This is a genomic window from Taibaiella chishuiensis (assembly GCF_003014535.1).
In the GTDB taxonomy this organism is placed as follows: domain Bacteria; phylum Bacteroidota; class Bacteroidia; order Chitinophagales; family Chitinophagaceae; genus Taibaiella; species Taibaiella chishuiensis.
In genome coordinates this window covers 57,672-173,014 of the sequence record NZ_PYGD01000002.1, presented here as the reverse complement: position 1 = coordinate 173,014, position 115,343 = coordinate 57,672, and the positions used below count along the sequence as shown (strand labels likewise).

90 protein-coding genes and 1 tRNA gene (1 of these 91 only partly in view) are annotated in these 115,343 nt (G+C 47.9%); 58 read left to right on the top strand and 33 right to left on the bottom strand.

Features of this window, described 5'->3' with window-relative positions; translation table 11 throughout:
- Nucleotides 1-943 carry the 5' portion of an amidohydrolase gene (locus tag B0I18_RS08170; protein WP_181358382.1) on the bottom strand. Its footprint begins 884 nt before the window's first position, so 943 of the gene's 1,827 nt are visible here — the first part of the coding sequence; the start codon lies at nucleotides 941-943; its stop codon lies off the left edge, out of view.
- A gap of 210 nt (nucleotides 944-1,153) precedes the next feature.
- A complete protein-coding gene (locus B0I18_RS08165; protein ID WP_106522199.1) occupies nucleotides 1,154-1,576 on the bottom strand; it encodes a hypothetical protein in 423 nt (140 codons plus the stop codon).
- Nucleotides 1,577-1,802: 226 nt separating this feature from the next.
- Between B0I18_RS08165 and B0I18_RS08160 the strand changes: the two genes are divergently transcribed.
- Nucleotides 1,803-1,991, top strand: coding sequence for a class I lanthipeptide (locus B0I18_RS08160; RefSeq protein ID WP_146146700.1), 189 nt, complete (start codon nucleotides 1,803-1,805; stop codon nucleotides 1,989-1,991).
- A 99-nt stretch (nucleotides 1,992-2,090) separates the two neighbouring features.
- On the opposite strand, the gene B0I18_RS08155 is transcribed toward B0I18_RS08160, so the two are convergent.
- The 3 genes from B0I18_RS08155 to B0I18_RS08145 form a co-directional block, all read right to left on the bottom strand.
- Nucleotides 2,091-5,909: a DUF7948 domain-containing protein gene (locus B0I18_RS08155; RefSeq protein WP_181358381.1), complete on the bottom strand. Its 3,819-nt coding sequence runs from the start codon at nucleotides 5,907-5,909 to the stop codon at nucleotides 2,091-2,093.
- A gap of 64 nt (nucleotides 5,910-5,973) precedes the next feature.
- Nucleotides 5,974-9,105 (bottom strand): DUF7948 domain-containing protein, encoded by a 3,132-nt coding sequence (locus B0I18_RS08150; RefSeq protein ID WP_106522196.1) that lies wholly within the window; start codon nucleotides 9,103-9,105, stop codon nucleotides 5,974-5,976.
- Between the two features lie 46 nt (nucleotides 9,106-9,151).
- Nucleotides 9,152-11,407: a T9SS type B sorting domain-containing protein gene (locus tag B0I18_RS08145; RefSeq protein ID WP_106522195.1), complete on the bottom strand. Its 2,256-nt coding sequence runs from the start codon at nucleotides 11,405-11,407 to the stop codon at nucleotides 9,152-9,154.
- A 268-nt stretch (nucleotides 11,408-11,675) separates the two neighbouring features.
- Between B0I18_RS08145 and B0I18_RS08140 the strand changes: the two genes are divergently transcribed.
- The gene (locus B0I18_RS08140) at nucleotides 11,676-13,565 is read left to right on the top strand and encodes a tetratricopeptide repeat-containing sensor histidine kinase (RefSeq protein WP_181358380.1); all 1,890 of its coding nucleotides are present in this window, start codon (nucleotides 11,676-11,678) and stop codon (nucleotides 13,563-13,565) included.
- Nucleotides 13,566-13,582: 17 nt separating this feature from the next.
- On the top strand, nucleotides 13,583-14,236 hold the full coding sequence (locus B0I18_RS08135) for a response regulator (protein WP_106522193.1): 654 nt from the start codon (nucleotides 13,583-13,585) through the stop codon (nucleotides 14,234-14,236).
- Between the two features lie 27 nt (nucleotides 14,237-14,263).
- On the opposite strand, the gene B0I18_RS08130 is transcribed toward B0I18_RS08135, so the two are convergent.
- Nucleotides 14,264-16,000: a hypothetical protein gene (locus B0I18_RS08130; RefSeq protein WP_106522192.1), complete on the bottom strand. Its 1,737-nt coding sequence runs from the start codon at nucleotides 15,998-16,000 to the stop codon at nucleotides 14,264-14,266.
- 300 nt (nucleotides 16,001-16,300) lie between these two features.
- Between B0I18_RS08130 and B0I18_RS08120 the strand changes: the two genes are divergently transcribed.
- From B0I18_RS08120 to B0I18_RS08110, 3 genes are read left to right on the top strand one after another with little or no spacing between them, the layout of a single operon-like run.
- On the top strand, nucleotides 16,301-17,032 hold the full coding sequence (locus B0I18_RS08120; protein ID WP_106522190.1) for a methyltransferase: 732 nt from the start codon (nucleotides 16,301-16,303) through the stop codon (nucleotides 17,030-17,032).
- Between the two features lie 27 nt (nucleotides 17,033-17,059).
- Nucleotides 17,060-18,136 (top strand): sensor histidine kinase, encoded by a 1,077-nt coding sequence (locus tag B0I18_RS08115; RefSeq protein WP_106522189.1) that lies wholly within the window; start codon nucleotides 17,060-17,062, stop codon nucleotides 18,134-18,136.
- On the top strand, nucleotides 18,133-18,852 hold the full coding sequence (locus tag B0I18_RS08110; RefSeq protein WP_106522188.1) for a LytR/AlgR family response regulator transcription factor: 720 nt from the start codon (nucleotides 18,133-18,135) through the stop codon (nucleotides 18,850-18,852). Before B0I18_RS08115 ends, B0I18_RS08110 begins: the two co-directional genes overlap by 4 nt.
- A gap of 258 nt (nucleotides 18,853-19,110) precedes the next feature.
- Here the strand turns inward: B0I18_RS08110 and B0I18_RS08105 are convergent, their stop codons facing one another.
- From B0I18_RS08105 to B0I18_RS08085, 5 genes are all read right to left on the bottom strand, one after another.
- Nucleotides 19,111-19,605 (bottom strand): DUF6691 family protein, encoded by a 495-nt coding sequence (locus tag B0I18_RS08105; RefSeq protein ID WP_106522187.1) that lies wholly within the window; start codon nucleotides 19,603-19,605, stop codon nucleotides 19,111-19,113.
- 10 nt (nucleotides 19,606-19,615) lie between these two features.
- The gene (locus B0I18_RS08100; protein ID WP_281257988.1) at nucleotides 19,616-20,245 is read right to left on the bottom strand and encodes a YeeE/YedE family protein; all 630 of its coding nucleotides are present in this window, start codon (nucleotides 20,243-20,245) and stop codon (nucleotides 19,616-19,618) included.
- Nucleotides 20,212-21,603, bottom strand: a complete 1,392-nt coding sequence (locus B0I18_RS08095; protein ID WP_106522185.1) for an MBL fold metallo-hydrolase — start codon at nucleotides 21,601-21,603, stop codon at nucleotides 20,212-20,214. The genes B0I18_RS08100 and B0I18_RS08095 overlap by 34 nt, the downstream gene beginning before the upstream one ends.
- 92 nt (nucleotides 21,604-21,695) lie before the next feature.
- Nucleotides 21,696-22,487, bottom strand: coding sequence for a sulfite exporter TauE/SafE family protein (locus B0I18_RS08090; protein WP_106522184.1), 792 nt, complete (start codon nucleotides 22,485-22,487; stop codon nucleotides 21,696-21,698).
- 60 nt (nucleotides 22,488-22,547) lie between these two features.
- Nucleotides 22,548-23,165 (bottom strand): Crp/Fnr family transcriptional regulator, encoded by a 618-nt coding sequence (locus tag B0I18_RS08085; protein ID WP_106522183.1) that lies wholly within the window; start codon nucleotides 23,163-23,165, stop codon nucleotides 22,548-22,550.
- A gap of 413 nt (nucleotides 23,166-23,578) precedes the next feature.
- On the opposite strand from B0I18_RS08085, the gene B0I18_RS08080 reads away from it, so the two are divergent.
- The 4 genes from B0I18_RS08080 to B0I18_RS08065 all read left to right on the top strand — a co-directional run bounded on the left by B0I18_RS08080 (nucleotide 23,579) and on the right by B0I18_RS08065 (nucleotide 27,025).
- Nucleotides 23,579-24,022, top strand: coding sequence for a GNAT family N-acetyltransferase (locus tag B0I18_RS08080; protein ID WP_106522182.1), 444 nt, complete (start codon nucleotides 23,579-23,581; stop codon nucleotides 24,020-24,022).
- A 7-nt stretch (nucleotides 24,023-24,029) separates the two neighbouring features.
- Entirely contained in the window at nucleotides 24,030-25,160 is a 1,131-nt protein-coding gene (locus tag B0I18_RS08075; RefSeq protein ID WP_106522181.1) for an alanine racemase, read from the top strand.
- 23 nt (nucleotides 25,161-25,183) lie between these two features.
- Complete coding sequence (locus B0I18_RS08070; RefSeq protein ID WP_106522180.1) at nucleotides 25,184-25,630, top strand: hypothetical protein; 447 nt, start codon at nucleotides 25,184-25,186, stop codon at nucleotides 25,628-25,630.
- A 117-nt stretch (nucleotides 25,631-25,747) separates the two neighbouring features.
- Nucleotides 25,748-27,025, top strand: a complete 1,278-nt coding sequence (locus B0I18_RS08065) for a mechanosensitive ion channel family protein (protein ID WP_106522179.1) — start codon at nucleotides 25,748-25,750, stop codon at nucleotides 27,023-27,025.
- Between the two features lie 140 nt (nucleotides 27,026-27,165).
- Here B0I18_RS08065 and B0I18_RS08060 read toward each other — a convergent pair whose 3' ends face one another.
- From B0I18_RS08060 to B0I18_RS08010, 11 genes are all read right to left on the bottom strand, one after another.
- On the bottom strand, nucleotides 27,166-29,361 hold the full coding sequence (locus B0I18_RS08060; RefSeq protein ID WP_106522178.1) for a T9SS type B sorting domain-containing protein: 2,196 nt from the start codon (nucleotides 29,359-29,361) through the stop codon (nucleotides 27,166-27,168).
- 348 nt (nucleotides 29,362-29,709) lie between these two features.
- Nucleotides 29,710-31,254, bottom strand: a complete 1,545-nt coding sequence (locus tag B0I18_RS08055; RefSeq protein WP_106522177.1) for a choice-of-anchor E domain-containing protein — start codon at nucleotides 31,252-31,254, stop codon at nucleotides 29,710-29,712.
- A gap of 439 nt (nucleotides 31,255-31,693) precedes the next feature.
- A complete protein-coding gene (locus tag B0I18_RS08050; RefSeq protein ID WP_106522176.1) occupies nucleotides 31,694-32,254 on the bottom strand; it encodes a hypothetical protein in 561 nt (186 codons plus the stop codon).
- Between the two features lie 42 nt (nucleotides 32,255-32,296).
- The gene (locus tag B0I18_RS08045; RefSeq protein ID WP_106522175.1) at nucleotides 32,297-32,842 is read right to left on the bottom strand and encodes a hypothetical protein; all 546 of its coding nucleotides are present in this window, start codon (nucleotides 32,840-32,842) and stop codon (nucleotides 32,297-32,299) included.
- Between the two features lie 247 nt (nucleotides 32,843-33,089).
- Nucleotides 33,090-33,920 carry a hypothetical protein gene (locus tag B0I18_RS08040; protein ID WP_106522174.1) on the bottom strand — a complete coding sequence of 277 codons (831 nt, stop codon included), beginning with the start codon at nucleotides 33,918-33,920 and terminating at the stop codon, nucleotides 33,090-33,092.
- Between the two features lie 314 nt (nucleotides 33,921-34,234).
- Nucleotides 34,235-34,801 (bottom strand): hypothetical protein, encoded by a 567-nt coding sequence (locus tag B0I18_RS08035; protein WP_146146699.1) that lies wholly within the window; start codon nucleotides 34,799-34,801, stop codon nucleotides 34,235-34,237.
- A 694-nt stretch (nucleotides 34,802-35,495) separates the two neighbouring features.
- A complete protein-coding gene (locus tag B0I18_RS08030; protein WP_106522172.1) occupies nucleotides 35,496-35,678 on the bottom strand; it encodes a hypothetical protein in 183 nt (60 codons plus the stop codon).
- Between the two features lie 77 nt (nucleotides 35,679-35,755).
- Nucleotides 35,756-36,472, bottom strand: a complete 717-nt coding sequence (locus tag B0I18_RS08025) for a hypothetical protein (protein ID WP_146146698.1) — start codon at nucleotides 36,470-36,472, stop codon at nucleotides 35,756-35,758.
- Between the two features lie 11 nt (nucleotides 36,473-36,483).
- Nucleotides 36,484-40,800 (bottom strand): DUF6443 domain-containing protein, encoded by a 4,317-nt coding sequence (locus B0I18_RS08020; RefSeq protein ID WP_106522170.1) that lies wholly within the window; start codon nucleotides 40,798-40,800, stop codon nucleotides 36,484-36,486.
- A 10-nt stretch (nucleotides 40,801-40,810) separates the two neighbouring features.
- Complete coding sequence (locus B0I18_RS08015; RefSeq protein ID WP_146146697.1) at nucleotides 40,811-44,332, bottom strand: RHS repeat domain-containing protein; 3,522 nt, start codon at nucleotides 44,330-44,332, stop codon at nucleotides 40,811-40,813.
- A gap of 119 nt (nucleotides 44,333-44,451) precedes the next feature.
- Nucleotides 44,452-45,984, bottom strand: coding sequence for a hypothetical protein (locus B0I18_RS08010; protein WP_146146696.1), 1,533 nt, complete (start codon nucleotides 45,982-45,984; stop codon nucleotides 44,452-44,454).
- A 622-nt stretch (nucleotides 45,985-46,606) separates the two neighbouring features.
- On the opposite strand from B0I18_RS08010, the gene B0I18_RS08005 reads away from it, so the two are divergent.
- The 4 genes from B0I18_RS08005 (at nucleotide 46,607) to B0I18_RS07990 (ending at nucleotide 50,023) form a co-directional block, all read left to right on the top strand.
- Nucleotides 46,607-46,798 carry a hypothetical protein gene (locus tag B0I18_RS08005; RefSeq protein ID WP_106522167.1) on the top strand — a complete coding sequence of 64 codons (192 nt, stop codon included), beginning with the start codon at nucleotides 46,607-46,609 and terminating at the stop codon, nucleotides 46,796-46,798.
- Between the two features lie 87 nt (nucleotides 46,799-46,885).
- On the top strand, nucleotides 46,886-47,887 hold the full coding sequence (locus B0I18_RS08000) for a sensor histidine kinase (protein WP_106522166.1): 1,002 nt from the start codon (nucleotides 46,886-46,888) through the stop codon (nucleotides 47,885-47,887).
- A gap of 1 nt (nucleotide 47,888) precedes the next feature.
- Entirely contained in the window at nucleotides 47,889-48,596 is a 708-nt protein-coding gene (locus B0I18_RS07995) for a LytR/AlgR family response regulator transcription factor (RefSeq protein WP_106522165.1), read from the top strand.
- Nucleotides 48,597-48,802: 206 nt separating this feature from the next.
- The gene (locus B0I18_RS07990) at nucleotides 48,803-50,023 is read left to right on the top strand and encodes an alpha/beta hydrolase-fold protein (protein ID WP_181358379.1); all 1,221 of its coding nucleotides are present in this window, start codon (nucleotides 48,803-48,805) and stop codon (nucleotides 50,021-50,023) included.
- A 799-nt stretch (nucleotides 50,024-50,822) separates the two neighbouring features.
- Here the strand turns inward: B0I18_RS07990 and B0I18_RS07985 are convergent.
- Nucleotides 50,823-50,895: transfer RNA gene (locus B0I18_RS07985), tRNA-Lys, on the bottom strand.
- 766 nt (nucleotides 50,896-51,661) lie between these two features.
- Here B0I18_RS07985 and B0I18_RS07975 point away from each other — a divergent pair.
- Entirely contained in the window at nucleotides 51,662-52,624 is a 963-nt protein-coding gene (locus B0I18_RS07975; RefSeq protein WP_106522163.1) for a GlxA family transcriptional regulator, read from the top strand.
- Nucleotides 52,625-52,640: 16 nt separating this feature from the next.
- On the opposite strand, the gene B0I18_RS07970 is transcribed toward B0I18_RS07975, so the two are convergent.
- Nucleotides 52,641-53,150: a hypothetical protein gene (locus B0I18_RS07970; RefSeq protein WP_106522162.1), complete on the bottom strand. Its 510-nt coding sequence runs from the start codon at nucleotides 53,148-53,150 to the stop codon at nucleotides 52,641-52,643.
- A 342-nt stretch (nucleotides 53,151-53,492) separates the two neighbouring features.
- Between B0I18_RS07970 and B0I18_RS07960 the strand changes: the two genes are divergently transcribed.
- The 4 genes from B0I18_RS07960 (at nucleotide 53,493) to B0I18_RS07945 (ending at nucleotide 77,864) form a co-directional block, all read left to right on the top strand.
- Nucleotides 53,493-55,811, top strand: a complete 2,319-nt coding sequence (locus tag B0I18_RS07960) for a hypothetical protein (RefSeq protein ID WP_106522160.1) — start codon at nucleotides 53,493-53,495, stop codon at nucleotides 55,809-55,811.
- 758 nt (nucleotides 55,812-56,569) lie between these two features.
- Nucleotides 56,570-61,069, top strand: coding sequence for a pyocin knob domain-containing protein (locus B0I18_RS07955; protein ID WP_106522159.1), 4,500 nt, complete (start codon nucleotides 56,570-56,572; stop codon nucleotides 61,067-61,069).
- Nucleotides 61,070-61,113: 44 nt separating this feature from the next.
- Nucleotides 61,114-70,500, top strand: coding sequence for a Tc toxin subunit A-related protein (locus B0I18_RS07950; RefSeq protein ID WP_106522158.1), 9,387 nt, complete (start codon nucleotides 61,114-61,116; stop codon nucleotides 70,498-70,500).
- A gap of 86 nt (nucleotides 70,501-70,586) precedes the next feature.
- Nucleotides 70,587-77,864, top strand: a complete 7,278-nt coding sequence (locus B0I18_RS07945; protein ID WP_106522157.1) for a SpvB/TcaC N-terminal domain-containing protein — start codon at nucleotides 70,587-70,589, stop codon at nucleotides 77,862-77,864.
- 64 nt (nucleotides 77,865-77,928) lie between these two features.
- Here the strand turns inward: B0I18_RS07945 and B0I18_RS07940 are convergent, their stop codons facing one another.
- Nucleotides 77,929-78,489: a DUF922 domain-containing protein gene (locus B0I18_RS07940; RefSeq protein WP_106522156.1), complete on the bottom strand. Its 561-nt coding sequence runs from the start codon at nucleotides 78,487-78,489 to the stop codon at nucleotides 77,929-77,931.
- Between the two features lie 434 nt (nucleotides 78,490-78,923).
- Between B0I18_RS07940 and B0I18_RS07935 the strand changes: the two genes are divergently transcribed.
- The 33 genes from B0I18_RS07935 to B0I18_RS07765 all read left to right on the top strand — a co-directional run bounded on the left by B0I18_RS07935 (nucleotide 78,924) and on the right by B0I18_RS07765 (nucleotide 99,317).
- Nucleotides 78,924-79,610 (top strand): hypothetical protein, encoded by a 687-nt coding sequence (locus B0I18_RS07935; RefSeq protein WP_146146695.1) that lies wholly within the window; start codon nucleotides 78,924-78,926, stop codon nucleotides 79,608-79,610.
- A gap of 262 nt (nucleotides 79,611-79,872) precedes the next feature.
- Complete coding sequence (locus B0I18_RS07930; RefSeq protein ID WP_106522154.1) at nucleotides 79,873-80,322, top strand: SUKH-3 domain-containing protein; 450 nt, start codon at nucleotides 79,873-79,875, stop codon at nucleotides 80,320-80,322.
- A 417-nt stretch (nucleotides 80,323-80,739) separates the two neighbouring features.
- Nucleotides 80,740-81,138 (top strand): hypothetical protein, encoded by a 399-nt coding sequence (locus B0I18_RS07925; RefSeq protein ID WP_106522153.1) that lies wholly within the window; start codon nucleotides 80,740-80,742, stop codon nucleotides 81,136-81,138.
- 104 nt (nucleotides 81,139-81,242) lie between these two features.
- Nucleotides 81,243-81,500 (top strand): hypothetical protein, encoded by a 258-nt coding sequence (locus B0I18_RS07920; protein ID WP_146146694.1) that lies wholly within the window; start codon nucleotides 81,243-81,245, stop codon nucleotides 81,498-81,500.
- Nucleotides 81,501-81,597: 97 nt separating this feature from the next.
- Nucleotides 81,598-81,960 (top strand): hypothetical protein, encoded by a 363-nt coding sequence (locus B0I18_RS07915; protein WP_106522151.1) that lies wholly within the window; start codon nucleotides 81,598-81,600, stop codon nucleotides 81,958-81,960.
- 118 nt (nucleotides 81,961-82,078) lie between these two features.
- Nucleotides 82,079-82,537: a DUF7919 family protein gene (locus B0I18_RS07910; protein ID WP_106522150.1), complete on the top strand. Its 459-nt coding sequence runs from the start codon at nucleotides 82,079-82,081 to the stop codon at nucleotides 82,535-82,537.
- 574 nt (nucleotides 82,538-83,111) lie between these two features.
- Nucleotides 83,112-83,648, top strand: a complete 537-nt coding sequence (locus tag B0I18_RS07905) for a hypothetical protein (protein WP_106522149.1) — start codon at nucleotides 83,112-83,114, stop codon at nucleotides 83,646-83,648.
- Between the two features lie 132 nt (nucleotides 83,649-83,780).
- On the top strand, nucleotides 83,781-84,236 hold the full coding sequence (locus B0I18_RS07900; RefSeq protein ID WP_106522148.1) for a hypothetical protein: 456 nt from the start codon (nucleotides 83,781-83,783) through the stop codon (nucleotides 84,234-84,236).
- A 389-nt stretch (nucleotides 84,237-84,625) separates the two neighbouring features.
- The gene (locus B0I18_RS07895; RefSeq protein WP_106522147.1) at nucleotides 84,626-84,868 is read left to right on the top strand and encodes a hypothetical protein; all 243 of its coding nucleotides are present in this window, start codon (nucleotides 84,626-84,628) and stop codon (nucleotides 84,866-84,868) included.
- A gap of 113 nt (nucleotides 84,869-84,981) precedes the next feature.
- On the top strand, nucleotides 84,982-85,473 hold the full coding sequence (locus B0I18_RS07890; RefSeq protein ID WP_106522146.1) for a hypothetical protein: 492 nt from the start codon (nucleotides 84,982-84,984) through the stop codon (nucleotides 85,471-85,473).
- Nucleotides 85,474-85,926: 453 nt separating this feature from the next.
- On the top strand, nucleotides 85,927-86,391 hold the full coding sequence (locus B0I18_RS07880) for a hypothetical protein (protein WP_106522144.1): 465 nt from the start codon (nucleotides 85,927-85,929) through the stop codon (nucleotides 86,389-86,391).
- A gap of 67 nt (nucleotides 86,392-86,458) precedes the next feature.
- Nucleotides 86,459-86,836 (top strand): hypothetical protein, encoded by a 378-nt coding sequence (locus B0I18_RS07875; protein ID WP_106522143.1) that lies wholly within the window; start codon nucleotides 86,459-86,461, stop codon nucleotides 86,834-86,836.
- 90 nt (nucleotides 86,837-86,926) lie between these two features.
- Nucleotides 86,927-87,445, top strand: coding sequence for a hypothetical protein (locus B0I18_RS07870; protein ID WP_106522142.1), 519 nt, complete (start codon nucleotides 86,927-86,929; stop codon nucleotides 87,443-87,445).
- 125 nt (nucleotides 87,446-87,570) lie between these two features.
- A complete protein-coding gene (locus B0I18_RS07865; RefSeq protein ID WP_106522141.1) occupies nucleotides 87,571-88,005 on the top strand; it encodes a DUF7919 family protein in 435 nt (144 codons plus the stop codon).
- Between the two features lie 394 nt (nucleotides 88,006-88,399).
- Entirely contained in the window at nucleotides 88,400-88,831 is a 432-nt protein-coding gene (locus B0I18_RS07860; protein WP_146146693.1) for a hypothetical protein, read from the top strand.
- A 253-nt stretch (nucleotides 88,832-89,084) separates the two neighbouring features.
- Complete coding sequence (locus B0I18_RS07855) at nucleotides 89,085-89,456, top strand: hypothetical protein (protein ID WP_146146692.1); 372 nt, start codon at nucleotides 89,085-89,087, stop codon at nucleotides 89,454-89,456.
- A 39-nt stretch (nucleotides 89,457-89,495) separates the two neighbouring features.
- Nucleotides 89,496-89,882, top strand: coding sequence for a hypothetical protein (locus B0I18_RS07850; protein ID WP_181358378.1), 387 nt, complete (start codon nucleotides 89,496-89,498; stop codon nucleotides 89,880-89,882).
- Nucleotides 89,883-90,422: 540 nt separating this feature from the next.
- Nucleotides 90,423-90,890 (top strand): hypothetical protein, encoded by a 468-nt coding sequence (locus B0I18_RS07840; RefSeq protein ID WP_106522136.1) that lies wholly within the window; start codon nucleotides 90,423-90,425, stop codon nucleotides 90,888-90,890.
- A 121-nt stretch (nucleotides 90,891-91,011) separates the two neighbouring features.
- The gene (locus B0I18_RS07835) at nucleotides 91,012-91,770 is read left to right on the top strand and encodes a hypothetical protein (RefSeq protein WP_106522135.1); all 759 of its coding nucleotides are present in this window, start codon (nucleotides 91,012-91,014) and stop codon (nucleotides 91,768-91,770) included.
- A 60-nt stretch (nucleotides 91,771-91,830) separates the two neighbouring features.
- Nucleotides 91,831-92,271, top strand: a complete 441-nt coding sequence (locus B0I18_RS07830; RefSeq protein WP_181358377.1) for a DUF433 domain-containing protein — start codon at nucleotides 91,831-91,833, stop codon at nucleotides 92,269-92,271.
- Nucleotides 92,272-92,479: 208 nt separating this feature from the next.
- Complete coding sequence (locus B0I18_RS07825; RefSeq protein ID WP_146146690.1) at nucleotides 92,480-93,226, top strand: barstar family protein; 747 nt, start codon at nucleotides 92,480-92,482, stop codon at nucleotides 93,224-93,226.
- A gap of 213 nt (nucleotides 93,227-93,439) precedes the next feature.
- Nucleotides 93,440-93,670 carry a hypothetical protein gene (locus tag B0I18_RS24930; RefSeq protein ID WP_146146689.1) on the top strand — a complete coding sequence of 77 codons (231 nt, stop codon included), beginning with the start codon at nucleotides 93,440-93,442 and terminating at the stop codon, nucleotides 93,668-93,670.
- A 524-nt stretch (nucleotides 93,671-94,194) separates the two neighbouring features.
- A complete protein-coding gene (locus B0I18_RS07815) occupies nucleotides 94,195-94,476 on the top strand; it encodes a hypothetical protein (protein ID WP_106522131.1) in 282 nt (93 codons plus the stop codon).
- Nucleotides 94,477-94,528: 52 nt separating this feature from the next.
- Nucleotides 94,529-94,933, top strand: coding sequence for a hypothetical protein (locus tag B0I18_RS07810; RefSeq protein WP_106522130.1), 405 nt, complete (start codon nucleotides 94,529-94,531; stop codon nucleotides 94,931-94,933).
- Between the two features lie 39 nt (nucleotides 94,934-94,972).
- A complete protein-coding gene (locus B0I18_RS07805; RefSeq protein ID WP_106522129.1) occupies nucleotides 94,973-95,446 on the top strand; it encodes a hypothetical protein in 474 nt (157 codons plus the stop codon).
- A 107-nt stretch (nucleotides 95,447-95,553) separates the two neighbouring features.
- Nucleotides 95,554-96,177, top strand: a complete 624-nt coding sequence (locus tag B0I18_RS07800) for a hypothetical protein (protein ID WP_106522128.1) — start codon at nucleotides 95,554-95,556, stop codon at nucleotides 96,175-96,177.
- 135 nt (nucleotides 96,178-96,312) lie between these two features.
- Nucleotides 96,313-96,807, top strand: coding sequence for a hypothetical protein (locus tag B0I18_RS07795; protein ID WP_106522127.1), 495 nt, complete (start codon nucleotides 96,313-96,315; stop codon nucleotides 96,805-96,807).
- Nucleotides 96,808-96,839: 32 nt separating this feature from the next.
- On the top strand, nucleotides 96,840-97,130 hold the full coding sequence (locus B0I18_RS07790; protein WP_106522126.1) for a barstar family protein: 291 nt from the start codon (nucleotides 96,840-96,842) through the stop codon (nucleotides 97,128-97,130).
- A 214-nt stretch (nucleotides 97,131-97,344) separates the two neighbouring features.
- Complete coding sequence (locus B0I18_RS07785; protein ID WP_146146688.1) at nucleotides 97,345-97,671, top strand: hypothetical protein; 327 nt, start codon at nucleotides 97,345-97,347, stop codon at nucleotides 97,669-97,671.
- 58 nt (nucleotides 97,672-97,729) lie between these two features.
- Nucleotides 97,730-97,996 (top strand): hypothetical protein, encoded by a 267-nt coding sequence (locus tag B0I18_RS07780; RefSeq protein ID WP_106522124.1) that lies wholly within the window; start codon nucleotides 97,730-97,732, stop codon nucleotides 97,994-97,996.
- Between the two features lie 3 nt (nucleotides 97,997-97,999).
- A complete protein-coding gene (locus tag B0I18_RS07775; RefSeq protein ID WP_106522123.1) occupies nucleotides 98,000-98,455 on the top strand; it encodes a hypothetical protein in 456 nt (151 codons plus the stop codon).
- Nucleotides 98,456-98,548: 93 nt separating this feature from the next.
- Nucleotides 98,549-99,013, top strand: coding sequence for a hypothetical protein (locus B0I18_RS07770; protein ID WP_106522122.1), 465 nt, complete (start codon nucleotides 98,549-98,551; stop codon nucleotides 99,011-99,013).
- A gap of 7 nt (nucleotides 99,014-99,020) precedes the next feature.
- Complete coding sequence (locus B0I18_RS07765; protein WP_181358376.1) at nucleotides 99,021-99,317, top strand: hypothetical protein; 297 nt, start codon at nucleotides 99,021-99,023, stop codon at nucleotides 99,315-99,317.
- Nucleotides 99,318-99,447: 130 nt separating this feature from the next.
- Here B0I18_RS07765 and B0I18_RS07760 read toward each other — a convergent pair whose 3' ends face one another.
- The gene (locus B0I18_RS07760; RefSeq protein WP_106522120.1) at nucleotides 99,448-99,999 is read right to left on the bottom strand and encodes a hypothetical protein; all 552 of its coding nucleotides are present in this window, start codon (nucleotides 99,997-99,999) and stop codon (nucleotides 99,448-99,450) included.
- 468 nt (nucleotides 100,000-100,467) lie between these two features.
- Here B0I18_RS07760 and B0I18_RS25325 point away from each other — a divergent pair, with 468 nt between their 5' ends.
- Nucleotides 100,468-100,773, top strand: a complete 306-nt coding sequence (locus tag B0I18_RS25325) for a hypothetical protein (RefSeq protein WP_245882074.1) — start codon at nucleotides 100,468-100,470, stop codon at nucleotides 100,771-100,773.
- Nucleotides 100,774-100,863: 90 nt separating this feature from the next.
- Nucleotides 100,864-101,322: a hypothetical protein gene (locus B0I18_RS07750; RefSeq protein ID WP_106522118.1), complete on the top strand. Its 459-nt coding sequence runs from the start codon at nucleotides 100,864-100,866 to the stop codon at nucleotides 101,320-101,322.
- A gap of 149 nt (nucleotides 101,323-101,471) precedes the next feature.
- Here B0I18_RS07750 and B0I18_RS24925 read toward each other — a convergent pair whose 3' ends face one another.
- Entirely contained in the window at nucleotides 101,472-101,858 is a 387-nt protein-coding gene (locus B0I18_RS24925; protein ID WP_146146687.1) for a hypothetical protein, read from the bottom strand.
- Between the two features lie 218 nt (nucleotides 101,859-102,076).
- Nucleotides 102,077-102,298 carry a hypothetical protein gene (locus B0I18_RS07745; protein ID WP_106522117.1) on the bottom strand — a complete coding sequence of 74 codons (222 nt, stop codon included), beginning with the start codon at nucleotides 102,296-102,298 and terminating at the stop codon, nucleotides 102,077-102,079.
- A 228-nt stretch (nucleotides 102,299-102,526) separates the two neighbouring features.
- Between B0I18_RS07745 and B0I18_RS07740 the strand changes: the two genes are divergently transcribed.
- On the top strand, nucleotides 102,527-104,839 hold the full coding sequence (locus tag B0I18_RS07740; RefSeq protein WP_146146686.1) for a hypothetical protein: 2,313 nt from the start codon (nucleotides 102,527-102,529) through the stop codon (nucleotides 104,837-104,839).
- Nucleotides 104,840-104,946: 107 nt separating this feature from the next.
- On the opposite strand, the gene B0I18_RS07735 is transcribed toward B0I18_RS07740, so the two are convergent.
- Nucleotides 104,947-105,240, bottom strand: coding sequence for an HU family DNA-binding protein (locus B0I18_RS07735; RefSeq protein ID WP_106522115.1), 294 nt, complete (start codon nucleotides 105,238-105,240; stop codon nucleotides 104,947-104,949).
- 244 nt (nucleotides 105,241-105,484) lie between these two features.
- On the opposite strand from B0I18_RS07735, the gene B0I18_RS07730 reads away from it, so the two are divergent.
- Nucleotides 105,485-108,856: a DEAD/DEAH box helicase gene (locus tag B0I18_RS07730; RefSeq protein ID WP_106522114.1), complete on the top strand. Its 3,372-nt coding sequence runs from the start codon at nucleotides 105,485-105,487 to the stop codon at nucleotides 108,854-108,856.
- 179 nt (nucleotides 108,857-109,035) lie between these two features.
- On the opposite strand, the gene B0I18_RS07725 is transcribed toward B0I18_RS07730, so the two are convergent.
- Both B0I18_RS07725 and B0I18_RS07720 read right to left on the bottom strand, forming a co-directional pair.
- Nucleotides 109,036-109,566 (bottom strand): hypothetical protein, encoded by a 531-nt coding sequence (locus B0I18_RS07725; protein WP_106522113.1) that lies wholly within the window; start codon nucleotides 109,564-109,566, stop codon nucleotides 109,036-109,038.
- A 607-nt stretch (nucleotides 109,567-110,173) separates the two neighbouring features.
- Nucleotides 110,174-110,395, bottom strand: coding sequence for a hypothetical protein (locus B0I18_RS07720; protein ID WP_219905942.1), 222 nt, complete (start codon nucleotides 110,393-110,395; stop codon nucleotides 110,174-110,176).
- 244 nt (nucleotides 110,396-110,639) lie between these two features.
- Between B0I18_RS07720 and B0I18_RS07715 the strand changes: the two genes are divergently transcribed.
- Nucleotides 110,640-112,664, top strand: coding sequence for a tetratricopeptide repeat-containing sensor histidine kinase (locus B0I18_RS07715; protein WP_181358375.1), 2,025 nt, complete (start codon nucleotides 110,640-110,642; stop codon nucleotides 112,662-112,664).
- A 6-nt stretch (nucleotides 112,665-112,670) separates the two neighbouring features.
- Nucleotides 112,671-113,294 (top strand): response regulator, encoded by a 624-nt coding sequence (locus B0I18_RS07710; RefSeq protein WP_106522111.1) that lies wholly within the window; start codon nucleotides 112,671-112,673, stop codon nucleotides 113,292-113,294.
- Between the two features lie 32 nt (nucleotides 113,295-113,326).
- On the opposite strand, the gene B0I18_RS07705 is transcribed toward B0I18_RS07710, so the two are convergent.
- Entirely contained in the window at nucleotides 113,327-114,805 is a 1,479-nt protein-coding gene (locus B0I18_RS07705; protein WP_106522110.1) for a calcineurin-like phosphoesterase C-terminal domain-containing protein, read from the bottom strand.
- Nucleotides 114,806-114,858: 53 nt separating this feature from the next.
- The gene (locus B0I18_RS07700) at nucleotides 114,859-115,158 is read right to left on the bottom strand and encodes a hypothetical protein (protein ID WP_106522109.1); all 300 of its coding nucleotides are present in this window, start codon (nucleotides 115,156-115,158) and stop codon (nucleotides 114,859-114,861) included.
- Nucleotides 115,159-115,343: the final 185 nt, after the last annotated feature.

The following is a 115,343-nucleotide window of genomic DNA, read 5'->3' as shown; positions in this document are numbered from 1 at the left end:
TAACCTGGTAATAAGCGTCGAAATCAGGCAGCAGGATATAGTCGGCCTTAAGTTTTTTTAAGCTGTCGGCCGTCCTGATCAGGTCGTACAGCGGCGGGAAGGTACGGCCTTCGCAAATGGTCGTGATCCCATTTTTAAACCAGAGCTTTTCGCCTTCCAACAGGTATTGCATCATTTTCTTATTCAAAGCATCCTTGCCCATACTTTGCTCCAGCAGGCCTATCGCCTTATCAGAGGCAAGCAGGTGTGCATTTTCGAGCAATAAGCCGTTGATCGTGCCATCCGCATTTTTCACCACCGTGCCGCCCTCGATCACATCGGCAGGAGTGCTGTTGTTGAAGCCCAGCAGCCGCAGCATTGCTGTATTGGCTACCCCCATATGCCCGCTGACATGGATCACATAAACGGGAAAATCTTTTGATATCCCGTCCAGGTCCTCTTTAGTCGGTTGTTTATTGTTGGCCAGGTAGGCGTCATCGTAATTATTGCCGATCAATACTGCCGGGGGCGTATTCCCGTAATTGTCTTTTCTAAACCGGTTCATGATATTGCTTAAGACGGCGATACTCGTATCTACACCGTAAGGAGGTCCGCTCAGGTCGGCCATAAGCCTGGTGGCCGCATATAACCCGATATGAGCATGGGCGTCGATAAAACCCGGCATAAGCGTCTTGTCTTTACAATTGATAGTCCGGGTCTGGGGGCCTTTAAGCAAGTCGAGCCTTTTGCGGTCGGTGCCGATATAAACGATCCTGTCGCCCCGGACGGCGAGATCGGCCAACATGATCCGGGCGCCGTCGGTATTGCTCATCGGAATTACAGAGCCCCCCTGGAATATAACATCAGCATAGTTGCCCTGTGCATACAGGGCCCCGCAAGCCCCGGATAATGCCAGGGCCACGACAGCCACCATTTTTTTAAGCGACATTTTTTTCATGTTCATACGTTTGGTTTTGGTTGGTTTTGTTTGGTTGGATTGGGTACCCGGGGTAAAAATAAAGGAATGCATTTATTTAATATTAAATACAACATATATTAACCCCTGGTATGCACAAACCGGTTATCCTATGAGCACCAACACTTAAAAACCTTACATCCCGGCACGCTGTATATCAACTACGGAGTAGCAGTACCTCCTGTATGCAGACAAGGACTACAACAACCCTTTGCTCTTCATGAGCGCCTCCTGGCTTTGATCGCTTATATACATAATTATCTTAGGCTTATCATCCAGCAGGCTCAGAAAATAGGTTATTTTAAACCGGATCTGCTCCGCTCCCGTCTTTTCGAACTGCGCGCCCCAGGTAACGATAGCGCCGGTATACAGGTCATTCAACGGCAGTTCGTTTATGCCGACGACCTCCATAACACGGAGCCCGTATTCCCGGTTCTTTACCGCAACTTGTTCCAGCCAACGGGCAAAAGCATCATCGTTCCGGAAAGCGGCATTGCCTTCCGGGCCTGCTACGATAAAACTTTCGGCATAACAGTCCGCCAACTCCGGCAACGGTCCGCCGGAACTCAAAACGGCGTACCGTTCAAAAAAACTTTTTAACTGCATGGGATCTTTAGACATACGCGTTCTTTTTTTACACAGTTCGAAGATAAAGCAGCAGGGTGGATAAAACCGGCGCCCCCGCACAAAGTACTGAGGCATACCGGTGTAAAAATAAAGGGCTGTCCGAAAGCGATACTCTATTCCGCAAACAGGAGTCAAATCCTTGTCCGATAGGCCCTGGGGGGCATTTTATTCACCCGGCGGCAAGGACCTTTATACTTTCTTAATCTTTAAATCTTTTTTTATGAAGAAAGTAAAAGTAGCATTAAAAAGATTGAACCTGGACAAAGAAATCATCTCCAATCTTTCAGAAAGAGATTCGATCAAAGGCGGCGCTACCCTGCCCGTAACATCTCCTGTAGGTCCTAACGATCCGCCGAACTGTATGTCGTGCCCGAACACCATCTTCTTCTCCTGTCCCAACAACTGCTAATGCACTCAATCGCCTGACGCGAAAGATGCCCCATAAGCCTGGCGCTTCGGGGCATCTTTTTTATATTGAATAACCTGTTTACCGGATCGCTCCGGCCACCTACCGCATCAGGGTTACATTGCCATCGTAATGTTCCTGGTGCTGTCCATCTATTTCTACATCGACACGGTAAATATAAACACCACCCGGCTGCTCGCGGTCATTGAACTTACCGTCCCAGCCCCGGCCATCTGTTTTATCCGTTTCGAAAACGATTTGCCCCCAACGGTTAAAAACCTGCATCCGGAAACGGGTTACTTTACGGGACAGCAATTGCCTGGGAAAAAAGTAATCGTTCACCCCGTCATTGTTCGGGGTAAAAGCGTTCGGTATATCTATATAACAATCCTTATGCACCACTATCACATCGGTGGTACTGCAGCCGAGCGGCGCTGCAGCCACGGTCAGGGCATAACTGCCGGGATGCACGATCTTCAACGTGGGACCGGTATCCCCTGTACTCCAGCTGCTGGATAAGACCGTCAGGGTATCTACGGCCAGGTTACGCAGGAAGATGGGGTTTCCGCCCAGGCACAGGCCGGTATCGGGTCCGAGGTTTACCTGCGGCAAAGCGAATACATAAACGGTATCCCGGAAGCTGGTATCCGGGCAGGCCCGGAACTGCGTCTGCAGGGTAACCGGCCATGTGCCCGCCCGGTCGTAGGCGCGTTGCAGCGTATCTTGCAGGTTGCCGGTCTGCCAGTAACCACCATCGCCGAAGTCCCAAACATAACCGGTAAATGTACTGTCGGCGCCTGATAATGCAAAGCTGATATGCTGCCCCATGCAGATCCGGTCTTCCGGAAGTGTAAACGATGAATTGCTCCTGGTATCTACCCTTATCGTCATCGTTTGCGCCGTATCTGCACAGCCCGGGTAACGGGCCGTAAGGGTATAAGCAGCGGTGTGTGCCGGCGTAATCAAAGGGTTTGGGCTCTGCACATCAGACACACCTTGCGCCGGTGACCAGGCAAAGGTATAACCCGCGGTAGCCATAGCCTGTACCGGCACGGCACTCCCTTCGCAAACCAGGGTATCTCCGGGGTGTATCTTTAACTTACGCGGTTTGTAGTCTACCCGGACGGTATCTGTGACCGAATGCCCGCAGAAACCCGGGATCGTATCCCAGACCGTAATACGGAACAGGGTATCGACATTGGGATTGACGATGACCACAGGGCCGCTGGCACTGATGATACCACCGGCATGCGCCGATTGCCAGGCAAACTGGTTAAAAGGGCTGGGGTTGGCTACCGTAACCTGTAAGGCCACCTGGCTCAGGGAATCGCACAACAAGGTATCCGAAAAGCTGAGCAGCGGTACCTGCGGGTTATAGATCGTAACCGTTGCATAAGCAGTATCGTCGTTATGGCAGATCACGGTATCATTATGCACGGCAAGATAAACAGTATAGGTACCGGCCTGGGTATAGGTGTGTACCGGCGATGGATCGTGCGATACCGGGCTGCCATCGCCGAAGTTCCAGGTAAGGGTCTGGGCCGCATAGGTATAACTATTGAACTGCAGGGTATAAGGTGCACAGCCGGTATCGTTCTGATCCATGGTGATATTGCCGGCATCTGTACCCGAAAGATCAAAACGGAATTTAAAGCTGACGATATCCTGCCCGATCACGGCAGTATCGCTGGCGCCCGCAAAGCTGTTCTTGTTGTAGTTGGACCAGGCAGAAGCCTGTGTACCCGGGTAATGCAGGCTGTTGGCGCATATGGATTGATAAAGGATGCCATGCGGATCGAGCCGGCAGGTACCCACATGCGTATGATCGCCATTGACCACCGTGGTATCGCCCGCCACAACTACGGTATCCTGCGCACGGCCCATATAGGTCGCGTACAGCAAACCGGAGAAACCCGGTTCCAGCGCACAGAACCAGAAGTTAGCCGGCGTGGCCTGGAACGCATCGGTGGTTAGCGGCATATTGGTCAGCTTTAACCGGTAGTCCTGGCTCAGTCCGCCCAGGTAAATATGATCGCAGTTATCGAGCAGGAAAGCAGTCGGGAAAAAGGAAGAGCCTGCGCCCTGCGGGTTGCCCAGGCGTGTAGATAATAAAGCGCTGCTGAGGTTGGCCGACATTTTACTGATAAAGATATCGCGGCCAGGCAATGCATACACACCCGGGGTAATAGCGTAATTACCGAAGGTGCGTCCCATTACATAGATGTTATCCTGGTTATCGATCTGCAGATGTGTACATTGATCGTCCTGCCCGGTACCCAGGTAGGTGGCCTGTTGCAGGTTGCCCGATACGGGATCGATGATGGCTACATAACCGTCCCAGTCGCCGCTGCCGGGCGCTGTGGGCTGATAAGCACCATTGGTCACCGGGAAATTATTACTGCGCGTACCACCGCATACCACCACTTTGCCCTGGTTGTTTAACCGGATACAATAGGCTACATCGGTATTACTGCCGCCCAGGTAGCTGCCATACAACAATTGCGAGCAGGAAGGGTTCAGACCGACAACAATGCCATCGCAATTGCCGCCGCCAAACGCGGGCTGGCAGGCATTAGCCGTTACCGGGAAGTCGATGGTAGAAGTATTGGTTACGCCCCAGATATTGCCCTGGCTATCGAGCGTGATCTCGACGGGACTGACTTTATTCTGCGTGGTAAAACCGGCGGTACTGTAAATATCGATCGCGTTGATGCTATTGCCCAACTGGCCGCCGATATAGGTTGCGCCCAGCAGGCTTGCGCCATCTGCTGCAAAATGCGCCACGAACATATCGGTACCGCCGCTTTTCGTACTATCGAAGCAGCCCGGCGTAACCGGCAAATTAAAGGAGCCGGTGCTGCCTGCCACAATAAGCTCGCCCTGCGCATTGGTGATCATGGCATGCGGGATATCGTTAGGCCCGGAGCCGCCGTAATAGGTTGAGAAGACCAGGTCGCTGCCACTGGCATTGTACTTATTGATACAAACCATAGGCTCGTAGATACTGGTATAAGTCTGCTGGAAAGCCCCGGGCGTAGTAGGCCACAGGGGTGGATCAAACCAAAAGGCACGCAGCGGCACGCCGCCGGCATAAAAATTACCGGCCTGGTCATAGGTGCTGCAAAAGCTAAAATACCCGGCAGAAAAGGGCCCTGCACCACTATAGGTTACAAATACCAGTTGCGGATCGATAACCAGGTCCTTATGCGGATCATAACCATCCGGAAATTCGAAGCTGACCACGTTGTTGACGATCTTATAATTACAGGCAACGGCCTGTTGTGCGCCATTTACAAGCTGGTAGGCATAAGGCTTTTCTTCAATAACCTCGTTAACCGAAGTGGTAATACGTATGCTGCCACCAGCCGTAAGCACCGGGTTTACACCTTCGTATTGTAACGCGATCTGCGCCGGCTGGCTTCCGGCATGTACGATAAAATCATATTTCATGGAGTTGCCCACGCTATACAAAACCAGGTCTATGCCGTCATAGACCCCTGCTGTTTTTACTTTTCCGTATACGCCCAGTTTCCCTTTCCACTTCGAAGTATCCCTGCCGTAGAAATGATTGATGTACCAGCTTCTCTGTTCCGCGCCGCTGCTCAGGGCATTGGCCTGCCTACCCAGGAAGTTGACTTTATACCAATGCCCGTTCACCAGTTCCGTATCTATTGCAGCACCGAGTTCTTTTTGCACGGAGAGCCGGTCCATATCCTTACTGCTGGTATAGAAATAAGTGAGCCCCTGCCGCGTCAGCAACATATTGCCTTCGGCTATACCGGCTGCAAAAAGCACATGTTCCGGCCACTGGCCCTTATTCTCGATAAAATCCAGGCCACCGCTGGTTTGCGCCCGGCCATAGGTGGCAGGTAGCAGCAGGATACTCAACAGGAGCAATACAAGTCGGAGCTTAATGGTCATGTAAGCTGGGTTATTAAAGGATGATAAAACAGGCGGCACGATGCGCATGCCGGCGTACGGACATTTATTTGATGAGCACCAGTTTCTTATGGATAATACCTTTAGCGGTCGTAATGCGCAACAGGTATAAGCCGGGTGGCAGGGCTTCCAGGTTGATACGGTTCCGCTCCGGGTTATGGACTTCGAAACGCTTTACGATACCCTGCGCCTGTACCAGTTCGATAGCAAGCAGGGAAAGACCGGGCGCAGCAGTTACCTTGGCAAAAGATTGCGCAGGATTGGGATAAACGTCTACAAAGCGCTCCAGGTCTATATTACCGATGCCGGTACCATTACCGCTGCCATCGGTTTGTATGCGTACGGAATCGGTACTGGAGCCACAGGCATTGCTCACCGTCAATACAACGAGGTAGCTGGAATCCTTGTCCGGGTAAGTATGTACGACTGTAGCCTGATCGCTGCCGGTGCCATCACCGAGGTCCCAGAGATAAGTATTGCCGGGCTGGTTATCATAATTGCTGAAGTAATAGGTATTACCGGTAAAGTACGAGCTGATTGCGGCAGAGGGCGGGGTTACCACGAACTTACGGATATGCAAGGTATCGTTGTCGAAATCATTATCATCGCTGGTATAATGCAGGTATACGGCAAGATCGTATACGCCGGGTAAAGTCATATCGAGTGTACCTAGGTTATACACCTGTGTGGCGCCGGGTGCTAAAGAGGCGCTGAAAGACTGTGTAGCACTGCCATTGACTGGGCCTGCGCAGGTATAAGTGATGATCAGCGGATCGGTCTTCGCCAATTTGCCCCTGTTGCTTACCCGTACCGATAAGGGCAGGTTACCCGCACATAAAGTATCGTACAAAGGCCTGGTGATACTATCTATGGCGATATCCAGGGGCAGGAACCTTACCAGGAAACCCTGTGCACTACCCGGCCCCATAGATACATCCAATGCAGGCTGGAACACACCGGGCGTGGCGATAGCGCTGGCGCTCCCGGTAGAGCCGCAGAGGTAAATAGCACCGCTGGAGTAATCCACCACGGTCTTTCCTACGTACTCGGCTTCGCTACCGCCATAGTAGGTCCCCCATTTGCGCCGCCCCGTGCTGTCGAACATGGCGATATACACATCGCTCTGCGGGTACCATAAACCGGGAGGTGCATTAAGCGTATCCTGGTGACTGCCCGGGGTAGCCATTACATAAGCCGATCCCGGTGCGCCGCGGCTATTGGTCGGACCGGACAAAAACACATTACCGTTGTTATCGCAGGAAACATTACCCTCGTTGCTGCCGGCCTGGAACTCACCGCCGTAATAAGTACCCCATACCCGCTGACCGTTGGCCTGGTCGAACCGCATCAGGAAATCGTTCCGTTCCGAAAGACCCAGGCCCAGGTAAGCGCCGCTACCGGCAATCATAGTATCGGAAGTACTGTTTACCCGGCCCGATACATACAGCTGCCCGTAACGGTTAATACAGATACCACGCCCCAGGGCATTGATATAGGTACCCCATACCCGCTGGCCGGAAGCACTGAACTTGGCGACAAACCCGCCCCGCTCCTGGTTTACAGAGGGATAAACGGTACCCGGGTCGGGCACCGGCTGGAAGGTGCCGGGTGTAGCGATATTATCGGGGCTGCTGGTAGCGCCGGTCAGGAATACATTCCCTGCACTGTCGCAGGTAATATCGTGAATACTTTCGTCGTAAGCGCCACCGTAATAGGTCGCCCATAAGCGGTTGCCGCTGCTGTCGAACTTTACCAACAGGGCGTCGTTGTTATAACCAGCAGTGGGTATGCCGCCTGCAAAGGCAGACTGCCAGGCGCCAGGGCTGATCAGCTGATAAGTAGTGGATGTTGAAGAATCGGCATAACCCGCCGCGTATACATTGCCCTGCCGGTCGCAGGCAATGGCATGAAACCCAACGCTGGCGCAGGAGGCGCCATAATAAGTACTCCATTTCAATTGACCATCGTCCGTAAACTGCATGAGTATGGGCGCAAAGAAACCACCGGCATTCAGGGAATAGGTACTTTGAAAACTACCGGCTGTGGCTATGCCCGAGTCGCACCAGGTCATACCGCTAAGGTATACATGACCATAGCCATCGCAGGCCACATCGCCGGCCAGGGTATAAGGTCCCATACCGAAAGGGCCATCCCCTACACCGCTTATGTAAGTACCCCATACCAGGTTGCCCGCGCTATCTACCTTAGCCAGGAAGCCATTGGCAAAAGCACTGCTGCTTACGGTAGACTGGTAAGCCCCGGAAGTAATGATATTGGCATCGGTAACGGCGCCGCCGGCCAGGTACACATAACCCTGGTGATCGGTAGCGATCGCCTCTATGCCGCAACCGCCTGCTCCACCCATATAGGTAGCCCATTCCACACCCGGATCGATAACCAGGGTGCCCTTTACAGGCGCCACATGAAAACCCAGGGTATGTTTATCAAGCTTAAACCTTACCGGAACGGTATCGTGCGATTCCTGCCTATAAGCCAGGGGCGCCTGTTCGCGGATGATGGCAGCAGGCGTATGAACATCCAGGTCGCCGTTGGCACGTAAAGCAAGACTATCGGCTCCTTTGTATTGCAGCCTGATGTCGGATACCTTGCCTCCCGGATGTACCACAAAGTCGTATTTGAAGTCCGTGCCACTGGTATACAATACCCAGTCTATATGCGGGTAAATGTCTTTATAGATGATCTTCCCAAAAGCCTTTACTGTGCGCTGCTGCGGCTCTTTCTTATCTTTTGTGTAATAACGATAGGTTTCTGCCCGCTCCTCCTCCCGGACAACGCGGGCCTGCCGGTTGGCGCCTACCAGCTCCACATCGAGGCGATGAAAAACAACGTTAGGCACACGCTGTATGGGCTTACCATCCGCTGTACGCGGCGCCTGCTCCTGTTTCGCGGTAACCTGCCTGCGCAGCTGTCTCAGGCTATCCAATCCTTTATGACCTTCGAGGCGCGAGAACTGGTAATGCATCTGCCCATCGCCGATCATCAACGACATACCGGGCGCCTGTAGACTAAAGTCGATATCCGTTCTGGGACTACCGTCCGGGGCGGTTATCTGGCCGTTATTTTCCCGGAAGGAATAAGGCATAGGATGATTTTGCGCCCGCGCGCCCGGCAGGTGCATAGCCAGTAAAAAACATACAATCAGGTAAAATGACTTCATCGTAAAATGGTTGTATAATGAGGGATACGGTGATAGGGACTAGGTCTTACCGGACAAGCGTAAAGTCGCCGCTCTTCAGCACTTCGGTTTTTTTAACGCCCAGCAACATACGGATGCGGTACCGGTAGCTGCCCATATCGGCGGTAACCCCGTTATAGCTGCCGTCCCAGCCTTTTTCTCTTTTATAACTGGTAAAAATGCGTTGGCCCCAGCGGTCAAAAATCTCCATCGCAAATTCGGATACCAGGCAATTGCCGGGCAATGCCGGGAGAAAGTAATCGTTGAGCCCGTCGTTATTGGGTGAGAAGGCATTGGGAACCAGGAAGGGACAATCGCAGAACAAGCGGTCCAGGTGCAGGCTGTCGCTACCCGTACAACTGCCCGAACTAACGGTAACCCGGTACCAGCCGCTATCTGATGCTATAATGCTGCGATCCGTACTACCTGTATTCCAGAGTGCGGTAGCGCCGGGAGGCACATGTGCCGTCAGTTTCAGAAAGGTTGCAGGAGCTTCGATACATAAAAAGGTATCATTGCCCAGGCGCTGTGTGACATCGGTAACGAAAACAGCGATGCTATCACTTAGCGTGCAGCCCTGTGAGGATACCGTGACCACATAGGTACCGGAAGTATCGGCAGTACGCGAAGCGCCCGTGTTACCATCCTGCCAGAGGAAGGTGGGCGCTGTAGCATTGGTATAGGGTTTCAGCGCCACCGGCTTGCCATCGCAGGATACCACCTCCGGATCGTTGCGTAACAGGCTTAATGAAAAAAGTACGCGATCGACCTGGAATGTATCCCGGTGCAGCATACAGGGATTCTGGGTAAAATATTGCACCGCATAAGTTCCCGGTTGCGTGGCAAAGAGGGCTGCCGTATCGCTGCCGGTTGCCCGGTAGGTAGCCCCATCCTTTCGCCGCCAGCGGTAATCGGTACCGGTATTCGGCGGCGCCAGCGGCCGGAGCCAGGAGCCGGAGCTGTTAAAGCACAAAGGTACCTGCTGCTTACGGCTCAGCGTATCGTAAGGGATTACGGCTACTTCGTTGGGGAACTGGGGAATAAACCACATCCGTCTTTTCAGCATCAGCGGGGCATCGACAATGCTATCGATATTACAGGCCGCGCCGCTGAGGTTGGGCTGGTTTATGGCCCAGCCTACGTTGTACTGGTTACCCGCATAGTTAAAATAGATCTTATCATCGGGCCCCAAACGAAGCGGGCCGTACATTTCATACACCGTAAGATCGATCGAAAGCGGCGGCGAATTGAAGATGGGTACGGCGCCCGTCAGATCGTATTGCCGGATACCGATCAGGCCGCCGACATATAGTTTCGAATTATCGGGAGAGAAGGCGGTTGAATAAGCCGACTGCGCACCGATAAGAATAGGATTGGGCACATAGTCGGATACGATACCGGTTGCTGGATCGAAGTGACACAGCTCCACTTCCGCATCGAAGGCCTCCGCCAGTTTGCGGCGGTCCGGCGAAATATTCAGTTCATAACAATAGGGCTGTAAAGGCGGCGTCACCACAGAGACAACCGCATTGGTGTCGATGCCGGCAGCAGTGATATTAAAGGACCGGAAGCCCCCCATCATAAAGTTACCGACCAGCCAGTAGTTACAATCTTCGCCGGTAGTAACCTGCAGGTTGCCCGACATAGAATCGGCCAGCACAAGGCCCCTGTGCGCCGTGTCCACGCTGCCTAAGCCACCATTCTTATCCATATCCACCACGGTATAGCGCAGCTTGCCTTCCCATGCGCCCGGCGCGAAGTAGCCGCCGTAAAAATTATCTTCCATCAGCGTATCCATGATACAGAAGATGTAATATTTGGAGGCATGTCCCGGCATAGGCACAATCACTACGCCATCGAAGCTCATGCTGGATTCGGTGGTACCGATGCCCCCCATCTTCAGGTAGTAAGGATAACTGCCGTTATCATTAATGCCCCAGCCATTTTCCATTACGTTATTATCACGGTCCCATACAATGTTGCCATTGGTATAAAACAAGAGGTTCCCGTTTTTATCGGCGACCGATGCTGTACTGATCGCACAGATACCGGTATAGGCCCCGTAGGTGCCCGATGCATCCAACTGGCTTAGCGGGTTGGTATTGAAATTGACACCCGTGCCGGGAAAGACCGCATTCGGCGTTATATATTGGTTGTCGATATCGTCGGTAGGTGTGACCCAGACCTTATTTTCCGGCTTGGCATAATTTTGCCCGTAAGAAAACGTACCGGGGCAGCAGCAGAATACCTGGAAAAGAATGTAAAACAGTAGCAGTGAACGCATAGGGAGTAGCCTTAATTATACGTTAATAATCAAAGAGTTAAATTAACGCCACAGAGCGTCGGCGCATTAACACAAAGATAATCTTGGGCTAATATTCATTTACCTGTTACAGATACCGGTTTTTCAGGGAAACACCCGGAAAAAGCCGGTTTATCCCGTTGCCGTTTGTATTTTTAGGAGGTCCGAATCGTATTTATCTATGTTGTCTTACCCCGGTTACTTTATAAAACAGGTTTTGTTATTAGTCCTTCTTACAATTACTGCCGGTATGCAGCTTGCAGCCCAGGAACAAAAAAGTATCAGCACGGGGCGCGCCCGCTGGTCGGCAGATACGGCAATGATCAGCGCTTACATAAGGCGCGCCGACAGCCTGCAGACCCTGGTGGATACCGATAGTCTTTTTGTGCTGTATCAGGAGGCCTCCAAATTATCGCGGCAGATCGGGTACGACCGGGCAACGGTATATACCTTATGTAAAATGGGCGATATCTATTTCAATCATAAAAAGAAATTCACACAGAGTAAGCTCACCCTGTACCAGGCCCTACCCAGCCTGCCCCGTTTAAGTTTTAAAGACCAGCAACGCTTTGTTCCGATGACATATAACCTGCTGGCCAATGCCCTGTACATGAACGGGCAAAACGACTCTGCCATCCATTATTATTCGCTTGCCTTAAATGCCATGAAGAATATGGCGGTGGACAATCCCAAAATGCTGGTCGAGATCTATGGCAATATGGGCGCGGTGCTTTCGGCTTCCCGTCAATATACCAAAGGCATCGAGTACCTGAAGAAGGCCCTGGTTTCGCCGGGGGTAGACAGCAGCGACCTCGCTAAGAACTATGGCAACCTGGGGGCATTGTACGCCAATTTCCTGAACGACATGGACAGCGCCACTTACTGGTGGCAACATGCAATAACCATCTATAAAGCCCGCTCCGCTAAAAAAGAGCTGCAGAGCATCTACGCCAATATCGGCACGGGCTGGGTATTGCCCGCACACCAGGATATCGATAAGGCGCAGCGTTATTTCGACAGCGCCATAGCTACCGACCCTACGGCCATAAACAGCAATATCACACTGATACAAGGTTTATGCGGCACCAACTATTACCGGGGCAATTATGGCGAAGCCATCCGTTATGCGCTACAGTCGCTCGATATCGCAACCGTCAACGGCGACCGTGAAAAGGAACAGTATGCCTATTGGGCACTCTCCTACAGTTACGCACACCTTGGCGACACCCAGAAAGCGCATCAATACCAACGAAGACTTTCCTTCCTGGAAGATAGCCTGCACGATGAAAAGATCATGAAGTCGATCAGCGAATCGGAATCGAAATACCGTTTGTTTGAAAAGAATAATGAATTGGCCGAGAACAAAGCCAGGTTATACCGCCAGCGGCTCTGGCTTACGGCCAGCCTGGGCGGGGGTATTATCCTGGCCGGGGCCTTGCTCGGCATCATCTTTTACGCCCGGCAACGACAGCGATTACAGGCAGGCAGGCTCCGGAATATGGAACAGCAACAGCAGATAGACCAGCTCCGTGTAAAAATGGAAGCCGAGGAAAATGAACGGGCGCGTATTGCCCGTGAATTACATGATGGCCTGGGCGTACTGTTGTCGGCGGCAAAGATCAATCACCACCTGCTGGGCAAGACAGCGTCCACTGACCTGAGCCACAACACCGCCTACCGGGAAAGCGGCGAGATCATTACGCAGATCTATGGCGAGCTGCGCTCGGTAACGCAAAACCTGATACCCGACTATATTGCGCATAAAAGTCTCGAGGATGCCTTATCGGTACTGATCGCCAAAGTAGATGCCCCCGGCTTCAGGGTCGGGTTGCAGGCCTACGGCGAGCGTCGGGAGATCCACCCCGAAATCAGCTTTGCGATCTACAGGGCTATCGAAGAAATCGTAAACAATGCCATTAAACATTCCGGGGGCACGGAACTGATGATCCAATTACTGTATCACAACGACCAGCTTCACATTACGACAGAAGATGATGGAAAAGGATTTGATGCTCAGAAAAATTACCTGGGTATGGGCCTGAACAACATTACCAGGAGGATCGAAAAAACGGGCGGTTACATCACGCTATCCGCCATGCAGGGAAAAGGCACGATGTATAGTATGGAGATTCCGTATTAAACCGTTATTTTCATGCCATGGATAACATGTCAACGGTCACTATCGCTTTGCTGGACGACCACCCGGTATTGGTCAGGGGATTGAAAAATATGCTGGAAAGCATTGCCTGGCTTAACGTAACCGGCGCGTACAACAGCGTATCGGAGTGCCTCACAGACTTCGCTCAGAAAAACCTGCCGCAAATACTACTGATGGATGTATTTATGCCGGATAAAAACGGGGAGGAGCTGGCGGTTATCATAAAGCGGAATTACCCGGAAGTGGCCCTGATCGCATTCACCAACCTCGAACAGCGTTACTATATCAACTCGCTCCTGGCCAAAGGCGTATCGGGTTATGTTATCAAAAGCAGCTCGGAGGATATCCTGGTCGAAGCCATACGCACGGTTGCCGCAGGCGGTATCTATTTTGACCCGCTGATCGAACCGCAGGCCATGGAAGCCATCAAGATAAAAAAATCGGATGCCGCCGGCAAACTGGTGCTGACACCCCGCGAGAAGGAGATCCTGAAACTGCTGGCAGACAACTGCAGCAGCAGCGAGATCGCCGAAAAATTATATATCTCCAAAAGAACCGTCGACTTCCACCGCGCCAACCTGCTGCTTAAGTTCGATGTGAAGAACAGCATCGCTTTGGTGAAGAAGGCCATCGAATTAAGAGGCAGCCTGTAATCAGCATAAGATGCCACCCTGTTTCGCTTAGAAAAGAATATCCAGGTCTACGGCCGAAAAGTAACGCGGGCTGTAACCCGGGCTGAGTAAGGCTCCCAACCTGAGCTTAAGCGGTAATAAATATTGCAGCGGCAGGCGCAGCCAGATCGGCATATTGTAGTAATTGAGGTTAAAAAGCGAAGCAAACTGTATACCGGCCGAGGGCGTAAAAATAAACCTGGCTTTACGATCCGAGAACTGCAGGCCGGCTTCCGCATAACTATACAGACCAACAAATTTCCGGTCGCTTACCCAGTAGTCGTAGTTACTGCGGATACCGAGCTTTACATATCGCGCATCGGTTTTACCCTGCTGAACCTCTTCAGCATCATATTGCACCCAACTGTAACTTACCGTATAACCATGCCAGTAATCCAGCATTCCTTTTTTACCGCCTTTACTGTTATAGGCAAACCTCCTGCTGAAATTGCCGGCGTTGACCCGAAAGTCCAGTCCCCGGTAATACCGGTCTTCCATGGGCCCGATAGTCGATAACACCAGCGAATTGGCCACCCTGCTGCGTACAAAATTGCGATGCTGCAAAGGCAGGGTCGCTTTCCGGATGCCGGCCGTATCGGCGCCGCCCCCCGGATGTAACGCAGGGTTGGTTGTCCCGGCATGATAAGGAACAGGAACCAGTGCCAGAGCAGGGATGTGATCAAGCAGGAACTGCGGCTGCCGGCGCGGGTCTGCAGGGATGCTGCATACAAAAGGGATATAACCCGGGTTGACATAGGCCATGTCAAAGGCATTACGGATATCGATCAGCGACCGGTATACCGCTTCGATCACCCGTTCGGCCTCCGGCGTATAAGGGTTATAGCGGATTTCATCCAGGCTTTGCTTTTGCTGCCAGGCATGATGCGACACATTGAATTGCCCGTCGCCGTAAGCATGCCATACTTCGCCCTTGCTGTTCGTCACCGTACACCCATGTTCGCAATAGAAGTCGTGCAGGGCTTTGTTATTGGTAAAGGATGCCAGCACACTCCGGTTCACCACCAGGTGTCCTGCGGCAAAGGCGTCTTCCAGGAAATGATCGGCAAAGGCATTAAAAAGCAGGGCATAAAACAGGCGTGTCCGCGCTTCTGCGCTCCTGCCCTGCCTTGCCAGGCTTCCGCCTTGCTCTGCCAGGTCCATGGCCACACCATGCAGGGTTACATACATATTGATAGCATTAGTCCGGTCCAGTTTTTTAAAGATACCCGCAACCAGGCCGGGGCTTTGGCACAGCCGGATCAGGGCCGTATCGAAATGCCGCAGTTGCTGCGCCATGGTTTTATTGTACTCATAAAAATGGGAAAGGTTTGACGCGGCAAACAGGGCATAGCGGATATCCAGTTTAGCCAGTTTACCATCCGGCGCCGCTGTGTATCCCAGTTCCAGGTATTGGTTATGTAAAGCGATAATTTTATGGATCACCGATTTGCTGTTGCGTATCTGTTCTTCCAACAACAAGGGGTTGCTTTCATGATCGCCGCTGAGTGCGTTTAAAACGCCGTAGGTGATGGCTGTATTCCCCGCAGCGAAGCCGGTGAGTACATAATCGTATTCCGCCACTTTTTCAAAATCCATATAAGCCGGCAGTGCCTGGTTACCAGCCTGCAAACCGGCGATAAAACGGGCAAAGGCCCTATCGCCTATCGCTTTATGCTCACCGTAGTTATAAGCCGCAGCTTGCATTGTATACAACAGGAAGAGTAGCGTAAAGAGTTGAAGTTTCATGGCATCCGGGTTAAGCCCCATCGCCGGCAGCACCGGCAGGCATTCCTGCAAAACTATCCGGCACGCTTACACATTGCCCGCATTTTATAGCAATGCCGGTACTTTTTATACCAAAGGCCTGATACCGCCTGCCAAAATGGTTTCCGCCCGTCAATACGCCCACATACCCACTACAGGAGCAAAGTAGGCGACAGCTGTCATTTGGTATAAAGGGGAAACGCTTTAGTATAATACCGGCAGGCCCATATGCAGGCCAGGATTACTTTTGAGCATTATCCATTCCCGTAAAACAGCCAGGTCATGATCAGGAAAATCCTGCACACCCTCTTATCCATATCCGGTTTCGTACCGGAGCATAGTAACCTGCCCCGCACCGTACTGATGCTGGCCTCCTTCTTATTCTCGGTATATATATTACCCCAGTACCGGTCGCTGCCCTATGCCCTGCTTTACTTTACGGGCAGCACTGTTCTGTATATCGGCATTGTGTATACGGTATTATCGCCGAAGGGGTTCCGTTTAAACCTAATCAACAAATTCGGCGAAGAGCAAGCCTACCTGTACTATGAAGGCGTCCTGGGTTTCGCGTTCTTTCACAACGGTATTTCGTTGAGCCATATTTCGCAAAGCACCGCAAACCTGTACTGGTGGGACATTATCCCTCATGCCCTGCTCCTGACTCTTTCGGTGCTCCTGTTTATTGCGGGCTTCGCCACCAAAATATGGGCGGCTTATATAGCCGGCATCCCGGTCTATTATTATAAGGATATGTTTTTGGGACGGAAAATTTCTAATTTCGTGGTCAAGGGGCCCTATCGCTTTTTAAGCAATCCCATGTACGGAGTAGGACAGCTGCAGGTATACGCTATCGCGATCTATTATCATTCCGTTTACGGGCTTTTATTCGGGTTGCTCAACCAGGCGCTGGTATTTTCGTATTATTACCTGCTGGAAAAGCCTTTTATCTGCCGTACTTATCTTCAGCCGGGCCTGCAGGTACAAGGGCGGCTACAGGGAGAACGGCAGCAGTAACCCTTACCCAATTTATACCTTGTCTTTATGGACCAGATCGATAGCGGGATCGCTAAGGATATCCGGGGCAACCGCCTGCTTCACTTTTTCCTGAGCCCTGAGCGCAGGCTGCACAGGCATGTATTGTGCCTGGCCTTAATCGCCTTTATGGTACTCAGAAGCCACAACGAGGAATACACCGCAACCGGCGCAGCCCTTATGAAAACCGTGCTGCTGGCCTGGTTGACGGCCCTGCCTTATATCAATATGTACTGGCTCGTACCCCGTTTTTTATTCAAACGCAGGTACCTGGCTTACCTGGCGCTGGTCTTCAGTATTACACTGTCTTCATTTTTCCTGGTATTTGAAGGCGGGAAGCGGCTGATAGCGCCCTATCATATCGGTCCGGAGCGGACAGAAACACTAACGCTGGAATCTGTTTTCTCCTTCCTTTTTGCATTCAGCGTTCTTATGGCGGCATCGACCAGCATCAAGCTGTTTCAACGCTGGATCCTGGATTCTTACCGGTTCCGGCAACTGGAAAACAGCCGGCTGCATTCGGAGCTGGACCAGCTCAAAAGCCAGATCACACCACATTTCCTGTTCAACATGCTCAACAATACGCATGTATTGATCCAAAAGGATCCTGCACTTGCCTCCGAAGTCATTTTAAAATTATCCGACCTGTTGCGTTACCAGTTATACGACAGCACCCGCGACCGGGTATTGCTCCGCGCCGATATCCGGTTCCTGGACGACTTCCTGAACCTGGAAAAGATCCGCAGGGATTTCTTTCAATTTACCATCGCGGAGATAGGGGTAAAGGAGGATACCGTTGTCCCACCTTTTATATTTATCAGCTTTGTAGAGAACGCAGTAAAACACGGTGCGGGCATAGACGGAGACTTCTATGTGCACCTGAAATTCGAAGCCCGGAACAACCGGCTGTTTTTCTCCTGCGAAAACTCGAAGCCTTCGCCTATGGCCACTTCCGGCCCGCAAAAGGGAGGGCTGGGCCTGATCAATGTAAAACGAAGACTGGACCTTATCTACCCGGGGAACTATAAACTCGACATCCGGGAAAATGAGCAGCGCTACCTGATCACGTTAAGCACACCGTTATGAACTGTATTATTGTTGACGATGAACCATTGGCGCGGGAAGGTATCCGCCTCCTGATGTCGGACATACCGGAACTGGAATTAAAAGGAAGTTTCAACAATGTAACTGCTGCCCTGGCCTTTCTTGCGCTTAACCCGGTCGACCTTGTTTTCCTCGATATCGAAATGCCGGGTCGCAATGGCCTGGAATTCGCTGCTGCCGCATCCCGCAAGACATTGGTCATTTTCATCACCGCTTATGCCGAATTTGCAGTCGACGCCTACGAGGTCGACGCTATCGATTATATCGTCAAACCCGTTCGCCAGCAACGGTTTCAGAAAGCGGTGCAAAAGGCCATCGATTACCATGCTTTACTCCAGGTCGATCCGGGTTGTATTATCGAATCGGTAGCGGCAGATTTTATGTTCATCAAAGCCGACCGTAAATATTACAAAATCTTCTTCCAGGACATCCGGTTTATAGAAGGCCTCAAGGATTATGTGGTACTGTATGTGGAAGATAAAAAAATCATCACGGCGATGAATATTAAAACAATACACGAACAATTGCCCAGGAACATTTTTGCCCGTATCAGTAAATCCTACCTTATCAATATCCGCCACCTCACTGCATTCGATAACAATACCGTGTTTATCGGCCAGCAGGAAATACCCATCGGCAATACCTACCGCACTTTTTTCTTCGAGGAATTTATTAAAAACAAGTTATTAAGCAGGTAGAAGGAACGCGGAGTCTAAACAGGCAACGCCAAAGTATCATCACACTATCAACAGTAAGAGCCAATAGGTCCGGAATATTGCGTAGTCCAACCAGGATGCGAACCAAGGGTCCCCTGATTATGAGTCAGGTACTCTTAAGATCAGCAGCAATGCCCGCACTCCCATCTTTGATGGTAAGGCAAGATACTGCTTTTTACTGATTACTACGTACGGGCCCAGGCGTTCAGGTACAAGCCGCAGCAAGCGCAGCAACTTCGTTTAATGCGGCAGGCGATCACGGAACCTACCATATACCCAGGTGCCGGCAATAGCGCTCAGCAGCGTAACGATAACCACTGTAGCGCCGGTACCGATCTGGGCAAATAAAGGACCCGGGCAAGCCCCGGTCAATGCCCAACCCAGGCCAAAGATGAGGCCGCCGACAACCTGGCCTTTATGAAACGTTTTAACCGGGAAAGTGATCGGCTCGCCATAAATGGTCCTGATCCTGTATTTTTTAATCAGTGCTACCGAGACCATACCCACCGCTACGGCACTGCCGATAACGCCGTACATATGAAAAGACTGGAATCTGAACATCTCCTGGATCCGGAACCAGCTGATCACTTCAGATTTTACGAAGAGGATACCAAACAGGATACCTATAACCAGGTATTTGAGCTGGTGATACCAGCGGTGCTGCAAGCGGCTTTCGTTGACGCATAGCGCATCCAGGGAACGGACTTCAAAATCGGTGTTGACGGGTTGTTGCATAGTTGTGTAATTAAAGGGAAAGCAGGAAAGGGAGTACCAGGTTGGCCATAAGAAAACCACCGGCCATAAAGCAGATCGTGGCAACCAGCGAAGGTAGCTGCAGGGTGGACAAGCCCATAATAGCATGCCCGCTGGTACAGCCCCCTGCATAACGGGCGCCGAAGCCCACCAGGAAACCACCGGCAACCATCACCAGGAAGCCTCTAAGCGTAAGAAGACTATGCCAACTGAAGATATCCTGCGGCACAAGATGGGTATAGTCGTTAATGCCGTATTGGCTCAGTTCGGCAGCCAGTGCGGGATTCAGGGCAACAGGACCGGGATTGGATAAAAAGGCAGCCGCTATAATTCCTCCCAGGAAAATACCGGCTACGAACAGCAGGTTCCAGGCCTCTTTCTTCCAGGCATACTTAAAGAAGGGAATATTAGCCGGGATACAGGCGGCGCATATATGACGCAGGGAAGAGCTGATGCCAAATGATTTATTACCCAGGATCAACAGCGCAGGTACGGTTAAGCCGATCAGGGGGCCTGCCACATACCAGGGCCAGGGTTGTTTCAGAAAGTCGGTCATAAAGGATAAGTTTAAAATATTTATGGAAAAAGCTATGATGCTGTGTGCGCACGGGCGGCAAGCCATTCGTTCATGCCGCCGGAATAATTTTTCACCTGCTCAAAACCATTTCTTTTGAGGATGGAATAAGCAAGCGCCGAGCGGTCGCCGCCCTGGCAGTAGATCACGACAGGTTGATCTTCAGGAATCGTATCCAGGTTATCGGCTAAAGTACCCACAAAGCAGTTTATAGCCCCATCGATATGCCCCGCTTTATACTCGCTTACGCCCCTTACATCGATTAATTGTACACCCGGTTTGCTCATAAGTTGCTGCAACTCCTCCGTTCCGATGAGGTCGGCAACCTGCAGTTCCAGACCGGCTTCACGCGGATCGGTGATGTAACCGTAAGCACGGTCCAGGCCTATGCGCATCAACTTGCGCGACAGGTCTTCCAGTTGGTCTTCAGCCGCGATCAACATAAACGGCTCTTCACCATCCAGCATCCAACCGGCCCAGGTGGCAAAGGCATTATTGCCTTGTATATGCAGACTGCCCGGCAGGAAGCCTTTTGCAACCTCGGTCTTGTTACGGGTATCGATCACCCTGGCGCCCTTTTGATACGAACGAAGCATTTGCTGCTTCGACAATTCCGGGTATACCGGCACTTCAATACATAGAGCCCGTTTTACTTTATTCAGCTGTTTCATCCGGGCAAAATATTTAGGCGGCTCCGGCTGGTCTTCCAGCAGATCGTCGACAAACTGCTGCTCCTTGTCGCCGTAGCCGAATGCCCAGTTCCTGATCTTTTCATAACCCACCGTAGAGCCGGGAACCGCTCCCAGGGCCTTACCGCAAGCCGAGCCCGCGCCGTGTCCCGGCCATACCTGCACATAATCCGGCAGGGCCGCGAACTGCTCCAGGGAACGGAACAGTTGCCGGGCGCCGGCCTCTTTAGTACCGGCAAAGCCGGCAGCCGTCTCCAGCAGGTCGGGACGGCCTACATCGCCCACGAATACGAAGTCACCCGTAAAGATCATGACCGGCGCATCCGTTGCCGGCTTATCGGTAAGCAGCAAACTGATACTCTCCGGTGTATGACCGGGCGTATGCAAAACCTCCAGGGACAGGTTACCGACATTTATAACACTACCCGCTTTCAGGCCGATGTGTGGAAATTCATATTGCCAGGCATCGCCCCCTTCATCCGACAAATACATTGCAGCACCGGTTACAGCTGCGAGCTCCTGCGAGCCGCATAAAAAGTCGGCATGAATATGCGTCTCCGTAACATGCGTAATACGCAGGTTATTTTGCTTTGCGATATCGAGATAGGTATCGACATCGCGTTTGGCATCGATTACGATGGCCTCGCCGGTTGTCTGGCAACCCAGCAGGTAACTACCCTGTGCCAGGCTCTTGTCATAAATGTGTTGAAAAAACATACCATATTTTTTTGAACAGATAAAACGAATCTGGTTCCTGCAAATATCAACCATAACGGGTAAGCGTACCGCTACTTTAGTTACAGAAGGATTTAGTGCAGCAGGATTTCGCGGAGTAGGATATAGGTACCCATTACCAGCACAAACCAGCCAAATGCTGGCTTAAGCCTGTTGCCATCGATCTTTGCAGCAAGGAAGGTGCCCATTAGTATGCCCAGGATAGCAAGTCCCGAAACAGTCGCCAGCAAAGGCCATTGCAGCTGCGCACTGCGCATAGAAAACATAAAACCCGCCAGGGAGTTGATCGTAATGATCAGCAGCGAAGTACCCACTGCACGTTTCATAGGCATCTTCAGCCAGTTAACCAGCGCAGGGATGACCAGGAAACCGCCGCCGGCGCCGATCAGCCCTGTAACAACACCCACCAGCCCGCCTTGCATCAAAACCAGGGCATAGTTAATCTTACCAGGCCCCGGTGCCGCAACAGGCGGCCTTTTCCGGATCATACTATAGGCAGCCCCGATCATCACCAGGGCAAAAAAGAGCATGAGCAGGGTATCTTTATCCAGTACCCAGCCGGATACGCGGCATACCTGTTGCGGAATGGCAGGCAGGATGTAATTACGGGTAACCCATACGGCAGCCAGGGAGGGCATACCGAAGCTGAAAGCCATTTTCAGGTCGACCAGTTTTTTACGGGAATAAGCAAGCGCACCGGTTGCACTGCTAAGACCCACAACAAACAGGGAATAGGTTGTTGCAGCAACGGCATCGATACCCAACAGGTAGACCAATACCGGCAGGGTTAAAATACTGCCCCCGCCACCAATAAGGCCAAGGGATACACCGATCAATACGGCAGCGAGATAACCAGCTATGTTCATGTTGTTTTTGAATGGACAGGCAAAGCTCCGCCAATGTCAAAAACTAAACCGCTACTTTGGTTACAGAAGAACGATCTTATTCCTGCCCAGCTGCAGGACGCCGCTTTCCTCGAGTTGTTTTAACAGCCTGGATACCACGACACGCGCCGTTCCCAGCTCGTTGGCCAGCTGCTCATGCGTAACTGCAACCGTATCCGATTGTACCAATTCCGCTTTTTTTCGCAACAGGGTCAAAAGCCGCTCATCTACTTTTTTAAAAGCAATGGCATTAATGATCTCCAAAAGTTCCTCAAAGCGCTTATGATACAAACGAAAGATATAATCCAGCCATTGCGGATACTCCCTGATCAATAAAGGCACCTTATCGATAGGCAGGAAAAGGATTTCCGCATCTTCTTCTACTTCCGCATTGACCTTACTCTTCCCGTTATGCATACCGCCCAGGAAAGACATGATGCAGCTTTCGCCCGCTTTGATATAATACAAAAGAATTTCCCGGCCATCTTCTTCCGTCCGGATCACTTTCAGTGTGCCGCTGATCACGATTGGTATGGCGCGGATATGTGCCTGTTCGCTCAGGATAACCGTGCCCGCTTTATATTCTTTTACAATGCTGTTATCATACAACGCTTTTACCAGGCTGGCAGGTAAAGACAGGATCTCGTGTTGTTGTTCCATAGAAAGGCAATTAATTGGGGCATCACAATTGCAGACCCAAACATACAGATAAAGATTCGTACCGGCAGTACATTCCTACTATTACCCCCCGGCATAAACGCCGTAAAGCCGCGCCGGGACTGCTGTTTAACAGAAATTACAAAACGATCCCATAAGATATAAAACGGCCGGCACAGGGCTTTGGTTTGGCGTTTTCTTTTGATTTTCTTACCTTTGCACAGAATTACCGGATTATCGCCTGAGGCTTTGAGCTTATGCTCCATCTAAACAGCCGATGATAATTCATTAACCACGGGCCCTGCCCTTTTTGTTCAGCACGATTTCGCTGACGACTTACAACACAGAACGTCAAGGCCTGATTTCTATCGGTAGCCTTATTGTACATCACTCCGACAGGAGCAAAATTGCTATTCATGTTATCCATTAAAGTGCACAGCCCTCAGAACCCGCCCACCAACGCGGAAATCGAGGAAGCGATCTCCTTTCTTTTTACCCAACTCGATGAATTCGGCGACCCGGCTTCAGACATCCGGAAGGCCGTACAATATGCATTGCGCTCGCATTCCAATACGCCCGGCGGGCTTGTTATCCTCTCCCGTAACGATGCCGAATTAACCGGTGTAGTCGTAACCAATAAGACCGGCATGCAGGGTTATATCCCCGACAACATTCTTGTATATATCGCCACCCATAAGGCATACCGGGGACAAGGCATTGGCCGGCAGCTGATGACCGAAGCCATCGGCGCTTCGGAGGGCGACATGGCCTTACATGTCGAATCCAATAACCCGGCACTGAGACTCTACGAAAGCCTCGGCTTTACGAACAAGTACCTTGAAATGCGTTTGAAAAAATAATCTATCCATGGCCTTTATAACTTTAAATAAACATAAACTACGTGAAAACTATATCAGTCTCGACAACCTCTTTACAAGCCGGGATATAGAATGGTCGGTTGTAGCAAAAGTGTTTTGCGGCAACCCGGAGTACCTCGATGTACTGGTGCAATTAGGTATCGGGCAAATTTGCGATAGCCGGATCAGCAACCTGGAAATGATCAAAAAACTAAGCCCGGAGATCGAAACGGTATTTATAAAACCGCCCGCAAAGCGGAATGTAGCCCGCATCGTCGCGTTTGCGGATGTTAGTTTCAATACAGAGCTGGAAACGATCCGCATGCTTTCCGATGAAGCATTGCGACAGGACAAAATTCATAAGATTGTTATTATGCTGGAACTGGGCGAATTACGGGAAGGCGTGCTGCGGGAGCAATTCGTCGATTTTTATGCCAGTGTTTTTAAGCTTCCGAATATACAGGTGGCCGGTATCGGCACCAATTTAACCTGTATGTACGGCGTACTGCCCAACCATGACAAGCTGCTGCAGCTCTGCCTGTACAAGCAACTCATCGAAGCCAAATTCAACAAAGTGATCCCATATATATCCGGTGGCGCTTCGGTAACCATTCCCCTGATCCATAAAGACCTGTTGCCTGCCGGCATCAACCATTTCCGTGTAGGCGAAACCCTCTTCTTAGGTACCGATGTTTACCACAGCAAGCCTTTCCCGCATATGCACAACGATGTATTCAGGCTGTATGCGGAAATTATAGAACTGAATGAAAAGCCGGCCATACCGATGGGCGAGCTGGGGCAGAACCTGACCGGCCATACCGTTTCTTTCGAGGGCGTACCACCCGGAAGCGTATCCTACAGGGCAATTGTCGACATCGGCCTGCTGGATGTAGAGGATGGTCATATCAGGCCTATCGCCGATGATATGCAGATCGTAGGCGCCAGTTCGGACATGATCGTGGTTGATATAGGCGATAATGCCGCAGGACTACGGGTAGGCAGTCTTATAGAATTTGGCATGGACTATATGGGCCTGCTGCGCATTATGAACTCCGACTATGTGGATAAGCGTTTTGAGGAGACCACTCCCCGGCGCCTGGAAGCAGCGCCCAACCACGCCGAATTGTCCTTTGCTCATTGATAATCCTTAAAGGCCCCGCGACTATGAACGACTACCCGGCATTCCTTAATCGCTGCCACCTGGTTGCAGACTTGCTTTGGACTATAGGTGTAGCTGCTGCTGCAACATTGCTTGCTGTATTATGGGTAAGGGTATTGTTAGTGCAGTTATCCGCCCCGATAGACCGTATCCGGGCGTATTGGGAAAAACTGGCAGCAAAGACCACCGGATATTTGCTTATGCCGGTATCCTGCCTGCTGGGTCTTTATATAACCTGGCGTATTTCAGTCCTGCCCCCGGAAGCCGCCCGTATCCTGCAAACGATATGCCTGACCGCATTGGCTTATAGGGTATTGCGGGCCTTCAGCAGCCGCTTCCGGCAATGGGTTCGCTCCCTAATATTATGGTTCAGATCCCACCGGAGCAAGGTGCGTTTTTATGGAGATAAAGCCTATGCGCTCATGACAACAGCAAGACCTGCACTGCTATAGCAGGGTAAGCCGCCGAAGGTGTTCTGGACGCGTGCTGCCGGCAGCTTATTTTAAATTAAAGCCAGGCAGGGTATAAAGTCCTGCCGCAAACAACAAACCCAAGCACTATTCACGACCATGATGGATTGGATCAATTATCTCGAAGACAAGACAGACTTATTTATAAAAAATTCGGGAGTTCCCGAAAACTGGGCAAGTTATTGCCGGTTGCTTTTATTTCTTTTGCTCGTGATCCTGTTAGCTGTCTTTGCTTTTTTTATCACGAAAAGCGTGATCATCCAATATTGCTACAAAGCACTCCGGAAGACCTCTTTGAGCTGGGCCGACTCCTTTACAGCAATCAGGGCTTTGGATAACCTGGCCCATATTGCTTCTGCGGTGATCGTGCGGATTATGGTGCCTACCCTCTTTGCCGACTTCGAAGAGATCCGCCCGTTCATCATCAGGCTGACAGATGCTTACCTCGTCGTAGTCAGCATGACCGTTTTCTTCTCGGTACTGAAGGTTGGAGAATATGGACTGGCAAGGCATCCGGCGTTTAAGGACAAACCGTTGACCAGCTATTTCCAGTTGGTGCGCATACTCCTGTATATCGTCACGCTCATTTTAGTACTGTCCATCGTATTGGGCAAGTCGCCGGTTTATTTCCTTAGTGCATTTGGCGCTATGACTGCTATTTTATTACTCGTCTTCAAGGATACGATCCTGGGTTTGGTAGCCAGTGTGCAGATGTCGACCAACGATATGGTCCGCGTGGGCGATTGGGTAGAGATGCCAAAATTCAATGCAGATGGGGCTGTGCTTGATATCAACCTGAATACCGTTAAGATCCAGAACTGGGACAAAACCATTACCACCATTCCCACTTATTATTTTATTACAGACAGCTTCAAGAACTACCGGGGAATGCAGCAGAGCGGCGGCCGCAGGATTAAGCGGGCCATTTTTGCAGATGTAAATTCGGTAAAATTTGCCGATCCGGTCATGAGAGCAATGTTCAAAAAGTATGAACTGATCCGTGATTATGTAGCGGAACGCGAGCAGGAAATCGGGCATTATAATGAACAAAGACAGATCGACACTTCGGTGTCTATAAACGGCAGGCGGATGACCAACCTGGGCGTATACCGCAAATACATCGAGCATTACCTGAAAAACCACCCGGGCATCAACCAGGACATGACCATTATGGTCCGGCAACTTGCAAGCGAGCACAAAGGCATTCCCGTCGAGATCTATTGTTTTACCAATACCACTGCCTGGCTCGAATACGAAGCTATACAAGCCGATATTTTCGACCACCTGTACGCTACAGCGGCCTTCTTCGATATAGAAATATTCCAGGAGCCCAGCGGCAGAAACTTAGCTGCCGCATTTGCTACCCAGGGGCAGTGATATACATGTCGTACCGGTAACATTACCGGCTGTTCCTGGTCATAGCGTCCCTCCCTGGTCGTAGCATCCCGCTACGACCCACTTCCCTGTTAGGCCAACAATATAAAGCACCCTCGTTTCTTAAAAACGGTGCCTGCTTATTACCGTACCAGGATCAGCTCGCCTTTATGGTAATAGTTATCGGTTCTGTAGGATGTATTGAACCGGAGTTCGTAAAAATAGCTGCCGATATCGGCAGGTGTGCCGTTATCCGTTCTACCGTCCCAGCCCCTGTCGAATTCGTTATTGGATTTATAAACGAGCTGTCCCCAGCGGTTATAGATACGCAGGCTGTACTGTGCCGGCACACAACCCAGGCCCATAACGGGTTTGAAGTAGTCGTTCAGGCCATCATTGTTGGGACTGAATGCATTGGGTACCGAAACATTGCAGGGGCACAGCATGCCGCCTACACGAAGGGTGTCGTACTGTTTGCAGCCCAGGGCTTCGAAGATAACGGAATACGTGCCGGGCTTGAATATCCTGCGGTCCTGTGCTGTAGAGTTATCATCCCAGAGATAAAACTCCGCCCTGCCGATCCGGACATCAAACGGGAACCGTTGATCGCAGATCACCGTGTCAGGTGGCATAATGCGTTTCCTTTCCCGGAACCGCAGCCTGAAGGAATCTACGCGGGTATTACAGGGGCCTGTATAATACACCCAGTAGGTGCCCGATTGGGTTACCGTTTTCGCAGGACCGGCAGTGCCGTCGTTCCACACATAGTTACTGTAGCCAGCTTTGGCCTCCAGGGTAAGCTGCGGAAAGGGAGTAGTTGGATCGAAGCAGAACACGGAATCAAGCGCTAAGTCGGGCAGTGTGTCGGCCGGCGTATAGGGATATACCACGTCGTTGCCCGTATAAAACCGGTTCTGAACCGTAAGCATGATCTCGTCCGGGCTGAACCCATTTACATCCCAGCCCCGGCCGCCCAGGCCGGTAAGACTCCTGATCGCTGTCAGGTCTTTAGAGACGATCTTCATGCCCTCGCCCCCGGGACATCCGGCCTTCAAACCAAAGGGAATATTAAAGTATAAGCTGTTGTTATAAGGTTTAAAGAAAAGCGTAGGCGGTACACCCGGGCAGCCTTGCTCACTTTGACGCAGTATCAGGTAATTCAAGGCAAAAGGTACCTTTTCCGGGTTATAGTTATTGTCGTAGGCACTCAGGTCGTACCGCGTCAGGTACAACATTTTGTCGGGACGGTAATCGCCATTGTTTACCATATAAAAACCGTTGTCCGGTGTAAAACTGCCATGTATATTAAGGCCGAAATCATGTAACGGGATATCGATCGCCGGCAGGTGACTGTCGCCTACCTGGCCCGTCCCGGGACTGAAGCTCAGGAAATTGACACTGGCCGCTTTCCGGGTCAAGGTATCTTCGGGTACGTGTAAACCAATCCTGGCAATCGTCTTGCGATCGGGAGACACCTGGAAGTCCCATAAAATTTCCGGCCGGAAAGCCTTGGTAATCTTCGTGGTTACCGGAGTGGTATTGATTCCATTTGCCGTAATCTCGAAGGCATAGATATTGAAACTGCTTTCCACGATCAGGTTTTCCGCCACCAGTAGCCAAAGGTTACAGTTGTTACCCGGCACAGTACCGATCACTTCGAAGTTAGCATAAGAATACTGCCATTGCTTTAAAGGAATTGCTTTTGCGGATGGATCGATATCGCCCAGGCCATTGTCCAGGCGCATATCCAGTACCGAGTAAACCAAGCCGGTACCTTCGACGCCCAGGTTGAAGATATAGTACCGGTTCGTATCATTGATAAAAGGTACTACAGCGATATGTTTATCGGAAGTTACGGGATCAAACGTTTCCGGATCAAACTCCCCGTTGGGCATCATCCCAAAATTCCTGTTGTAGACCTGGTCAGGAAAGACCGCAAACTGGAATTGCCCGGTTAGCGGGTGAGACACAGGGATCATATTGGTGTTACGTTCGCCCGGGAACGATGTCTGGAAGTCGGGAGTAAGGGGATCGGTTATGCGCAGGCGCTCATACCTTTTTGCTACGGGAAAATACCCGGGCGCTTCTATGCTTACCGGTGGTTCCTGGTTACAGTCCACCCGGTGCGCACCATGAAACCAGTTACTGTTGGCCTTCAGTTCCTGGCGGCGCTGTGCATGAAACTGTGCCCGGGCGTTCCAGCCGGAAAATAGCAGGATCAGGAATAACAGGGTACCCCATCGAGAACCGGGCCGGGAGCTGGTCTGGCAATTTATACTTTTATTTCCTGGAAAGAGCCGGTAGTATAGTTGATTCAATAAGTACAAAATTAAGGACATGCACTGCGGATGTTTAGATCAGAAATACCATCACAAAATGTCAATAGCAACAAAAAGCCGCATCTGATCCGGGCGGCCCAAAAAAAGCGGCTCCATCAAAACGTTCGTGCAACTCTTTAACAGTTATTAACTTTTTAAGCAGGACAATCGACAAGAATTTGCATACTATAATTTTTGTGTTAATTAGTGCAAAATAAGCACCAGGGGTTGGAATTACACAAAGATCCCCGGCCTTTTTTTTAAGACCGGGGATCTTTGGTTAGTTCGGGGCTTTTCAGATAGCCTATTTTCGTTTGTAGTAAGGTCAGCTTATAACAAACAATCCATTTTCAGCGCATGGTATCCGCATCAATTCACAGAGAACCTTAAAGAAGTACTTGTGCCATTCACTGAAGTAACCCTGGCAAAATATATACCCGGATTCAGTGCGCTTACATTGATAACGGCTAAGGCTCCCGAATAGGTTATCGGCGCCTGGATGGTTTGCCCGGCAAGATTGGAGAGTATAATGTCTGTCACGTCGTTACCATAAACCGTTAATGTATTGTGAGCTGGATTAGGATATAAACCGATACTCCCCGGCTTTGCAAAGTTTAAGACCCTGACTACGCTATAGCTGGTTTTGCCATCAAAATCGGTTTGTTTTAACCTGTAAAAATTGCTGCCGTTTATTGGATTGTCATCAGTATAGGTATAGGATATTTTTCTTGAACTGTTCCCATTGTCTGCCTTACTGGATACGTGTCCTATCGATTGGAAGGTTTTACCATCAGGGCTACGCTCGATATCAAACCCGATATTATTTTCTTCTTTAAAGGTTGTCCACCTCAGATCGCCTACAGAGCCGGAGATCTGGGCTTCAAAGGATCCGAGTGTTATGGGCAATACGCCTCCGTCATACTCATATACGACAAAAACGCCCGCCGCAACTTTTGTGGCTATATTGCTCGTAAGGTTACCGCCGCCTGAAATAGTGGTAGTACTCACAGCGTTGACCGGCAGGGAAACAGAATCCGTACCTACAAAATGACCGGAGTTAAGTGCCGGATAGGTATAATCACCGTAAGCGGCACTAAATGCGTTATTCCACGATTTTCCAGAGGTTCCGGCATAATCTGTTGTCCCGTCATACACCGGAAACTCTGCTGACTTTGTAATCTGTGTCGATGCAGACAGGTTAGTGGTATTATTGTTGGGCAGACGTACCGATACTTTTCCGCCTAGTGATATCATACCTGTACTCGGAGAACTAATGCTTGTATTCTCAATGCCGATTGAAGGATGAAAAGCAGCATCTGTAATAAATAGCTTAGCGCGGCTAAGCGCACCTGTAGTAGCGCTCGACTTAGGTAATTTGAGGGTATCGTTCCATGCTGTATTGGTATAGGCTTTGTACATCGAATATACCCGTTTATTGGGCCTTTCCACTAGTCCGAGGTTATAAATGGAGAGATTACTTCCTGCATCGGCGGCATTGATGGCAAAAGCAGATGTAGTCTTCAGATCTCCTTCGCCATAGTCCGTCACGGAATTGTTGATGCTATTATCACTTCCTGTACGCAGATCGGTAACGCTGTACCCGGATTCCGGATAGTTGAAACTGATAACATAGTTACCGGGACCGTTAAAATTGTTCAATACATACTGGCCGTTATTGTCTGAAATTGCTGATGCGATAATGGTATCAGCCGTTTCGTTGAATAGTGTTACCAACACACCGGGGATACGTTTTTCATCGGTATTCATCAGGCCATCAACTAATCCTGCAACCTTTTTCTCTTGCCATACCGTACCTGTAATTGTGGAAAAGGGGGTTTGGGCGTTACCGTTAATGCTGGCTGTAAGGGCAGGAAGCAATAATGTTGAAAGGAGTAATAATCTCTTGCTTTTCATTTTTTTGATTTGTTATTAAATATAGCGTGAGGGTTCACGCAGTGATCCATGACTGAAGTGAAATAAATTTGTTCTAAATGATGATTAGCGGTTTCCGGTATAATGGAGCCTGATCGCTATAGTAGCCGGGTAATCTAAGTTATGAGTGCAAAGGCAGAGGAAGCGAAACAGAGCATTCGATAGCCATTCTTGACGGAGACATGCATATGTTATTGTTACGCTCGCAAAAGTAATGCCGAAACTTATACCTTCTGGTGGCTAAGGTATAAGTTGAGTATTCAAGTTGTATAAGTTGAATATTCCCGGTGAGCAGCGATGCGGGGAGGAAGTCCTGAAACACATAAGATCTATAAACACATAACAGCCGCCTCGTTGAAGCGACTGTTATGTTATACGGCAAGGGCCACATACCCGCGCCAGTATGGGGAAAGGTATCTACTCAATTGTAAGTAATGGATTCGAAAATCTTCATTGCTTCTTTTTGAGCAATAGAATCAAGATTGATTCCATATGCAACAAAGCTATTTCCGTCCTTCAATTTTGCTATATAGATTCCCGTAATTCCTTTCTTTACTTTCTTTGGTTGAACAACTTTAACTTGAATGCCGTTTATGGTATCATACATGTAATAATTATTCAGAAATAGGCCGTATTTCATTTCGTCTTCAGCCATATCCGATATAATTAGATTATCTATTTCAACATCTCTTCCTGCTAGTGAATCGAACTGGCGCTTATCTTGAAGAGACATAATACTAGGTAAATCTTCGTTAAGAGCATTAACGTGTTTTCCATATTCAAGAGTAAGCGTATCCTTGTTATTTAAGACCAATAGTTTCACTTCCGAATCAATTCCATTTTCATTTGCATATCTCCATTCTTTATTCGCAGAAATAGAAAGGGGGCCAACTGTAACGGTATTTAGATCGGGTTTTGCCGACTTACAACTCATGAAAGAGATAAACGCAATAAGTATTGTATTGCTGGTATTTGATTTCATTATACTATGGTTTAATGCTTGATTTGAAATAAATCAAACAAACTATTTTATTTTCACAAAATAGATGTACCCGGATTCATCATCGATTTCAACTTCATAATTATTGTTTAGCAGGTTATAAATTAAACAACGATCCTGATAATTGGGGTTGTGAGGATCGATTTTCGGCAGAAAGTTTCCCTTCGCTGTTTTTGCTAGCAAATCATTCGAATTCTTCGCAAGGTATTTTTCCGCGTCGTTATTGCTAATTAGATAACCTTTGACTTTCTCGTATTGAACATCATCTAACAAGATGTCCTCTCCTTTGATCCAAGTTGCGAAAAGGAAATTGCTAAAACAATTGATTGATAGATCATTTTTGTAAATCAACTCGTAAAGGGTTAACCCTTTTAGCACTATGAAGCCTCCTTCGTTTTTGATTAGCGATCCCGATCCTGTCATTTTCCCAATTTCAACAGAAACAGTGACATAATATGTCTCTAGGAAAACTTCATTTGTTGCTCTAGAAATGGCGGTCACTCTGGGATCTTTTCGAGTAATTCCATTGGCGCCTTTGTGAATAAAAAAACAAAGGAGAAGTAACATCATTTATCTACTCCCTTTTATTCTGATTAATGTCATTTATAATTTGATTTAAGTAGGTTTTTAATTCGCCAGCGGTATATATTTTACCTCCGTGATTCATTTTGGGATCATTGGGTCGTGTAGTGTCCCTAATGCATTCCTGTCCCTCCGAAAATATCTTGCTTTCCGTAACCTTCTGTCGTAAAGATTAGGCTGCCCGCTTCAATGCTGGCTTTCATTAAATACGCGGTACCGCGGTTATTTCAAATAATCATTTAGGGTAAAAATATTTTGACGAAGTATATAATGCCCTTCTGCCTTCCCTGTAAGGCTTAGTTTTAGTGATGATAATTTTGGTATCCCCGTCTGCAGAACGATAAGTTCTCACGAAATCCTGGCATTCATCAGAAATAATTTTCTTTTTATTTTCTTTTATTGCTGATTCGATTATGTCCTTTGCAGTTGCAAAGTTAAGGTCGCCTATATCTTTAGATGTTTCAAAGAAACATGGAGCATTGCCTGGTTGTGATGAAGGTAAATCCTGCTTGTACTGATAACTGATCTTACCCTCTTTATTCCTTTTCATCTTCCTATTAAAATGAAATCTTTTAGGCCCGGCGTGGTCTTTCACATAAACGGTCTGAATATCTATAATTCCATTACCAACAATACTATCTTTGTATTCATAAAACCACTCAAAGCTTCGATCATATGTTTTAGTCGCTTGGTAATCCTTCATACCATAATATTGGGGCCTGTCCAAGTTATCATAAAGGGTTTTATAAATCATACTTAATTTTTTACCATCAAAGTGTTTGGACACACTGTCTTTTCCTTTATTACCGAAATATTGAATTTCGGTAAATTGGGTATTGCTGTGGTTTGACCTGGACACACTTTTTACAATGGTTGCGTTGGGATTCTTAAAAATAACGGTACTATCTTTAAAATACACCGCTAAGCTATCTCCGTATTCGTAGGAAAACGAATACCACTTTGTGATACTTCCAATAGGAACGGCTTTGCCTTCCGCAAAAAAGCTTTTTTGACCAAATACGTCAACACTTAAAAGCAAAAGAAATATCAAAAGATATCGCTTCATTTTTATAATATTTTACTGGATTAAAAATAATCTAGGGTAATCGTATTACAATATGCTTTCTCCATTCCTTATTTACGAACCAGTCTCGATTCTTTTCCCTTAGCTTGGTTTAATTTTCAGTACCTGATTGCCAGATGGAGCCTGGGGACTAAGAGCAGAGAGGCAGTAGAAGGCAAAACAATCGTAACAGGGTATTATTACCTCGGAGGTTATTAGTTCGTTATGGTCTATTGAATATACATCCGTTCAGAACCTTGTGAATAATATTCTTTAACTATAGCCGGTTTAAAAGAAGAAATAGCTTCGCATTATAATTATTCCATCAAAAATTTAGGGTCCAGGCGACTCAATTTAGTAGCGTTAAACGTGTTGCCTATCATTTTAAAGGAATAGTCCAATTTGTGCCGCCAACCTTGATTAAATATGGTCAAATGGAATTCGTCGTCCCGCAGCCAAATATTCTCAAAGTAGATATTGGAGACATTTTTACTTTCTGTTGACATCCTTTCTATTTTGAAAACAATTTGATCCGTTTTAAACATTAGGGAGGAAAATGAAAAATTAGTATCAATTATGTAAACAGTGTCTTTCAATGGAAAAATTGGATATTCCAAAGTGTTCAACATTTCAATCTGCTTTGAAACATCATTCCTCTTAAACTCTTTTAAAGCCTCGGATTCTTTTCCGTAAAAAACAGTTATTTTATTACTTACCGGATCTGCCAGTAACATGGTGCCTTCAAGTGAATTTGCAAGACCAAAGTCACGATTTTGCATTACCATTTTATTACAAAAACTTTGAAATAATTTGGCCTCAATAGTCTGTGAATAGGAATATTGCATCAGTAGGCAAAAAAGTGAAACGGAGAATAGTATTTTCATTGGTTTCATATATTTATAATGTCAGGTTTCCACCTGGGAACAGAAACACAAGGCAGTTTTTATATCTCAACATTTTGACTTGTAGTTATTTACTTGATTTGCCTTCTGAAGTGAGGATCGTCGGTATTGTATGAGCTTAGTTTGCTAATGGAGAACTTTTCATTTTGATAGATAAAACTATAGGTGCTAACGAAAGCACTGTTAGGAAACCAGCATGACAAGATGAACGTATTGTTCCGTATGATTAGCGACTTAATTCCTATTAATGAATATGCCGGCTTATATCCCGATGTACCATTATGAATAAAAACCTTCCCATATAATACGTTGTACGAAAATATATTTAGGCTATCATTCACGTAAACCGTGTCATTAAGAGGTAAATTGGGAAGCGCAATCGCCTCGAGAATTTTAAATTGTTCTACTCTACTTCTCTTTTTAAAATCAACAACATAATCACCATTTGACTTATAGAAGATATCTTGTTCGCCAGTAATCGGATCTTCAACAAGGACGGCATCATCTTTTAGATTATCTATAATCTTTTGATATCGATCTTGCTTTGCAATCTCGTTACATAGGCTGTTAAATCAATTTTCATCCAGTTTCTGCATTGGGTCCGAATTATAAGTCAAATATACAGTGGCCGAAATCGGCTACTGTATATTTTAATAAGAGGATTACTTAATTTAAATCATTCATATTCATGATCCAATGTTTCTATAAATTCATCAAAATTATTGCCATAAAGATCGATGATATCATACCTAAAATCCGACATTAAAACCAAATGCATGGTAAGTTTTCTTTTATTTATTAAAAGCGTATCCAGTGTCAGCTGCATCTTTAGCAAAAAATAATATTCTGGAATTTTCATTCACTTCTTTTAACCGATCAGTAGGAAATATCACCCAAAATCCGTTTTTACCAACTGCTACTTCCCAAGACCTATAATTACCATAGTAAGTATTTATAAGTAATACTGTCAATGTTTACATTATGTGACAAGTCTTTTGTAATTGAGGAACTTAACGTTCCATCCGAATTATATTCGTATTTTTTTGCGTAAACTATTTCCTCATTATTGGGTTCATTGATAAAATTCCCCTTTAATTCGATCAAATTTCCAGAAGACACGATAACACTTAGTTGTTTTATTTTTGTGCCGAAAGGAAAGGGGGAAATTGATGAGCCTTGCAATTGTCCGATTCCAAGATCCAATTCTATTTTTTTACTTTCTAATCTTGTCACGCTAATTTTTGCCGCTTGAAAAATGGCATCAATATAGCACAGGTCTTTGTCTAATAACCCATATTTATTGTTTACCTCGATACTAGAAACGCATTTTTTATATGGATTTTCAAAATCATCTGAAAACTTAACATCAACAACTTGTTGATTATTATCATACGTATAATTTGCTTCCCCGGTTTCTGAAAAATGTCCATCTTTATTTTGAAACTGTCTTATTTTCACTAGCAATTTTTTATTATATATATATGCAATAGAATCAATATCAGAACGACTTCCAACTAAGGTGTCATTTCGATAATAGTAATGCATTTTTGAGTTTGACCGGTTTTCGGTAATATGAATTCTACCTGATTTATTGCCCATTAAACATGAACAAGAAAAACAACAAACAATAATGAGAAGGGTCTTGTGATTCATTTTATATATTTTTATTTTTCTTTTTTAATATTTGTATCCTTCCAGAAGATAGTTCTTCCCCAAACAGCGGTTGATTGATATGTTATTTTACCTTTATTGGGGCCATCCGGGGCAAACTTTGTTTGAGGAGCCTTAAAGGACGACCCAATATTGCTTTTCCATTTTGAGTAATGTTCATCGGTAATTGTCCATCCACGAGTATTCATGTGAATTTGCCAACCTTTCTCTGGAGCACTAAGTCTATTGTCACTGACAGGAAATAAAGCTTGATCTTTACCATCCCAGTATCTGGCTCCGTTACTGTAATCAGGTCCTCCAGAAGAAGCATTAATTTGGGCTTCAACTGCAATTTGCATTTTTGTTCCATTTCTTTTGTCAGGGCTTTTAGAGCGAAAATCTACAGCGCCTGCGTTGCTAGCACCGAATGCTGCCTCATCAGGATAATTAGCATGCACGCTCGCTAGGGAAAACATTTCTCCCTTTAGATCTTCTTTACTAACATTATATGGGAATGAACTTTCTCCATAGACAGTAGAGGCACTGTTAATTAAAGAGGAATTTGAAACAGGAAGCTCAGTAGAATTAGCTCTCAAACCATCGTAATCTGGCTTACTTCCTTCATTAACCATATAGTTATAATTTCCTTCAGTTGTTACATAGGCTTTATTATCATTATTCTTTTCATCCTTGCCTAAATACTTCCCATCCTTGCCATAATAATCTCCCGCTACATCTCCTCTCGGATCAGTATAGAGAACCGGATTATTTTTCATCGCTGTAAAAGGGCTAATATGGTAATCAACTTCAGCTTTTGGGTCTATCTGTGTAAACCTTCCCAACTGGGGGTCAAGTCCTCGATAGAATGTTTCATACATTTCTAATCCATAGTGCCTTTCGAGTTGTATACCCTGATATTTATACGGCTGCCCTGGCAAATTATTCTGCGCAGCCTTATCTATACCAACCGTCAATCCAAATGGATAATAATGATCTTCTTCTAAAACTTTAGAGGTATAGTGTTCCAAATGTACATTATCAAACCATACTTTTTTACCGATACTCTGGTTGTCTATATAGACGATCAGGTAGGCAGGCTGTAAGGTACTGTTACCAAATACACCCGGTCCTATAGTTACCGTTCCGCTATTATGCCATCCGTTGGTATTGGGCTGTACCTGGATTGAACCGCTCAGATCCGAAACCAGTTGCATCTGACCATCAAAGAACAGATAGTTCAGATGCGCTTTTGGCGCTATCGGATTATCATTGCTCTGCAAGCCTCGCATCAGCGCAGGAAGTGTCGGATTGGACAGAATATTGCTGATGGTTTTCATGTTTTCCGGCAGTTCACTTACAGGAACACCGGCGTAAGTCCCGCCACCCATCAGGGCATTCATCAATGAGTTGATAACCGGCGCCGCGCCTGTTTCTTCCGCTCCCTGGTTTTCGCCTTCATAATAGCTATCAGTACTGATCTCAAATTTATCTCCGGGCATCACCTTTAGCATAATTGCAGTTCCCACGCGTTTACTCGCAACAGCACCGTCCAGCTCTGCAGCCATATTATCATTGGGGTTCGTACTTCCGGGTTTTGAAGCACGCACATTGGGTATATTATCAAAGAGCATTTGTTCCCGTCCTGCTGTTGCCAGCTCATGTTCTGCCATATAACCTACCGTTATCGGGTTAGAGGTTACCGTACTGCGGACATTGCCCAGGTGGTCTTTGACAAAATAATCGTAGACGAAGCGGGTTGCATTTCCTAAAGTATCTCCTGATACCGGGCGACAGCGACCTTCTTCATTTAAAATATATTGAAGTACATCATCCTTGTAAACAAAGTTACCAATATTATCATATATATGGCTCACCCCGGAACTGTCCAGTTTTTTGCGCAGAAGGTTACCCATAGCATCGTAAGTGTAGTAAATAGTGCCTTTCCCATCGACCACCATCACTTCCGGCTTGTTTATATCATTGTACTCGATCGCCAGCTTTTTGTTGGCATCACTGACCATATTGCCGTTAAGGTCATAATCGTATTCCTGGGCGGTATTGGCGCCATTTCTAAAATCAGGTATGCCACTGAGGTTTACCCCTCCATCTTCCACTTTGATCAATTTATTGGTCCGGGCTTCGTATTGATAGGACAGCTCGTCGATGGTCTGGGCAGGGCCGGGGTATTTACCTCCGCGCTGCTTCATCGTCCGCAGGTTGCCGTTCAGATCGTACGTTATTTTAGACACGGTATAATCCCATTCCATATTACCCCAATTGCTGCCGGTCCAGTGCCGGTGTTCGGCATGCGTCAGCCGGTCGAGCTTATCATAAGTATACCCATAGGCATGCGTGATACCATCATCACCTTTCCAGGTAATGCCGGCAATATTGCCATTATAAAGTTTGTCGCGGAAACCACTGTCATAACTGAGCCGCTCTTCAAAAAGCGTACGGAAGGTTGGCGTCCCCCGGTCTTCTACCACAATGTGATTTAAAAAGCCACGTACATTGTATTCATTGAGCATCATACACGCACGGGTATCCTTTACAACCACCCGGTTCAGATGGTCGTAATTATAGCCCGAGATATTAAAAGGTGCGCCACCGTTGATCTGCTGCTCCAGCTTTTTTACCAGGTCATTACCGCCTCCGGCTGCGATGTTACGTGTAAAGGTTTTTACAAGGCGGTGCTGCTTGATGGCGCTGTCCGATCCGGGGACTGCCAGTGCTCTGGGGTTTTGGTGCTGCAGTATGGTGCGCCAGGGCATGCCTTGGAAGTAATAGAGGTTAGAGCTGATATCGAGGCCGCCGTTCAGGTTCTGGGATTGCACCTGGAGCAGCCGGTTTTTATTGTCGTAGTAATTGACGGTACTGAGCCACTGACTGTTGCTGGTGGGGTTTTCGCCATCCAGTACCCGGACTTTGCTGCCAGTTACCAACCCGCGTGTTACGCTGCTTAAAACCGGTTGTTCTATCTCCGGCTGGGCAGTAGAGGCAAGCGCGCCACTGAACTGCGCGGCATCATAGCTGAAGCCCGGTAGCTGGCCGTAATTGTCATAATAGGTATAGCTGAGGATGTTTGCTGCATTGATCTGCACCGGATAGCTATTGTTGAGGTTATAATTTTTAATATAGCCCCAGATATCTGGTGCGGGATATTGAACCGAAGGGTCGTCTACCAGACCTTGTAGCACATCGCGGGGCGAAGTAAAACCGATCAGCCCTGTTACGATAGGACGGTCACTTCCATCATAAATTGTAAATGCCCATTTATTCTTATCCTTTTGATTACCGTCCCGGCTAAAGATCAGCCGGTCCCGCTCGTCATAAACATATTCTTCCATCGCTTTACCGGGTATCTTTTTCTGTGCCAAACGCCCCTTTTCATCGTAATCGTACTGGTAACATAACTCAGGAACCTGGCTTACATCCCAGCTCCCTGCATTGTCTATCGTCCATACGGCAAGCGGGGGGATCACATAGCGCAACCGGTTCTGCTTGTCATAAACGTAATAGGTACAGGCATAATTGACGTGCATTCTTGGCTCAATCTTACCATCCACTAGCTGACTTTTTATCAAAACAACCTGCCCGTTCCTGTCTTTATATTCCCTTGTTTTTTTACCGTCTTCATCCGTTGTTTCGGTCACGTACAGGGTACTGGGATCATAAAACCTTTTCGTTTCCGGCAATGCGTCAATTTCCTGGTCAATATCCCACATCCGGACCTCATTATTGAGGTTATGGGCATAGAGCAGTGACACGCCCCGGCCTGAATCTACCCAGGAGCGTCCGGGACTGAGTGTTTTCTGTGGCCTGCCCAGTGCAGAAGCTTCAAAATCGGTCCTGCTGTAAGGCGGTTCATCGCTGCCTGCCTGTTCATAAAAGCTACGCATATTGGCTGCCACATTCAACTGGAGGAGACCATTAGTAGAAAACGGGTCTTTCCTATTGGCGAAGGGCAGGTACTGGTAGCGTTCCCGCCCGAGACTGTCGTATACATATGCCTGGATAATATCGAAGCCGTCGGCATGTGCGCGCCGCTGGTTGGTTTGCAAGGGGCGGCCAAGACCGTCGAAATAATCCCGCTGCTGCCGGTATTTGTATCCGGAGGCAGGCAGATTCTGTAAGGGCTGGTCCGGTATTATAGATTGAATATAGTTATGCTTTCCCGGATTGGTTAAATTCCTCAACGCTGGGTAGGTGGCAGTTGGCAAGAAGGAAGGCGGGCCAAGTTCCGGGATATTTTGATTAGGCTGGGCAAATCCATTATGGAACGCAATTGTGACCAGCAGGGATAATAAAATATATTTATTAAGGATTTTCATAGGAATGATTTTATTGATTTACCTGGTATTGATAGCTATTATTTTTGATGATATTGCCTTGCTCATCTCTGATGAGGATCAATCTTCCGTAATCATCGTAATCGAAAAAGTTGGTTTGCATACTGCTATTTACTTTCGCTGTTATTCTATCCTGGCTATCGAAGATATTGGCATCAAAACTGCTGCCCGCAGGCACAATAGCCAGTTGGTCCATGGTACACAGTCCGCCAATGGTAACCGTGGCGTAATTCGGAATTTCCGCACGGTACAGGGTCCAGCCTCCTTTAGTACGGCCTGTCGAAACAGTAGTAACACCATTGGCCGTAAAACTGCCCTGGCTCACCCAGGCGAACACTTCGATCGTACCGGCGGAGTTGAAGCCCTGAAAATTTAAAGACCCGTTCAGGTTATAGCCATAACTGCCGGAGAATGCCGAAGAAGCCGTACGGCTGGATTCCTGTATAGTGCTATATTCACCCGGATATTCAAAAGAGGTAAATACAAAAGCGCTGTTCTGTGGCATGGTACAAGTGGCTAGGGCCAGGTTGCGCTCCTTGCGCCAGATATACCTGCGAAAACGGTTACCGGGTGTTACAACAGACAAAGGATTTGCCTGTGGATCATAGCTCGGAATAGCTACAGCTTTTCGCAGTGGATTACCATATTCGGCAATGCGCATACTATCGGTCAGCAACTGGCTGCCTGAGAAATGGCTATGTGTGTATTGTGTATTTACTAATTTCTCATCCACATAAGTCTTCGACGCTAAAACATCACTCACCCGGTTGGCGGTTATAAGCTGTCCGGCAAGTGTCGCATCAGGCGCTAATGCAGGCTCTGCCACATCTGCGGCATAGGCATTCTTTTGTACTACCAATTGGCCCTTGCTATTTTGGGAAGTTATACTTAATGGCAGTTTATTGTAACTGCCATACTCATAACTGTTCCAGCTCAGGTTGGGGATACCATTATCGGGATTGTAATCGTACGTTGAATCCGAGGTCAGATAGACATAGGAAAGGTTATTGGAATAAGGGGTGATGGTAAACATCGGGAAGCCGCTGCCGGATTCGGAATAATCGTCAACGACTGTTTTAATACCATCAATTTTCATGGCCGGGTTAGTGAAGATCGAGGGCTGCGAATAGTCGAATACGCTCGCCGTTCTTCTTTTTGTCTCCAGGGTGCTGCCATTAGGAGCGGTCCACTCGGTCAATATCTCTTTACCGCGGGCATATTCGTTATCGGTGCCGGGTACGAAGGGGTAAAAGTTGACGTAATTGGGCTCGACCTTCAGGAAGTTGTGTAAGGTCCGGAATTCTTTATTGCCATCTTTTAAAACCTCGGCTACTTTGGTGTAGTAAACACTGTTGCCCTGCCCCCCCTGGCCCGGCATGGCGTTGTTGCCCATCCGTACAAAGAAGCGGTAGCCGTTGGATATGCGGGTCTCTACATAGCTATGGAAGTCCGGTCCGATCTGCCGCCCCCAGGAACCGTTTTCGTCATCATAGATAAAGCTCCTTACTTTCGGGGTGCCACCATAATTATCGGTAGCGGAAATGGTTTTGATCCGCAGCCCCCCTGCAGTATATTGACTCGGGGGCGCAGTGGTGTCTTTTATTTTAAAACTGATACCAAAATACAGGTTCCGGACATTGCCAAGAATGGCTGCATCGTTCATTATACCGACGTTTGTAGCAACCAGGTAGTATTTGCCATTGGGCAGGTGGACATTACCGATATACTCCGGCCCTTGTGCAGAAAAGCCATTAAAAGGGTGTGCAGGATCTGGCGCGGGAATGGGCGCACGATCTATCCGGTACCCTACATAACCGTAATCCATCGGAGCGCCCCAATATGCGCCGGGTTTTACCCTGCCCAGCGTTATATTGGCCATAACGCCGCCCAGGTCGCCATTAATGGCCGGATCTGGCGCTTCGTCCACGATAAAACTGTCTCTATATTCAGAAGAAAACGTTTGGTTAGCCCCTTTGAATACAGAAATAAAAGCACCACTGGTAATGGTATTGCCCACGGTCAACAGGCTGGAATTGCTGACGGTGTTGGGTTCGTAATCAAACTGGATATTACCGCCTGTTGGCAGGTCGATCCGTTCCAATATCCCGGCCTTCATCCTATTGGGGTCAGGCGCACGGTCCGCTCCGGGAAGATAGGTCGGGGAGCCTCCCTGCTGTATATACATGCCCGGCGCCATGTGCTGATCAAATAAGTTGTTGTTGGCATATCCCCACATATCCTGGGCAAAGGACATACGGGCCGGCATTTGGGTACTGTTATAGATAAAACGGTGGCGTAGCGGATTGCTGTTGTTTTCCGTACTGCCGTATTCGGATAGCGAGTCCAGGCGCAGCGACTCGAGCGACATCGTGCCTGCCGCGTTTGGTCCCACGGAAGCGCTGCGCTGAAAGTAACTGGTATGTAGCCGCAGGATCTTTTTAACCCCGCCTCCTCGGGTACTGACAATAACCCGCGATATTGCCCGCTGCAATTCATAATCCCGGCGGATGACGCCATCATATACGATGCTGAGCGAATCGGTACGGCTTACGATAGCCTTGAGCCGGGTAAGGCCCGATAGGGAGTTATTCGTGTAAACGTTCATTACGGGGCTACGGCCACTACTACCCGTAAGCGGCTGGTAGGTGGTACTGGAACCCAGGCTGGCATATTTGCCGGAGTTATATTCGTACAACAATTCAATAGTATCTGTAGCGTCCGGGTTGATGATCCGGGTGAGCTTCCAGGAGGTAGTCTGTTCCGGTGATGATGTGGAAGACCCCTGCATACCCACAGGCAGCGTCTGGCTGCTGGATTTTTCGGCATTATTGAATATGTATTTAGTACCATTATCGGTAATAATGGTAAAGCCCCCGGAGCTGGAACCTGGAACCTGGAATTTAATATCCAGCCTCCGATCGGAAGTATTCAGGTTGACAAACGCCTTTTTGATCTCGTCGTACATGAACTTGCCGCTATAACCCCCGAAGTTGAAATAAAAGAGATCTGGTTCCAGGTCCATCTGGCCTTTTGCTGCCGCCGACCATTCCTCAAAGTGCGCCGCAGCATTAGGATCATCATCATAAAGCGGCCTGATGCTCATGTAATAGGAAAGAGGTTTGGCTTTATTGATAAAACCGATGCTGGCAGTCTCATCGGCGATGCCCCGGATCTCGCGGGACACCTCACCACCGGTCTGCAGTAGCCAGCCCAGGCCAGCATTCGAGGCCATATCGCTGACCTTAACCCCACCACCTGCATGGTAAGACAGGCTTACGGGAAGCGAAATACCTTTGCCTGCAAGGGTATATATAGGCAAGTCTATCTGCGGTGTACCGGTTACCAGGCTGACAGGAAAGTCTACATACTTCATCATCTGCGATGTCTCTGGTGATCCGCTGACCAGGCTGTTCAGGCCCTTTATATAGTTCGCCGAGGGTAGCTCTGTCGTTTGGGCATACAAGGAAGTGCCCCAACCCATAAGGCAGGTAAACAATATTGGAATCTTCTTCATTCTTTAAATGGTGTTATTGATTGAGTAGAATTAGTTTTCAATAGCAATGGTATCAATCTGATTGCAAGGTATATTTCAAGCCCGCCAATTGTTGGCGGAGCCCAATTATCAAATTATAACTATTTCCCCCAGCCCAGCCTCAGCATAAACGGGGTTCTTAAATTGCTTTGCTGCCACAGGAAATTATACCCCGCCATAAAGGTGCCGCTCCACTTGCTGCTGATCCGGTACCGTTTCATGATGCCGATATAGGCTGCCTCCTGTTGCCCGCCGAATGCCGCTTTCAGCACATTGTCGGTGGAGGTTGAGGGCTGTTGTGGCGTAGTATTGTTATCCTGCAGGTAAGCACGGCTCTGCGGACGGAAGGCCCGTTCGTAAACGGCCTGCAGGCTAAAGCCATACAATAGTTTCCAATCGGCATACACCTGCGTACTAATGCCCTCATAACTCAGGCGTATATGTTGCCAGTCCTGGCCCAGGCCAATGCTGGCCCCTACACCGATACCATAACTCAGGCTGGGTGTATGTTTGAAGGCGACACCAGCGCCCAGTTCTACCATGGCAGGACGCAGCCCGTCGGGCGTGGCTCTTGTAGTCTGGAAATTGTATTGCGGCTCCAGCCGCTGCCAGAACGGTTTTCCACGTTCCGGGTTTTTATGGAATGCGGGCTTTTCGATATGCTTTAGTTTGTCTTTGGTTGCCTTCGCTTCCTGCAGACCCTGCCGGGCTTCCTGCGCCAGGTTGCCGGCTTCTTTTACTTTATCGGTTACCTTGCCCAGTTGATTGCTGAACTCCTGCACCTGCGCGCCCATGCTTTGTTGCACGGATTGCAGGCTATTACCGAATTTCTCCTGCAACATTTTGCCCACCTGTCCCTTGGTCTGGTAGCCCATAGCCTGCAGGCTTTCGGCCGTAGCATTGGCGCCAACACCGCCAAAGGAGCCCTGGTTCGGGTTCAGCTGCTGGTCGAAGCCCTCGATACCCTGCAGGTATTCCATCGCTTTTTCTTCGGCAGCATCAGGATCATCGGCCAGTCCACGCCAGGCTTTCATTTTTTCCTGGGCATAGTATACGTCTTTCTGTATCCCGGTAAGCCCGGGGATGCCGGCCCCTGCAGCCATTTGCTCCAGGCTTTGCGTGCGTTGCCGGATCAGGTCTTTAACCTGTTGTTCGGCATTTAGCTTGCCTTGCAGCTCAGCGATCTTGCCGCTGTAATCGCCGCCGGGCAAGGCTTGTCCGCTTATGCCCTCCAAGGCAGCAAGTTTATTGCCCTGGTTATGCATAAACTGTTGTATGCCTTTCAGGCTATCGATGGTGGCATTACGCCGCTTAGCCATACGGGCCAGGGTGGTAGTGTCTTTGGATAAAACGGCGATCGAATCGAAGCCGGGAGTGCGGTGCAGGTATTGCTTATAGGCTACGGAATCTTTAGCAGCGAGCCGGACCAGCATACGCGCTTCTTTTTTCTGCAGGCGGCGCAACAGGCGTTGCTGTATCCGGTCCGAACGTTTCAGGTATTTTTCGAGTGCCGTTGTTTTATGATCGAGATAGGAGGATGCTTCTCTAATTCCATTTTCCGATTGGGCAGTTACAGCTCCGGGAAAAATGAAAAAAAGGATACCGGTAATCAACATGATCAGTAATTGGAACAATTGGATCTGGGGTTTATCAATTATTGTCTGCCTGTAAATCTATTATTGAGGCTTTGTAAGAATACAGGTAAAAACCCCTGTTTGTATTAATTAACGTTTACGGCCTTTTCCCGCGGATGATCCATTCGCGATGCGTATACATAACCAATGGCGGTGCAAAAAAGTAGCATGAAGTGAAAAATGCAAAGCCCCAGCATGAATCTGCCGGTTATCTTCAGGTCCCGATCTGATCCCGTTGTTGAACTGTCCATCGTTAATGTTTAATTTTATTTATTGTTAATATTTAATCAACTATTTTTAGTAGTAATTACGATTTGATAAAGAATAAGTACCAATGAATCCTGAGGTGGATATACTATCTTTACCGAACGTTTCCATTGCATTATGGAACGTGCGGGGACAACTTAATTGCAATGCAGGTTTATGGTTATGCCGCTGTATTGCAAGTACTGCCAGGAGCCCTGCGTTTCTATAGATACCTATAATCAGGCTATGCCTGTGAAGGTAGCAGTGGGATATAGGAGTCTCAAAAAAAAATGATGAAATGACGTTCCTGGTCAAATATTTTTTATCAAAATTAAAAATCCCAGGTTTTTACCTTGCTTTCTACAAAACATAGCCTATGAAAAAGATCAACAAAGCGCTACCGAAGCTTAAATTCAACAGTAAAAAAATATTGGTTTTAACACAAAGCCAAATGGACAACGTCAATGCTGGAGATGGCAATTCAGTATTTACAAGACCGGTAACATGGGATTGTGTAGCGCCATACAATGCCCCACCCTTTCTTACTCAAAAGTATTGTAACGATTAAATCAAATTTCAAAAATTAAAATATAGATATTATCTTCGGCCGTTACATGCAATATCTCATTAATGTGAGATATTGCATGGTATACCTATGAAAAAATATAAAACGCTTCTTACACATTTCATATTTTGGATCGGATATATAGCCATAGTTATTTTAGTTTATGGTTATGGTCATAGCGACTTACTCAATACCTGTATTGATACGTTGGGATCACATCTTATTTCAGCAGGAGTCTTTTATACAACTGCACTTTTTATTTTTCCATACTTATTTTCCTCACGACGTTTCCTGCTTTTTGCACTGTCGTTAATAGCTCTTCTTGTTGCAAGTATTGCTATTAAGTTTTCAATTCCATTGTATATCTATCCGGTAATTTTTCAGCGAAATGTGCCTATGATCAGTAACAGCAACGATATGTTACTACGCAGATTCTTCTTCCAATGGTTTACATTTTCGTTATATGCTTTCTTCTACTGGCGCTCAACAGTGGATAAGAATAAAGCAAAACGGGAAAAGCTGGAACTCGAAAATGCAACCTTAAGGGCACAAATAAATCCCCATTTCATAATAAATAGTTTGGATTTTTTCAGAATTCAAACCATGGAAACCGCTCCCCAGGTTTCTGAAGGGCTCTTTTGGTTTATGAAAACTTTGAGGGCCGGAATCACTACACCGGAACAGGATGGAAAGATTAAGTTCAAAATTGAAATGGAAGCAATAGAGGGCACTATAAATACCTTCAAATTAAGGTTCCCGGATCTTCAATTGGAAGAAAACCTGGTGGTTGAAGACAAGGATGCAATCCGGATACTACCACATATTATCCTGCCATTTGTGGAAAATGCGTTTAAGCATGGTCTGTATACAGATGAAAATCATAAAATACAGATAGCCTTATTCGCGAATCCGGATAAGATTAAAATGACGGTAAAGAATAAGAAAGACAAAAGAATAAAAGATAACTCGAGCGGGATCGGTTTACGATATGTAAAAAAACATTTAGCATCCGGCTATCCTGGAAAGTACGATCTTATTATTAACGATACGGAGGATTTATATACAGTAGATCTTTCGGTGCAATTGAATTAAAATGGAACAAATGCTCTGTGTTATTGTCGATGACGAAATCATTTCAATCAACTATCTTGAAAAAATCGTCCTTCAAATTCCACAATTAAAATTAGTTGCAACATTCAAAAATCCGGTTTCCGCCAAAGCTTATTTATTGGCACATCCTGAGGTCTACCTGGTCTTTTCAGACATCAATATGAGTGGCTTATCAGGTTTGGAACTGGCGCAACTCGTTCCGAAAAAGAAAGTAGTATTTACAACCGGGTATGAGGAATACGCAAGGGAATCCTGGCGCATCAGCAATGCTATTGGCTATTTGTCGAAACCCATATCCTTAAAGGACATTTCGGAAGTAGCAGAAAAAATTCACCCTATCTATCTCGCTGAAAGGATAGCTTTAGTTTATAAAAATACAACTCACCTGGTTTACAGGCTGGATGATAAAACAGTCGAAATTGCTTTTGACAAAATACTTTATATAGAGTCTACCGGTAATTTTTCAAACGTCATTGCAGAAGATGGCGACTATTTTGCACCAATACCTTTGTGGGAAGTACACAAGGCTTTGCCTTCTACCACTTTTGCCAGGGTAAGCAAATCCACTGTTGCCAATAAGGATAAGATACTCGGCGCAACGAACAATTACAAAGAGTTGAAACTATTGGGCGGATCAAAATGTAAGTCCAGTAAAATGTATCTCCAAAACTCAGACCTGCTAACTACCTGAAGTTTGGTTTGAGCAATAATTTGTTTTCGATCCAATAAAAACCTTACCCACAACAATCATCCGGGTTATTAAGGGAACAAAAAAACTAAGGAAAATTGGTAGACGAACCGGTAGCCTTTGCCCTCATTGCGTATCGTCCGATATCTGCATTACACTGACCCTGGATTTAAAATGGCTGCAGTACTTTTACCTGAAATACAATGATCATGGCAGAAAATCCTGTTAAAGCAATTAGTTGGAAATTTTGTAAAAGATATACCTGCAGGTTCCTGCCGGGACTGATCGCCATAGTCTCTTTAATGTTTTCATCGACACAGGCCCGGGCCCAGGATGATCTTCCCCACCGGGAGCAGGAGCAGAAAGTGATCCATTCAACAGTCCTCAAGGAGCAACGGTCCCTGTGGATCTATACGCCGGCCAACTATACGGCATCCGGTGAAAAATACCCCGTACTCTACCTATTGGATCCGGATCAGAACTTTGCCTATGTGACAGAGCTGGAGCGTTTTTTGTCTGACAGGTATCGTATTCCGCAGCTGATCATTGTTGGTATTGTCAACAACGATCGCAAGAAAGACTTTACGCCTGTCCATTCGCTGCTCTTTGAAGGCAAGACCGACAGCAGCCTGGCAACTACCGGAGGGGGAAAAAATTTCCTGAATTTCATAAAAGACGAACTCATTCCGTATATAGACACGAACTACAGAACACAACCTTACCGTATACTTTCCGGCCACTCCCTGGGCGGGCTGTTTACCATTTACTGCAAGATAGCAGCCCCAAAGCTTTTCCAATCACAGATTGTGATCAGCCCGGCGATCTATGGTGGGAATATGGTAATCCTGGGCCAGTTTTCCCGGTTCCTGGAGGAGCATTCCAGGCTACAGGGTTATTTATCTTTATCATTAGGAAACGAGCCAGGTGGCAAGCTGGCAGCAGATTCCATTGCTGTAGAACTGAAGCGGTCAGCACCCGCCTCCTTCAAATGGCAATACAACTCCTATTTGAACGAAGATCATTTTTCTGTAGGATATAAAAGTATGTACGATGGGCTTCGGTTTATTTTTGCCGACTGGTTCATTGGCCCGCAGGGTGTCGGATCAGTAAGGTCTTACCAGGATATAGCCGCACACTTTTCCCGTCTTTCATTACAATATGGATATCCCATACAACCTTCAGAAGATTTCATGAATGAATGTGGCTATCAGCTGCTCCATAAAGGACATGTAGATCAGGCCATCGAAATATTTGCCCGGAATGTAAAAAATCATCCCGGTTCGTCAAATGCCTATGATAGTTTAGGGGAAGCCTACTATTTAAAGGGCGAGATGAGCCATGCCCTGGAAAGTTACCAAAAGTCTTTACAGTTAAATCCGCAAAACCGGAATGGAGCATTTATGATCAGCAAAATCATGGATCAACGGTAGCGCCGCAAACTACCAAGGGATACATTTTCTAGTAGTTGCCGGAATCATGGATCAAGCAGAATTTACAGGGGATTCTTTTTCTAAGGTCGGTCGATTGTATGGCTTGCGGGTCTATATTTAATTAAGGTCTCGCGGCGGCGCGGATCTCGCAGCGAACGGGTGCATATTAGTCATAACACCTGACACCTGGCTACCTACTGCCTAGGCATGCTTTGCTCAACACCCGTTACATAGGCTGCCGGGACGTCAAGCCAGGAAATAACCGAACATACCGACCTTTAGAAAAAGGGCGTTAATAAACCGCGTAGCGCTCATGAGCACCAATAAGAAAATAAAAATACAGCGAATAAATGCTGCAGGACGACGTATAGAAAGAAATACAGTTCCCACAGTCTGGCCCTGTACTTTAGTTCGTTTGTCATTCCTTCGTCCAATTTTTACTAACCGTCCGGAATATTTCTTTTAGGCGTACAAGGCATTTTTAGCAATTTTCTACAGTCTTGATTTTTGCTTCTTTGTATTAAGACAAAGAAGAATAAAAAATCAGGGTAAGTATACCGGAGTCCCCCAACTTTTTCGCTTGATCCCTTTTTCTACAGTCTTGATTTTTGCTTCTTTGTATCAAGACAAAGAAGAATAAAAAAATAGGGTAAGTATACCGGAGTCCCCCAACTTTTTCGCTTGATCCCCAACTTTCCTGCCTGATCCCCGATGAGCTTCACTCGCTTTGGTTGCAGTACTCCGCAACGATCAAAAAATATGCTTTAAACGACAAAAGCCACTCCGGAGAGTGGCTTTGTGATTCCGCTGGGACTCGAACCCAGGGCCCATACATTAAAAGTGTATTGCTCTACCAACTGAGCTACGAAATCGACCGTTTGTTGGTGTCCCTTTTTGCGAAGGGAGTGCAAAAGTAAGACGCACTTTCTAATTTTCCAAACCTATTTTAAATTTTCTTGAATTTTTTTTCAAAAAAAAGAACAGGTCGTACCAGCCACTTCCCGCGATGCCTTTACAGCGCCGTATTACAGCCCGCTCATAAATAAAACGTGTTATATTATAAATTTACGACCCAGGCTTTATCCCATGTCACCGGGCTTACGGAACTTGTCCTTCGCGCTGGCGGTTATAATCATAGTTAACCATCCACTGTATACCAAACTGATCGTAAGCATGCCGGAATAAGCATCCCAAAAAGCATCAGCCATAGGCAACGTTACCTGGCCTCCTTCAGAGAGTACTTCAAACAGGCCTATCGCTTCTTCTTTATTATCGGATGAATAAGACGGAGCAGTTGGTACCCATCACCGCTTTTCCAAATGCATCAGGCATATCGCTATCCATGAATATGCTGTTGCCACCGGATACGGATTTGTAAAAATCGAAAGCTTCCTGGCTTGGTTCCTAAAGTTCAGGAAAGCATTAAGGATTGTTACCGTCTTTTTGTTTATAAGTTTAGGAATAAAATAATCGGATTATAGAATCAGGATGCGGCTATCGACACAGGTATACCTGCAGTTCAAACACCCCGAAGCTTCGTGGTACAGGAGTAATGCGGGTAATTTTTAAGATACCTATAGGATTTGCAGACAGGAAGGATATGCAACAAAACGCTTATGTTTGCAAAAATAAACGCATATGATAAACGTCGGCCTACTTATTACGCACCAGTACCGGTTACTGAGTGTAGCGGCCATATTAGATGTTTTCGAGACCGTCAATAAATTCACCCTTGCTTCCGGCCAGGAGGCGCCTTTCCGTGTTACGCTGGTATGCCCGGGTACAACAGCAGCCAATCCTGCATTCAGCTACCCTTCCGTTACCCTGAACGAACCCATACGACTGGACCTGGTACTGGTACCCTCTTTTGCTTCTGACGACATCGCCGGCACCTTGCATAAAAACAGTGAATTCATTCCCTGGCTGATCAGCCAGTATCATAAAAATGCGGAGATCGCCACATTTTGTACCGGGGCCTTCCTGCTTGCCGCCACAGGCTTACTCAACAACAAGATCGCCACAACCCATGTGGATGCCTGCGCAGCATTTGCACAGGCATTTCCATCGGTAAAACTGCTGGCCGATAAAACCGTGACACAGGATGGGCGCCTGTATACCAGCGGGGGCGCTACTTCTACCTTCCACCTGCTGCTTCACCTGGTGCATCGCTATTGCAACCGGGATATGGCCATAAAAATCGCCAAGATATTTGCCATCGATATGGACCGGGAAACACAGGCCTATTTCAGCACCTTCCAACCCAGTCGCGACCATACCGATGAACTGGTAGCCACCGCACAGGAAAAGATCGAAAGCAATTACCACGATACGGGCACGATCGAAGAGATGATCCGCGATATACCAGCCAGCAGGCGCAATATGGTACGCCGGTTCAAACAGGTTACCGGCATTACCCCGATCGAATACCTGCAGCAGACCCGCATCGAAGCGGCCAAAAAACTATTGCTCCAGACCAGCCTGCAGATGACCGAGGTGATATACAACACCGGGTATAACGACCCGAAGGCATTCCGGAAAATATTCCGGAAAACCGTAGGCATGACTCCATCGGAGTACCGGGAAAAATTCCAGGTCAGGTAGTTGCCCGGATGTTTTTTTACATGTACTTCATGGCATCATAGCCTAACAAGCGCCGCCAGAGGGCAATCTGGCCGATACAATTCGCCTCCCGGTAGATACTGAAGGAAGTCAGCTCGAGAATAGTTGCTTTATGTCCCGGCATAAATTCGACACTATGATCGAGCTGGCCTGCATCGGCTTTAAGCATTGCTTCCCTGAGCTTTGGCGTGATGACATCCCAGTCCTGCAAAAACGAAGACAGGGATGGATAAGCCAGTCCATCCTGGATACCTTTATTATCTTTAAAGAGTTCGTGGGCCGCCTGCTGCAGCCCGGCATCCAGACCCAGGGCATGCGCCATCTCGTACCGTTGCTGTACCAGGCTACCCGCCAACCATGCAATATGATTGGCTTTGGTATCCAGCCTGCGTTGCGCATCCCCATCGGATATCCCTTCCAGCGCGCTCCTGAAAAAGCCGGTATGCATATCCAGCAATACCACATAGCTATACATACGGCTGTCGGTTACCATTGTTCCTTTTTCCATCATTCAGATTTTTGGTTTAACAATAGGGGAAGCAGGCGTTTTCCACGGCTTCCCTTTGTAAAGGTACCAGGTACCAACCGCTTATATAGAGGTTATATACGGCAAATTACAGGGCGCTTTGTGCCATCACCAATATTCCTTTATTAATCCTGATTTTTTTTTGAGCCCACCCTATCGTGCCGACATGTAATGGCGTAGACGGCTTTTAATTTTGCATCATACCAATACAGGAAGGCATACCCGCCATAGCTACCAGCTACATGACCCGGGCCATCCTTCCTGCAGGCCAAACCAACCCTTATTAAACCTATAACCCAATACCGGCACGCCGGCAAGATCCCTATGTCACCCATCCATCATATTTTCTCCAGGCGGGGCAATGTATTGCTGCGCATTTCAGCCCTGCTGCAGGTGCTTCGGCTTTACCTGCCCAATATTATCCTGATCGGCATTTTCGCAATGGCCTTCCTCAACCTCTCGCAGGGAGCGGATGTACTCACCAAGACCTCTGAAAATACCCGGTGGTACCCGGGCATATTCGTCCTGCTTGCCCTATTCTTCTGGGCCTACGTCGTATGGTATTCGGGCCGCATACTCGCCTATCTCGAAAACGGGTTATTCCTGCTGGTACCCGGCCTGCTTTTCCACCTGCCGCGCCTGCTGGGCTTTTACATCTATTCGCTGTTCGTAATTGCCTTTCTCAACACACCGGAACTGCTGGGCAACCGGTTAAATGCAATGGCGTTATGCCTGTTGTTATTGGCTTACGGCGTTTTGTACAGGCTCCTTAACCTGTGGATCAGGATAGGCTCTGTATATTTCAGGAAGCAATTCGGCGTCGCCCTGTTCTCAAAAGTATGCGGTCTTGTATTCTGGATGAACCCCTTAGTAATTATCGTCTTCGGTCTTATCCGGGAGAACCGGTTCAGTATGATTGCCGGAGCCAGCCTGTTGCAGGTCATCTTTATCTTTCTTGTGATCAACCGCAGGAATATCAAAGAGGTATGGCCCGCGCAAAAACCGATGGCGTTTATGGAGCGCCTGCTGGAACCCTTATTCATAAAGGCACAGGGTAAAATTCCGCGTTTCGAGGAATTCACCTTTACCGTATTCAACCTGGTATCCTTATCCGCTTTGCTCATCTATTGCCTCGCTATTTTTTACCTGCCCTTTGCGATCACGTTTGGCACCCTGGGCGTTATCCTGCTGGCACTTGGTTTCTACTCGGGTTTGTATAACCTGCTTAAAATGCTTTCCATGATCTACCGCATCCGGCTCAGTTTCTTTGTACTGCTCCTGATGCTCACCGGCGGATTGCTGTTCGAATCCCACAATATTGCTACGATAAAGACTGTACACAATCCTTATCATCAACGTATGGACTTAAAGGCATACCTGTACAACTGGCTGCAACGCCATGAACAGGAATTAGCCGACGATAAGGTACTGTTATTACCGGTAATTATGGTACATGCCGACGGGGGCGCTTCGCGTTCCGGCTACTGGACAGCTTCCGTATTGGGCAAGCTGGATAGCGCCACAGGAAAGGCATTCAGCCACAACCTTTTTGCGCTGTCGGGTGCATCGGGAGGCAGTGTGGGTAATAGCGCTTTCTTTGCCCTGCTCTACCTGCGCAATCATAATGCAGCAACGGCAGACAGCATCCGGAAATACGGCATGATCCAGCCGGCTACCGATTTTCTAAAAACAGACTTCCTGACTTTTACGCTGGCCAGGCTACTGGGCCCCGACTGCTTCAACACCATTTATCCCTTTACCGCCGACAGGGCCCGGGCCCTGGAGTACAGCATGGAATACGGAGCGGGAAACAGCGTTCTGCTCAACGGCTTTTTTGCACAACCATTTTCCGTACTGGCGACGCACGATAAAGTACCCTATGACTTACCGGCTTTGTTCATCAATACTACCCGTATGCAGGACGGCCTTCCCGGGATAATCAGTAATATACGCCCCGACTCCACAGTATTTGGCCGCAGGCTCGATGTATTATCCCTGCTACCGCCCTCGCAGGATATCCGGTTGAGCACGGCGGTAGTACTGGGCGCCCGCTTCCCTTACCTGAGTCCCGCGGGCTGCATTACCCGGGAGCGGCTGGATGCGGGGAAACATAAGGTTAGGGAACGTCATTATTTTGTAGATGGCGGTTATTTCGACAATTCGGGCGCAGGTGTCATTCATGAAGCGATCATGGAGATAAACCGGCTTATCCATAACGACACCCTGCTGAAAGCACGATACGGCACGCAATTGAACAAACTGCGCTTTATCGTGATCCATATCACGAATACCCCTTATGCGGTAACCAACTTTCGTAAAGCGCTTCCCTTTAACAACGACCTTGCAGCGCCGCTGCTTACCCTGGCGGGTTCGTATACTTCGCAAACCTCGGTCAATAACTCAAGACTGGAAAACTACATCCATGCACTCTACTACAGGGACGGGCTGCTCCTGCAGGCCGGGCTACAGGAAAGTTATTATGAAATCAACTTATACAGCAATAACAGCGAAGAAACCTATGCTATGAACTGGTCTATTTCCGATGCGACGTTAAAACGTATGCAAACCAGGCTGAATAACAATTACAGGCTGGACACATTGATCCGCCAATTACAAAAACTAATACCGCCACGCATGCCCTAAACTCACCATATGGTGAGTTGATCAGCAGCATAACAGGCCGCCTTATATAAACAAAAGAAATAGGTGTTTATTTTTTTTCCACTACACAATTTGCCCGCATGCCATACGTTAAATACATACCTGATTACGACAGCTATGATCTATCTTTAAGCTGGTTTCTCCAAGTCCCTGTTTAATGTATTATAACCTAATGGAAATGCCCTACAGGCCTCCGTTTTGCTTAAGTATATCCCTGACTCAAACCGCGTTAAACTGGCTTCGTCTGAAGTTAACAAAACCATTTATCACCACCACGAAATCAAAAAATCTATGATACATTATTCAGCATTTATCTGATCGCGGCTTATAAAGCTGTGCCCAAAAAAAAGCAAGGCATACACTACCTTAATCAAACAACCTGTACCCTATTATAGCGATGCCTGGCATAGCTTATAGAAAGATCAGGTTACGAGAAAAAAAGGACATCATAATGTCCCCATGGGATTGCTTTGCCGCGAACGAACAAAAGCCTGCAGATCAGGATGCACAACACTTTCAACTAATTAAATCAAAACAAAAAAGCAAGCTACGCCTTCTATTGACGTAGCCGGCCGGTACCTTTGAATGCTATTACCAACAGGCAATTGCCGCTATAGGAAAGACATTCCTGTACCTGCCCTGTTATGCGCCTGCTTAGCGTATAGCCGGGTAACCATTACGCCCAGGCAAGCCGATAGTACTATCAAACACCATTTATTATCACCCTAAATAACAAAACAATGCTAAAACTCACGCCATGCGTCAATGCACCGCTGCTTAAGTCTGGCATCCCGGTCGACAGCCTTTATTTTACGAAGGCGCCGGGAGACCCTTACCTGAGCGTGTATGCCCGCTACCAAAACAATTCCGAATGGATACCGCTGCATATCGGCTTACGGGCCGCCCCCACCCTGCAGCAGGTAAGAGATGAAGACCGGAATATAGCCATTAACTCGGGCAGCTATGACGATGCCCATCTTTACCTGCGCAGTGCCGACGGCGACAATATGACGGCAGCCTTTTATACCAATGCGACCGGTGCGGCCATACAAGCCGGCAATACCGAAGACTTCCAGCCGCTGCACCTGCAACCCGAAGGCGGCCTGCTGACCTATAACGGGAGCGAGGTCATCAACCAGGATTTACTCAAAGCCATGGCGCTGGCACGCAGAAGCGATACGGTAACAGATTTTAATAGCGCACTACCCCAGGGTATTTATAACATACCTTATGGACTTACCGCAATCCCGAACTACCCGCATATCGGCAATAACAACAATGGCGCCACCGCCGGTATGCTTATCGTTTACCAGGCAGGCGGCGCATTAGTCCAATATTTCTATCCCAGCAATGAAACCAGCAACCTGAACAGGAATTGCGGCTATTGGTATAGAAAAGGAACTACAGATCGCTGGGAGTATAAAAATGCCATTCTTGAAATAAGTTTGAAAACAACCGGGACAGCAGTAAAAGCCGATGACCTGGTCGTTTCCGGTGAATATTATATCGCTGCTTCTAACTTAAACCAGTACATCACCTATGGCTACCCGGATTCCGGGGCAACTATTGGCGGCATACCCTTTATGCTAACTGTGCGCAAGCGTTTTGGCGCTTATGCCTGGACTACCTATACTACCCAGGAGATCGTATCGATGCAGGAATCGCCACAGAACCAGACCCGGAAATGGATCAGGAGTAAATTTAACTGGCAGGGAGAAAATGTGCACGCCTGGGATGCCTGGAACGAAGTAGGCCTGCTCCGCGATGTATATACCAAAACCCAAATGAATACTTCAGGGGCCGGCGGGCATGTACATTGGGACAATATCGACAGCAAACCAACCCTGGTCAATACCGAAACCGACCCTACAGTACCCGGCCATGTAAAGACAATAACAGCGGCTAACATTACCTCCTGGAATGCGAAAGAAGATGCTGCCAACAAAAACAGCAATACGGCGCTGGGCAACTCCAATACCTTATACCCTACGCAAAATGCGGTAAAGGTTTACGTGGACAATGCCATTACGACGAACAACACGGGCTTTATCCAGGTTGTGCAAAAAGGTGCAGCCAATGGTGTGGCTACGCTCGGCGCCAATGGTAAAATCCCGAATGCCCAGATCCCCGCGCTTGCTATTACGGAAACCTTCCCGGTAAATAACCAGGCCGAGATGCTGGCGCTTACTGCCGAGACGGGCGATGTGGCGGTCCGGAACGACGTCAGCAAGAGTTTCATTCTGAAGAATACGCCTGCTTCCGTTTTAGCCAACTGGATAGAATTAAAAAGTCCGACGGTATCGAATACAGACCAGGTACCGGAAGGCACCCAGAACCTGTACTTTACCACTGCAAGGGCGAGGACGGCTATCAGTACCGCAGCACCTCTTACCTATAACTCAGGCACCGGAAGCATCGGCATTACCCAGGCCAGCGTTTCTGCAAACGGATACCTGAGCGCTACGGATTGGGCGACCTTCAACAACAAGCAAAATGCGTTGGGCTTCACGCCGGAAAACAGCAGCAATAAGACGACCAGCCTGAGCAGCCCCAATAATACGACCTACCCTACCACGCAGGCAGTAAGCAACGCGATAAGCGCGGCGGCAGCAAACCTGCAACAGACAACAGACCGCGGCAATACTACCACTAAGCCGCTAATCGTAACGGGCTCTCACGAAAGGGAAGTAAAAACACATATACCCACAACAACGGATTTCAACACCATTATCTCGGGTACTTCCTTTAAATGGTTTAACGACCTGGTGACCATTGGCGCCATACGCGGGGGCTCTACCGATATCGACAGCTTCGGCATCGATATAAACGGCAACCGGAGACTGACATTGGACAAAACAGGCAACTTTAATGTGCCGGGCACCGGCGACTTCGGGAATCTCGTAGCCCATGAATCTGTTTATGCACAAAACACCCAACCTTATACCTCGGGGACTAAATTTATCGCCATCTGGAACGGCACAAGCGGACGTTTTGAATATACGACCGAGGTATTTCTCAAAACAGAAACAGACCCGGTTTACACCGCCCAGGAACCCTATATCGTTAAAACCAAAAGGAATTCTTACGATGGCAGCGCGGGTATCACGCTGGCTAATGCAGTACAGGAGAGTGGCTTCACCTATAGCGCCGGTTCTGATGGCGCCAATATCAACGGACCTTTTATCAGCGCCGGACAACTTAACTATGGCAATGCCTACCTGTTGCAACTTGCCGGAGCCTATGGGGAGAGTACATTTAAGATCAGGACCAGGAATGGGGATATCGGGGTGTGGAACCCATGGCGTAAGATATATACTGATGCCGATAGTGTATTAACCACCATGCCATCGCTTAATGATGTAGCCACCGTAGGCAACACCATATCAAAATCAGGCGCTACCTTCAACGCTCCCCAGTTTAAAATTGCAGAACCTGACCAAACGAAGACTTATAGCGCCTTCTGGGTAGAAAGCAATGGCTTGAACATACAACCGGGGAACCAGACGAGTTATGCGAATACAGTCATCAACCCGATCGGCGGCAATACGATCATCAACCAGAACGATGGCAAAGTCGGCATTGGCATTAACCCTGCCGGCGTCCCGGACAAGCTGACGGTTTCCGGATCCCTCTTCGTAAGCACGGGCAACGGGACATCGATCAACTTTGAAGGCGGGAGCCATATCGACCGCTATAACGGCACCAACCTGAACATCGTCACCAATGGCCTGTACTGGAATAGTAACCTCCTGGCAACACAATCCTGGACCAATACCAATACCATCCAGAACCAGATCGCGACGGCGCAGAATGCCAATACCTGGATCAGTGGCGAAAGCCGTGCCGGGTCACTTAAAGCGGTTGCGAGCAACAGGGAGATACGGACTTATTTCGCCTCGTCTACACCGGTATCCACGCTGGTTGCGGCCACAGAATTTGCATGGTACAACGACCGTGTAGCCATCGGCGCCGTACGGGGCGGCAGTACCGATATCGAAGCCCTGGGCGTGGAATTCAACGGCACTAGAGCATTAACGCTATATCCCGGTGGGTCTGTATTAGGCGCCGGCGCCGCCAACTTCGGCACCTTAAACGCACAACAATATCTTTCGGCACAGGGCACGCCGCAATACACCAGTGGCGCCAAGCTCAGCAGTATCTGGAACGGCACTACCGGCCGCTACGAATATGTACTCGATCGGGATGCCAGCTTTACCATGAAAGCAGCCGGCGGAGAAGTCAACTCGGTCATCTATAAAGACACCCGTAGCGACAACCCCGCACCAAACGGCAGGAACGGTGGTACCTGGTGGGACTTTAAGACTCCGGCTACAGTAGGATTGCCTGCAGGCGGCAATTACGCCGGGGTGCTTACCCTATCTCCCTACCATGATAATTCAGGCCTGGATGGCGGTGCTAACGTGGCCCAGATCGCTACCTACGTAGGCAAGTTATTATATCGCTCCGGCAGCAGCGTATCTACCTGGGGCAACTGGAAAACGATAGCGACGTTCGAAGATATCATCTCATCCGGCATGTTCCTGCAAAACCAGTTCAGCTCGGCCCAATCAGCCAATGCCTGGATCAGCGGCGCCCTGAGGGCCAACAGGCTCGACCTTACAAACGGGCAAAACATCAGCTGGGGCGGCGGTTATAACCCGGGCATTCCTACGATCAGCGCGACAAACGGCACGGGCATTACTTTTTATCCCGATGGCTCCAACGGTCCCAACGGTGGCCTGCAGGTTACCTTCCCTACCAGCGGCAGCATAAAAGTAGCCAAACTGGCAACCGGAACTCCTGCTATGGTAGTAGCCGATGCCAATGGGCTCCTTACTACGGCCCCCATACCCGACGGACAAATCCAATGGCAGGACCTTAACAGCAATTCCTATATGTCTGCAAAGGTTCCGCCGGGCGGATCAACGGGGCAGGGCTTAAATACTGCCGGCGGTTTTGCGGCCATGGGCAGGAGGATCAGCAGCAATAATGATTACTTAGTAAAGCCCGATGATTATATCCTGATTTTCCTGGATAAGCCCCAGGTAACCTTACCGAACCCGGCCTCCTATAAAGGACGCATACTTAAACTGCGGGCTGCGGGTACGGGTGAAGTAACACTGAACAGCACCTTCAGAGTGCTTGACGACTCCGATGAAATAAGCGTCATCCCACACAAAAAGGCCATAGAGATCCAGTCCATTGACGGGGACTGGCACCTGGTATCCGCAACCAATTAATACATACACCATAAAAACAATCATAAAAACAAAAACCTTATTTCATGGCTTCTCAAATGATAAAAATATCCGGCGCCATCACCGTTCCGCATCTTGGAACAGCCGGTTTCCAACTCCCCTTCGGCGTTACCGTAGAGCTTACTGCACTAGCCGGCGCTACAGCCGGCGCCTGGATCGGTTCTTCAGCTGTAGACACTACCCTCCATACATTCGATATGATGGTAGCCTACCCCTTAAAAGCAAATGAACAGATTAACTACGCCGTATACAAAGGCAGCGTATTGATTCAGCAGGGCCAGGCCACTACCGCCAATGCCCAGGTAAACATACCGCTCACGGAGGCCTCTTACAACAAGCTGGCCGTACCGGAACAGGAAAGTTATATCACCCTGTCGGGCAAAGTAACGCTGGGTTCGGCGTTCATCCCCGCTGTACCAAAGTCAACCGGCATAACAGCATCGGTCAGTAAAGTACAGTACCCGGCGCCCGAAAGTATCGGCTCTACGGATATCGACAAACAGGGTAACTATAAAATAAAGATCCCGCTAAGCAAACTTACAGGCGGCATTGCCACTACGGACTGCTGCGACCAGGCGCCGCTGCCCAAAGTGTTCCTTACCCTGAACCTGGACAGGACGACAAGTCAAAGTACCGATCTTTTCGAGATTACGGAAAGCTGTATGACTTTCGATCTGCATGTAGAGCTGGCCGACCAGTTCTCCAAATTCCTCAGCGAATATAACTATATCGCTAATCGTATCACCACGGCTACACAGCTTACGGAAGACCAGTTCTACACCGTCACTACAGATGTGATCAACTCGGGCCTGGGCAGTATCGTAGCCACTACGGGACTCAGGGAAGCCCAGGTAACCAATGTGATTAATGCCGCTGTAATATCGAAAGAGACCGGCACAAACGGCATCACTGTTGCAGAAGCTTATGTATTTGTACGGGCAATGGGTAACGACCGCCAGGCCATCTATAACCTCGGCAGCAATGATATTACCCGCATCATGTCGGAGGCCGCCGCTGCTTACATTATCGCATCACCCGGCGAGACCGAAAGAATATACGCTATATTCAGAAACATGCTGACCCGCCTGGAAAATGCCGCGGTAACCGACGACGGTGTACGTATGTATGACCTGGTTAAGGGTCTGCTTGCAGATCCCGGAGCGAATGATACCCATGTGCAATACTTCCTGGAGCAGAATAAGATCAAGGATGAACAGAATATACCGGCATTCTGGCAAAGGATCCAAACCGCATGTGGCGAGCCCAATATGAAGAAGTTGCAGGCCGCCATGCCTATGCTCGCCATTACCGGCTTACAACCCGAAATAACGAAGAGGCTACAGGCTGCCTATCCCGAACCGGAGCAGCAGGATTATGTGCTCAAAAGCAGAAGTGATTGGGCAACTTTTGTGAAAGATACCGGTACGGCCAATGGTGGCAAGCTTTGCGTACCTGCAGCCATCAAAGGTGAAGTAAACGAGAGCAGCCCGGAAGTACAGAAGGAAGCAGTAAGAGTTGCCTATGCAGATCAGCTGTACGAAGCTGCCACCGGCCTTTTCGCTACGAAAGCTTTCGGCAACCGGCTGCAGAAAGACATCGACTATACCGAAGGCAAGGAGAGTCCGGATAAAGGACAATTGCGCAGCAAATTTACCAATCCCCGGCAACTGGTCAACTACCTGAACGCCAACAAAAATTTCGACTTCAGGTTAGACAGTATATGGGACGCCAGCCTGGGCAGTATGGACGACGCCAGCCGCGAGGTACTGATCAACGATATAGTACCCGTTCAAAACCTGATGCGCCTCACAGGCAATATGCCCGACGCGGTAGCCGAAATGCTGAAACAGAATATAAAAGGCGCTGTGGATATCGCAGCCATGGACCAGGGTGTGTTTGAAACCAACTTCAAAGCACTCTTTAAAGACCTGACTGTGGCCACCCAAGTGTATACTAAAGCGGCACATACCGCGGTACGGGTTACACAGATCAAAACCCAGGTCAACGCCAGCAACTACCTGCCGGTATTTGTACTGGAAGCGCAATGGGCCGATTGGATCAAAAACAACAAACAGACTTCTCCGCCCACACCCGGAAGCGTACCGAACCTGGAAACGCTCTTCGGCAGCATGGACCTGTGCAGCTGCTCCGACTGTATGTCTATGTACAGCCCGGCCGCTTACTTTACTGACCTGCTTAATTTCATGAAAAACAAATTGGGCAGCACACTGGCTTTTGACGAGCTTACGAAACGCCGTCCCGACCTGCTGGCCATAGACATCAGCTGTAAAAACGCCAATACACCGATGCCTTACGTGGACCTGGTTATCGAGCTACTCGAAACTATGGTATTGAAATCTGTCAACGCCAGCACGCCGGATTCGTTCCAGACCAGCGGTACTGCAGCCGAACTCGCTGCCTATCCCGAACACACGCATAAGACCGGTTTGCCAGGCGCTAAAGTATACGAGCCCTTCAACGGCCACCTGGTTGTGTATAGCGATAGCTATGCGGGCAAGCCCATGTTAAAAACCGCTTTTTATCCCAATACCCTGCCGTATAATCTCCCGGTTGAAGAAAGCCGTACCTACGCCAAACACCTGGGCTATAGCAGGCAACAGCTGATGCAGTACTTCAAACCTACGGATTACCTTGTAGAACCTGCGCCAAACACGCCATACGGGATCGGGATCAACAAGTATAATGCCATGAGCGAACTACTGGGTATTACCCGCCTGGAGGCCGATATTATCACCCAACATGTTACTGTAGCAGCCAGCTACAAATTTTATGGCTATGAAACCACGCTCGGGGAAAACAATGTGCAATGGTACGACGAGCTGATGACCGGTCCGCTGAGCCGCAAGGGACTTCGTTTCTTACTGGAACGTTCCAACATCAGTTACAAAGAAATGCTCCAGTTGCTGAACACCCGCTTCCTGAACCGTTTAGCGGGCTCCGACCAGGTATTATTTAAAGTGGTATCCACCGACCCGGCTGCGCTCGATACCTGCCAGTTGGACAAACTGAAGCTGGAAAGACAGGTAAGTACAGGCGCCGGCACATCGCCCTTAGAACTGTTCGAAAAGTGGCATCGCTTTATCAGGCTGTGGCGTGCTACCGGTTGGAGCATCCGCCAGGTCGATACCGTATTGCAGTCTTTCGGGGGCGTATTGAACGAAAATGCGCTGGTCTATATCGGGAAAACACAACGCCTCGTAACGGAACTGCATATAGCGCCGGAGAAGATCTGTGCGTTCTGGAACAACCTGGACACCTTCAACTATACCAACTATGACAGCGACAACCAGGCTATACTGCCTTCGGTATATGACAATCTCTTTAAAAATAAGGCGATCAGCAATCCCCCGGATGCCAACTTTACCAATCCTGATGCGATCAGCAACACCTATGCCAATAACGCAGGCACACTGGTTGCCGCTACCGGTCTGCCAGAAAGCGATCTGCTCTTACTCTATCCATATTTCGGCGTAATACCCGGTACCGCTATAGGCACAAGCGCCGTCATAAGCCGTATCTACGCCATCAGTCTCGTGTCGGTTAGCATCGGCGTTCCGGTAAAAGATATCCTCCGGGCCTGCACGCTGTTTCAACTGCAAAGCAATATTGCAGGCAGTAAATTCGCCCAGGCCGACCTGCTGGAATCGATACTGGCCAAAGTAGCCACACTGCAGACCTTACCCTTCGGTCTCGATGAGATCGAATACCTGGTACGCAACCAGGATGACAAAAAACAATTTAACCCGGCCGACAAAGCCATACAGGACTTTTATGAAAACCTGCGTGGCCGCTTGAAGGCTTCGGTGAACAATGCCACTGAGCCATATAACGCAGCACTCAAAGATTTATTAAGCAAAGCGGTAACGCAGCGATTCAGCGACCAGTTCGGGTTTAATAACGATATCGCAAAACTGTTGCTGACCGATGTACTAAAGATCAATAGCATGGCCTTGCTGGATGTACTGACCAGCGCGGACTTCATCGGTTCCGCAAACGGGATCACCGACGGCCTGGCCACACCGGGCGGCCTCGCTTATGCCCAGTTATATATGCGTTACCGGACCTGCTTCAAAATTTCGATGCTCATTGCCGCTATGAAGCTGAGCAAAGAGGAAGTAACTGAATTCCAGAAAAACCAGCTGAGACTGGATATTACCGACCTGGCCCAACTACCCGGCGGACCGGGATTGAGCCCTGCCAACAGTGTGTTCCTGCAACAGTTGGTTAACCTGACCAACTGGATCAAAGTAAGGGACAGGCTCAACTTAAGCGTGGAAGAGTTAACCGGCCTGCTTTACGAAGCCAGCGGCCAGGGCTCGCTCTCGGGCTGGCAGGACAAACTCGTCAATTATACCTCATGGAACCTTACAGACCTGCAACACCTGACCGGTATCACGATGCCTCCCATTGCCAGCGTGCTTAAAGTACAATACAGCAACGTGACGGCCCAGAACGACTTCCGGTATGCACAGCTTATCCTGCAGGTGGCCGATATTATAGCCGCCGCCGCACGTATCGGGCTCAGCACGCAGGCCATCTACAGCACCCTGCTCACCAATGTCAACACAGGACTGTCGGGCAATATCCGTAAAGCGGCCAAAGCCAAACATGATGACGAGGCATGGGCAAAAATCGCCAAACCGTTACAGGACACGCTCCGGGAAGGACAAAGAGCGGCACTGGTGGATTATGCACTGTATACCAAAGATGTCAATAACAGCCGCTGGAAAGACCAGAACGACCTGTATGCCTACCTGCTGATCGATGTGGAAATGAAACCCTGCATGAAAACATCGCGCATCAAGCAAGCCATCAGCAGCATCCAACTGTTTATGGACCGGGTAGTGATGAAGCTGGAAAATTTCGGCAATACCCCCATCTACCTTCCTGCAGATAAGGTGGCGCAGTGGAAGAGCTGGCGGAAGTGGTACCGGATCTGGGAAGCCAACCGCAAGATATTCCTGTACCCGGAAAACTGGATCGAACCGGAGCTGAGAGATGACAAGACGCCATTCTTCAAAGAGCTGGAAACACAGTTGCTCCAGGATGAAGTTACCGACAAGACTGCCGAAAATGCCATGTTATCTTACCTCGAAAGAGTAAGTGAAGTAGGCAGGTTAGAACCTGTAAATGCCTATCACGAGGTAGATGCCGCAAACGGCATAGACATCCGCCACGTCTTTGCCCGTACGCATGCAGAGCCGCACCGCTATTACTACCGTAAGCTGGAAAACAACGAGTGGACGCCCTGGGAGAAAGTAAATGTCGATATCAAGAGCGACCAGGTAACACCGGTGATCTGGAATAAAAAGTTATACCTGTTCTGGACTACGTTCACGAAAAAGAAAACAGAACCGTTACAACGCAAAAGCTCCCCCTATCCCTATTGGGCCAACCTGATCGCAGCTAAGAACCAGGCGGCAGGCAACCCGATGAATATCGCCAGCGGTGACCGGGAAACAGCCTGGGAAATCAAGCTGAACTGGTCGCAGTATAAAGACGGCAAATGGCTGGCTACCGAAGTGGCCAAAGACACCATGGTCATCTTCCCGGAACGCATCCGCGTGACGATCAAGAAAATGAACACCATCAATGCGATCACACCCGACCTGTTCAGGAAATGGGTAAAGAATGGCGATACCAGCCTCCCCGAAATCTTCAGGGACAGGATCTTCCTGTATGTAACCAACGATAGTCCGTTATACCCCAAGGTAGACATGATGTGTGTCAGCCTGGTATTCCCTCCGGGCCTCGATGAAGCAGGCGTAGGACTCTATGCGTTTATATTCCCGGATGGCGGACAGCCTTATGTACTACGGAACAATAACCGCGGCCACCAGGTACTGGCGCCTAGGGGCACCCGTTTCGACAGGATGAAATTTGCACAGATCGAAAACTTCGATGAGATCGGCAAACTCTGGATCGACGCGGATACCGTAGCCACAGAACGCGACAAACACTTCCTGTATGAAGCAGACTACCTGGTGGGCGAATGGGATCCCAATATCACGTATGCCCTGTCTTCCAGGAATACCGCTTCTTCCGTGCTGTTCAACAAAGTAGACAACGCGCAGGTAGGCCGGTACCGCATCTCATCAATCGCAGACAGCGCCTTTGGTCCTAACCCGGTGAAAAAACATTTCTTCTACGAGGACAACAAGCATACGTTTTATGTACAGCGGGTATTGAGTCAACCAGCTTCCGCGCCTGTAATACGCGGCCTTACACAAGCCGTCTACACGGATATGAATAAGGCCCTGGAATTATCTAAGCTGATTTACAGCAGTAACACGCAGACGCCTACCAGTCCCTCTACGGGTTTACAACCGGTGGCGAGCACGGTACAGTACCGGTTCCAGACCTTCTATCATGCCCAGATCACGAATTTTGTAAGAGCCCTGAACCGTGGAGGCATACCCGGTCTGCTGCAGCTCCGTAACCAAAGCCAGGCCAACGATATGGACTTCCCGGGCACCTACCTGCCGACCAATATGGTCAGCAGCAATTACCCGGGCAACAATGTCCAGTTCGGTTTCAGCGATCCGCTGGCGATCTACAACTGGGAGATCTTCTTCCATTCGCCCATGATGATCGCGCAAAGGCTTGCCGACAACCAGCAGTTCGAAGAAGCACAGAAGTGGTACCACTATATTTTCGACCCTACCAGTAGTAAAGACATGAACGGTGCGGATATACAGGAGAAGAAACGCTTCTGGAAGTTCTATCCTTTCTATAACGAGGCGCAGCAAACCAATGTACAAACGCTGACCCAGCTGCTGGCCGCTATCAACGCCAATTCTCCGGAAGCGGTAGCCCAGGTAAAGAAATGGGAACAGAACCCTTTCAAACCACACGTTATCGCGAGGATGCGTATCCTGGCCTATATGAAAAACGTGGTGATGAAATACATCGACAACCTGATAGCCTGGGGCGATCAGTTGTTCAGGAGAGATACGATCGAATCGATCAATGAAGCGACACAGCTATACATCCTTGCCGCCAATATCCTGGGCAAACGTCCGGAAGAAATACCGGCAAGGGCGCAAACCAGTCCGAAATCTTTCACCGAACTGGGGCCGCTCGACGCTTTGTCCAATGCCATGGTCAATATCGAGTCCTATTTCAGTCCCAATGCCGGACCGCTTTCTACAGGTGGCGTGCCAGGCAAAGAGGGCGATCACGGTATCGAAGTAAAAATGTTCTACTTCTGCCTGCCGAATAATGACAAACTGCTTAATTACTGGAACACAGTAGCCGACCGCCTGTTCAAGATCAGGAACTGTATGAACATTAACGGCAGCGTACGCGAACTGCCACTGTACGAGCCGCCTATCGATCCGGCATTGCTGGTACGCGCCGCAGCCATGGGCATCAGTATGGATACCATCGTGAACAACCAGACCGCGCCTGTATTACCTTACCGCTTCAGCTATGTGCTGCAGAAGGCCGGCGAGTTCTGTGGCGAAGTACGGGCATTAGGTGGCGCCTTACTTTCTGCCATCGAGAAAAAAGATGCAGAGCAGCTTGCTTTGCTGCGCTCCGGGCACGAACTGCGCCTGTTGGAAAAAGTAAGAGGTGTTAAAGAAGCACAGGTCCGGGAGGCGGAAGCCAACCTGGAAGCGAGCCGCCGCAGTAAAGAGAATGTGCAGATCAGGCAACGCTATTACAGCACCCGTGCCTTTATGAATGCCGGCGAGCAGCAGCATCTCGAATCTATACAAACAGGACTTACCCTGCAGGTGATACAGGGCGTGCTGGAAGGCACAGCCGGCGCACTTTCCGCCATCCCTACCGGGCACTTCCAGGGACCATCTTCCGGCGCCAGCTTTGGTGGCCTGCAACTGGCCAATGTAATGCGTGCCGCCAGCGCCGCAGTAGGCATCGCCGTAATGGTCAATAATGCCAGGGGTTCTATGGCCCTTACCCGGGGCGGTTACGAGCGCCGTCGCGACGATTGGGCCTTCCAGGCCGAAAGCGCAACCAAGGAGATCGAACAGGCCGACCAACAGATACTCGCTGCGGAGATCCGCCTGGACATCGCCAACAAGGACTTGAATAACCATGTCCTGCAAATGGAACAAAGTACCGAAGTGGACAACTATATGCGCAGCAAGTTCTCCAACCAGGAACTGTATACCTGGATGGTGAACCAGGTGGCCGCTACCTATTTCCAGGCTTACCAGCTGGCTTACGACCTGGCACGCAATGCCGAAAAATGCTATGACCTGGAACTGCCTTCGGTAACCAAACCCGGCAATGGCTTCATCCAGTTCGGCTATTGGGACAGCCTGCGTAAAGGCCTGATGAGCGGTGAAAAGATGCAGCTCGACCTCCGCAAAATGGAAGTCAGCTATATGCAGGAAAACAAACGTGAACTGGAACTGACCAAGAACATATCCCTGGCCCTGAGCGATCCCAAAGCGTTACTGGACCTGAGATCGAAAGGCGTCTGCAGTATCTTCCTGCCCGAAGTACTCTTCGACCTGGACTATCCCGGTCATTTCAACCGCAGGATCAAATCCGTAAGCATCAGCATTCCGTGTATTGCTGGTCCTTATACCACGATCCCGGCAACACTGACGCTGAAGAATAGTTATATCAGGAAGAAAAGCGGTACTGAACCTGTACTGGACACTACAGGCAGCAGCCTGCAGTCTATTGCGACCAGCACCGCACAGAACGACAGCGGCCTGTTCGAGCTCAACTTCAGGGATGAACGTTACCTGCCCTTCGAAGGCAAAGGCGCCATCAGCGAATGGCAGCTGAGCCTGCTGGCCGATGTCTCTATCACCGAATACCAGCAGCCGCGCATGTTCAGCTTCGATACCATCAGCGATGTGATCCTGCACCTGCGTTATACGGCGCAGGAAGGCCAAGTTGCCCTGAAAAAACAACGCCTGGAAAAGATCAATACTTTATTGGGAGCGCCGGATACCAATCTATCCCTGCCTTCCTCACTGATCCTGCCCCGTTACTTCAGCCTGAAGCATGAATTCAGCAATGAATGGTACGACGGATTCAGCCGCCTGGTAAAGATCAATAACAACACGGGCGCGGCTATCGGCCATAAGCTCGACCTGAAGGTATTTAGGGCCCAATTCCCTGAATACACCGCAGGCAAGAAGATCGTTATCGAAAAAGCATACCTGTACGTGAAGAAGAAAGCGACGATAACCGGCATTAAAGTAGAATACACAAACGGCGTTATGGCGACTACAGCAGATGATGGCAATTACATTAAAGCAACGATCGATAGCCCGGGTATCACCCTGAATGCCGGTGTCGAAACAGCAACTTCTTTCCCCGTGATCCTCTACAACGGAACAGTGGAACTGAAAGAGTCGGATGTCGACGATGTATTCCTGCTGCTGCAATACAAGCTACAGAGCTAAGCACCGGATGCCTCTTAATCCCTATACCCATTTCCCGGCAGGCCCCAGCCTGCCGGGTATTACCCAACGCTAAAAAGCGCTTTATCATGCAGGACAATCCCAAATCAACAGAACAATCCAATAATAAAGGACACCTTCTCGACCGCTACAGTGTACAACCGAAGCAGGAAGAAGATAAAAGTCCCTTCTATAAATCGGCAGCGCCCTCCATTTCCCTGCCCAAAGGCGGCGGCGCCTTAAAAGGAATCGACGAAAAATTTTCGGTGAATGCCGTCAATGGAACCGCAGGACTGGAGATCGCGCTGCCCCTAAGTCCCGGCAGGGGCGGCTTTACACCGGCTCTTAGCCTATCATATAACTCCGGCGGCGGCAACAGCGCCTTTGGCCTCGGCTGGGACCTATCCCTGCCCGCCATACAACGCAGAACCGACAAGCAATTACCGCTTTACAACGATGATGGCGAAAGCGATGTCTTCCTGCTTGCCGGCGCCGAAGACCTTATACCTTATACCTATGTAGAGAATGAGTTGCTCCCGGTATATCCATCCGCTTACCAGATCAAGCGGTACCGACCGCGTATCGAAGGCTTGTTTGCCCGTATCGAATACATCAGGAGGAAAGACAGTACCGAATCCTGGTGGCGTGTTACCACCAAAGACAATATCACTACCTATTACGGGCTGGATATCGAGGGGCGTATCAGTGACCCGGAATACCCGGGCCGGGTTTTTAAATGGCTGCCCCAGGTCACCCTCGATCATAAAGGCAATGTGCAATGGTTTCGCTACAAGAAGGAGAACAACCAAAACATCGCCGATGCCGTATTTGAACGCAACCGCAAAACCGCGGGCTTTGCACAGCAATACCTGAAAAGGATCCTGTATTGCAACCTGCAACCCTGGTTCACCACGGAAGCCGATACTTACGAACCCGCAATACCGGAAGAGACCACCTTCCTGATGAATGCGGAGTTCGACTATGGCGACCAGGCCGATAGGTATAACCCCTTATCGACTGTACCCTGGCCTTCGCGCAACGATGCCTTTTCCGACTTCCATGCGGGTTTCGAAATACGCACCTATCGCAAATGCAGGCGGGTATTGATGTACCACGCTTTCGACGAGCTGCTGGACCCAACCCGCCCGGTGGGCGAACTCGTCCGTTCGCTGGAGTTGAGTTATAAGAACGATGGCCTGGATACCGGCAGCTTACGCGAAGCCGATTATATTACCCAAGCGGGGCAAACCGGCTATGTATTTAAAAACGGGAACTGGCGCAGCAAATCGCTGCCGCCGATGACTTTCTATTACGAGCCCCTGCAATGGGATACCACCCTGCATACGGTAAGCAAAGAAGACTTCAGGCATGCCCCCCAGGGCCTTACCGGGCCTTACCAATGGACCGACTTCGAAGGCGAAGGCATTTCGGGTATCCTGACCGAACAGGGTAATGGCTGGTTCTATAAAAACAACCTGGGTGACGGACATTTCGCCACTGCTAAGAGCATCGCGCCCAAACCCAACTTTACTGGCCTGGGTAGCGGCAGCCTGCAATGGCAAGACCTCGATGCCGACGGGCGTCGCCAGGTAGTGAATACCGATCCCCTTAAGGGCTTCTGGGAACTCGAAGACTATAATCCCAGAGATCCCGATATGCCGCACTGGAAGCCCTTCCGGGCCTTTCCCCAAAATGCGAACATCGATTGGGACAACCCCTTCACCAAAATGATCGACCTCGACGGCGATGGCCGGCCGGAAGTACTGATCACCGAAGACCGCGCCTGGACCTGGTTTAAGAACGAAGGCAGCCAGGGCTTCAGCAACGGCGGGCATGCGCCGGTCTTTACCAACGAAGAAAAAGGCCCCATGTTACTGCTCCGTGATACCATCCAAAGCATCTTCCTGGCCGACATGAACGGCGACGGGCTTACCGACCTGGTCCGGATCAAAAACGGGGAGATCTGCTACTGGCCCAATATGGGTTATGGTCATTTCGGCGCCAGGGTAACCATGGCCAATGCACCTGTGTTTACAGGTACGGAGGTATACAACCCGCTCTACCTCAGCTTTGCAGACATCAGCGGCACCGGCGCAGCCGACCTTATCTATACCGATGGCCGTACCTGTAAGGCCTGGATCAATATGGCCGGTAATGGCTGGGGCGAAGCCGTCAGCTTTGGCTCCTTGCCCGGCACCGATCCTTACAGCAAGATTGCCGTACTCGACTTTCTCGGTAATGGTACGGGCTGCCTGGTATGGAGCAGCCCGCTGCCCGCGCATGCTACAGCACCACTCCGGTATATGGACCTGATGGGCGGTAAAAAACCGTACCTGATGCAGCGGTACACGAATGGTACGGGTAAAGCAGTAGCCGTAACCTACAAGAGTTCCACGCAATACTACCTGGAAGACAAGCTGGCCGGGCGTCCCTGGGCTACCCGCCTGCCTTTCCCCGTACACTGCATCAGCAGCGTTACGACCACAGACCAGGTAAGCGGAACAGAGTACCGGCAGTTGTACCGCTACCGCCATGGTTATTACGATCATGAAGAGCGCGAGTTCCGCGGTTTCGGGTATGTAGAAACAACCGATAGCGACAAAGCCATAAGCGGTCCGCAAACCCAACTGGACCAGCCTCCCGTATTGACCAAAACCTGGAACCATACCGGCGCCTGGAAACGCGAAGGCACTTTGTTGGACGAGTATAAAAAAGAGTTTTTCCATTTCGAGGGCTGGGATCAGCTTACCGATATCATTACGGTAGAAGCCAGCGACAATGCACAGGAAACGCGCGAAGCTTACCGGGCGCTTAAGGGACAGCCCCTGCGCCAGGAAGTATATGCCCTGGATGGCGCTGCACAGCAGGATATCCCCTATAGTGTAACCGCATCGGCTTATACCGTAAAGCGCATACAGAAACTGGGCAATAACCGCTATGCCTCTTTCTTAAGCTATCAGCAGCAAAGCGTAGCCTTCAGTTGCGAGCGCGATACCAGCGATCCGCGCCTGGCGCATAGTTTCACCCTGGCTACCGACTTATACGGCAATGTAACGCGGAGCGCGCAGATCGCTTATGCCCGCAAAACCTTTCCTGGCGGGCTGCCTGCCAAAGTAAGACAAGCCCAGGAACAGACAGCCATCACGTATAGCGAACAGGAATTTACCGGCGACGTTCCCTCCGGCGCCCTGTATTACCGCCTGCGCCAGCCTTGCGAAGCGAAGAGCTACGAAGCCCGGCTCGCAGCGCCACAGGCTGCCCTGTACACCTATAACGAGCTAAAAGTGCTGATGAGCGCCCAGGCCCTGGATTTCAGCGAACAACTTGTAACCGGTAGGATTCGCCTGCTGGGACATAACATCAGCCTGTTCTATAACGACCAGGCCAGCGCATCATTGCCTTTCGGCAGCCTGGAAGCGCGTTCCCTGCCCTATGAAAGTTATACCCAGGTACTCAGCAGTAAAATGCTGACAGTACCGCATCCCTACGCGGGCAAAGTACAACCGGCCATGCTTACCGAAGGCGGTTATGTAACACCCGCAGGACAAACAGGCTATTGGCTTCCCTCCGGGAAAGCAGTGTTCCAGGATGTGGACAACCGTTTTTATACCCCCCTGGTCTTTACCGATCCCTGGGGTAAAAATACCACCATCACGTACTGGACCAGTGGCAGCAATGCCTACTGGCTATTGCCTAAAAGCGTTACCGATGCCCTGGGCAATACCAGCGGCGTGCTCAGCTACGACTGGCGTACATTACAGCCGCTCGCCCTCAAAGATAGCAACGACAACGTAAGCGAGATCGCCTACGATGCCCTGGGTCTGCCTGTAGCCATGGCTACCAGGGGCAAGATCGTAAACGGGAACAGCGCCGATGGCGACGACCTGGGCGGCCTTGACATTGACAGTGCCGGTGATATCACCTTACAGCAACAGTTCTTCGATACCGCCGCTCCTGCAGCAGCGGCCGGCCTGCTGAAAAACGCCACCTGGCGCTGCGTGTACGATTTCAGCAAAACACCCGTTGCCGTGGGTATGATCGCCCGGCAGCAGCATGTGCGCAACCCGCTCGTATTGAGCGGCCAGGATACGGCGCCTATATTGCGTTTCAGCTATTCCGATGCACTCGGCAGGGTGATCATGCATAAGGCCCAATGCGCTGTGCAGTCCGACGGCAAAAGCTGGATCGGCAGCGGCCGTACCATTTACAACAACAAGGGCAATGCCGTAATGCAGTTCGAGCCGTATTTCAGCAATACCCATACCTGCGAAGCTGCAGAAGTGGCCGCAACCGTCGGTGTCAGTCCGAAGCTGTATTACGATCCGCTCAACCGGCTTTACCGTACCGAGTTGCCCGATGGCAGTTTTACCAAAACCACCTGGACCGCCTGGCAGCAAAGCATCTGGGACAATAACGATACCGTTATGGACAGTAGTTGGTATACGGCCAGGATCGACAACGCTATGGGCGATGAAGAAAAAGATGCCGCACGGAAAGCCGCGGTACAGTACGATACCCCTACCCTGGTGCATACCGATGTGCTGGCCCGGCCTTATTACACCATACAACACAACCGTTATCCCAATGCCACCGGAAACCCGGTGGATGAGCTGATCCACAGTTATGTGCAGCTCGATATACAAGGCAACCGGCTGGCGGTGATCGATGGCAACCATGCCAGCAACGACCTGGTTGTCAATAAGGCCATCCTGGAGTATAGTTATAATATGATACAGGGCGTGATCTACCAGGAGAGCCGCGACAGCGGCAGGCAATGGACGCTTACCGATGTGGCCGGGCAACCGCTCTACGCCTGGGATGCAGACGAAAGGCTGTTCCGTATGACTTATGACGACCTGCGCAGGCTGACCGGGAAATATGAAGACAGCAAGCTGTTCGAAAAAACCGTGTACGGCGAAAGTTATCCTTCCGGGGATCCCAAAAGCCTGAACCTGCGCAGTGCTTTGTACGAGTCCTACGATACCTCCGGCAAGCAGGCGATACCCGGCGGTTATGATTTTAAGGGCAACCCGCTGCAAACCACGCAGCGCCTGTTGTCCGACAAGATCATGACCAGTGTGAACTGGAGCGGCGCCGGGCCGGGCTTGTCTGCCGAAGTATTTACTGCCAGCACCCTTGTCGATGCCCTGGACCGGCCGGTACGCAGTACCGACCCGGGTAACAATATCCAGGAGTTTATCTACGACCGCGGCGGCGCTTTGCAACAGGTAAAGCTCAATGGAAGCGAGTACGTAAAAAATATTATTTACGATGCCAAAGGACAACGGTCTTCTATCCAGTACGGCAACAATACCGTAACGAAGTATAGCTACGATCCCATTACCTACCGCCTGCGCCGCCTGCTTACCACGGCCGATACCGGCATCAATAAACGCCAGGACCTGAACTACTGGTACGATCCGGTGGGCAATATCACGCGGGTAAAGGACGAGGTACCCGAGCCCTTGTTTTATAACAACAGTCTGATAGAGGCTGTGCAAGACTTTACTTACGATGCTATGTACCGCCTGGTAATCGCTACCGGCCGGGAGATGGTCGATACGCCTGTATTTACGACAGCCGACTTATGGAACAGTCCTGCTCCGGCGCCACTAGGCAGCAAAGCGGCCCGTAATTATACCCAGAAGTACAGCTATGATGCCGTGGGCAATATCACGAAATTGCAACACTGCGCCGGTACCGGCTGTTATACCCGTACCTATGCATATATGCCCGATACCAATCGATTAAAACAAACGGCGATCAGCAATGGTCCGACCTATATCAAATACGGGCATGATACCAGGGGCAATATGACCATGATGCCACACCTTACGATCATGGCATGGAACAGCCTTAACGAGCTGGCCAGTATTGCCAACAGCGATATGCAAACCTGGTACCAGTACAGCGGTGGACAGCGTATCCGTAAATTTGTCGATAAGGGCAATATTTTCGAGGAACGTATATACCTGGGAAATTTTGAAATATATCGTACATTTGACTCCTTCAGCTCTTTGACACCAACGCTGGAACGCAGCACCGTACATATCAGCGATGATACCGGCCGTATTGCCATGTTGGAAAAACGTAACCCGGCCTATGCTTCCGATGCTTCCGAGCCTGTACTGACGCGCTATATCTATAGCAACCACCTGCAAAGCGCGACCCTGGAGCTCGACGAAACCGCCAGGATTATTTCTTATGAAGAATACCATCCTTATGGTACCACAGCTTACCAGGCTTCCAACGGCGCCATTAAAGCAGTAGCCAAGCGGTATCACTATACGGGTAAGGAAAGAGATGAGGAAAGTGGTTTGTATTATCACGGGGCGCGTTACTACATTCCCTGGCTGGCACGATGGACGGCGAGTGATCCACTCGAAAGTAAGTATGCAGGTATGAGTAGTTATAATTACTCGTTCAATAACCCGGTGATGTGGAACGATCCGAGTGGGGCGGATCCAGGGGATGGAGACGATAAGAAAAGGCAACCTATTCGTGTAAGAGCCATAGATGAAAAAGGGAATGAAGTCCCTGCAGGTACAACTTTGCAATATGATGGTATACGTAAAGGGAAACAGAACCCACTAGTAGATATATTTTCTACAAGCCCAAGTATATCGACAGGAGATTCTGAAAAGGGAGATTTCGAAGCTCCAGCGGGTAAAATTTTCAGTATCACTTATAAATGGATAAAGTTTAAAGGACAGAAAGAAGGACATTATGAACTTTCAAATCAAGGATTTGAACCTATTAACAAACCTTTCTCAGAGGAACCTGTAAAAGAGGAAATACCGGAGCCTATCCAGGAAGAGACTACCAAACTAAGAGATCCAGGACCTGTCCCGCAGAAAACTACAAAGCAGAGAAATCCAGTACCTGTGGAAAAGAAAGTCGTAACTCAGAGGATAGAAAGAAAGAAAAATGTTATAACTCCAACTGTGATAACAAAGCAAACGAATCCCGTATTAGTGCCCGTAAGTCCAACAAAGCCCGTACCGACAGCCACCCCTAATCCCGATGATTTATGCTGGAAGTGTTTTATAGGTGTCACTAATGGTCACGTGCCACAAGAATCGAAAAAAATCGCTACTTGGTTGATTAACAATCCAGATTATAATCTCACCATCCGTGCTGATGGAATGATGTCAGGACATATGTTTGGCGGTGCATATAAATGGAACGAAAATCACTCTATGTTTGATGAAGAAACGGTATTACAACGACTTCAACGTAGATTTAATGTGATAGTTAGAGAAATAGTAAAAGCCGGAGGAGGAAAGATAAAACCAGACAGAATAAAGCTCGAGCCGCTAAATCCTGATGGCAGAAGACTTATCTATGGGCCCGTTATTCGTAAATAACTTACCTAATAAGTAAACAAAGTATCAAATTGCGAATAGATGAAGAACATTTCCGTTTCTTTATTTATTCGCAATTTGATTGCAGCCACTTTGCAATTTTCGCATCCCATTCTCTTTGTTTTTTATTATTGATAGGTTTGGTAGTTTCTTTGTCATAAAGGTCATGTATCCTGTTTTGCTCGTCAACAAAGTCATAAAATATTTTATTAATATCATTTTTCATAGTGGCTTTATTGAATTTATAATTTTTCAAAGCGAGATTGGCTCTTCTTGCACAAATTTCTGTGATATCAAAATGCCCCTGTTCATGCTTAAGTGTCGCAGAATCCATATATTCATTCTTTACCCAAGATTTATTTTTATAAAATACGGCAATAATAACTACGCTAATTGTTGTATCGGAACTGTATGTTGATTTTGTAATAAAACCAGATGAAGTTCCAGCCATGCCTGTAGATGTACTATCAGGCATACACTTAAAATCGTCCCAGGTCAACTTTCTGCATTTATTCCAATGCAGGGTGTCATTACTAACATATTTTGATTGTACTGATCCTGTCTTTTTCTGCTGTGTTACTGCAGAAAAAAAACAAAAGACAAACAATACAGAAAAAACAATTTTCATATTAGATTTTAGATCAGGCTACAAACAAATGCCATAGAATCCAAAGTTAAGCAAAGATTTGCCATTAGGAGATTTGCTATTTTCACCTCAGTTCGATATAGCGTCAAAGGATTGGGCTGAATTGTTTGACAATTTTGTTTCCACAGGAAAAAACTTGATTCTAAGAAGTGAGGGAGTACTGTTTCTATTTAAATCAAGAGAGGTAAGCAAAGAAATTCATAGAGTATCAAATTCAATATCCATGTACTATTCTAATAGATATAGAAAATTCTTAAAGAATACGTATAGGCTAGCAAGTTCCTATCAGACATTAAGAATAATTTCAACTTACTTTATAAAAAACAAACGTTATGAGATATCTTCTGTCTATTTTTTTTTGCATATGTTCAACTAAGCTTTTCGCTCAGTTGAATTTTGTGAAAATAGATCAAATTTTGGAAAAAGATTCTACCATTAATTTATATCGAGTATCCCACTTCATTAAAGGAAATTTCTTAAAAAAAGAAAAAGGAACTATAGTATATGACTTACTAGGAGAACATTACACAAAACAATTTACTGATACTACAGGAGTCAGTAAAGTTTTGGTACTTTTTTTTGATAAAAATGATAATCTCCTATTTGAATTCCACAAACGATACGATAATTTTGAATTAGGAAATTTGAAATTTGCAAATCCTTTTTCATATCCACCCGGACAAATAGCTTCACTAACTGAAGTTGCTGGTCTAGCAGTTAGAGATACGCAGACCAAATATACTTTTTTTGTGTTTGTTTCAAAAAATGGCGTTTCGTTCCCGGTGAATATCAGGAAAAGCGGTTCCAAAAACCTACAACCAAAATTGGATATCCACAGTATTCTAAAGAACGACATAGAATCGATATATCTCTTCGATTCTAAATTTAGCATAATCGGGATTCTAAAATTTTCCCAGAATTCAATAACTGTTACGGCAATTAAAAAGGAAGTAAAAAGTTTAAAAATGGAATGCGGCTTAGAATGCATCAAAAAAATTGATTTATCTCAGATAATCGACATTGTTAAAACCGCAGAAGAGAATGGCGAAATTACTAGTGACTTTAGAATCAGACCTGGATGGCTAGTCGATACAGACGATTAGATAAGCGTTGCAAGTGGGACTTGAATATGTCTTCCCTTGCTAGCACTCGAATAACTTCAAGAGTGGCTGGCGAGTGGCTGGCGCGCGAACCCTTTCGTGTGCCTGTCTACAACAACCGATGCCTTAGGGTATCGGTTGTTTTCATTACAACCATTATAGGCTTGAAAAATCGTAACTTCCCGCAACATAACTACCCCATGCCAAACAGACGAGATTCATCATTTACCACAGTAGGTTGAAGTACAGAAGCCCCTAAATCAATATGAACAAAAAAATTTTTGATCTTTTAAGAGAAAGCGCTTGGTACGAAGGAAGAGAAAAGGACATCGCATATCTTTATGATGAACTTAGCTCTAATAACCTATCAAAGCCTAATGAAATTGTTTTCAAATTTCTAGCCGAGTTTAATAATGTGTTCATAAAGCACACAACCTTGGACAATCGCTTTATTGAAGTCCATTTTGATCTAGAGGGAGCTATAGAAATAACACATTTGGAGTTACTCGCCAAGATTGAAAAAGTAATTACTGAAAATCTAGTGCCAATAGGATATATTGGAGACTATGAAGCCTCTCTTTTAATGTCCTACTCAGGAAGAGTTTACATGATGCTGGAAGATGAAGGATTCTTTGAACTCGGCCAAAATTGGGAAGATGCTTTGGAAACAATTTTAGAGCAAAAGGAATTTAAAAATATTTTTTCATTTAGATAAGGTTGATTTAAATAACATTCCTAGCTAGCACACGAACAACTTCAGGAGTGGCTGGCGCACGAACCCTTTCGTGTGCCCTTATACAAGAACAACCGATGTCCTAGGGTATCGGTTGTTTTCGTTAGTACCATTAAGCTTGAAAAATCGTAATTTTCACAACCTGGTTATAGGTCTTAGCATAAGACAGTTAAAGTAACGCAGTGCTCTAAATTACGCAGGCAGTAAGAGTAGGATCGATGTGATGTAATAGGCTAACTCCATAAGTTAAGCTATGTCATACATACACATGCCATTGTGAGTTAAGCAGCACACGAAAGGATTATCTTCGATGAGGATGTTCGTGCGCCAGCAAGGGAATTACTTGATTAATGAATCAGGAAGAATGAAACTTTTTTTAACGCTAAAATTGAATAAACGATGGAATACACAGGTTTTATAAAAGAATATGACTCGACGTTGTCAAATAAAAGTATTGATTATTTCTTCAACAGTTCCGATTTAAATATAGATATAGTCGATAAGGTTGTTAGCTACTTATCTCATGGAACAAGCATAGTATCTTGGATGCACATGATCTATGACTTATATTCTAATGAAATTATTGGTGAAGGACATGGTGTTGACACAGATGGAGTTTGGTTTTGGCCTTCATATCTACCTTATTACTTAAGGAAATACCCTGATTTTTTAATAGAAAATAAGTTTTTAGACTACCTAATTCAGAAAAATTTCAGTATCGACTGGAATGATAAATCCATAGATATAGGTAAAATGGAAAATGAATTATTTCCAAGGTTGGGCAATGTGGTAAAATAGGTGGTATTCGAGATGGCGTATACCTCGTGAGCTCTGCTGCTGCGAAGTGCGTCAGCAGAGTATTCCGATACAACTACCATTTACATTGACAAATGCATAAAATAATGGAAGAATTAATTAAAATTGCCAGAGCCAACTATAGATCTGTTGACACTATCGATATAGACGTCTTAAGTAAAATGAAGCAGGAAAATGCATCTTTGATAACCATGCTAAAAGTCCTTGGCAGCTTGGGATTTAGCTTAAAAGATGCGCAAATCATAGCTAGCCGATCTGTTTACTACGGCGACAGTTACGCAAATGCAGCGAGTTTTACGGAAAGCCTCTTTGAGCTCTTGAATAGAATTGATAACAAGAGTTAATAAGCCAGGTCCGTTCAGCAACAGAGCGCGGCTCATCCGCAGCAAAATACTATTTTATAAAAACGGTCGTTGAGCGGTACACAAACAAAACCCAATCATGATTAGAAATGACTTTTATTCCGGCTTTGAAGGAGAACCCATGATCACGTTCGTTTTTAAGTCCTCTCCTCTAGAAAAAATCGATATGTGGACAGGTTATTTTGATCGTCTCATAGATTTGGGTGAACCTGATGAACATGGCTGTTGGCAAGGCTTAGCTTTATACTACCATACCGACACAGGCTGGTACGATGAAGCAGAATGGCAGATCCCGGATATTCCGCAAATTATTGCCGAATTTGACTCTCTGGATACTTCAGCCTGCGATAATGCAATTATCGAAGAACTTCGAACTGCAATTCTAAATTTTCTTAAGAAAGCGCACGAAAGAAATAAACCAGTTCTTATCCGGTATGAGTAACCTGCTTTAGCAATACCCGACATTACCCAAGCATTACCAAAATACCGGACCATAAACAACCCACAATGGTGACAATATACCTATACCCGTAAACCCGGTCAATTTAAACAAAAGGTGTATGATAAAGAAACAGGAAGACTTATCAAAGTATAGCAACACTGAACTTAATATCTACAATATAGGCTGGTTAGATGCGACAAGCAGTTTCGCAAGTCATAATACCAGCAACAATAGCAGTAATGACATTGTAGAGCAACTGACATACATCTTAAAAAGGGAAAGGGTAAACCTGACCCGGGGCATAGATACCTGTCCGTTATGCCCCGAAAAAAACAGGAAAATATACCTGAACCGGGATGACAAAGAACACCTGCTGGGAATTTCAGAGTTATGGATTCCCAACGACGATGAAACAAAAGTTTTTGCCGCACCCGATTTAATCATTCATTATATAAATGATCATGGTTACGTTCCACCGCGGGTATTTGTGGATTGCGTATTTAACTTTGACTTGAATACCAATTGGTCTGGGGCAAACATGTATGAAAGATTCATAGCGGAAAAATACCGGCAATAATTACCCTTACGATAATTGGCGTAATCCAGGTAAAAGGGTCTGCCTCGTATAAAATGTCATTGTTCGCTATGAAGCCCCGGCTACGCAAGCACCCCATGCTAACGCACGAATAACTTCAGGAGCAGCCGGCACGAAGACGTTACAAAAAAATTCCGCCCTTTTCAATTAAAGACAATCATGTAAACCGATAAAAAAAGAATCTCCATCCCATATAAAGAGAACAACGATGCGGCTATTTTAATCATATTAAAAGCCATTTACAGTTACAGCGATTTGAAATTTGAATTAATTGGAAACTTACGTGATGGATTTCATAGTAAAAATGATATTTATTGTGATGTTGTATCAGACCATTGGGATGATCTTTTATTTATCCTGGAAAATAAGGGCGTAGTTTTTCAAGTTAAGGATTGTCTTTAAGCTCGGGGTTGGATAAACCTTGGCTACAATGAGTATGTTCGTGCACCGGCAAGTATTAATTTGCCTCTATGAACAATCAGACAGTTTTCATTTAAACAACAGAATAAGTAGTACAAATAAAATAAATTCCAATAGCGTGAAAAACATCCTAGATATGATTAAGTCATCCTTTAATAGTGGGACATTGGATGGCATTGAATCTTACACAATGGCAAATACAAATCAATTTTACAATGAGATCGATGATTGTTTCGGCATGGTCGATAATCCGGAAAAGCGCAGTGATGGCATTGATGGAATCTATCTCTTAGTAAACGCTATAAGTATTGACAACGAACTTACGGAAAGTACATTAGACAGACTTTTCAAGTATTACATTGAAAATTTCAGCAACTTATTAAGTTCCGCAAACTGGCACTTTTTCAATATTTCACTGGATCTTTTCGGCACCAAAATAGATGTCTTTAAACGAAACGAAAAATTGATTGATCTTTTCGTTGATAACTCCATGCTCTTGTTAGCTTTCCCTAGCCTTGGAGTTGGCACAGACTTTGACATTGCAATCGACTACTTTTTGACGATGATCTTCAATGTCGAAGATTTAGATAAGTACAAAACAAAATTGCTACAATATGCAGATGATCATCCGGAAAATCCCTATGCTGAAGACATCTATGAGGCGGCAAGATAAAGAACACAGCTCCCCCGCTGCGCACGAGCAGAAACATTGCTTCTGGGCCACCTTTCGCTCCCACGTCTACAGTTACAACTTTTACTAATTATAACTAACTTTAAAGGGAGAACTTTAAATCTCACAACTACAATGGAAATGATAGTTGCCTGTCTGATCGCAGCAGTGTTGCTCGCAGGCGGCATGTACAGCCTCAATATTTTTAATTTCAGAACGCGATCAGGACTTGATAAAAGCGGCACAAATCGCTATAAATTCCGTCCAAATTGCCTGCACGACTGCTTTCAGATAACAGACGAAAAGGGTCGGATTCTCCTTTCGTTCACAATACAGACTTTAGAAAGTATCCTACTTATTAAGACAGATGGCCTGACGGTAGATACGATTCATATACAATTTAAAAATGAAGGCCAGGAGCCCATCACCTTATCTGAAGATGAAATCGACACCACGGAACTTTATGATCAATTGAAACTTTTTCTAAAAAAAGAAGACCTGTTTATCGAAGCCATGAAAATACTGGAAAACGATATGGTAGTATTGTGGCAAAGGCCCGGACGAAGCGGCGTGGCGCAGCCGGACCTGTAGATGTGCAAAGTAATCTTTCTTTAGCACCGGCTTATGTTATTCATAAAAACCAATAAACAAAAGGTACATTGATATAGAGCATAAACATCAGCCCTACCCTGGCATCCAACCCTACTCAGGCGTGTTAAACCCAAGCATCTAAAATTACTAATGCACAATTTCGTTCCTATATCCCATTACATCTGTCGTTACTTTCTTTTATACGTTCTTCAACCGTAATTTCCGAAACAAAATAACCGGCGCTGACATGAAAATTGAGAATCCGGCCATTGAACTCAAGCCAGTACAAAAGACTATCTTCAATAAATATTCTTCTGCGTTGGCAGCGGACCAGATTATCGGTCCCGGTATTCTTTAAAAAAATCCACTGTATTTAAATTCAATTAATAATGAAGAAAAGGCTTATCATTCCTTATGAGGAAAATAAAAACTCATCAATTTTGATTGCGCTCAGTAAAATAAGAGTACATAGTGATATGAGATTTGAGGAAATTGGAATTTGGGGGGAGCTATTTCATAATAAAAAGGATATCTATTATGACATCCCAGTTGATAAGCTTGATTTGCTTTTGAGCTCATTAAACCTAAGTGGATTTACATACAACATAATTGAAGTTCCCGATTTAGGATAATGATATTTCAACAGCACATTGATAAAACATAACTGCCTTGCCAGCACACGACAAACTCAGAAACGACTGGCATACGAACAGGATAATTTAATGAACTAAAAAGCCGGTCACTTATGGAAGAACAAAACAATAATCCTGCCTGGGTTGCATTTCATCAACTGAGAAATACTTTTTTTAATTCCGTGAATCAGTTGCGCACAAATGCTGCGTGGGAAGAGCTGATCCAGCAAGCATTTGCGCATCCCTTAGACACAGCCAATGCGCTGCTTTTACTGGAAACACAACTTGATTATGGAGATTCCTGTTTAGCCAAAAAATTCAGTGCGGAATTGATAAAAATAGCAATAGTGGGTAGTATCACAAATATTGTTTTAGCAAGACGTGTTCTTTCGAAAATGAATAATACGCCCTGGGAAGTACCACCAGCAACAACGATTGACCGTATTATTAGTCAGCATACCGCCACCGAGGATGAAGAATGGTTGTACCGGAGGGGTATCGAATTAGCCAATGTATTAAACCTGGCATCTCTTAAGCGACATCTTATTACCCAATGTAAAAATTCAGGGAACGAAAACCTGCTGGATTTAGCAGAGGACTGGTAGTATACGCGCTACTATCCATGTTTTTGCTACCCGGTCAAAATTCATAAAGCTGTATGCAGGAAAACAAACATATAGTCCGCGTCCTATCCCTGTTCCGTTCCGGGAAGGAAGGCCTCAAAATCGCGACCTTACAATTCCCCGCGGCGATCATACCTGCGATTGGAATGATCCTAAAAGACGTCAGGGGTACGGCGTACACCCTATCCGGTATTGTATTTGAACGCCACTTGGATAGCATATGGGATTGTCAACTAGAAGACAGCTGCGACAACCTGGTTCCGGAGTCGGAACTTTACCTTGTGTCATAAAGATATTGCTACGGCGAGCGTCCGCTATCACTTAACATAGCCAGGCAACGAAGCTTCTACAGGAAAACATTAGTTTTACAGGAAGGTCGCCGCCGAACAATATGCAGAACATGGCCGGGCCCGGCTCCGGCTTAAACATGCTTTTATGAAAAGAATAATTGATGAAATTCGAACCGACAAGATCCGGCTTTATACCGTTTCTGACGCGTACATTCTTCGTTGTTCCGATCAAAAAAAGGAAATTAATGAAAGGCTCGACCGTTATTTGAATGCATCTACCTATATCTCGATCCTGCTTGACACGGCAAAAGATTTATTCAGCGACAAACAGATAACAAGTGGAGAAACCTGGATCTCAGACGGGGCCTGGATCTGGAGCGCTGATCTCTTACACTACTACAAACACTATAATTTTCAATGGCCCGAAAATATGATCCATGCGATTAAAGATCGGGATTACTTTGTTCCGGTGCTTACCGATGACCAGCTGTTAAAACTTGAATGCATCACCTTCGACATTAAGCGATCTGTTTTTAAGGAGTCATGGCACAGCAGTAACGAAATCGTAAACCAATCGCCGGTTCTGGCCTACGATATACATAACCTGTAGCTCATTATACCCGGAACTTCTAGCCCTTCGTTGCCTTATTAAATGATCAACACTAACGCCACTAAACATGAACGAACAAGTTATCGGGAGTATAAATGCGCTCTTGCAACGCCATCAATGGTGCGATTTCGAAATTATCGAAATGAAAGAGGATTTACGCGTTGGCGCGCGTACCAGCTTCAACCCGGATTATGACTTTACGATCGTGTTTAAGAGCGTATTTTTCGTTCAATGTCTTTCGAAGTGGAAAACGGATACTTCCGTTCAGGCTTTTTCTATACCAGAGACGGCAGAACGTAAGACCATCAATATACAGTACGGGATAGAACAAGGTTATACGCTTTTCAAAATCCAACCGGAAGACTTAAATGCGCCTATCTATATTAGTTCAAAGCATATCATTTTATATCAAGTAACACCTGCAGCGCAGCACAATTCAACATAAAAGCTTTACTTTAACAGACAATTACATTTCGCGGTACCGGGGGCAAAAAACCTGCCGGCATACATATACAGCGCCCTTCAAACCAGAACTATGCTCCATAAAAACGAACTATTGGATTACATCACCAGATGGTCCGCGCCCTACAGCCCGATATTTCCGTTAGAACTGGAGGAGAAGGACCTAGAAATGAAAACACTTGCACAAAGGATGACACCCGATGACTTCAAGGTATTTATAGATACCATGAACGAATTAACCATTGATAGTGACGAGCATTTTAATTTTATGGCGTTCGCCTTTTATTATATACAAACCAATGCCGATACCTTATACACGGAATTGACAAGTTTACTCAAAGAGAACGGACCTCAAAATATTATTGACTTGATCAGTTTCACCAAAAAACCTGAAGGATACACGGACCTGGTACAAAGAGTCCATTACAACCGCCTTGACAGGGAGACTAAGTTTTCATTTATAGATGCCTTTGATATACTGAAAAGTATCGGGGCTATACCTTTTCTGAACGACCTGAAGCAGCAGGAGACAGACGATGAATTATTACAAGAAATAGACCTGGTTATAGGTAACTTAAACAGGCAGCGATGAATAGTACTACTACAAGCGAGTCCATTGTAGGCAACAGGTTAGCCGCTATATATTTTAAATACGAAACAATGTACTACACCTGGAACAGTTTCCCGCTTTGGAGCATTTCACAATAAACCCGGAACATGTATTACCCCGATCTATCAAAATACGAGGAGACTTCGCTACCCATTTATACGATTGGTTGGCTTGATCAATATGAGTTCTTTCAACAGGGAGCAGTAAGTCCGTTTGTTGTTGAGAAAATAATTAAAACCTATTTACAGGAGCCGGTCAATTTAACGAGGGGCATATACCTATGTCCTTTCTGCAACCGCTATCTGCCAGCCCCCTGTTACATCTATATCAATGAAGACAAAAGCTCCATACTTGGTCATGCGGAAGTATGGATCCCTAATAAGGAGCGAACAAAAATCTATGCGGCGCCCGATTTAATCATCCATTATATTAAAGATCATAGCTACCTGCCACCACAGGAATTCATTGATGCTGTAAACGACTTTGACCTGGCCTCCGGCTGGTCGGGAGCAAGCAGGTATGAAGATTTCGCAAAAAGCTAAATACCGGTAAAATGGAGCCTGTGCATAATCTTCCAGAGGCTTTTAATACCGAACTGCCCGCCACAAATAAAACGTATACAGTTGCACATGAACTATTTTAATCATTACAGCCAAAAAGAAAATGAAATACACGGGCTTCATAAAGGAATATGACCCGCAGCTGTCACATATAAGTATCGATGATTTTTTCGGTAATGCCGAATTAAATAGTCAAAGGGTTGACGGGATTATTAATTACCTGTCTCATGGAATTTTAGAACAGTCACGCAACTAAAATATATCGAATCCGGGCGCCCCCCTTTCGTTTTGAAAAGTAGTGTAAATAATGCAGCACCTGTCCGGGTAAATAGGTACCGGTGCAACTAAGCCCGAAAAGCAATTAAGATCGAATAACATGAATACCCTGACCGGTTGCAAAATTGTTAGCGTTCAACGTATGTCTTTTATCTTGAACGAAGAATTACAATGTACCTGTATTGCCTTCTTGATCCAGACAGGCGACCATAAGTGGCATCAATTAACTTTAAGTGACGGCAAAGCCGGTATAACCAGCCAGGCAAAGACACCCGACGCCGAAGAGATCGGAGACAGCATATTCAGCTATCCGGTAACCTTCTTTTCAATCGACGAAATGTACACCCGAAGTAGCATCAACTCGGTTCAGGAGTATCTATGGCAGGGCAGAAAAGATGAGACTTGTGGCTTCTTAATCGGTTTTGAAAATGGTGCCGAGTTCAGCTTGATTGACCATGACGATTGCATGAAATTCCTGGACGGACTGGATCATCAACTACTCGAAAATTGTGTACTGTCTGATTTTGAGTAGTATCTTCGGGTTGCTGTATTACATACTGACACCGGGAATAAATCTCAGGCATGCGGCAAACCGGATATAGGACCTAATGAAATATCATCCGGGATCTGGATTCAAAATTACTTCTTCTTAAGGAGTTTGAATCATGGAGTAAAGAACGATCTAAGGAAACAGAAAGATTCAGGCTCCTGGTAACTTGATTGCCAGCGTTACGATATGGCATTCAATTTCATAATGACACGAAGACCATTATCACGAACAGATCATGAGTAAAACAATAGAAGCATGGCGGTTGATTGGCGAATACCCGGGCCTTACACGCACGATCCAGGTATTCGCCGACAAAATAATAGAAGTTGAATTTAACTTCATCGACTCCGATGAAATCGGCATCAGGTTTTGGAAACATTATACCGACGCTGCGGCGGAAAATAAAATACTCCAGGATTATTTTGCAAGCAGCATGCCCCGGGTACCCAAGGAAAGTATCACCAGGGCGTTAGAAAAAGCATCCTGGATTACGCTGGTCCAGGACACTATAGACGGGACAGTAAAGCTGCCGGATAAGGGGTACAAATATCATGGATCATTCCGCGAACTGGCCGACAACCTGGCTTATCTAAAGAAAAAATGGTAAAGTAAAAAACAGGAATGACATGCTCCCCTATTCGACCGCATGCCACTAAGAAACGGTATGTTTACTTTTAATAATCCTTATTCTTCCGAAAAAAACAAAAACGGCGTCATGTTTACCATCGACAACCACGAAATATGGGATCTCAAAAAAGCAATCGCGGAATTCATAACACCGCGACTGGTGGCTTTCAGGGCTTGCGTTGTAGCCGGCGAGATGACGTGCATTCCCACCTGGGTGGCCCCTGCCGGCGATAATATGGATGAAGTTCAACTCCGGCAAACCTGGGCGGATATCCTGGAAGAGATGATCAAGGGGTTTGAATACTATGCCGGGTATAAGTCCGGGGACACTTGGGAAGCCGTTGAACAACAAAAGCAAAAATCGCTGGCTTTGTTTTACCAGTATTATGACCACCTATGGGATTAAACTTTGTTTGTTATGAGTAGAAGCAAATTAACTGGCGGGATGCTAATATGCCTGTACATTATAGCAGTAACAGCATGCCGGAGTATGGATCGGCGACCGGCTTCGCTACCCTCCGGCACATATATCAGCGAGCTCAGGGGGCAGCCCTATATTCTGGTACTCGACACTATAAAAATGACTTATGTACAGGCCTGCAATATTGACGACAGCACCCGACTGCATAACAAAGGCACCTGGGAACTAAAAAAAGGCAAAATATGTTTTGAACACTGGAAGGACTTCGACAACCTGGACGGTAGAGGTTATAACTATTGTGAAGACTGCTGTGCAAGCTTTTCCAATGAGCGAATAAGTTTTTTTTCTGATCCGGACGAAGATGCTTACAGGGGTTTCAATCGGCTTAACTAATTTACAGGGACCGAAAAACGTAGCTATCCTTCCGGCTCAGACCTTATCACGGCAACAGTCGATATTCCGGGGCAGAGGGGGGCCATAAACCAAAACAGTTAAAAGCGCCAGTGTAATTATAAAACTTGCAATATGAAACTAACATTCAAATATAAAACCAGGGCTTCGACAAAATGGGAATATCAAAACCTTGCATTGGATGATTTTTTCGACCTCGAAGATGGAGCAGCAGCCCATATTAATTCCATACAAAAAAACTGGCATCTCGATGAATACATAAGCTTGGACAAAAAGGAGCTGATGTTCGTATATGTAAAACTCGAAGATGGCACCGAAACCCGGGAATACAAACAGACTTATTGGAATGAGGGCAAGAATATAGCAATCGAAAGAACCGACGAAGGTAATGAATACTACCGCGAACTCATCGTTTCGGTGCTTAACTCCCGGGAAGAAGAGGCAGCATCGCAGACCCTGAGACTAGTACTTAACCGGGAAAACATCGTTCCGGTATACCATGGCTTCTTTACCGATGAAGCAGACGGCATACAAACCGAAAGCAGGATAAACCTGGATGCGTTCAAAATACCGGATCAATAACTAGAATATCTATTGCTTCTGTAGCATAGTCAGCCTGCAATTCAACACCATATTAAGAAGGAATCATTGAGCCTGCACATCCTTTCCGGCCAATAAAACTTCAGAAGCAAATACGCAGCACATGAAAATACTATTTCTTACGACTGTAGCAATCCTTGGAGCTACCGCCTGTACCGCACAGCTTCGCCTGGATGAAGTGGAAGCCATCCTGGAAAAGGATACAGGCGTATCCATCATAGAAGTACCAGTACCGGTAGTTGAGATTAAGCGTAAGCGGTTACCGCAACTGTCCGCAATCAAAAACGATTATGGCATCCATTGGGTCGATTCATTTACCACAAATGATGCATCCAACAACATCCTGGTAATTAACGAGCCGAATGGCCGTGAGAACTTCCTGTTACGTTTTACAAAAAACAAAAGCAATTTCGATTTTGGATACCTGTACCGTTTCGAATTCCACAATAGCAGGCGTGATAAATCCGTCATGACCGCTTCTCCATACGAGGAACAGGGAATTGTCATCAGGGACAAATCAAGTAATTATACTTTTTTCGTACAGGTTTCCAGGCAGGAAAATACGGTGCAGACAGACGCTGTACCTGCAACGCCCAATAGCTTATTTAAGAACAGTATTTCCAGCATCTATCTTTTTAATGCGGACTTCAGTTTAACCTGTATATTTACTATCCACAAAAACAGTATTCGTATTAATGCACTTACGCCCCTCCCCAAAAAAATGGTGATTCCTGGCGACGATCAATTCCTACACAGCCTGGACCATCAAAAGCTCGTAGATTTGTGGAACAGATCTCAAGAAACAGGCGCCCAAGTGCCTGGATATAAAATTGATAAAGCCTGGGGCCTTGACCCTGGTTAGTATACCAGTCGTGTATGGCGTGGGGCATGAGCAATGACGGGGATATTAAACCAAAAGAACATGAGCTATATTGAACGCAATCCGGAGAAGTGTTTTGGTATGCCATCGTTACGCAATCGTCGCATAACCGTTTATGATTTAGTGATCATGCTGTTCCTGGAGCCAGAAAAAGAAGCTTACCTGGCGGACCTGCAGGTTAGTAAAGACCAGGCGATAGAGGCCTTGGAATACTGCAGTCAGCAGTTGTGCAAACAGGACAAGATTCATAACATTTCCCCATTCTGTGACGGCTGTATTTTAAGAACAGTTGCAGAGGGATACATTTTTGAAGAAGACTTGTATTACGAGGCTGAAGATAACAACGGGAAGAAATGCACCTTTTCCAAAGAGAGCCACCTGGAAATATTCGGAGGCAGTATGCAGGAATTTAAAGCAGAAGAGGAAGGCGCGGCAACCTGGATCATCGCACAATCATTGTTAACATCCGGTGCCATTAAATAAGAAGGTACCCGGAATAAGTCCTATCTCCCGGTAAAACTTACAAGTCCCCCTGAACGCACAAGAAAAATGAAAATAAATTCCATAAAGAAAACAGAGCTCGAAACTGTATTGTCCGCTCCATAAAGGATAAGCCAGAACTGAACGTGTAAGCGCGCATTGCATTGCTAGCCGGTATTCCGTCCTGCAATAATAAGGTTATCAAAAGGCTTTGCCTGTAAAAACCGTTGATCGATACGACATGAAAGATCTTCAGATAATCATCTCCTGTAACCAACAGGAAATGGGAGTGGCCGACTTTTTAGATATTAAAACGGGGCCTTCAAAAAATACATCACAGATCAGTTTTGAAAACTTCAGACCTAGCGGGGCGCTGGAATTAACGAGGCATAGTATCCAAAACATCGTGATAAAGTATAAGCAAAAAGTCCGGGACTATTTCGAAGTAAAATTGCTACAGGGCATCAGCTTTACCGATGATAACAGGCTATACCTTATCTGCGACTTTAATCCGGAACAACATCATTATGAACAGGACCTGATTAACCTGCTAAAGGCCTGGGATAACAATACGGGTAAGGGCTGGCAGGGCTTAAATACAAGGGACAAGAGGACCTGGCTCACGGGTTGCCTTTATTACAGCGGCATCCCCAGGGAAACCAAAAAAAACAGGACTTATATCATTGACGGCCTCCGCGTGGACAATGAATTGGATTTCTATTGTTTGCTGGGCGAAGTCTTTTTTGGTAGCCGGGGATATTTTGGACAGGGTATCGAAAGCTTCGAAGATTGCCTGTTGGAGATGAGACCGACAGAAGGTCATGGATCCAAAATCGTCTTTACATCAAGCCGCCGGATCAGGAGTGCACTAAACACCTATTACCCGGATGAATTTGACCGTGTATGTACTATTTTTAGAAAATTTGGATTTGATACCTTTATCACACATGATGATTAGGAATCGTATTATGTTAACTTCCTTTTATGCTGGATACATTCAAAAGTGTTCTTCCATATTCGCATACATACCATCGAACAACGGCAGCCCTACTTCAGATTATCCTTTGTAACCGGTTAAGGTAAGCAAGTCTGCAATAACCCATATGAAACAATACCTGGACCGTAGCATAAAACCCAACTCATTACCGCCACCGGCAATAACAACCCAATAATGAAAAAAGTACGCATCTCCATCCCCTTCGAAGACAATAAAGACCGTAGCATTTTAACGGCATTAAAAGCTATCTGTAGTTATAGCGATTTAACATTAGAAGCAATTGCACCCCAGTTACGACAATTTCATGAAGGCCATGACATCCATTGCGATATTACAACTCTGGAATTGGACACACTTATTAACATATTGAAGCACCATGGATTTATGCTTAAAGTATCCTGGTAAAGTTTATCCGGCAGAAGGTACAAAAAGGAAAGCCTGTACCATTTTTCGCAGCAAAACCCCGCCCTGTTCCTACATCTACTATGATCAGGCCTAACAACGATTAACAGGCTATTTATCTCCGGCTGATAGCCCCTTATAACATATTAACTACCTAAATAAAAGGACACGATGCCCAGTATCAGATGCATATGCGACCATATAATTTCGCTTGGGGCCATTCCATCACCTAACAAATACCTGGTTATACCGGATGTAACGGTTGAGGATTTTGTTGAGGAAATAAAAGCAAATCCCAGCGATGAGCAGATTTTCGATAGCTTACATAAAATTGCAAAGGACCTGGCCAAATGCGCATCCTGCGGCCGCATATGGATCGATGAAAAAAATGACAACGTGTATCGCTCTTATGCTCCGGAATAGGTGATAACCGTTATAATTGAAGGATGCAAGTCTGTTTACTATAATAATGTGTTTGATACAGCACCCACCATAGGGCGAGTACTGGCCAATTGACACTAAAACCCATGAAAAAGATAAATATTACCATCATCTATACCAAAAATTTTCCGCTGCTGATTGCATTGAAAGTGATCCGCGAATACAGTGATCTAGCATTTGAGACCATAAGCCCGTTAATAGATTTATTTCATAAAGAAAAAGAAGTCCGGATCGACGCGTACACGAAAGACTGGAACAATCTTTTAAGCACCTTAAAATTCACCGGCTTCAATGTGGCATATACGGAAAACGATATCCTCATTACAGGATGGGATAAGGCGGTAATGTTCCCGGATAGCGCTTATTGAATTTATGGGTTCGGGTTTAGAGCAAAGCACATCAACAATACGAAACAAAAAAATGCAACAGACCTATTTGTATCAATGGCTGATCTGCTCCTGGAGTAAATACCATGCCAGCAGGAACAACGACCTGATACATCCCGAGGACCTTGCAAAGGCCGAAGAACAAGGCCTGGGCAGCTTTTCCGAATGTGTATACGAGGACGCAGCATACCTAACCTTAAAAAAGATAACCGGCGAAACAATACGGGTAAAGGCAGAAGGAGTTTTCCGGATCTTACCTGCACCAAAATTCAGGATGGGCGACCCTGTCCGGGAGGTAGCGCGACCCGAAGTCAAAGGTACCGTTTGTGAATTCATCTGGCACACCAAAGATCTTGACTATAAGTATTATATTGTAATAGGCGGCAGAAGAAAGAGCCGGCGCTACAACCCGGATGAGCTTGTACTTTGTCCGGCATAAATAAAAGCTCGTTACGGCAAAAGATTAAACCCGGGAAACATGAAAAAGGAAATCTTAGAAAAAATCAATTCGGACAGCCTGCCTTTACAGATTGCCGGATTGGATGAAGCAATAACCGTTTTGGATCACTTCACGGACCAACTCACCGGCCTGTTAGAAACATCAGGCGACAGCCTGTTTGTAGCCGAACGGATCAGTGCCATAATGGAACGCCTGCAACACAAATTGGAGACCACGTTCCAGGAAACCCGCCAGGAACAAGTCCGGTTTCAAATTGCTATGATTTTCCTGACCAATAATAATTTCACGAAGGTGCCCTATCTCCTGAAATTTGCAACAGATACGGATAATATAAGCGATGCCATTTTTTGTCTGACCAAGATGCATCGCAAAGGCCTGCCGGGCGTAAAAAGTATCGCTCAAAAATGGCTCGACAAATTAAACGATAGTCCCCTGGTAAGCGATCCTTTAAAGAAGAAAGACCTGGCTATGGCATTACAAGACCTGGTATAAACGGAGCGTCTATGCCTTAAGATCTTGCTCATAGCTTAAGGGGCCGGCATGGGTAAGCATAACATCGATGACCTGGCCCTGTCAAACAGCGTAAACAAACAGGAAAGATGGCACAATATAAACCTTATCTCTTTTTACTGCTCCTGGTTCCCGGCTTCAGCGCCTGTACGGACAGGCAGGCAGGAGACCGGGATAAAGCGAAACACGATAAGCCCAAAGAAAGGGTAAAAGCCAGGCTTGAAGATTGTATATATCGTAAGGATACCCTCTTTGATGCTACCAGTAGTTTAAAGTATGTGATCCGGGACACGTTTTATGATGTACGCGTACAACTCGAAAACAAAGACACCATGCTGGGATACCGGTTCGACTGCACCGTGCCCCAGGGCCTGGTGCCTGCATTTTATGCTTATCATAAACACACCCTTTGCCTGCTCAGGGGATCGGGACAAAGCTACAGGGAGTTTACGATTTGTTATATCCACGATGGGCGCATGATGGTCAAATATTATGAAACGGCGCTGGCAGCCAAGTTGGAAGAGGACCTGGTCGTTTACCAGGATTACAATGAACCCCGGAAAATAATAATGGAAGACATCAGGACAGAGCAGCAAAAAATAGTTAAGCTTCCCGGCAGTTTGACGAATACTGCTATAATCCGTACGCGGATCAGCAAAAACAAACTCGTAATTGAATTGGCAAACGAACAGCAGATCACATTCAGAAGGTAGCCTGCACAACTACATCCCGGCGCAAACGAATATCTTAAAATTTATATAGAGGATAAAACTGTCCGATTGGTATCTTTATACAAACAGCAGCAAGCCGCTCTGTGATGGCTTACAAGAGCTTAACGACAATACCCTATGAAACGATTCCTTGCGGATATACAGACCCATGAGATACCGCTTTACCAAATAACCGATACTTACCTGCAGGCCTGTGCGGTCCGGGAGACGCGCCGGGATATCGATCTCAGCGCACTCCAGGCCTATCTGGATAAAGCCTGCTATATTGAGATCTTACTGGACCTTGGCAAATGCATTTTCGATAACCAATCCATTACCAGTAACGAGACGCTGCTTACCGATGGCAACTGGATATGGAGCGGGGACCTTAACCATTATTCCCTGCTGCATCACTTTGCCTGGCCAGAAGCATTTATAACATCCGTGCAAAAACGAAGCTATAAACCCAAACGTATAACCGGCAGACAAAAAAATGAAATAGCGCACCTGGCCAATGAGATAAGCCGGAAGGTGTACGGGGAGCAATTTACGACGGTATATCCCAATGGCAAAGATGAAACTGTATACGCAGAAAGGACCTATGTGGTTACAGCATTGGATACGCTTATTTAAAAAACAATCGCATCTAAAACGACAGTACAGGTATGAAAACGGTTTTAATTGACGGCCGGCAGTACGATAGCGTGCGGGCAATACACGCCTTCTTTGCTAAAACATTCGACTGGCCTTACTACGGCCACAATACCGATGCATTATGGGATCTGCTGACTACAGCTGTTGAACGGCCGCTCACTATAAAATGGATCAATATCGACGCCTCCCGCGAGCAACCAGGAGATGAGCACCGGACCCTACTCAACGTGTTGCGGCGCGTGGAAGCCTGGGACCAGGCACATCTTAAAGCATCAGAAAGGCTTCACCTGGTGATGGAATAAGATACGCACCTGGCAGGATATACCGGTTTTAAAGGCAGCGATAGCAATAAAACAGAAAGTATCCCGGACATTAATTCAAGCTTTAGCCTCGACAACAATCTTCATGCTACAGGTAACAAAGAATAGGCATCGAAATAGCCTGCTCCTGGTAATACTATGGATAACATCCTGCAGCACGCTGCCGGCCGGAACCAGGTTTGCGCAAGGCATAGCGTTGACTGACCACATTAACACACCTATCCTGTCCATATATGGGCAACAAATAAAAGGACCATGGTATACCCGGGACGCAGCCATCCGCACACTGTTTACTGACAGCTTATGTATCCATGCCAGCGCCTATAGCAGCGATACGACAAGATACACCTTAAGCACAGGCAAGGACCAGACCACGGCTGACGAAGCCCCGATTTACCTGACATTTACCTCCCTTGAAGGTGCAGTATCCCGCTTCTCCGTTGAAAGCCTGACGGATAGCAGCCTCGTATTGATGTCGCTGGAAAACGGAAATATCTGGACCTTAACGCGGGGATCAAAATAGATAAAGCAATTCCCTGGATGATAAGAACAGAACAGGTTAGCCCTATCAACAATAAATCATGGAAGAGATAAAAACAGTTATTATTGGTGCGGAGTACAACAAGGAAGTCATCGACAAGCTGGAGCTCCTTTTATTACAGGAAGGCGCCGCACTTACAGCACAAAAAGAAGGAGTGGCCGGATCACAGGACTACCAGTGTTACCAGGTCATGTTAAGCGGCTCTATGATCAGCATAGAACTGGAAACCTATACAGGTATGGCCATTACCGGCAACGCAGCCGTAGTTGATTACCTGTGTCTGGCTTTACAAAAACAAGCAACATAAAAAATGACCACACATTTCCGTACAACTCCGCCGCCCATCAAACAACAGGCATTTATTGCGGTACTCGCTTTAGGCTTTATGATCCTGCTTTATGCACCCTGCACTTTTGTCCACAAGCGGGAGCAATTCCGTACCGGGGACCTGGAAGTGACACTCAACAGCGTCTACAGCAGGCTTGCGTGGCAGGATTTCGTATTTGACAAACAGCTTGTGCTAACCTATAAGGAGAAAACCATCAAGTTACATTACGAGTCTATAGAACCCGAAGTGTATCTCTACCGGAAAGCGAAAAGCATTATCATCCTGGACCGGTATTCGGGCGCCAATGCGTACGAGTTGACAACCCTGCGTTTGATCAGCGCCCCGGATTGCCTGGCAGTATCGGATGCCTGCGAAGGCTTCAGCAAAGACACTATAGCGGCCCTGGGCAAGCCCGCCCTGGTCCTTAGCGGTTTTTGATCGCATATACAAATCCGGGCCAAGTAACCAACAGGAACAATAAGCACTATATTTACACGGGGCGCCAGGCCTGCTACTCCCAAAACTTCCTTTATGCCACAATACCTCGACCAATATTTCCTCGTCGCCAACCGGGATAGCGAATTCGTATCGGCCTTCCTCAACCGCTACCTGCCGGACCGGAAATCTTCTGCCGAAGATTACCCCGTCGATAGCGAAGCCCACACTCCTATTATCTTTAGTGAAACCAGCGCATTGCTCCGTTACCTGGAAGCCCATCCGGACAAGGACTACAGTATATACTGGCGGAGCAGCAACCCGGTTGCCACGATACAACATGCGATGGCCTTTTACACCAGGGATGGTCAACTGATCCTGGGCATTTCTATTACCGGCAGACATCCGGAAGAACCGCAAAGTACGGCGCTCTTCAAAGCAATAAAAACATTCCTGTCGGCAAAGGTTGCGTGTATTACGGCAGAGGAACCGCCGCCAGACAATGTCCCGGACTTCATAAACTTCGCAGCGGCAAGATTCCCTCACTCCGGGCAATTATAACCGGCGCATGCAGTACATTTGTATACCAACAAGCCAAACCTGCGCTACTACTACCATGACGCCTCAATTTGAAATATCAGAAGTATCCGCAAATAAGAAGGATAATATAGCAGTAACAGGCAGGGCGTTGAACACGATCAGGCAAGGCGATGTACTTTATGCAGACCCCGAAGGTAAGGAGCAGGTAGTCGTGACAGAGATCCGCTTCCGGGATCAAGCGATTGACCAGGTGGAAGCCCCTCACGCATGCACCCTTTTTATCGCCGCGAACAAGAGCGCGCTCCACAAATATCTTTTTGTATAACACACATCACCGGTCCCGCCTTTGTTGGTGACAACACCAACAAAGGCGATAAAACACGAAAGCATTTTCTGATTAAGATAAAGCTAGCTCACGAACACGCCCTAAGATAATCTTGTCGTGTGCCGTTGTATTATCTGCCGGTTTTCAACCAACCGGCGATCTTCTTATCCCATATTTTTTGTTGCGCGACATTTCTGTGATTATCTGTTGCTCTATCATACACATACTGCACACTATCTTCTTGGGCAGCAAACGAATAAAAAATCCGGTTTATATCTGCGTTTACGGTAGTCCTATTAAATCTATATGCCTTAAAAGCAATGTTGGCTTTGCGCGCGAAGACTTCAGTGATATCAAAATGGCCCTGCTCATGTTGCAATGATCGGGCTGTTTGATACCGTGTTTTCTGCCAGGATCGTTTTCGATAAAATACAGCGCTTATAATTACGCTAATAGAAGTATCGGAAGTATACCGTGATGCTGTTACAAGGCCTGAATAAGTAGCCGCTCCTCCAATCGAATTTGTATCCGGCATACCCTGAAAATCATCCCAGGTAAGTTTTCTATCCTTATTCCAGTAAATCGTATCACCAGCAGTATAACCCTGTCGCTTGGTATCGCCCTCTTGTGTCATTGCCCTAAAACAGCTAAAAACAAGTAAAAGTGAAATTACAATTTTCATAATCCGGTCTGATAGGGTAATTGATTTTTAGAATCCAAAATTCCGCCCCTTGCTGGTGTTTCCCGCCGTTCCCGCCGTTGTTGGTGTTTTCACCAACAACACAACACATCACCAATGGTAGAACATCACAGGCACGTTCTGTTTAGCGCTTTTCCGCCGTTGTTGGTGTTGTCACCAACAACACAACACATCACTAATAGCAGAACATAAAATCCTAGACACGTTCTACTTAGCGCTTTTAAATCGTAACTTACATTTTTAATGCTTCCATATAAACGATACGAAACACAATTTTTTACAGCCACCATTCTAAAATGGAGGAAGTTATTGACACCCGACAAGTACAAAGACATCGTTGTTGATAGTTTGAACTTCCTCACCAAACACCAAAGAGTATTTGTGCATGCATTTGTTATTATGCAGAACCATATACACCTGGTATGGCAGGTCAGACACCCGCATCTATACATGAATGTACAAAGAGACTTCCTAAAGTATACGGCCCAAAAAATAAAATTCGATTTACAGGAACATCACGCTGAGATTTTGAAATACTTCTACGTGAATGCCAAAGACCGGCAATACCAGTTTTGGCAAAGAAATCCATTATCCGTTGATGTGTATACAGCGGCTGTATTAGAACAGAAGATAAAATACATACACGAGAACCCCGTGAGGGCTGGATTGGCACTCCACCCTGCCGAATATCATTATTCTTCAGCCAGCTATTATGAAACAGGGATAGATCAATTTGGTTTTTTATCATCACCGTAAATCATATGTTGTTGGTGACAACACCAACAAACGGCGCAAACACCAACAACGTCGAAAAACACATTTTTTTACAGCCACTATGCTTACCCTATGCACTATACCAGCTGGAACAGCCGCCTGTTGCCTTTCTTCAGGGAAGAGCTGATCAAAAAAGAAGATCCGTCGTTATACCCGTCTATCGCGTCCTTTCGCCAAAAAGACATCTATACCCCAGAACAGCGCCGCGCCCTGCAGCAATACTGTGCGCAATGCCCGAACATAGTAGCCACCAGTTATGAACGATGCAACGCCTACTCCGGAACAAAGACCTCCGAACTGGCCTATTATACCGATGGCGAAGTGATCTTTAACAACCTTCTCTTTGATTACCTGGAACGGGAAGACTTTGCGTTGCCGGAACGCTGGCTCGCAGGAATAAAAAACCGGGACTATATCCTGCAGACAACAGCCATCGATATAGACAGGATGTTGCATTCCGGCATAGATATATTTCAAATGTCTGCGCAAACCTTTGATGATATTCCGCTGGTTAAAGCGTTTATGAAATAGTAGCCTTACCATAAACCGGGGCGGAACCCTGCTCCCCCCCTATCTATGTTGCCGCGACCGGTAAGGTTTCCATCAAAGCAAAGAGCAACCCCGAAGGATTGCTCTTGCCCCTATACACCACATACATCCTCATCTTCTCTATTTGCCTGTTAAGATTTATAATAATCTCTTTTTGCCTGGTAGACGGCATCTTTACGTTCCTGTTTCAGTTCCTTTACTTTTGCTTTCCGGTCGGCAGCAGGCAGGGTATTGTCCATCTTCACGGAGTGGATACGATCGGAATAATCATGTTTGATATCCGCCACTTCCATATCGAGCTTACTGGGCCTGTTGTAGTTCCGGTAATACGGCGCATTATACCAGGATGAATACCATCCTAAACCGCCGTAGGGATAATAGTAGTGCGGATAAATTCCACCACGCACTACTACCGTAGTCCTGCCTCTGTGAAATCCTCCGTCGCCACGTCCGCGAAACTGTGCAGAGGCACCAGACACCATCGCGGACATCAAGACGATCAACACTAACTTTTTCATTGTTTTTGTATTTGTTATTTAGACGCGCCGGAATACAAAAAGCATAATCGTTTTTGCAGAATAACATTGCAATAACGGGGCAGGAACAAGCCGGAAAAAAGGAAACGAAAACACGCGCAGAACGGCGCAGCAGGAGTAGCATTTTTCATAAAAAAGCCCGGGCATGCAATAGCTGTTGCCTGCCCGGACGACCGGTGCTCAGGATCGGGGTCGGATCCTTACCGGAGATAACTGCGCTTAAAACAGAAGGAACATTCGTACCTCCGTATCGGCAGCCAGAACAACAGGAGCTTGACCACTACAGGACGTGGAACCCGCGTATCCAGTGCAGCTTTGCCACACTTGGGACATACGTTGGATGCTTTGGTGCGATAGACCCAATCCGGCAGCGGGTCATCCTCCCTGCCCTGCATGTCTGCATGGCGCTCAACTTCATTCATTGTAAAAATTTTAACAAAGATGATATTTTATTTACTAAACATCTAATTATCATTTGGTTACTGATTTGTTACTTCCCTACAGGCCCCGCCGGACGGGAACCCCACACCGCTATTGCTGTTAAAATCCATTTAAAGAAAAGCCATACGCTATCTTTTTATGATCCGCGGGCTATACTTGCTTTTTGTTATCATTTTATAATTTCTTTGCAGGAGATCGAATCCAGGACTATGGCAAGGACAACCAATATTCTACCGGAACGGGGTAATATCTTACAGCGCATCAGCACGATGCTGAAAGTATTCTGGCTCTATACCTCCAACCTGCTCCTGCTTACGGCTTTCGGCCTGGCCTTTCTCAATCTCTCACAAGGCGGCGATGTATTGGTCAAGACCTCAGAAAACACCCATTGGTACCCCGGTATCCTGGTGATGCTGGCGCTGTTCTTCTGGGTGTATATAACCTGGTATTCGAGCCGAATCATCAGTTACCTGGAATCCGACCTGATGCAGCTTTCTCCCGGCCTGCTCTACCATATGCCCAGACTGATGGGCTTTTATATTTACGCCCTGTTCGTGATGGCCCTGCTCAATAAGCCCGGCCTGCTTAGTGTACCGCTCAACGGGCTGATGATATTCTTACTGCTGGTGGGCTATGGTGTGTTGTACTGGCAACTGAACCTATGGACCCGGATCGGGTCGGTTACCTTCCGGAAAAAATACGGCAGCCGGCGGTTCTCCCGCGTATGCAGCGTTGTCTTCTGGCTCAACCTGTTCGTCATCGCCGGTTTTGGCATGGTACGCGAAAGCAGCCTGAGCATGATTATCGGCGCCACCCTGTTACAATTCATGTTTATATTCCTTGTGATTAACCGGCGGCATATCGGCAATATCTGGGGCGCCGGCCAATTACTCGGCCTGCTCGAAGACCTGTTGAGCCGCATCTTTTCGAGGGCTTTGGGTAAGATACCCGGCTTCGAGGATTTTACCTTCGCCATCTTCAACCTGGTATCCTTTATTGCGCTGGTCATTTACCTGCTGGCCGTATTCTGGCTTCCCTTCTCTATCGGCTTCGGCACACTGGGCGTAGTATTACTGGCGCTGGGTTTCTATGCCGGCCTGTTCAACCTGATCAAAATGTTTTCGGTCATGTACCGGGTGAAGATCGCCTTTTTCCTATTGATCCCGATGCTGGTGGGTGGCCTGTTGTTCGAACCTCATAAGATAACCACCTTCCCCGTACAACATGTGCCCTATGACCAACGCCAGGACTTAAAGACTTTCTTCTATAACTGGCTGGCACAACATGAAAGCGAGCTCCGGAATGACAGCCTGGATTTGCTGCCCCTGGTATTTGCCCATGCCGATGGCGGGGCTTCGCGTTCGGGCTACTGGACGGCATCGGTATTGGGCGCGCTGGATAGCGCTACGGATCAGCGTTTCAGCCGGCATCTTTTTGCTTTATCCGGTGCATCGGGTGGCAGTGTGGGTAATGCAACTTTCTTTTCGCTGTTGTACCTGCGGCAGCTTAATGCCGGTTATGCCGGCAGCCTGAACCGCAGCGGCCTGGTACAGCCCGCACAGGACTTCCTGAAAACCGACTTCCTGACCTATACCCTGGCCCGTATGCTGGGTCCCGATATCTTTAACAGTATATACCCCGCTGTGGCCGACCGCGCCCGGGCGCTGGAATATGCCATGGAAGCGGGCGCCAGCCGGAACACGCTACTGGACGGCTTTTTCGCCACGTCCTTCTCGCAACTAGCCACCAACAGGCAGGCCTCCTACACCCTGCCCGCGCTTTGTATCAATACCACAAGAATGCAGGATGGGATGCCCGGGGTGATCAGCAATATCCGGATCGATACCGCCGTATTCGGACGCCGGCTGGATGTATTGTCGCTGCTCGAGCCCGGCGAAGATCTGCGCCTGAGCACTGCCGTGGTGATGGGCGCCAGGTTTCCCTATATCAGCCCTGCCGGTTGTATGACCCGTATGGAAGAGGACGCCGATGGCAAGCGGTATAAGGCCAGGCATTATTTTGTGGATGGCGGTTATTTTGATAATTCGGGTGCTGGCGTCGTACACGAGATGATCATGCACCTCGACTACCTGGTCAAAAACGATACGGTATTGCAAAACCGTTACGGCGTGGCATTGAACAAACTACGCTTCCTGGTGGTACATATCAGTAACACGCCCTATTCCGTAACGCGCTTCAATAAAGCGTTTCCCTTCAGCAACGACCTGGCTGCGCCGCTGCTCACCCTGGCGGGATCTTACAGTTCGCAAACTTCGGTAAACAATTCGAGGCTGGAAAAGTATATCCAAACCCTGTATTATAAAGACCCGGTAAGCCTGCGTTACGGCTTGCCCCAGCTTTACTTTGAAATGAACCTGTATAGCAACGACAGCGAAGAGACCTATGCCATGAACTGGTCGATATCGGATGCCACGCTCAGGCGTATGCAAAGCCGGCTGCATCATAACTATAAACTGGATTCGCTGGTTAGCCAGCTCAACCGGATAACCCCCTTGCCCTGATCGCTGCGACAGGCAGGCATTGCAAACAGCAGGTAAGAACCCGATAGGCTATAAAAGGAAGAAGCAGGAACCGTGGTCCCTGCTTCTTCCTTTTGATCGGGATAGAACTATTTTTTAGGAGTTTTAGCCGCGGCAACTTTAGCTGCCAGGTCTTTACCCGCTTTAAATTTAGGAACTTTCCTTGCTTTGATTTTAATAACCTCGCCGGTCTGAGGGTTACGGCCATTACGGGCAGTACGCTGAGAAACGGAGAAAGTACCAAAACCTACCAGGGTTACATTTTCACCTTTTTTCAGGGCGCCGGTAACCGCAGCTGTGAAGGAATTCAATACTTCATTTGCCTGCACTTTAGTAAGGCCGGCGTCAGATGCGATCTGATCAATTAATTCAGCTTTGTTCATAATCTATATTGTTTTTATTATTGAATGGCGATGTTACAAAAGTTCAGGGATACAACCATAAAAAATGCGAAAAAATTATTCACATCCGTTATCCACACTACTTTTCCGGGCATACCGGAGCCAAAAACACAGTAAATCCGGGCCTTTTGGCAGGCACAACCGGAATTAAGGCCCCGTACCCCGCTTGCCACGGCATTCTTAGTATCTTTACCTTCTTAACCATACAGGATTCAACAGGACGACCATGCAGCCTTCAGGCCAAGTACCCCAGCCCATGCACCGCTACACGATAGCGCCTTTCGACATCACCGCGCTCAGCAATACCCTGATCTTTGTACACAGCGCCGAAGAGCCGGAAACGCGTGGCCTGGATAGCATCAGCGCTCAATACCTGGAACCGGGTTATGGTTTGTTTACCGAAAACCGGCCCGGCGCGGGCCCTGTACAGGTAAGCCTGGAGCTCCGGGAAACGGCGCTGGAACTGGCTTGCACCTGCAACAGTGCTAAGAAGAAACTGTGCAGCCATGAAGCCAGGGTCCTGTTTTGCCTGATGAACCGGAAGGAGGTCCGGCTGTTCTTCGATAAACAATTGCGCCGGGAAGCCCTGGCTGCGCGACTGCCCGAATACGGTCTCGACCCCGGCAGCGACCCCGACGACTTCTTCCTCGTCCGGTATGAAGACCGGCAACTGCAGATATCGCCCCTGCTGCCCGGGATGATCGCGGCAGCAGATATAGGCCGGGAGCAATACCTGCAGGAACATTTCTTTCCACCGGTACAACCGGCGGCGGCGCCTTACCTGGAGTTGCCCGAAAACCGCAGGATCCTGGTACTTTGCCGCCACCGCTACTCCGACCAGCTGAATATAGAGCTGATGGAAGCCGCTACCGGCAAGGACGGCAGGCTAAAGGGCGCACCGTTAAGCCTGGACCCGCAGGATTACCTCTGGCGCAGCCAGCAACCGGAACACCTGAAGTATTATGCCGCACTGCTTAAGATTCGAAACGAGCACCTGGCGGGCAGCGAGGAGAACGACATCCGGGCCTTACAAGCCCTGGCCGGCAACCCGTTTGCATTCGATTGCTATTACCACGACGCAGCTATTTCCGCCAATATTACCCTCGCCTCCCTGCAGCCCGTACAGGTAACATCGCCCGTATACAGGCTGGAGCTATCGACACAGCAAAGCAAATACTTCCGCGAACTGACTGCATATTTATGGATCAATGGCCAGCCTTATAACCTGCAGGTGACAGAGACCGTATTCCGTTATTTCCTGAAGGTGAAAGACCAGCTGTACCTGGTGGCTAATCCCAGCCTGCTCAGGATTATCGGTTATTTCAGGAGACATAATTACCGCCTGCTTATCCCGCATAGCGCTTTCGACCGTTTCAGGGAGCAGGTACTGAACCGGCTGGAACATAAGGTACACCTTACTTATAGCCATGTACGGCCGGCTACCCCGGCGCAATTGAGGGAACAGGGCTTCGACCATAAACCGGAACGGATCATTTACCTGAGCGAACAGGAAAACCATATCGGCATCCTGCCGGTGATGCGATACGGGGAGACCGAGATACCGGTGCTTAGCCGCAAACAGGTATATGCCACCGATAAAAAAGGCGATGCTTTTGCCGTGGAACGCGACGAAAAAGAAGAGCTGGACCTGCTGGGCCTGCTGATGCGCCAACACCCCGATTTTGCCGAACAACTGGACCTGGAACAATTCTACCTGCACAAGAAAAAATTCCTGGACGAAGATTGGTTCCTGCAGGCCTTTGCAGCCTGGCAGGAGCAGGGCATTACGATCCTTGGGTTCAACGGGATCAGGAAGAACCGTCTCAACCAGCACACCGTACGGGTAAGCGTACAGGTAAGCAGCGGCATCAACTGGTTCAACGCAGTCCCCGAAGTTACCTTCGGCAAACAGAAAGCGTCGCTGAAGCAACTCTACAAATCCGTGAAGAACCGTAGTAAATATGTGCAGCTGGACGATGGCACGCTGGGGATACTGCCCGGCGCCTGGCTCGAAAAGTTTACGCGCTATTTCGAAAGCGGCGAGCTGCATGGAGAAACGATCCGGATTCCCCGGATCAATTACGCCGCATTACTGGAGGCCTATGAAGACCAGATGATGCTGCCCGGTGTGCAACAGGATATACTTGCCCTGCAGGAAAACCTTACCACAACAAAGGGACTTACCGGGATACCGGTATCCCCGCAGTTGCAGACCAACCTAAGAAGCTACCAGCAGGAAGGGCTGAACTGGCTTGCCTTCCTGGACGGGCTCGGCTTCGGCGCCTGCCTCGCCGATGATATGGGACTTGGAAAAACCATACAGATCATCGCTTTCCTGTTATACCAGGGCGAAAAACATCCCGGCAGTACCCACCTTATCGTTATGCCCACCTCGCTCGTATTTAACTGGCAGGAAGAGTTACAGCGGTTTGCCCCGGTATTGCGCGTCCATACTTATTATGGCCCGGAACGCCTACGCAGCGTCGCAGGCTTTGGCGGCTACGATGTGATCCTGACCACCTATGGCACCCTGTTAAGCGACATCAGCTTATTGAAGACCTTTACTTTCGGGTATACTATCCTGGATGAATCGCAGGCGATTAAAAACCCGGATTCGGAACGGTATAAAGCCGCGGTACAACTGCGGTCCCGCAACCGGATCTCTCTTACCGGTACACCGGTGGAGAACAATACCTTCGACCTGTACGGGCAATTGTCCTTTGCCTGCCCGGGCCTGCTGGGCAACAAACATTACTTCCGTAACCTGTATGCCTTACCCATCGATAAGTTTGGCAATCATAAACGTGCCCGTGCCCTGCAACGCAAGGTAGCCCCCTTTGTACTGCGCCGCACAAAGGCCCAGGTAGCCGCCGAGCTGCCAGAAAAAACGGAGATCGTGCTCTATTGCCCGATGGGTGAAGAACAGCGCCGGATCTATGAACTGCAGGAACAGGAGATCCGGGAATTTATCGAAACCCGGCGCGACGAAGAACTCAGCAGTAACAGCATGCATATCCTCAAAGGTCTTACCCGCCTGCGCCAGATCTGTAATGCCACCACCCTGATCAATAAAGAAAAGACCTACGGCGATCATTCCTCCAAGATCCATGTGCTGATGAAAGAACTCGAAAAACATGCCGGCACGCATAAGATCCTGGTCTTTTCCCAGTTTGTAAGTATGCTCGACCTGGTACGGGAACAGCTCGACCAAAGGCAGATGGCCTATGCCTACCTAAGCGGGCAAACCCACGACAGGGCGCAACAGGTACGGCAGTTTAAGGAAGAGCAGGACCGGAACATCTTTCTCATCAGCCTGAAAGCCGGGGGCACCGGGCTTAACCTGGCGGAGGCCGACTATGTATACCTGGTCGATCCCTGGTGGAACCCCGCAGTGGAGCACCAGGCTATAGACCGCAGCTATCGTATCGGCCAGCAAAACCAGGTGATCGCCGTACGCCTGATATGCCCCGATACGGTGGAGGACAAGATTCTGAAATTACAAGCCACGAAAAAAGACCTCGCCGATAACCTCATAGCCACCGGCTCCTCCATATTAAAAGGATTGGGCAAACAAGAACTGCTGGAGCTGTTGCGTTAAAGAAAAAGGCCACTGAGAACAGTGGCCTGTGTTACCTTAAACACTATAGTCAACAAACCGGTAATCGCTGATACGGATTACTACCCGGTAACGGTATCCCGATGCTTGTTTATTTTCCCGCAACGCAGGCTGTTTTTGTTTCCGGGTTGGGTTACCCAGGGGCTTTCATTTTATATCGGTCAGGGCGCCGGATCGATCCTTACCGCTTCGGCATGTCCTGCGTATACCGTTACCTCTTCGCGTTCTACCCGGCCGGCTAGCCGGCGGCGGATGCGCGCCGTTGTTCTTGGCGCTTCGGTATTCAGTACGAGGGTAAAGGAAAACTGCAGTTTGTCGGTATACTTATGTTTATTACCAGCCTGGTCGTATACCGTGATATCGGCCACGGTAAAGGTTTCCGGCACATGAAATTCGTTGCTGCCTTTACCGAAGGACAGCGGTAAAGCGGCAATAAGCTGCCCCTTGCCTTCGGGTTCGGTATAGATATCGAGCAGGGTTGTACGCCCGGTACCGGTTGTGATATCGCTGCTCAGGGCCGGGTAACCGGCAATGCTGAAGCGCTTGCCATTATTTTCCTTATCGGCACGCAGCAGGATATAACCATCGTCGGCAACAGGTTTTCCTATTTCGCCGGGCTTACTGCAGGAGGTCCAGCCAACGCATAGCGCGGCCATGAACAGTATCCCGGCTTTCCTAATTTTGGGGTTCATGATATGCTTCAGTTATTAGTGTCCATGCTGATGATCTGCTGTCCGGGTGGTAAAGGTAAACCGGTAATGCCTCCCGGAAAATCCCGGAAAACTGGCATTTATCATTCTTCGTTCCCCGCTTTTAATAAACCGGATCAGGCAGAAAAGTTACCGACACTTCCGATCAGGCGAAAAAGGGACAAAGGAACATCCAGTGCCTGGTGAAGCGATTTGTTTAAGCTGTCCCTATTTATTTTCTCGGGACCACGGCGAGAAAACAGGAATTTCACGGGATCACATTCGCCCGCAAGGACCTGGTATCGTCGTATATTTATCTATCCTGGATAGCCTAAGCGCTCCCTATTGGGATGCCTCCGCACGGTCTCCTGCAAAGGACCCTGCGGAAGACAGGCAACAGCAGCAGTAAATAGCATCAAATGTGTATCCCTACCGACCAGGTAAACTGCCATCCACGTGCAATGTCCTTTACAGTAACCGTCGCGACGAAAATCGGCCGATCTGTTTATCAAGCACAAAAGCAGGCCCGGACCGGTAGGACTACCGGCCTGTTACCAGGTACTTTATAAGTAAGGAAAAACCCGGCAATGCCCTGAGCCTGCCGGTTTTGTTATTGTCCCGCGGGTGTTCCGTCTTCCGTGCCGGTCGGGGTTTTGCTTCCCATCCACCACATGGCGCCACCAACAACAACCAGGGCGATCTTGATCCCCCATGCCGGTCCTTCGCCCCATTTATAGATCCATACCAGGAGTTTGGGAACGTAGTTAAAAAAGTTCATCACGATAGCCAGCAGGCCGATGATACAAAGGAAAGATCCGTTTTTTGCAATCATGGTAGATATGGTTTTAGACCAACAAATTAAAAACATTTAAATTAAAAAAAGCGGCTATGATATTCCTGTTTTCCCGGACAGCAGGCAAAAGTACCCCGGCATGCGCCACTGCACAATCCCTGAAATCCGCCATTTGTGGGGTTTAACCGGCCCGGGGCAAAGAATCAAACCGTATCCGGCCCTCACTTTATTCCCTGAATCCAGGGATAACCGCTTTTTTTATTCCGGCTTAACTTTGTGGCAGATGATCGACCGTCTTAAAAGAAACCGGGTACAATACTGCTTGCTGTTGCTGGTAGCCTTCCTGCACAGCACCGGTGCAACAGGGCATTATATTGAAGATTCGCTGCGTACCGTACTTGCACAACCGGCATTGCCGCCGGGCGACCGGGTAATGGTGCTGAGCAACCTGGGCAGTATGGTATTCTTTACCAAAAGCCACGACGAAGGCCTGCAGCTGCTTTCAGAAGCGCTTCTTTTATCGCGCACCTTACCCGACGGGCAATACACGGCGTATACCTATGGCGTAATGGCCGGCCGTTACCAGATCGGCAATAACCTGCCCCGGGCCCGGGCCTGCCTTGATAGCGCCGCCTACTATGCAGCGCGAACCGGCAGTCGCAGGATCAAGGGATTTGTAGCCTATATGCAGGGCTGGATGTACAACCGGACCAACCAGCGGGAGAAAGCCGTAGCCGCATTTCTTACCGCGCTCAAAACCCTGGACGGGCAAAAGGCCTATACTTACGAAAGCTCGATCTATGAAGAGCTGGCCCTTATCTATGGAGAATGGGAAGATGCTCCGAGCCGCGAAAAATATATCCGCCTGTGTTATACCGCGTCGCTGCATACCGGTCAGCCCGATTATGTTATAGCCGGCACCTATAACCTGGCTTCTTTCCTGGAAGGTAAGTACCGGATGGATACCCTGCAAAAGCCCCTGCTCGATTCGGCCTTGTATTATTTTAAAGAAGCCCTGGCCCTTACCTACCGCAACCAGCAACGGATCATCCACCGTACCGATCTTCCTTATATCAGTTACTGCATCGGCAATATCTACGATAGTTACAGCCCTTATAAAAACCAGGACAGCGCTACTGCCTATTTTAAAATCGCGTTGAAAGAAGGACTGAATACCGGGCATTACAGTGTAGTAGCGCTGTGTTACAGCGTACTGGGCCGTTATGCCCTGGAGCAAAAAAAATACCGACTGGCCGAAGAGATGCAATTGGCCGTGATCAGCGCGCTGCAAAAAAACCCGGCGCCGGAACATGAGATCATGGCCGATGCCTACCTGGCCCTTTCAGAGATACAGGAACAAAAAGGCGATCCGGCCGCGGCGCTCCGGTATTACAAAGAATATGTAAAACGCTACAAAGGCATCTTCGACAGCCGTAAAATGAGCGAGGCCAAAAAGCTGGAAGCGCAGTATGAGACCGAAAAGAAGGAGCAGGCGCTGAAAGCGCTGCAGGCCAGGGTCGCTTATAACAAAAGGCTCAATACCGTTTACATCATTCTTACCCTGGCCAGCATGCTGCTGTTGCTGTTCGTATTTTATGCCTACAAACAAAGGACCAAAGCCCTGCAACAACAACAACGGTTACATGCGCTGGAAGTCGATAAGATCAAACAGGAACACCAGATATCATTGCTATCCGCCATACTGGAAGGCCAGGAACAGGAAAGAAGCCGGCTGGCGCGCGACCTGCACGACGGGCTGGGTGGCCTGCTTTCCGGCATCAAGATCCAGCTCTCCGAAATGACGCCGGTATTACCCGACCCTAAACCCCAGAACCTGTTACAGAAGATCCTTGGCCACCTGGATAATGCCGTGGACGAACTGCGGCGTATAGCCAGGAGCATGATGCCGGAGGTATTGCTGAAATACGGACTGGGCGAGGCTACCCAGGAATATTGCCGGAGTTTCAGGAGCCCGGGGCTGAGCGTGACCTGCCAGGTATTCCATTATACCAACCGGATGGCGCCGGAACGCCAGACGGTGCTCTACCGTATTATGCAAGAGCTGGTGAACAATGCCGTGAAACATGCTGCGGCAACCCACCTGCTGGTACAGCTACAGGAATCCGGCGAACAGATCTTCCTTACGGTAGAAGACGACGGTGGTGGTTTCGACCCGGAACTGCTACGCCGCGTCAAAGGTTCCGGCCTGTCGAATATCAGGGCCCGCGTAGCTTTCCTGAAAGGCAAAATGGATATCGACAGCAAACCCGGTACCGGTACCACTATCTTAATCGAAAGCCCAATCTGACAACCTATGATCAAGACTATCGTCACCGACGACCACCCTATTGTACTGGAAGGACTAAAGAACCTGCTGAACAACCAGGAAGACCTGGAGCTGTCCGGCTTTTACGAAAACGGCCGGGACCTGCTGGCCGCCCTGGAACACCTGCAGCCCGATGTATTGCTACTGGATATCAACCTGCCCGATATCAGCGGTATCGAGTTATGCCGGCAGATACGCAGCCGGGACCAGGAGCTCCGTATCATAGCCCTGAGCGTACACGACGAACTGCCCGTAATCAACAGTATGCTGCAAAGCGGGGTAAACGGGTATGTACTCAAAAATTCGGTAGGTACCGAGATCATTAAAGCTATCCATACGGTAATGACGGGCGAAAGCTATCTCTGTACCAAGACCCGGGACAGGCTCAGCCGGGCGGGCGAAGGCCAGCTCAAACAGGTACCCCGCATTACCCGCCGGGAAAAAGAGATCCTGCAACTGGTCGCACAAGGATACACCACGCCCAAAGTCGCAGCCACCTTATTTATCAGCACCCATACCGTAGAGAGCCACCGCAAAAACCTGATGGAGAAATTCGAGGTCAACAATATGACCTCCGTAATTAAAATGGCTACGGACTACCAATTGCTGTGAGGCAGCAACTGGCCTATATACACCTAATTTATTTAGGCATTAAGCATAAGCCGCTCCTCGTATACCTTCCCGGACCGGTCGGTGGCTTTTACCGTAAGCATCCTGGCCGTTGCCGAAGGAGTAGCAATAAACAGGTGACTGGTTATATTCGGCTCCACGCCTTTATTCCGGCTTGGCTTTTCGGCGCCTTCATACAGTTCTACCGCCAATGGATCCAGGCCGGTGTAGGGCGTCATCGCGCCTTTAGCCACGCCATCTTCCAGCCATTCTATCGCCCAGCGCTCATCGGCATTCCAGACATTAGCCATAAAGCTCCCCGGTTTACCGGGTACAGCGCCGGGTTTGTACAGCCGCATCTGGTGCTGCCTGTCGAAGCCGGTTGCTTTATAATGCCAGCTGATATCACTGCCGTTTACTTCAAACACACCGTAGCCATTCGGCGTTCCATCGCCACATACAGGCCCCGACCACCAGGCGCCGCAAAGCGTACCCAGGTTGTGTTCGGTAATATTGTCCTGTTCCCATACCTCGTTCCAGTGGGTATGTCCCGATATGATCTGCACCTTATACGGCTGCAGCAGTTTATACAAAGCCTGGCGGTTCATCACTACACCGCCGATAGGATCCTCTTTTAGCGCTTCGCGTGCCTGTGCGCCGGTATTGGAAGGGATATGCATGGCTACCACAACGGTACTGCCGGCAGGCACAAATTTGAGGTCGCGTTCGAGCCAGCGTAATTGCTCTTCGGTGATATAACCGATATAACGATGCCCTGCCCCGATAAAGAATACGTCATCGAGTACCACATAGTGCACCTTACCCCGGTTGAACGAATAATAGGTAGGTCCGAAAAGCTGGTTAAACGTGGCTTGCGAACCATTGTCCGTCCTTGCGGTATAGTCCATATCATGGTTGCCGATCAGGGAAAAGAAGGGAATACCTACAGCAGCGACGCCTTTTTTATAATCCTCATAAACCTCGAAATGATCGAAGGCGATGTCGCCGCAACCGATCCCGAATACAGGACCATGGCTCAAAGTAGCCACATGTGCCTTGGTATCGGGTACCGAGGTGGTGTGGAATTGCTCCGCATCATAACCGTTGTTGCGCATCTGCGGATCGGCCCATACGATAAAGCTGTGCCGTTCATCGCCGCCCTTCATCGCTTGCAGGGCAAAGTCGGCCACCTGCTGTGCTGCCGCCGGGTCCAGCGGTTGATAAAACCGCGCAATGCCTTGTTCATTGGGAATCTCGTAGCCGGCGGGTAAAGAAATAAAGACAAAGCGCGCATCATAATGCGGCTGCAGTTGGTAGCGGCCCTGCTGATCGGTAAGTACGACCGAGTAGCCGTCGCTTACCGCAACACCGGCAATACCGCGGCCTTGTGCCGTTACTTTACCGTTGACCTGGCGGGTTACGAAGGCAACGGCCCGGGCCAGCGCAGGGGCGGCTGGAAGCGCCAGCCCCGCCGATAGCAGGCCCAGGCTGCGTAGAAAACTCCTTCTTTGCATGGATTGGTTATATGTAGTTGGTTCGTGGTTCGGTATCAAAGCAGCGCAAGGGCTCAGGATATATTGAGCTTCAGTTCCTGCAGGTCGAGCGTTACCTTACGCGTTTTCTGCTTCATATATTTCTTACGCAGCAGTATCCGGGTTTCCTTCTTCAGCTTCTCATACTGCAGCGTGATATCCTGCAGTTCGCCCAGTCGCTTCTGGTAAGCATCAAACAACTGCTGCATATTCCGGAAGCGATCTTCCATATCCGTATAACCGGCGGGCATGGGCTCCCCGGACTTCAGGTCTTCTAATTTTTCGGAAACATATTCACAAAATTTACGGTGTTGTGAAACACTGATATAAGGCATAAGCAAAAATTAAAAACACAAGCTCGGGCGGTACCTGCACCTCGTCCTGTAAGCCAGGTCTTTTCCGGGGTAAACGATCTGTTGCCGCAACGCCTTATGGGGAGCGGGCGCAGCAAGACATTAACCGGGCAGGGCCCGGCAGGTATCCGTAGTTCGCGGGCCGTAGCACCGCTATTTTGTTGTTG

What these genes read in the sequence shown, in the direction of transcription:
- B0I18_RS08165 (WP_106522199.1), bottom strand. Translation starts at nt 1,576, where the DNA reads ATGTCTAAAGATCCCATGCAGTTAAAAAGTTTTTTTGAACGGTACGCC.
- B0I18_RS08160 (WP_146146700.1), top strand. Translation starts at nt 1,803, where the DNA reads ATGAAGAAAGTAAAAGTAGCATTAAAAAGATTGAACCTGGACAAAGAA.
- B0I18_RS08155 (WP_181358381.1), bottom strand. Translation starts at nt 5,909, where the DNA reads ATGACCATTAAGCTCCGACTTGTATTGCTCCTGTTGAGTATCCTGCTG.
- B0I18_RS08150 (WP_106522196.1), bottom strand. Translation starts at nt 9,105, where the DNA reads ATGAAGTCATTTTACCTGATTGTATGTTTTTTACTGGCTATGCACCTG.
- B0I18_RS08145 (WP_106522195.1), bottom strand. Translation starts at nt 11,407, where the DNA reads ATGCGTTCACTGCTACTGTTTTACATTCTTTTCCAGGTATTCTGCTGC.
- B0I18_RS08140 (WP_181358380.1), top strand. Translation starts at nt 11,676, where the DNA reads ATGCAGCTTGCAGCCCAGGAACAAAAAAGTATCAGCACGGGGCGCGCC.
- B0I18_RS08135 (WP_106522193.1), top strand. Translation starts at nt 13,583, where the DNA reads ATGGATAACATGTCAACGGTCACTATCGCTTTGCTGGACGACCACCCG.
- B0I18_RS08130 (WP_106522192.1), bottom strand. Translation starts at nt 16,000, where the DNA reads ATGAAACTTCAACTCTTTACGCTACTCTTCCTGTTGTATACAATGCAA.
- B0I18_RS08120 (WP_106522190.1), top strand. Translation starts at nt 16,301, where the DNA reads ATGATCAGGAAAATCCTGCACACCCTCTTATCCATATCCGGTTTCGTA.
- B0I18_RS08115 (WP_106522189.1), top strand. Translation starts at nt 17,060, where the DNA reads ATGGACCAGATCGATAGCGGGATCGCTAAGGATATCCGGGGCAACCGC.
- B0I18_RS08110 (WP_106522188.1), top strand. Translation starts at nt 18,133, where the DNA reads ATGAACTGTATTATTGTTGACGATGAACCATTGGCGCGGGAAGGTATC.
- B0I18_RS08105 (WP_106522187.1), bottom strand. Translation starts at nt 19,605, where the DNA reads ATGCAACAACCCGTCAACACCGATTTTGAAGTCCGTTCCCTGGATGCG.
- B0I18_RS08100 (WP_281257988.1), bottom strand. Translation starts at nt 20,245, where the DNA reads ATGGCTTGCCGCCCGTGCGCACACAGCATCATAGCTTTTTCCATAAAT.
- B0I18_RS08095 (WP_106522185.1), bottom strand. Translation starts at nt 21,603, where the DNA reads ATGTTTTTTCAACACATTTATGACAAGAGCCTGGCACAGGGTAGTTAC.
- B0I18_RS08090 (WP_106522184.1), bottom strand. Translation starts at nt 22,487, where the DNA reads ATGAACATAGCTGGTTATCTCGCTGCCGTATTGATCGGTGTATCCCTT.
- B0I18_RS08085 (WP_106522183.1), bottom strand. Translation starts at nt 23,165, where the DNA reads ATGGAACAACAACACGAGATCCTGTCTTTACCTGCCAGCCTGGTAAAA.
- B0I18_RS08080 (WP_106522182.1), top strand. Translation starts at nt 23,579, where the DNA reads ATGTTATCCATTAAAGTGCACAGCCCTCAGAACCCGCCCACCAACGCG.
- B0I18_RS08075 (WP_106522181.1), top strand. Translation starts at nt 24,030, where the DNA reads ATGGCCTTTATAACTTTAAATAAACATAAACTACGTGAAAACTATATC.
- B0I18_RS08070 (WP_106522180.1), top strand. Translation starts at nt 25,184, where the DNA reads ATGAACGACTACCCGGCATTCCTTAATCGCTGCCACCTGGTTGCAGAC.
- B0I18_RS08065 (WP_106522179.1), top strand. Translation starts at nt 25,748, where the DNA reads ATGATGGATTGGATCAATTATCTCGAAGACAAGACAGACTTATTTATA.
- B0I18_RS08060 (WP_106522178.1), bottom strand. Translation starts at nt 29,361, where the DNA reads ATGTCCTTAATTTTGTACTTATTGAATCAACTATACTACCGGCTCTTT.
- B0I18_RS08055 (WP_106522177.1), bottom strand. Translation starts at nt 31,254, where the DNA reads ATGAAAAGCAAGAGATTATTACTCCTTTCAACATTATTGCTTCCTGCC.
- B0I18_RS08050 (WP_106522176.1), bottom strand. Translation starts at nt 32,254, where the DNA reads ATGAAATCAAATACCAGCAATACAATACTTATTGCGTTTATCTCTTTC.
- B0I18_RS08045 (WP_106522175.1), bottom strand. Translation starts at nt 32,842, where the DNA reads ATGATGTTACTTCTCCTTTGTTTTTTTATTCACAAAGGCGCCAATGGA.
- B0I18_RS08040 (WP_106522174.1), bottom strand. Translation starts at nt 33,920, where the DNA reads ATGAAGCGATATCTTTTGATATTTCTTTTGCTTTTAAGTGTTGACGTA.
- B0I18_RS08035 (WP_146146699.1), bottom strand. Translation starts at nt 34,801, where the DNA reads ATGAAAATACTATTCTCCGTTTCACTTTTTTGCCTACTGATGCAATAT.
- B0I18_RS08030 (WP_106522172.1), bottom strand. Translation starts at nt 35,678, where the DNA reads ATGAAAATTCCAGAATATTATTTTTTGCTAAAGATGCAGCTGACACTG.
- B0I18_RS08025 (WP_146146698.1), bottom strand. Translation starts at nt 36,472, where the DNA reads ATGAATCACAAGACCCTTCTCATTATTGTTTGTTGTTTTTCTTGTTCA.
- B0I18_RS08020 (WP_106522170.1), bottom strand. Translation starts at nt 40,800, where the DNA reads ATGAAAATCCTTAATAAATATATTTTATTATCCCTGCTGGTCACAATT.
- B0I18_RS08015 (WP_146146697.1), bottom strand. Translation starts at nt 44,332, where the DNA reads ATGAAGAAGATTCCAATATTGTTTACCTGCCTTATGGGTTGGGGCACT.
- B0I18_RS08005 (WP_106522167.1), top strand. Translation starts at nt 46,607, where the DNA reads ATGAAAAAGATCAACAAAGCGCTACCGAAGCTTAAATTCAACAGTAAA.
- B0I18_RS08000 (WP_106522166.1), top strand. Translation starts at nt 46,886, where the DNA reads ATGAAAAAATATAAAACGCTTCTTACACATTTCATATTTTGGATCGGA.
- B0I18_RS07995 (WP_106522165.1), top strand. Translation starts at nt 47,889, where the DNA reads ATGGAACAAATGCTCTGTGTTATTGTCGATGACGAAATCATTTCAATC.
- B0I18_RS07990 (WP_181358379.1), top strand. Translation starts at nt 48,803, where the DNA reads ATGGCAGAAAATCCTGTTAAAGCAATTAGTTGGAAATTTTGTAAAAGA.
- B0I18_RS07975 (WP_106522163.1), top strand. Translation starts at nt 51,662, where the DNA reads ATGATAAACGTCGGCCTACTTATTACGCACCAGTACCGGTTACTGAGT.
- B0I18_RS07970 (WP_106522162.1), bottom strand. Translation starts at nt 53,150, where the DNA reads ATGGAAAAAGGAACAATGGTAACCGACAGCCGTATGTATAGCTATGTG.
- B0I18_RS07960 (WP_106522160.1), top strand. Translation starts at nt 53,493, where the DNA reads ATGTCACCCATCCATCATATTTTCTCCAGGCGGGGCAATGTATTGCTG.
- B0I18_RS07955 (WP_106522159.1), top strand. Translation starts at nt 56,570, where the DNA reads ATGCTAAAACTCACGCCATGCGTCAATGCACCGCTGCTTAAGTCTGGC.
- B0I18_RS07950 (WP_106522158.1), top strand. Translation starts at nt 61,114, where the DNA reads ATGGCTTCTCAAATGATAAAAATATCCGGCGCCATCACCGTTCCGCAT.
- B0I18_RS07945 (WP_106522157.1), top strand. Translation starts at nt 70,587, where the DNA reads ATGCAGGACAATCCCAAATCAACAGAACAATCCAATAATAAAGGACAC.
- B0I18_RS07940 (WP_106522156.1), bottom strand. Translation starts at nt 78,489, where the DNA reads ATGAAAATTGTTTTTTCTGTATTGTTTGTCTTTTGTTTTTTTTCTGCA.
- B0I18_RS07930 (WP_106522154.1), top strand. Translation starts at nt 79,873, where the DNA reads ATGAACAAAAAAATTTTTGATCTTTTAAGAGAAAGCGCTTGGTACGAA.
- B0I18_RS07925 (WP_106522153.1), top strand. Translation starts at nt 80,740, where the DNA reads ATGGAATACACAGGTTTTATAAAAGAATATGACTCGACGTTGTCAAAT.
- B0I18_RS07920 (WP_146146694.1), top strand. Translation starts at nt 81,243, where the DNA reads ATGGAAGAATTAATTAAAATTGCCAGAGCCAACTATAGATCTGTTGAC.
- B0I18_RS07915 (WP_106522151.1), top strand. Translation starts at nt 81,598, where the DNA reads ATGATTAGAAATGACTTTTATTCCGGCTTTGAAGGAGAACCCATGATC.
- B0I18_RS07910 (WP_106522150.1), top strand. Translation starts at nt 82,079, where the DNA reads ATGATAAAGAAACAGGAAGACTTATCAAAGTATAGCAACACTGAACTT.
- B0I18_RS07905 (WP_106522149.1), top strand. Translation starts at nt 83,112, where the DNA reads ATGATTAAGTCATCCTTTAATAGTGGGACATTGGATGGCATTGAATCT.
- B0I18_RS07900 (WP_106522148.1), top strand. Translation starts at nt 83,781, where the DNA reads ATGGAAATGATAGTTGCCTGTCTGATCGCAGCAGTGTTGCTCGCAGGC.
- B0I18_RS07895 (WP_106522147.1), top strand. Translation starts at nt 84,626, where the DNA reads ATGAAGAAAAGGCTTATCATTCCTTATGAGGAAAATAAAAACTCATCA.
- B0I18_RS07890 (WP_106522146.1), top strand. Translation starts at nt 84,982, where the DNA reads ATGGAAGAACAAAACAATAATCCTGCCTGGGTTGCATTTCATCAACTG.
- B0I18_RS07880 (WP_106522144.1), top strand. Translation starts at nt 85,927, where the DNA reads ATGAAAAGAATAATTGATGAAATTCGAACCGACAAGATCCGGCTTTAT.
- B0I18_RS07875 (WP_106522143.1), top strand. Translation starts at nt 86,459, where the DNA reads ATGAACGAACAAGTTATCGGGAGTATAAATGCGCTCTTGCAACGCCAT.
- B0I18_RS07870 (WP_106522142.1), top strand. Translation starts at nt 86,927, where the DNA reads ATGCTCCATAAAAACGAACTATTGGATTACATCACCAGATGGTCCGCG.
- B0I18_RS07865 (WP_106522141.1), top strand. Translation starts at nt 87,571, where the DNA reads ATGTATTACCCCGATCTATCAAAATACGAGGAGACTTCGCTACCCATT.
- B0I18_RS07860 (WP_146146693.1), top strand. Translation starts at nt 88,400, where the DNA reads ATGAATACCCTGACCGGTTGCAAAATTGTTAGCGTTCAACGTATGTCT.
- B0I18_RS07855 (WP_146146692.1), top strand. Translation starts at nt 89,085, where the DNA reads ATGAGTAAAACAATAGAAGCATGGCGGTTGATTGGCGAATACCCGGGC.
- B0I18_RS07850 (WP_181358378.1), top strand. Translation starts at nt 89,496, where the DNA reads ATGCCACTAAGAAACGGTATGTTTACTTTTAATAATCCTTATTCTTCC.
- B0I18_RS07840 (WP_106522136.1), top strand. Translation starts at nt 90,423, where the DNA reads ATGAAACTAACATTCAAATATAAAACCAGGGCTTCGACAAAATGGGAA.
- B0I18_RS07835 (WP_106522135.1), top strand. Translation starts at nt 91,012, where the DNA reads ATGAAAATACTATTTCTTACGACTGTAGCAATCCTTGGAGCTACCGCC.
- B0I18_RS07830 (WP_181358377.1), top strand. Translation starts at nt 91,831, where the DNA reads ATGAGCTATATTGAACGCAATCCGGAGAAGTGTTTTGGTATGCCATCG.
- B0I18_RS24930 (WP_146146689.1), top strand. Translation starts at nt 93,440, where the DNA reads ATGAAAAAAGTACGCATCTCCATCCCCTTCGAAGACAATAAAGACCGT.
- B0I18_RS07815 (WP_106522131.1), top strand. Translation starts at nt 94,195, where the DNA reads ATGAAAAAGATAAATATTACCATCATCTATACCAAAAATTTTCCGCTG.
- B0I18_RS07810 (WP_106522130.1), top strand. Translation starts at nt 94,529, where the DNA reads ATGCAACAGACCTATTTGTATCAATGGCTGATCTGCTCCTGGAGTAAA.
- B0I18_RS07805 (WP_106522129.1), top strand. Translation starts at nt 94,973, where the DNA reads ATGAAAAAGGAAATCTTAGAAAAAATCAATTCGGACAGCCTGCCTTTA.
- B0I18_RS07800 (WP_106522128.1), top strand. Translation starts at nt 95,554, where the DNA reads ATGGCACAATATAAACCTTATCTCTTTTTACTGCTCCTGGTTCCCGGC.
- B0I18_RS07795 (WP_106522127.1), top strand. Translation starts at nt 96,313, where the DNA reads ATGAAACGATTCCTTGCGGATATACAGACCCATGAGATACCGCTTTAC.
- B0I18_RS07790 (WP_106522126.1), top strand. Translation starts at nt 96,840, where the DNA reads ATGAAAACGGTTTTAATTGACGGCCGGCAGTACGATAGCGTGCGGGCA.
- B0I18_RS07780 (WP_106522124.1), top strand. Translation starts at nt 97,730, where the DNA reads ATGGAAGAGATAAAAACAGTTATTATTGGTGCGGAGTACAACAAGGAA.
- B0I18_RS07775 (WP_106522123.1), top strand. Translation starts at nt 98,000, where the DNA reads ATGACCACACATTTCCGTACAACTCCGCCGCCCATCAAACAACAGGCA.
- B0I18_RS07770 (WP_106522122.1), top strand. Translation starts at nt 98,549, where the DNA reads ATGCCACAATACCTCGACCAATATTTCCTCGTCGCCAACCGGGATAGC.
- B0I18_RS07765 (WP_181358376.1), top strand. Translation starts at nt 99,021, where the DNA reads ATGCAGTACATTTGTATACCAACAAGCCAAACCTGCGCTACTACTACC.
- B0I18_RS07760 (WP_106522120.1), bottom strand. Translation starts at nt 99,999, where the DNA reads ATGAAAATTGTAATTTCACTTTTACTTGTTTTTAGCTGTTTTAGGGCA.
- B0I18_RS25325 (WP_245882074.1), top strand. Translation starts at nt 100,468, where the DNA reads ATGAATGTACAAAGAGACTTCCTAAAGTATACGGCCCAAAAAATAAAA.
- B0I18_RS07750 (WP_106522118.1), top strand. Translation starts at nt 100,864, where the DNA reads ATGCACTATACCAGCTGGAACAGCCGCCTGTTGCCTTTCTTCAGGGAA.
- B0I18_RS24925 (WP_146146687.1), bottom strand. Translation starts at nt 101,858, where the DNA reads ATGAAAAAGTTAGTGTTGATCGTCTTGATGTCCGCGATGGTGTCTGGT.
- B0I18_RS07745 (WP_106522117.1), bottom strand. Translation starts at nt 102,298, where the DNA reads ATGAATGAAGTTGAGCGCCATGCAGACATGCAGGGCAGGGAGGATGAC.
- B0I18_RS07740 (WP_146146686.1), top strand. Translation starts at nt 102,527, where the DNA reads ATGGCAAGGACAACCAATATTCTACCGGAACGGGGTAATATCTTACAG.
- B0I18_RS07735 (WP_106522115.1), bottom strand. Translation starts at nt 105,240, where the DNA reads ATGAACAAAGCTGAATTAATTGATCAGATCGCATCTGACGCCGGCCTT.
- B0I18_RS07730 (WP_106522114.1), top strand. Translation starts at nt 105,485, where the DNA reads ATGCAGCCTTCAGGCCAAGTACCCCAGCCCATGCACCGCTACACGATA.
- B0I18_RS07725 (WP_106522113.1), bottom strand. Translation starts at nt 109,566, where the DNA reads ATGAACCCCAAAATTAGGAAAGCCGGGATACTGTTCATGGCCGCGCTA.
- B0I18_RS07720 (WP_219905942.1), bottom strand. Translation starts at nt 110,395, where the DNA reads ATGATTGCAAAAAACGGATCTTTCCTTTGTATCATCGGCCTGCTGGCT.
- B0I18_RS07715 (WP_181358375.1), top strand. Translation starts at nt 110,640, where the DNA reads ATGATCGACCGTCTTAAAAGAAACCGGGTACAATACTGCTTGCTGTTG.
- B0I18_RS07710 (WP_106522111.1), top strand. Translation starts at nt 112,671, where the DNA reads ATGATCAAGACTATCGTCACCGACGACCACCCTATTGTACTGGAAGGA.
- B0I18_RS07705 (WP_106522110.1), bottom strand. Translation starts at nt 114,805, where the DNA reads ATGCAAAGAAGGAGTTTTCTACGCAGCCTGGGCCTGCTATCGGCGGGG.
- B0I18_RS07700 (WP_106522109.1), bottom strand. Translation starts at nt 115,158, where the DNA reads ATGCCTTATATCAGTGTTTCACAACACCGTAAATTTTGTGAATATGTT.